116 protein-coding genes, 4 tRNA genes and 1 pseudogene (1 of these 121 only partly in view) are annotated in these 108,591 nt (G+C 65.9%); 78 read left to right on the top strand and 43 right to left on the bottom strand.

What is annotated here, in order from left to right; all coding sequences use genetic code 11:
- From U4Y91_RS29925 to U4Y91_RS29910, 4 genes are all read right to left on the bottom strand, one after another.
- Positions 1-973, bottom strand: partial view of a bifunctional (p)ppGpp synthetase/guanosine-3',5'-bis(diphosphate) 3'-pyrophosphohydrolase gene (locus U4Y91_RS29925; RefSeq protein ID WP_321808086.1) — the 5' end (the start) only. It extends 1,394 nt beyond the left edge of the window; only the first 973 of its 2,367 coding nucleotides appear in the window; the start codon lies at positions 971-973; the stop codon falls past the left edge of the window.
- 62 nt (positions 974-1,035) lie between these two features.
- Complete coding sequence (gene rpoZ, locus U4Y91_RS29920) at positions 1,036-1,239, bottom strand: DNA-directed RNA polymerase subunit omega (RefSeq protein ID WP_006756189.1); 204 nt, start codon at positions 1,237-1,239, stop codon at positions 1,036-1,038.
- 58 nt (positions 1,240-1,297) lie between these two features.
- The gene (gmk, locus tag U4Y91_RS29915; protein ID WP_321808085.1) at positions 1,298-1,981 is read right to left on the bottom strand and encodes a guanylate kinase; all 684 of its coding nucleotides are present in this window, start codon (positions 1,979-1,981) and stop codon (positions 1,298-1,300) included.
- A gap of 6 nt (positions 1,982-1,987) precedes the next feature.
- Complete coding sequence (locus U4Y91_RS29910; protein WP_321808084.1) at positions 1,988-2,911, bottom strand: YicC/YloC family endoribonuclease; 924 nt, start codon at positions 2,909-2,911, stop codon at positions 1,988-1,990.
- Positions 2,912-3,086: 175 nt separating this feature from the next.
- Between U4Y91_RS29910 and rph the strand changes: the two genes are divergently transcribed.
- From rph to U4Y91_RS29800, 22 genes are all read left to right on the top strand, one after another.
- Positions 3,087-3,827 carry a ribonuclease PH gene (gene rph, locus U4Y91_RS29905; protein ID WP_124487793.1) on the top strand — a complete coding sequence of 247 codons (741 nt, stop codon included), beginning with the start codon at positions 3,087-3,089 and terminating at the stop codon, positions 3,825-3,827.
- Positions 3,820-4,449, top strand: a complete 630-nt coding sequence (rdgB, locus tag U4Y91_RS29900; RefSeq protein ID WP_321808083.1) for an RdgB/HAM1 family non-canonical purine NTP pyrophosphatase — start codon at positions 3,820-3,822, stop codon at positions 4,447-4,449. Before rph ends, rdgB begins: the two co-directional genes overlap by 8 nt.
- Positions 4,450-4,483: 34 nt before the next feature.
- Entirely contained in the window at positions 4,484-5,698 is a 1,215-nt protein-coding gene (gene hemW / locus U4Y91_RS29895) for a radical SAM family heme chaperone HemW (RefSeq protein ID WP_321808082.1), read from the top strand.
- A 42-nt stretch (positions 5,699-5,740) separates the two neighbouring features.
- Positions 5,741-5,828 (top strand) — tRNA-Ser (locus U4Y91_RS29890).
- A 259-nt stretch (positions 5,829-6,087) separates the two neighbouring features.
- Positions 6,088-7,326: a tyrosine-type recombinase/integrase gene (locus U4Y91_RS29885; RefSeq protein WP_321808081.1), complete on the top strand. Its 1,239-nt coding sequence runs from the start codon at positions 6,088-6,090 to the stop codon at positions 7,324-7,326.
- A 91-nt stretch (positions 7,327-7,417) separates the two neighbouring features.
- Positions 7,418-8,053 (top strand): hypothetical protein, encoded by a 636-nt coding sequence (locus U4Y91_RS29880; protein ID WP_321808080.1) that lies wholly within the window; start codon positions 7,418-7,420, stop codon positions 8,051-8,053.
- Positions 8,054-8,167: 114 nt separating this feature from the next.
- Positions 8,168-8,386, top strand: coding sequence for a transcriptional regulator (locus U4Y91_RS29875; protein WP_321808079.1), 219 nt, complete (start codon positions 8,168-8,170; stop codon positions 8,384-8,386).
- Complete coding sequence (locus tag U4Y91_RS29870) at positions 8,383-8,706, top strand: transcriptional coactivator p15/PC4 family protein (protein WP_321808078.1); 324 nt, start codon at positions 8,383-8,385, stop codon at positions 8,704-8,706. The genes U4Y91_RS29875 and U4Y91_RS29870 overlap by 4 nt, the downstream gene beginning before the upstream one ends.
- Positions 8,707-8,856: 150 nt before the next feature.
- Complete coding sequence (locus U4Y91_RS29865; protein ID WP_321808077.1) at positions 8,857-9,129, top strand: XRE family transcriptional regulator; 273 nt, start codon at positions 8,857-8,859, stop codon at positions 9,127-9,129.
- Between the two features lie 165 nt (positions 9,130-9,294).
- A complete protein-coding gene (locus tag U4Y91_RS29860; protein ID WP_321808076.1) occupies positions 9,295-9,702 on the top strand; it encodes a hypothetical protein in 408 nt (135 codons plus the stop codon).
- Positions 9,699-11,909, top strand: coding sequence for an AAA family ATPase (locus U4Y91_RS29855; protein WP_321808075.1), 2,211 nt, complete (start codon positions 9,699-9,701; stop codon positions 11,907-11,909). The genes U4Y91_RS29860 and U4Y91_RS29855 overlap by 4 nt, the downstream gene beginning before the upstream one ends.
- A complete protein-coding gene (locus tag U4Y91_RS29850) occupies positions 11,906-12,187 on the top strand; it encodes a hypothetical protein (protein ID WP_321808074.1) in 282 nt (93 codons plus the stop codon). The genes U4Y91_RS29855 and U4Y91_RS29850 overlap by 4 nt, the downstream gene beginning before the upstream one ends.
- On the top strand, positions 12,184-12,672 hold the full coding sequence (locus tag U4Y91_RS29845) for a hypothetical protein (protein WP_321808073.1): 489 nt from the start codon (positions 12,184-12,186) through the stop codon (positions 12,670-12,672). The genes U4Y91_RS29850 and U4Y91_RS29845 overlap by 4 nt, the downstream gene beginning before the upstream one ends.
- Positions 12,669-13,259 (top strand): hypothetical protein, encoded by a 591-nt coding sequence (locus U4Y91_RS29840; protein ID WP_321808072.1) that lies wholly within the window; start codon positions 12,669-12,671, stop codon positions 13,257-13,259. The genes U4Y91_RS29845 and U4Y91_RS29840 overlap by 4 nt, the downstream gene beginning before the upstream one ends.
- Before the next feature lie 17 nt (positions 13,260-13,276).
- Positions 13,277-13,741: a hypothetical protein gene (locus U4Y91_RS29835; protein WP_321808071.1), complete on the top strand. Its 465-nt coding sequence runs from the start codon at positions 13,277-13,279 to the stop codon at positions 13,739-13,741.
- 140 nt (positions 13,742-13,881) lie between these two features.
- The gene (locus U4Y91_RS29830) at positions 13,882-14,115 is read left to right on the top strand and encodes a hypothetical protein (RefSeq protein WP_321808070.1); all 234 of its coding nucleotides are present in this window, start codon (positions 13,882-13,884) and stop codon (positions 14,113-14,115) included.
- The gene (locus tag U4Y91_RS29825; protein WP_321808069.1) at positions 14,112-14,306 is read left to right on the top strand and encodes a hypothetical protein; all 195 of its coding nucleotides are present in this window, start codon (positions 14,112-14,114) and stop codon (positions 14,304-14,306) included. Before U4Y91_RS29830 ends, U4Y91_RS29825 begins: the two co-directional genes overlap by 4 nt.
- A gap of 11 nt (positions 14,307-14,317) precedes the next feature.
- Complete coding sequence (locus tag U4Y91_RS29820; protein WP_321808068.1) at positions 14,318-14,977, top strand: hypothetical protein; 660 nt, start codon at positions 14,318-14,320, stop codon at positions 14,975-14,977.
- A gap of 316 nt (positions 14,978-15,293) precedes the next feature.
- Complete coding sequence (locus U4Y91_RS29815; RefSeq protein ID WP_321808067.1) at positions 15,294-15,860, top strand: tail assembly protein; 567 nt, start codon at positions 15,294-15,296, stop codon at positions 15,858-15,860.
- A gap of 288 nt (positions 15,861-16,148) precedes the next feature.
- Positions 16,149-16,637 (top strand): hypothetical protein, encoded by a 489-nt coding sequence (locus tag U4Y91_RS29810; RefSeq protein WP_321808066.1) that lies wholly within the window; start codon positions 16,149-16,151, stop codon positions 16,635-16,637.
- A gap of 9 nt (positions 16,638-16,646) precedes the next feature.
- Complete coding sequence (locus U4Y91_RS29805; RefSeq protein WP_321808065.1) at positions 16,647-16,829, top strand: hypothetical protein; 183 nt, start codon at positions 16,647-16,649, stop codon at positions 16,827-16,829.
- 51 nt (positions 16,830-16,880) lie between these two features.
- A tRNA-Met gene (locus tag U4Y91_RS29800) sits at positions 16,881-16,957 on the top strand.
- A gap of 251 nt (positions 16,958-17,208) precedes the next feature.
- Here the strand turns inward: U4Y91_RS29800 and U4Y91_RS29795 are convergent.
- Positions 17,209-18,105, bottom strand: coding sequence for a DUF5677 domain-containing protein (locus U4Y91_RS29795; RefSeq protein ID WP_321808064.1), 897 nt, complete (start codon positions 18,103-18,105; stop codon positions 17,209-17,211).
- A 64-nt stretch (positions 18,106-18,169) separates the two neighbouring features.
- A complete protein-coding gene (locus U4Y91_RS29790; RefSeq protein WP_321808063.1) occupies positions 18,170-18,658 on the bottom strand; it encodes a hypothetical protein in 489 nt (162 codons plus the stop codon).
- Positions 18,659-18,837: 179 nt separating this feature from the next.
- On the opposite strand from U4Y91_RS29790, the gene U4Y91_RS29785 reads away from it, so the two are divergent.
- On the top strand, positions 18,838-19,581 hold the full coding sequence (locus U4Y91_RS29785) for a hypothetical protein (RefSeq protein WP_321808062.1): 744 nt from the start codon (positions 18,838-18,840) through the stop codon (positions 19,579-19,581).
- 489 nt (positions 19,582-20,070) lie between these two features.
- On the opposite strand, the gene U4Y91_RS29780 is transcribed toward U4Y91_RS29785, so the two are convergent.
- From U4Y91_RS29780 to U4Y91_RS29770, 3 genes are read right to left on the bottom strand one after another with little or no spacing between them, the layout of a single operon-like run.
- Positions 20,071-20,445, bottom strand: a complete 375-nt coding sequence (locus tag U4Y91_RS29780) for a hypothetical protein (protein WP_321808061.1) — start codon at positions 20,443-20,445, stop codon at positions 20,071-20,073.
- Entirely contained in the window at positions 20,435-20,992 is a 558-nt protein-coding gene (locus U4Y91_RS29775; RefSeq protein ID WP_321808060.1) for a helix-turn-helix transcriptional regulator, read from the bottom strand. The genes U4Y91_RS29780 and U4Y91_RS29775 overlap by 11 nt, the downstream gene beginning before the upstream one ends.
- Positions 20,934-21,410 carry a hypothetical protein gene (locus tag U4Y91_RS29770; protein ID WP_321808059.1) on the bottom strand — a complete coding sequence of 159 codons (477 nt, stop codon included), beginning with the start codon at positions 21,408-21,410 and terminating at the stop codon, positions 20,934-20,936. The genes U4Y91_RS29775 and U4Y91_RS29770 overlap by 59 nt, the downstream gene beginning before the upstream one ends.
- A gap of 848 nt (positions 21,411-22,258) precedes the next feature.
- On the opposite strand from U4Y91_RS29770, the gene U4Y91_RS29765 reads away from it, so the two are divergent.
- The 5 genes from U4Y91_RS29765 to U4Y91_RS29745 all read left to right on the top strand — a co-directional run bounded on the left by U4Y91_RS29765 (position 22,259) and on the right by U4Y91_RS29745 (position 25,722).
- A complete protein-coding gene (locus U4Y91_RS29765; protein WP_321808058.1) occupies positions 22,259-22,660 on the top strand; it encodes a hypothetical protein in 402 nt (133 codons plus the stop codon).
- Positions 22,661-22,821: 161 nt separating this feature from the next.
- Complete coding sequence (locus tag U4Y91_RS29760; protein ID WP_321808057.1) at positions 22,822-23,115, top strand: hypothetical protein; 294 nt, start codon at positions 22,822-22,824, stop codon at positions 23,113-23,115.
- A 233-nt stretch (positions 23,116-23,348) separates the two neighbouring features.
- The gene (locus U4Y91_RS29755; RefSeq protein WP_321808056.1) at positions 23,349-23,840 is read left to right on the top strand and encodes an energy transducer TonB; all 492 of its coding nucleotides are present in this window, start codon (positions 23,349-23,351) and stop codon (positions 23,838-23,840) included.
- A gap of 287 nt (positions 23,841-24,127) precedes the next feature.
- Entirely contained in the window at positions 24,128-25,438 is a 1,311-nt protein-coding gene (locus U4Y91_RS29750; protein ID WP_321808055.1) for an MFS transporter, read from the top strand.
- 104 nt (positions 25,439-25,542) lie between these two features.
- Positions 25,543-25,722, top strand: coding sequence for a hypothetical protein (locus U4Y91_RS29745; RefSeq protein WP_321808054.1), 180 nt, complete (start codon positions 25,543-25,545; stop codon positions 25,720-25,722).
- A gap of 56 nt (positions 25,723-25,778) precedes the next feature.
- Here U4Y91_RS29745 and waaC (U4Y91_RS29740) read toward each other — a convergent pair whose 3' ends face one another.
- Entirely contained in the window at positions 25,779-26,777 is a 999-nt protein-coding gene (waaC, locus tag U4Y91_RS29740; RefSeq protein ID WP_321808053.1) for a lipopolysaccharide heptosyltransferase I, read from the bottom strand.
- A gap of 178 nt (positions 26,778-26,955) precedes the next feature.
- Between waaC (U4Y91_RS29740) and U4Y91_RS29735 the strand changes: the two genes are divergently transcribed.
- Positions 26,956-28,539, top strand: a complete 1,584-nt coding sequence (locus tag U4Y91_RS29735; protein ID WP_321808052.1) for a chloride channel protein — start codon at positions 26,956-26,958, stop codon at positions 28,537-28,539.
- 116 nt (positions 28,540-28,655) lie between these two features.
- On the opposite strand, the gene U4Y91_RS29730 is transcribed toward U4Y91_RS29735, so the two are convergent.
- The 5 genes from U4Y91_RS29730 to U4Y91_RS29710 form a co-directional block, all read right to left on the bottom strand.
- The gene (locus tag U4Y91_RS29730) at positions 28,656-29,057 is read right to left on the bottom strand and encodes a YXWGXW repeat-containing protein (protein ID WP_321808051.1); all 402 of its coding nucleotides are present in this window, start codon (positions 29,055-29,057) and stop codon (positions 28,656-28,658) included.
- Between the two features lie 157 nt (positions 29,058-29,214).
- The gene (gene minE, locus U4Y91_RS29725; protein ID WP_006486661.1) at positions 29,215-29,469 is read right to left on the bottom strand and encodes a cell division topological specificity factor MinE; all 255 of its coding nucleotides are present in this window, start codon (positions 29,467-29,469) and stop codon (positions 29,215-29,217) included.
- Between the two features lie 12 nt (positions 29,470-29,481).
- Entirely contained in the window at positions 29,482-30,297 is an 816-nt protein-coding gene (gene minD / locus U4Y91_RS29720; RefSeq protein ID WP_321808050.1) for a septum site-determining protein MinD, read from the bottom strand.
- Positions 30,298-30,356: 59 nt separating this feature from the next.
- Positions 30,357-31,118: a septum site-determining protein MinC gene (minC, locus tag U4Y91_RS29715; protein WP_321808049.1), complete on the bottom strand. Its 762-nt coding sequence runs from the start codon at positions 31,116-31,118 to the stop codon at positions 30,357-30,359.
- Between the two features lie 166 nt (positions 31,119-31,284).
- Entirely contained in the window at positions 31,285-31,938 is a 654-nt protein-coding gene (locus U4Y91_RS29710; RefSeq protein ID WP_321808048.1) for a GNAT family N-acetyltransferase, read from the bottom strand.
- Positions 31,939-32,479: 541 nt separating this feature from the next.
- On the opposite strand from U4Y91_RS29710, the gene U4Y91_RS29705 reads away from it, so the two are divergent.
- Positions 32,480-33,640 carry an alkane 1-monooxygenase gene (locus U4Y91_RS29705; protein WP_321808047.1) on the top strand — a complete coding sequence of 387 codons (1,161 nt, stop codon included), beginning with the start codon at positions 32,480-32,482 and terminating at the stop codon, positions 33,638-33,640.
- Positions 33,637-33,840 carry a hypothetical protein gene (locus U4Y91_RS29700; protein WP_321808046.1) on the top strand — a complete coding sequence of 68 codons (204 nt, stop codon included), beginning with the start codon at positions 33,637-33,639 and terminating at the stop codon, positions 33,838-33,840. Before U4Y91_RS29705 ends, U4Y91_RS29700 begins: the two co-directional genes overlap by 4 nt.
- On the opposite strand, the gene U4Y91_RS29695 is transcribed toward U4Y91_RS29700, so the two are convergent.
- The 3 genes from U4Y91_RS29695 to serS all read right to left on the bottom strand — a co-directional run bounded on the left by U4Y91_RS29695 (position 33,818) and on the right by serS (position 37,167).
- Positions 33,818-35,353 (bottom strand): methyl-accepting chemotaxis protein, encoded by a 1,536-nt coding sequence (locus U4Y91_RS29695; RefSeq protein WP_321808045.1) that lies wholly within the window; start codon positions 35,351-35,353, stop codon positions 33,818-33,820. The two genes, U4Y91_RS29700 and U4Y91_RS29695, sit on opposite strands and share 23 nt — an antisense overlap.
- Before the next feature lie 291 nt (positions 35,354-35,644).
- Positions 35,645-35,735, bottom strand: a tRNA-Ser gene (locus tag U4Y91_RS29690).
- A 130-nt stretch (positions 35,736-35,865) separates the two neighbouring features.
- On the bottom strand, positions 35,866-37,167 hold the full coding sequence (gene serS, locus U4Y91_RS29685) for a serine--tRNA ligase (RefSeq protein ID WP_321808044.1): 1,302 nt from the start codon (positions 37,165-37,167) through the stop codon (positions 35,866-35,868).
- A 251-nt stretch (positions 37,168-37,418) separates the two neighbouring features.
- Here serS and U4Y91_RS29680 point away from each other — a divergent pair, with 251 nt between their 5' ends.
- Complete coding sequence (locus tag U4Y91_RS29680; RefSeq protein ID WP_124521649.1) at positions 37,419-37,685, top strand: DUF2164 domain-containing protein; 267 nt, start codon at positions 37,419-37,421, stop codon at positions 37,683-37,685.
- Between the two features lie 42 nt (positions 37,686-37,727).
- Here U4Y91_RS29680 and U4Y91_RS29675 read toward each other — a convergent pair whose 3' ends face one another.
- From U4Y91_RS29675 to U4Y91_RS29665, 3 genes are all read right to left on the bottom strand, one after another.
- Positions 37,728-39,038, bottom strand: coding sequence for a replication-associated recombination protein A (locus U4Y91_RS29675; protein WP_044849211.1), 1,311 nt, complete (start codon positions 39,036-39,038; stop codon positions 37,728-37,730).
- A gap of 213 nt (positions 39,039-39,251) precedes the next feature.
- Positions 39,252-39,941, bottom strand: a complete 690-nt coding sequence (gene lolA / locus U4Y91_RS29670; RefSeq protein WP_321808043.1) for an outer membrane lipoprotein chaperone LolA — start codon at positions 39,939-39,941, stop codon at positions 39,252-39,254.
- A 46-nt stretch (positions 39,942-39,987) separates the two neighbouring features.
- Positions 39,988-42,297, bottom strand: a complete 2,310-nt coding sequence (locus tag U4Y91_RS29665) for a DNA translocase FtsK (protein WP_321808042.1) — start codon at positions 42,295-42,297, stop codon at positions 39,988-39,990.
- A gap of 408 nt (positions 42,298-42,705) precedes the next feature.
- Between U4Y91_RS29665 and trxB the strand changes: the two genes are divergently transcribed.
- From trxB to U4Y91_RS29650, 3 genes are all read left to right on the top strand, one after another.
- On the top strand, positions 42,706-43,668 hold the full coding sequence (trxB, locus tag U4Y91_RS29660) for a thioredoxin-disulfide reductase (protein ID WP_321808041.1): 963 nt from the start codon (positions 42,706-42,708) through the stop codon (positions 43,666-43,668).
- 135 nt (positions 43,669-43,803) lie between these two features.
- The gene (locus U4Y91_RS29655; RefSeq protein WP_321808040.1) at positions 43,804-44,583 is read left to right on the top strand and encodes a Smr/MutS family protein; all 780 of its coding nucleotides are present in this window, start codon (positions 43,804-43,806) and stop codon (positions 44,581-44,583) included.
- Positions 44,570-45,193 carry a trimeric intracellular cation channel family protein gene (locus tag U4Y91_RS29650; protein WP_124496824.1) on the top strand — a complete coding sequence of 208 codons (624 nt, stop codon included), beginning with the start codon at positions 44,570-44,572 and terminating at the stop codon, positions 45,191-45,193. Before U4Y91_RS29655 ends, U4Y91_RS29650 begins: the two co-directional genes overlap by 14 nt.
- Positions 45,194-45,287: 94 nt before the next feature.
- On the opposite strand, the gene U4Y91_RS29645 is transcribed toward U4Y91_RS29650, so the two are convergent.
- The 4 genes from U4Y91_RS29645 to U4Y91_RS29630 all read right to left on the bottom strand — a co-directional run bounded on the left by U4Y91_RS29645 (position 45,288) and on the right by U4Y91_RS29630 (position 49,688).
- Positions 45,288-46,406 (bottom strand): sn-glycerol-3-phosphate ABC transporter ATP-binding protein UgpC, encoded by a 1,119-nt coding sequence (locus U4Y91_RS29645; RefSeq protein ID WP_321808039.1) that lies wholly within the window; start codon positions 46,404-46,406, stop codon positions 45,288-45,290.
- 110 nt (positions 46,407-46,516) lie between these two features.
- A complete protein-coding gene (locus U4Y91_RS29640) occupies positions 46,517-47,374 on the bottom strand; it encodes a carbohydrate ABC transporter permease (RefSeq protein WP_044846210.1) in 858 nt (285 codons plus the stop codon).
- Positions 47,364-48,302: a sugar ABC transporter permease gene (locus U4Y91_RS29635; RefSeq protein ID WP_321808038.1), complete on the bottom strand. Its 939-nt coding sequence runs from the start codon at positions 48,300-48,302 to the stop codon at positions 47,364-47,366. Before U4Y91_RS29635 ends, U4Y91_RS29640 begins: the two co-directional genes overlap by 11 nt.
- Positions 48,303-48,440: 138 nt before the next feature.
- The gene (locus U4Y91_RS29630) at positions 48,441-49,688 is read right to left on the bottom strand and encodes an ABC transporter substrate-binding protein (RefSeq protein WP_124521642.1); all 1,248 of its coding nucleotides are present in this window, start codon (positions 49,686-49,688) and stop codon (positions 48,441-48,443) included.
- Between the two features lie 429 nt (positions 49,689-50,117).
- Between U4Y91_RS29630 and zwf the strand changes: the two genes are divergently transcribed.
- The 6 genes from zwf to U4Y91_RS29600 all read left to right on the top strand — a co-directional run bounded on the left by zwf (position 50,118) and on the right by U4Y91_RS29600 (position 56,152).
- Positions 50,118-51,587 (top strand): glucose-6-phosphate dehydrogenase, encoded by a 1,470-nt coding sequence (gene zwf, locus U4Y91_RS29625; protein ID WP_321808037.1) that lies wholly within the window; start codon positions 50,118-50,120, stop codon positions 51,585-51,587.
- 86 nt (positions 51,588-51,673) lie between these two features.
- On the top strand, positions 51,674-52,354 hold the full coding sequence (gene pgl / locus U4Y91_RS29620) for a 6-phosphogluconolactonase (RefSeq protein ID WP_321808036.1): 681 nt from the start codon (positions 51,674-51,676) through the stop codon (positions 52,352-52,354).
- Positions 52,332-54,260 carry a bifunctional transcriptional regulator/glucokinase gene (locus tag U4Y91_RS29615; protein ID WP_321808035.1) on the top strand — a complete coding sequence of 643 codons (1,929 nt, stop codon included), beginning with the start codon at positions 52,332-52,334 and terminating at the stop codon, positions 54,258-54,260. The genes pgl and U4Y91_RS29615 overlap by 23 nt, the downstream gene beginning before the upstream one ends.
- 569 nt (positions 54,261-54,829) lie before the next feature.
- Positions 54,830-55,261 (top strand): STM2901 family protein, encoded by a 432-nt coding sequence (locus U4Y91_RS29610; protein WP_044846216.1) that lies wholly within the window; start codon positions 54,830-54,832, stop codon positions 55,259-55,261.
- The gene (locus U4Y91_RS29605; RefSeq protein ID WP_321808034.1) at positions 55,261-55,617 is read left to right on the top strand and encodes a DUF1493 family protein; all 357 of its coding nucleotides are present in this window, start codon (positions 55,261-55,263) and stop codon (positions 55,615-55,617) included. The genes U4Y91_RS29610 and U4Y91_RS29605 overlap by 1 nt, the downstream gene beginning before the upstream one ends.
- Positions 55,618-55,690: 73 nt before the next feature.
- Positions 55,691-56,152, top strand: a complete 462-nt coding sequence (locus U4Y91_RS29600) for a type VI secretion system amidase immunity protein Tai4 (protein ID WP_321808033.1) — start codon at positions 55,691-55,693, stop codon at positions 56,150-56,152.
- Positions 56,153-56,329: 177 nt separating this feature from the next.
- On the opposite strand, the gene U4Y91_RS29595 is transcribed toward U4Y91_RS29600, so the two are convergent.
- A complete protein-coding gene (locus tag U4Y91_RS29595; protein WP_321808032.1) occupies positions 56,330-57,538 on the bottom strand; it encodes a Bcr/CflA family multidrug efflux MFS transporter in 1,209 nt (402 codons plus the stop codon).
- A 244-nt stretch (positions 57,539-57,782) separates the two neighbouring features.
- On the opposite strand from U4Y91_RS29595, the gene U4Y91_RS29590 reads away from it, so the two are divergent.
- The 9 genes from U4Y91_RS29590 (at position 57,783) to U4Y91_RS29550 (ending at position 65,771) form a co-directional block, all read left to right on the top strand.
- A complete protein-coding gene (locus U4Y91_RS29590; protein ID WP_321808031.1) occupies positions 57,783-58,235 on the top strand; it encodes a hypothetical protein in 453 nt (150 codons plus the stop codon).
- Between the two features lie 174 nt (positions 58,236-58,409).
- The gene (hemL, locus tag U4Y91_RS29585) at positions 58,410-59,693 is read left to right on the top strand and encodes a glutamate-1-semialdehyde 2,1-aminomutase (RefSeq protein WP_059680798.1); all 1,284 of its coding nucleotides are present in this window, start codon (positions 58,410-58,412) and stop codon (positions 59,691-59,693) included.
- Positions 59,694-59,708: 15 nt separating this feature from the next.
- Entirely contained in the window at positions 59,709-60,830 is a 1,122-nt protein-coding gene (ribD, locus tag U4Y91_RS29580; protein WP_321808030.1) for a bifunctional diaminohydroxyphosphoribosylaminopyrimidine deaminase/5-amino-6-(5-phosphoribosylamino)uracil reductase RibD, read from the top strand.
- A 14-nt stretch (positions 60,831-60,844) separates the two neighbouring features.
- On the top strand, positions 60,845-61,474 hold the full coding sequence (locus U4Y91_RS29575; protein ID WP_321808029.1) for a riboflavin synthase: 630 nt from the start codon (positions 60,845-60,847) through the stop codon (positions 61,472-61,474).
- A gap of 184 nt (positions 61,475-61,658) precedes the next feature.
- Positions 61,659-62,177: a DUF1993 family protein gene (locus tag U4Y91_RS29570; RefSeq protein ID WP_257768119.1), complete on the top strand. Its 519-nt coding sequence runs from the start codon at positions 61,659-61,661 to the stop codon at positions 62,175-62,177.
- A 187-nt stretch (positions 62,178-62,364) separates the two neighbouring features.
- A complete protein-coding gene (gene ribBA, locus U4Y91_RS29565; protein WP_321808028.1) occupies positions 62,365-63,507 on the top strand; it encodes a bifunctional 3,4-dihydroxy-2-butanone-4-phosphate synthase/GTP cyclohydrolase II in 1,143 nt (380 codons plus the stop codon).
- 53 nt (positions 63,508-63,560) lie between these two features.
- Positions 63,561-64,076 (top strand): 6,7-dimethyl-8-ribityllumazine synthase, encoded by a 516-nt coding sequence (gene ribH, locus U4Y91_RS29560; protein WP_040143614.1) that lies wholly within the window; start codon positions 63,561-63,563, stop codon positions 64,074-64,076.
- Positions 64,073-64,510 carry a transcription antitermination factor NusB gene (nusB, locus tag U4Y91_RS29555; protein ID WP_044846225.1) on the top strand — a complete coding sequence of 146 codons (438 nt, stop codon included), beginning with the start codon at positions 64,073-64,075 and terminating at the stop codon, positions 64,508-64,510. The genes ribH and nusB overlap by 4 nt, the downstream gene beginning before the upstream one ends.
- Before the next feature lie 64 nt (positions 64,511-64,574).
- Positions 64,575-65,771, top strand: coding sequence for a pyridoxal phosphate-dependent aminotransferase (locus U4Y91_RS29550; RefSeq protein ID WP_124487764.1), 1,197 nt, complete (start codon positions 64,575-64,577; stop codon positions 65,769-65,771).
- Between the two features lie 119 nt (positions 65,772-65,890).
- Here the strand turns inward: U4Y91_RS29550 and U4Y91_RS29545 are convergent, their stop codons facing one another.
- Positions 65,891-67,018, bottom strand: a complete 1,128-nt coding sequence (locus U4Y91_RS29545) for a lytic transglycosylase domain-containing protein (protein ID WP_321808027.1) — start codon at positions 67,016-67,018, stop codon at positions 65,891-65,893.
- A gap of 596 nt (positions 67,019-67,614) precedes the next feature.
- Here U4Y91_RS29545 and U4Y91_RS29540 point away from each other — a divergent pair.
- Positions 67,615-69,171 (top strand): UbiD family decarboxylase, encoded by a 1,557-nt coding sequence (locus tag U4Y91_RS29540; RefSeq protein WP_124487762.1) that lies wholly within the window; start codon positions 67,615-67,617, stop codon positions 69,169-69,171.
- A 34-nt stretch (positions 69,172-69,205) separates the two neighbouring features.
- On the top strand, positions 69,206-69,880 hold the full coding sequence (locus U4Y91_RS29535) for a LysE family translocator (protein ID WP_124892500.1): 675 nt from the start codon (positions 69,206-69,208) through the stop codon (positions 69,878-69,880).
- Between the two features lie 100 nt (positions 69,881-69,980).
- On the opposite strand, the gene U4Y91_RS29530 is transcribed toward U4Y91_RS29535, so the two are convergent.
- Positions 69,981-70,271 carry a hypothetical protein gene (locus U4Y91_RS29530; RefSeq protein WP_257768128.1) on the bottom strand — a complete coding sequence of 97 codons (291 nt, stop codon included), beginning with the start codon at positions 70,269-70,271 and terminating at the stop codon, positions 69,981-69,983.
- A gap of 517 nt (positions 70,272-70,788) precedes the next feature.
- On the opposite strand from U4Y91_RS29530, the gene U4Y91_RS29525 reads away from it, so the two are divergent.
- On the top strand, positions 70,789-71,718 hold the full coding sequence (locus U4Y91_RS29525) for a Rossmann-like and DUF2520 domain-containing protein (protein WP_321808026.1): 930 nt from the start codon (positions 70,789-70,791) through the stop codon (positions 71,716-71,718).
- 76 nt (positions 71,719-71,794) lie between these two features.
- The gene (locus tag U4Y91_RS29520; protein WP_321808025.1) at positions 71,795-72,358 is read left to right on the top strand and encodes a YggT family protein; all 564 of its coding nucleotides are present in this window, start codon (positions 71,795-71,797) and stop codon (positions 72,356-72,358) included.
- Positions 72,359-72,372: 14 nt separating this feature from the next.
- Here the strand turns inward: U4Y91_RS29520 and U4Y91_RS29515 are convergent, their stop codons facing one another.
- Both U4Y91_RS29515 and crcB read right to left on the bottom strand, forming a co-directional pair.
- On the bottom strand, positions 72,373-72,723 hold the full coding sequence (locus U4Y91_RS29515) for a DUF190 domain-containing protein (RefSeq protein ID WP_044846233.1): 351 nt from the start codon (positions 72,721-72,723) through the stop codon (positions 72,373-72,375).
- Between the two features lie 24 nt (positions 72,724-72,747).
- Positions 72,748-73,134: a fluoride efflux transporter CrcB gene (gene crcB, locus U4Y91_RS29510; RefSeq protein WP_321808024.1), complete on the bottom strand. Its 387-nt coding sequence runs from the start codon at positions 73,132-73,134 to the stop codon at positions 72,748-72,750.
- Positions 73,135-73,542: 408 nt separating this feature from the next.
- Here crcB and U4Y91_RS29505 point away from each other — a divergent pair, with 408 nt between their 5' ends.
- Positions 73,543-74,754 (top strand): S53 family peptidase, encoded by a 1,212-nt coding sequence (locus tag U4Y91_RS29505; protein ID WP_321808023.1) that lies wholly within the window; start codon positions 73,543-73,545, stop codon positions 74,752-74,754.
- Between the two features lie 33 nt (positions 74,755-74,787).
- On the opposite strand, the gene U4Y91_RS29500 is transcribed toward U4Y91_RS29505, so the two are convergent.
- Together U4Y91_RS29500 and U4Y91_RS29495 are read right to left on the bottom strand one after the other, a co-directional pair.
- Positions 74,788-75,672 (bottom strand): SIR2 family NAD-dependent protein deacylase, encoded by an 885-nt coding sequence (locus U4Y91_RS29500; RefSeq protein WP_321808022.1) that lies wholly within the window; start codon positions 75,670-75,672, stop codon positions 74,788-74,790.
- A 79-nt stretch (positions 75,673-75,751) separates the two neighbouring features.
- Complete coding sequence (locus tag U4Y91_RS29495; protein ID WP_321808021.1) at positions 75,752-76,357, bottom strand: NUDIX domain-containing protein; 606 nt, start codon at positions 76,355-76,357, stop codon at positions 75,752-75,754.
- 81 nt (positions 76,358-76,438) lie between these two features.
- Between U4Y91_RS29495 and U4Y91_RS29490 the strand changes: the two genes are divergently transcribed.
- The 3 genes from U4Y91_RS29490 to U4Y91_RS29480 all read left to right on the top strand — a co-directional run bounded on the left by U4Y91_RS29490 (position 76,439) and on the right by U4Y91_RS29480 (position 78,468).
- The gene (locus U4Y91_RS29490; RefSeq protein ID WP_257768139.1) at positions 76,439-77,194 is read left to right on the top strand and encodes a DeoR/GlpR family DNA-binding transcription regulator; all 756 of its coding nucleotides are present in this window, start codon (positions 76,439-76,441) and stop codon (positions 77,192-77,194) included.
- Between the two features lie 129 nt (positions 77,195-77,323).
- Positions 77,324-77,935 carry a chromate transporter gene (locus U4Y91_RS29485; RefSeq protein WP_321808020.1) on the top strand — a complete coding sequence of 204 codons (612 nt, stop codon included), beginning with the start codon at positions 77,324-77,326 and terminating at the stop codon, positions 77,933-77,935.
- Positions 77,932-78,468, top strand: coding sequence for a chromate transporter (locus U4Y91_RS29480; protein WP_321808019.1), 537 nt, complete (start codon positions 77,932-77,934; stop codon positions 78,466-78,468). Before U4Y91_RS29485 ends, U4Y91_RS29480 begins: the two co-directional genes overlap by 4 nt.
- An 83-nt stretch (positions 78,469-78,551) precedes the next feature.
- Here U4Y91_RS29480 and U4Y91_RS29475 read toward each other — a convergent pair whose 3' ends face one another.
- Entirely contained in the window at positions 78,552-79,712 is a 1,161-nt protein-coding gene (locus U4Y91_RS29475; protein WP_321808018.1) for an enolase C-terminal domain-like protein, read from the bottom strand.
- A 386-nt stretch (positions 79,713-80,098) separates the two neighbouring features.
- On the bottom strand, positions 80,099-80,443 hold the full coding sequence (locus U4Y91_RS29470) for a cupin domain-containing protein (RefSeq protein ID WP_027783759.1): 345 nt from the start codon (positions 80,441-80,443) through the stop codon (positions 80,099-80,101).
- A gap of 722 nt (positions 80,444-81,165) precedes the next feature.
- Here U4Y91_RS29470 and U4Y91_RS29465 point away from each other — a divergent pair.
- Positions 81,166-81,678 carry a HEPN domain-containing protein gene (locus U4Y91_RS29465; protein ID WP_321808017.1) on the top strand — a complete coding sequence of 171 codons (513 nt, stop codon included), beginning with the start codon at positions 81,166-81,168 and terminating at the stop codon, positions 81,676-81,678.
- A gap of 8 nt (positions 81,679-81,686) precedes the next feature.
- Positions 81,687-83,348: an ATP-binding protein gene (locus U4Y91_RS29460; RefSeq protein WP_321808016.1), complete on the top strand. Its 1,662-nt coding sequence runs from the start codon at positions 81,687-81,689 to the stop codon at positions 83,346-83,348.
- 246 nt (positions 83,349-83,594) lie between these two features.
- On the opposite strand, the gene U4Y91_RS29455 is transcribed toward U4Y91_RS29460, so the two are convergent.
- Positions 83,595-84,134: a hypothetical protein gene (locus U4Y91_RS29455; protein WP_321808015.1), complete on the bottom strand. Its 540-nt coding sequence runs from the start codon at positions 84,132-84,134 to the stop codon at positions 83,595-83,597.
- A gap of 384 nt (positions 84,135-84,518) precedes the next feature.
- Complete coding sequence (locus U4Y91_RS29450) at positions 84,519-86,570, bottom strand: ATP-binding protein (protein WP_321808014.1); 2,052 nt, start codon at positions 86,568-86,570, stop codon at positions 84,519-84,521.
- A gap of 198 nt (positions 86,571-86,768) precedes the next feature.
- Between U4Y91_RS29450 and U4Y91_RS29445 the strand changes: the two genes are divergently transcribed.
- Positions 86,769-86,843: transfer RNA gene (locus U4Y91_RS29445), tRNA-Gly, on the top strand.
- Between the two features lie 142 nt (positions 86,844-86,985).
- On the top strand, positions 86,986-87,753 hold the full coding sequence (gene trmB, locus U4Y91_RS29440) for a tRNA (guanosine(46)-N7)-methyltransferase TrmB (RefSeq protein WP_059605632.1): 768 nt from the start codon (positions 86,986-86,988) through the stop codon (positions 87,751-87,753).
- A 118-nt stretch (positions 87,754-87,871) separates the two neighbouring features.
- On the opposite strand, the gene U4Y91_RS29435 is transcribed toward trmB, so the two are convergent.
- The 3 genes from U4Y91_RS29435 to U4Y91_RS29425 form a co-directional block, all read right to left on the bottom strand.
- A complete protein-coding gene (locus tag U4Y91_RS29435; protein WP_321808013.1) occupies positions 87,872-88,702 on the bottom strand; it encodes an undecaprenyl-diphosphate phosphatase in 831 nt (276 codons plus the stop codon).
- Between the two features lie 78 nt (positions 88,703-88,780).
- Entirely contained in the window at positions 88,781-89,362 is a 582-nt protein-coding gene (locus tag U4Y91_RS29430) for a DUF1439 domain-containing protein (RefSeq protein WP_044846254.1), read from the bottom strand.
- 156 nt (positions 89,363-89,518) lie between these two features.
- Entirely contained in the window at positions 89,519-89,830 is a 312-nt protein-coding gene (locus tag U4Y91_RS29425; RefSeq protein WP_044846310.1) for a YkgJ family cysteine cluster protein, read from the bottom strand.
- 170 nt (positions 89,831-90,000) lie between these two features.
- Between U4Y91_RS29425 and hemN the strand changes: the two genes are divergently transcribed.
- The 16 genes from hemN to ureG all read left to right on the top strand — a co-directional run bounded on the left by hemN (position 90,001) and on the right by ureG (position 104,810).
- Positions 90,001-91,392, top strand: coding sequence for an oxygen-independent coproporphyrinogen III oxidase (gene hemN, locus U4Y91_RS29420; protein ID WP_321808012.1), 1,392 nt, complete (start codon positions 90,001-90,003; stop codon positions 91,390-91,392).
- A gap of 72 nt (positions 91,393-91,464) precedes the next feature.
- Positions 91,465-91,722 (top strand): hypothetical protein, encoded by a 258-nt coding sequence (locus U4Y91_RS29415; protein ID WP_044846256.1) that lies wholly within the window; start codon positions 91,465-91,467, stop codon positions 91,720-91,722.
- Positions 91,723-91,826: 104 nt separating this feature from the next.
- The gene (locus U4Y91_RS29410) at positions 91,827-92,483 is read left to right on the top strand and encodes a protein-L-isoaspartate O-methyltransferase family protein (protein WP_124487749.1); all 657 of its coding nucleotides are present in this window, start codon (positions 91,827-91,829) and stop codon (positions 92,481-92,483) included.
- Positions 92,484-92,494: 11 nt separating this feature from the next.
- A complete protein-coding gene (locus U4Y91_RS29405) occupies positions 92,495-92,818 on the top strand; it encodes a rhodanese-like domain-containing protein (protein ID WP_006758748.1) in 324 nt (107 codons plus the stop codon).
- Positions 92,819-93,368: 550 nt separating this feature from the next.
- Entirely contained in the window at positions 93,369-94,676 is a 1,308-nt protein-coding gene (gene urtA / locus U4Y91_RS29400; protein ID WP_257768163.1) for an urea ABC transporter substrate-binding protein, read from the top strand.
- A gap of 145 nt (positions 94,677-94,821) precedes the next feature.
- Positions 94,822-96,441, top strand: a complete 1,620-nt coding sequence (gene urtB, locus U4Y91_RS29395; protein WP_321808011.1) for an urea ABC transporter permease subunit UrtB — start codon at positions 94,822-94,824, stop codon at positions 96,439-96,441.
- 1 nt (position 96,442) lies between these two features.
- A complete protein-coding gene (gene urtC / locus U4Y91_RS29390; RefSeq protein ID WP_321808010.1) occupies positions 96,443-97,630 on the top strand; it encodes an urea ABC transporter permease subunit UrtC in 1,188 nt (395 codons plus the stop codon).
- On the top strand, positions 97,627-98,484 hold the full coding sequence (urtD, locus tag U4Y91_RS29385) for an urea ABC transporter ATP-binding protein UrtD (RefSeq protein ID WP_124521602.1): 858 nt from the start codon (positions 97,627-97,629) through the stop codon (positions 98,482-98,484). The genes urtC and urtD overlap by 4 nt, the downstream gene beginning before the upstream one ends.
- Before the next feature lie 4 nt (positions 98,485-98,488).
- Positions 98,489-99,181, top strand: coding sequence for an urea ABC transporter ATP-binding subunit UrtE (urtE, locus tag U4Y91_RS29380; protein ID WP_321808009.1), 693 nt, complete (start codon positions 98,489-98,491; stop codon positions 99,179-99,181).
- Between the two features lie 173 nt (positions 99,182-99,354).
- Positions 99,355-100,230 carry an urease accessory protein UreD gene (locus U4Y91_RS29375; RefSeq protein WP_321808008.1) on the top strand — a complete coding sequence of 292 codons (876 nt, stop codon included), beginning with the start codon at positions 99,355-99,357 and terminating at the stop codon, positions 100,228-100,230.
- 236 nt (positions 100,231-100,466) lie between these two features.
- Positions 100,467-100,769 (top strand): urease subunit gamma, encoded by a 303-nt coding sequence (gene ureA / locus U4Y91_RS29370; RefSeq protein WP_006406310.1) that lies wholly within the window; start codon positions 100,467-100,469, stop codon positions 100,767-100,769.
- 14 nt (positions 100,770-100,783) lie between these two features.
- Positions 100,784-101,089 carry an urease subunit beta gene (locus U4Y91_RS29365; protein WP_321808007.1) on the top strand — a complete coding sequence of 102 codons (306 nt, stop codon included), beginning with the start codon at positions 100,784-100,786 and terminating at the stop codon, positions 101,087-101,089.
- A 28-nt stretch (positions 101,090-101,117) separates the two neighbouring features.
- The gene (gene ureC / locus U4Y91_RS29360; protein ID WP_044846265.1) at positions 101,118-102,824 is read left to right on the top strand and encodes an urease subunit alpha; all 1,707 of its coding nucleotides are present in this window, start codon (positions 101,118-101,120) and stop codon (positions 102,822-102,824) included.
- An 18-nt stretch (positions 102,825-102,842) separates the two neighbouring features.
- Positions 102,843-103,481, top strand: coding sequence for an urease accessory protein UreE (gene ureE / locus U4Y91_RS29355; protein ID WP_321808006.1), 639 nt, complete (start codon positions 102,843-102,845; stop codon positions 103,479-103,481).
- The gene (locus U4Y91_RS29350; protein ID WP_321808005.1) at positions 103,468-104,148 is read left to right on the top strand and encodes an urease accessory protein UreF; all 681 of its coding nucleotides are present in this window, start codon (positions 103,468-103,470) and stop codon (positions 104,146-104,148) included. Before ureE ends, U4Y91_RS29350 begins: the two co-directional genes overlap by 14 nt.
- Before the next feature lie 14 nt (positions 104,149-104,162).
- Positions 104,163-104,810 (top strand): urease accessory protein UreG, encoded by a 648-nt coding sequence (ureG, locus tag U4Y91_RS29345; protein ID WP_321808004.1) that lies wholly within the window; start codon positions 104,163-104,165, stop codon positions 104,808-104,810.
- Between the two features lie 60 nt (positions 104,811-104,870).
- Here the strand turns inward: ureG and waaA are convergent, their stop codons facing one another.
- The 4 genes and pseudogenes from waaA to U4Y91_RS29325 all read right to left on the bottom strand — a co-directional run.
- Positions 104,871-106,238 carry a lipid IV(A) 3-deoxy-D-manno-octulosonic acid transferase gene (gene waaA / locus U4Y91_RS29340; protein ID WP_321808003.1) on the bottom strand — a complete coding sequence of 456 codons (1,368 nt, stop codon included), beginning with the start codon at positions 106,236-106,238 and terminating at the stop codon, positions 104,871-104,873.
- A gap of 37 nt (positions 106,239-106,275) precedes the next feature.
- Positions 106,276-107,160: a Kdo hydroxylase family protein gene (locus U4Y91_RS29335; protein ID WP_321808002.1), complete on the bottom strand. Its 885-nt coding sequence runs from the start codon at positions 107,158-107,160 to the stop codon at positions 106,276-106,278.
- 52 nt (positions 107,161-107,212) lie between these two features.
- A complete protein-coding gene (waaC, locus tag U4Y91_RS29330; RefSeq protein ID WP_415750512.1) occupies positions 107,213-108,208 on the bottom strand; it encodes a lipopolysaccharide heptosyltransferase I in 996 nt (331 codons plus the stop codon).
- Between the two features lie 177 nt (positions 108,209-108,385).
- Positions 108,386-108,591, bottom strand: a pseudogene (locus U4Y91_RS29325) (phosphomannomutase/phosphoglucomutase); the annotation flags it as partial.

Raw genomic sequence — 108,591 nt, 5'->3', positions numbered from 1 at the left:
AGCAGTCGAGCGGGCTCTCGACGACGACACGAAAGCCGTACACGTCGAGCACCTGCGAGAACGACAGCTGCTTGTCGCGCATCTTGCGATAGATGCTGTAGATCGTCTTTTCGCGGCCGGTGATCTCGGCGTCGAGCTTCGCGTCGCCCATCGCGCGCTGAGCGGCCTCGAGAATCTTGCTGATCACTTCGCGGCGATTGCCGCGCGCGGCCTTCACGGCCTTCTCGAGCGTCGCGTAGCGATGCGGGTTGAAGTTCGCGAAGCTCATGTCCTGCAGCTCGCGATACGTGTTGTTCAACCCGAGGCGGTGCGCGATCGGCGCATAGATGTCGAGCGTCTCGCGGGCGACGCGGCGGCGCTTTTCCATCGGCACCGCGCCGAGCGTGCGCATGTTGTGCAGACGGTCGGCGAGCTTGACGAGGATGACGCGCACGTCGCGCGCCATCGCGAGCAGCATCTTGCGGAAGTTTTCCGCCTGCGCTTCCTCGCGGCTGCGGAACTCCATCTTGTCGAGCTTCGACAGGCCGTCGACCAGCTCCGCGACCTTCGGGCCGAACCGCTCGGCCAGCTCGCTCTTGGTCACGCCCTGGTCTTCCATCACGTCGTGCAGCAGCGCCGCCATCACGGCTTGCGCGTCGAGCTTCCAGCCGGCGCAGATTTCCGCGACGGCGACGGGATGGGTGATGTAGGGTTCGCCGCTCTGGCGATATTGACCGAGGTGGGCTTCGTCGCTGAAGTGGAACGCCGCCTTGACCTCTTTGATTTCTTCCGGAGGGAGATACTCGGCAAGCACGCCCGTCAGTTTCGCGATCGAAACGACGCCGTGCTTGCGCGGCTGCTCCGGCGTGGCGGTCGGCCCGAACAGGTGCCGAAAGGACTGTTCGAGGACCGCGTCGATGTACTGGCGCGCAGGCGACTGGGCCGTGGCTTCGGTGGTCGAATCCGCGGAGGCGGACGATGGGGTGGTGCTCATATTCGCCTCCAGGTCGAGTCGTTGCGCGCGTGGACTACATGGCTGGAACGGGCCGGAGCGCGTTAAACCGGCACCTTCTTCAGCATCTCGACGCCGACATGGCCCGAGGCGATCTCGCGCAGCGCGACGACGGTCGGCTTGTCGCGGCTCTCGATCTTCGGCGTATGGCCTTGCGCGAGCTGCCGCGCGCGGTAGGTGGCGGCGAGCGCCAGTTCGAAGCGGTTGGGGATTTGCTTCAGGCAGTCTTCGACGGTAATGCGAGCCATGTTGGAAATTCCTTCTGAATATAGTCGTTATTCTACCTTATGTCCCTCTACCCTCGCGTCATTCCGCGTGGGGCAGATGGATGCCGAGCTCGATGAACAGCTCCGCGTGTCGCGCGTACTGCGAAGCAAAGCGCAGGCGCGTGGCCGCGACGATGCATTCGAGTTCGGCGAGCGCACGATCGAAATTCTCGTTGATCACGACGTATTCCGCTTCGGATGCGTGCGCCATCTCGCTGCCGGCGGCGAGCAGGCGCCGCGTGATCACGTTCGGCTCGTCCTGCCCGCGCTTCTTCAGACGTTCCTCGAGCGCGTCGAGCGACGGCGGCAGAATGAAGATGCCGACCGCGTTGCGGAACTGCTTCTTCACCTGTTGCGCGCCCTGCCAGTCGATCTCGAGCAGCACGTCGTGGCCGTTCATCATCTGCTCTTCGATCCAGACGCGCGAGGTGCCGTAATAGTTGCCGTGCACTTCCGCGCTTTCGAGGAATTCGTGCGCGGCGTGGCGCACGCGGAAATCCTCGACGGTCGTGAAGTGATAGTGCTGGCCGTCCTGCTCGCCCGGGCGCGGCTTGCGCGTCGTGTACGAAATCGACAGGCAGATGTCGCTGTCCTTCGACAGCAGCGCGTTCACGAGCGTCGACTTGCCGGCACCCGACGGCGCGATGACCATGAACAGGTTGCCGGGATAGACGCCGCCGTGCAGCGCATGCGACGCGTGGCCGTCGCGGTGGGAATCGGTCATGTTGCTTTACTCCAGGTTTTGCACTTGCTCACGCATCTGCTCGATCAACAGCTTGAGCGCCATCGATGAGTCGGCCAGTTCCTTCGCCGCCGCCTTCGAGCCGAGCGTGTTTGCTTCGCGATTCAGTTCCTGCATCATGAAGTCGAGACGCTTGCCGACGCGGCCACCCTTCTCGATCACGTGACGCGTTTCGTTCAGGTGCGCGGTGAGTCGCGACAGCTCTTCCGCGATGTCGATCCGGATGCCGTACATCGTCACTTCCTGACGAATGCGTTCCGCGGCTTCCTCGCGCGTGACGATCGGCGCGCTGCCTTCAGGCGCCGCGATGCCGAGCGCTTCCTGCAGCCGCTCGACGATCTTCTGCTGATGCTTCGCGATCAGCTCCGGCACGAGCGGCGTGATGCGCGCGACGATCGCTTCCATTTCGGTGACGTTCGACAGCAGCATCGTCGCCAGTTGCGCGCCTTCGCGCGAACGCACGACGACGAGCTCGCCGATCGCTTCCTTGCCGCACGCGAGCACCGCGTCGCGGATCGCTTCCGCCGACACGCCGCTCTCGGCGAGCACGCCCGGCCAGCGCAGGATCTCGCCCGCGCGCAGGCGGCCGACGCCCGGGAACGAATCGAGCACCGAGCGCTCGAGTTCGGCAAGCTGGCCGAGCGCCGACTGGTTCAGCGCACCCGCGCCGATGCTCTGCTCGCCGCGCTGCAGGTTGATGCGCACGTCGACCTTGCCGCGCGACAGCTTGTTCATCAGCATTTCGCGCAGCGCGGGTTCGCACGCGCGCACGTCGTCCGGCATGCGGAAATTCAGGTCGAGAAAGCGCGAATTCACGGTGCGCAGTTCGACCGACACGCTGGTGCCGCCGTTGCCGGTGGCCGTCACGAGTTCGCGCGTCGCGCTCGCATAGCCCGTCATGCTGTAGATCATGGTTCGTCTCGCCGTCTGGGTGCCCTTCACGGGCGGGAATATGTCGAGGCGCCCGGCGCATTGCAAGGCGCGGGGCGGGAAGCGCGCATTATCCCATTTTTGCGTCCCACCCCGCCGGGCACGCCTGCCGTTCGGCGCTAAAATCGGGGTTTCCTCTTCCCTCCACGATTCCCCCATGACGTCTTCCCTGTCCCGCCCGAGCGGCCGCCGCGCCGACGAACTGCGCAAGGTCGCCCTCACGCGCCACTACACGAAACACGCCGAAGGCTCGGTACTCGTCGAATTCGGCGATACCAAGGTGATCTGCACCGCGAGCGTCGCCGAACGCGTGCCCGAATTCCTGCGCGATCGCGGCCAGGGCTGGCTGACGGCCGAATACGGGATGCTGCCGCGCGCGACGCACACGCGCAGCGACCGTGAAGCGGCGCGCGGCAAGCAGACGGGCCGCACGCAGGAAATTCAGCGCCTGATCGGCCGCGCGCTGCGCGCGGTGTTCGATCTGGAGGCGCTCGGCCCGCGCACGATCCACATCGACTGCGACGTGATCCAGGCCGACGGCGGCACGCGCACCGCGAGCATCACCGGCGCCTTCGTCGCCGCGCACGACGCCGTGTCGAAGCTGATCGCGGCGGGCAAGCTCGCGCGCTCGCCGATCACCGACCACGTCGCCGCGATCTCGGTCGGCGTGTACGAAGGCGCGCCCGTGCTCGATCTCGACTACGCCGAAGATTCGCAGTGCGATACCGACATGAACGTCGTGATGACGGGCGCCGGCGGCTTCGTCGAAGTCCAGGGCACCGCCGAAGGCGTGCCGTTCTCGCGCGCCGAGATGAACGCGCTGCTCGACCTCGCGCAAAACGGGATCGGCCAGCTCGTGCAGTTGCAGAAGGACGTGCTGGGCGCCGGCCATGTCTGATGATCGCACCCTCGCGCCGCTGTCGCGCATCGTGCTCGCGTCGAACAACGCCGGCAAGCTGCGCGAATTCACCGCGCTGTTCTCGACGGTCGGCATCGAGATCGTGCCGCAGGGCGACCTGGCCGTGCCCGAGGCGGAAGAACCGTTCGGCACGTTCATCGAGAATGCGCTGACGAAAGCGCGGCACGCGTCGCGGCTCACCGGCCTGCCGGCGATCGCCGACGATTCGGGGCTGTGCGTGCGCGCGCTGCGCGGCGCACCGGGCGTCTATTCGGCGCGCTACGCGCAGCGCGCGGGCGGCGCCAAGGGCGACGCGGCCAACAATGCGTACCTCGTCGAGCAGCTGCGCGGCGTCGCAGACCGACGCGCATACTATTGCTGCGTGCTCGCGCTGGTGCGCCACGCGGACGATCCCGAACCGCTGTTCGCCGAAGGTCGCTGGGTGGGCGAGATCGTCGACACGCCGCGCGGCGAGCACGGATTCGGCTACGACCCGTATTTCCACCTGCCGTCGCTCGGCGCGACGGCGGCCGAACTCGAGCCGGCCGTGAAGAACACGCACAGCCATCGCGCGCTCGCGCTGAAGGCACTGCTCGCGCGGCTCGCGGAGGAATCGGCATGATCGTCTTCGTCACGCATTCGCAACCGGAGGCCGCATGAGCCAGGCGGCGGAAACCGGCGCGCGCGTCGTCGCGACCTTCACGTCGCCCGGGCAGGTACGGCTCACGTCGCTGCCGCCGCTCGCGCTGTACGTGCATTTTCCGTGGTGCGTGCGCAAGTGCCCGTACTGCGATTTCAACTCGCACGAGTGGAAAGGCGAGCGGTTTCCGGAAACCGAGTACCTCGATGCGCTGCGCGCCGATCTCGAACAGGCGCTGCCGCTCGTCTGGGGCCGGCAGGTGCATACGGTGTTCATCGGCGGCGGCACGCCGAGCCTGCTGTCCGCGGCCGGCCTCGACCGGCTGCTGTCCGACGTGCGCGCGCTGCTGCCGCTCGATGCCGACGCCGAGATCACGCTCGAGGCGAACCCGGGCACGTTCGAGGCCGCGAAGTTCGCGCAATTCCGCGCGAGCGGCGTGAACCGCCTGTCGGTCGGCATCCAGAGCTTCAACGAAGGCCATCTGAAGGCGCTCGGCCGTATTCACGACACCGCGCAGGCGCGCGCGGCCGTCGAGATCGCCGCGAAGACGTTCGACAACTTCAACCTCGACCTGATGTTCGCGCTGCCGAACCAGACGCTCGACGAATGCCGGGCCGACATCGAGACCGCGCTGTCGTACGCGCCGCCGCATCTGTCGCTGTATCACCTGACGCTCGAGCCAAACACGCTGTTCGCGAAGTTTCCACCCGCGGTACCCGACGACGACGCGTCTGCCGACATGCAGGAATGGATCCACGCGCGCACGGCCGAGGCCGGCTACGACCGCTACGAAGTGTCCGCGTATGCGAAGCCGAATCATCAGTGCAAGCACAACCTGAACTACTGGCGCTTCGGCGACTATCTCGGGATCGGCGCGGGCGCGCACACGAAGCTGTCGTTCCCGAACCGGATCCTGCGACAGGCACGCTACAAGCATCCGGCCACCTTCATCGAACAGGCGATGGCCGGCACGCCGGTGCAGGAAGAGCGTGAAGTCGGTGCGCGCGACCTGCCGTTCGAGTTCATGCTGAACACGCTGCGGCTCGTCGAGGGCTTTCCCGTGCACAGCTTCGTCGAACGCACGGGCTTGCCGATCGGCACGATCGAGCCGGCACTGAAGGAAGCGGAACGGCGCGGGCTGATCACGCGCGATTTCGCGCAGATCGCGCCGACGCCGCTCGGCCAACGCTTCCTCAACGACTTGCAGGAATTGTTCCTGCGTGACGATTGAGGCGGAACGAGGCGGCATTTCGGTTACAATGCCGCCTCGTGTGGAAGCGTGGCCGAGCGGTTTAAGGCACCGGTCTTGAAAACCGGCGACGGGAAACTGTCCGTGAGTTCGAATCTCACCGCTTCCGCCAGATCATCATTCCCCATTTATCCGGATCAGTCGGATTCAATCGGCGAAACGCCCGCCGGACAAGCCTCTCAGAGATTTATTACAGAAACATTCCCTCTGAATCGGTTGCCTCCAATCTGAATAAGTCGTAGAGTTTTTGGTGGGTCGGTTGGCGGGTTGCACGTGCGCAAGCATGACGTCATGCCACTTCCGGAAAACTCTCCGCCGAACTCTCCAAAGCCCCGCCTGGCGGGCCTCTCTGCGAACAGTTCGATTTGGTCATGCCCAAGACGGCAAAAGAGCTCGGCGCGCTGGCCGTATCTCGACTCTCCACTCCTGGCACGCACGCCGTAGGCCATGTTGCTGGACTCGCGCTGCAGATCACGCCGACTGGATCTCGCTCGTGGATCCTGCGCGTAATGGTTGGCGGCCGGCGGCGCGAGATCGGCCTTGGCGCTTACCAGTCCGTATCGCTCAAAGAAGCGCACGAGAAGGCTCAGGAGACACGCGACGCGATCGCGCTTGGCGTCGACCCTGTATTGGCTCGCAAAGAGGCGGCAAGCCGTCTCCGTGCCAGCCAGGCGTTCGAAGTCACGTTCGAAGAGGCTGCGAAGCGGTTCATCAAAGCCAAGGCCCCGGAATGGAAGAACACCAAGCACGGCGACCAGTGGCGCAACACGCTCGCTGAATACGCCTATCCCAAGATCGGCGCGCTGATGGTGCGGCACGTAGCACGTGCACACATCATGGAAGTCCTCGAGCCCATCTGGACGACGAAGACAGAAACGGCGTCGCGGCTCCGCGGCCGGCTCGAAGCCATCCTTGATTGGGCCAAGGTGAAAGGCTTCCGCGATGACGGAACCAACCCCGCCATGTGGCGCGGCAACCTCGACAAGCTGCTACCTGCACCGAAGCGGACCAAGCGCGTGCGGAATCACCCCGCCCTGCCGATCGAGCAAATGGGCGCCTTCATGCAGGCGTTGCGCGCGACCGAGGGCGTCAGTGCGCGATGCCTGGAGTTCGCGATCCTGACCGCGGCACGATCGGGCGAGGCCCGTGGCGCCACATGGGGCGAGGTCGATCTGAAGCGCGGCATATGGTCTGTCCCGCCGGAGCGCATGAAGGCGAAGAAGGAGCACCGCGTGCCCCTCTCGCCGGCGGCCATTGAGCTCCTGAAGGCGATCGAGCGCGACGAGGATAAAGACCTGGTATTCCCGAGCCCGCGCTCCGGCGGCGTCCTGAGCGACATGTCGCTGCTCGAGCTGATGCGTCGACAACACCTCGAGGCGACGCCGCACGGCTTCCGCTCGACGTTTCGTGACTGGGCCGGCGAGTACACCAACTATCCGCGCGAGCTGGCCGAAGTCGCCCTCGCCCACATCAAGGCAGATGCAACGGAGGCCGCCTACTGGCGGGGCGACGTGCTAGAGAAGCGCCGCCGGATGATGGCAGATTGGGCGGAGTTCATTTCGAAGCCGCACGACGGCGGCGACGTGATACCGATCAACAAGACGGCGTGAAGGTTTGCCGCGCCTAGCTCGACGGGGCGAAAACCGGGTGCCCTACCCGGCCGGCGCGGCTCCAAACTAGGGCTTTGCTACTGGGCAAGCAATGGATGCACAGAGAGATGTACTGTCGTCATGGGCATCGGGAACGATGTTGGACGCATATAACCACTATATCGAAATTGCAGGCGACATCTCGAAAGACGAGTTCGCGCGACAGTTCATCACACCAACCCGAGACACGGGGATGCCTCGTGCCGAAGACATTTATTTTGAATGGGAACGCGAAGTAAAGTGCGGCGACGGAATTTCGGGGATCGCAGCTCAGGTGATCCTTGTGCGAATGACTTGCGCTTTCGCAGCGGAGTCTGTTTCTGCGCGTCTAACGGGTGACCGCGATAAGGCGTGGGATTGCATCGTGCAAGCGCAGCATTGGGTTGGCCGGCTATCCGGTATGCGGAATGACGCTTGTACAAGCCCACTCACCTCGCTTGCGCGCAAAGGGGGCTTTGCTCGTCACGCAAACGACCCCAAGCAAACAGAGAAGGCATTCGTTCGCCAGTGCTGGACAGATTGGCAAATGCGGTCGGATTCGTATTCGTCAAAGGCGGCATTTGCGCGCGACATGCTCACGAAGTGCGAGCATTTGACCAGCACCAAAGTAATCGAGGACTGGTGCCGGGAATGGGACGAGGAAAAGCGTCACCCTGCCAGCACACTGAGCAGCGAGCAAGAAGGCTGAGCAGTTAGCTTGCAGCAAGCGCAGTCTGCCAGTACGAGTGGCGACAGTCGCTGTTTTCGGCAATAGATTTCGTATCGACCCGCCCAATCCCGGGCGTTTCCGAGAGTCGGTACGATGAAGAAAGCAGACAGCCAAGCCCTCCAAAATTTCGACAGCCTCCCGAACGCTGCCGGAGTCAGTGACACCGTTGTGGCCGCCCTGTGCGGCTGCAACGTTTCCACCGTCTGGGACCGCGCAAAGAGCGGCGCCCTTCCCAAGCCCATCAAGATCGGCGGCTCGACCCGCTGGAACGTCGGCGCGCTTCGCGCGGTTCTCACGGGAGCGCACGCATGACGTTTCCGACGACCCAAAATGAAAAGGGCCGCGACTCCGGCAAGAGCGCGACCCAGACGACCCGACAAAATGATACCTCGTCCGTCGACCACTCGACATGCTTTCTCGACACGCGCCGGTCTGACTCCGAGCGTCTGAGGATCACGGTCAGCGAGTACCGCGGCCGCACACTCGTCGACCTGCGCGTCTGGTTCGTTACGGACGGCGGCGAATGGAAGCCCGGCCGCGCTGGTGTGTCGCTGCGCCCCGACCAGGTCGGCGAGGTCATGCAAGCGCTCCGACTGGCCGCTCAGGCTGCTGATCCGAAGGGGGTGAACTGATGCGCTTGCATTACTCTTCGGAATTGACAAACATACCCAAAGGGGCTACCTTCACGATCATGGGTCTCGCACTCCGCGCGACCCGAATCTCCGAAAGGACGCCGATCATGAAGACATTTCTTCGTGCGCCTGCGCGCGCACTCAAACCCGATGACCAACTACACACCGCCGTCTGCGGACGACCTGAAGCGGCTGAAAGATCAGCTCGGGATGAGCAGCACCGAAATGGCCGAATTGTTCGGAGTGTCGTCTGGCGCCCAGTGGCGCAAATACATGGCGGCGGACTCTGCGAATCGCCGCGACATGGGCATGCACATGCTGTTCTTCGCAACGGCGCGGCTGGAACTCGACCCTGCGACGCTGGAGCGTGTGCTGGATCGCATGCGATCGGCCGGCGCGACAATCGAGCTGGACAAGCCGTAATCCAGGCGGGTCGCACGCACGCCCAATTCCCGCAAACCCTCACCTCCATCGTTCGCGACGCGCTGCGCACTGCAGCGCTCGCCCCCACCTACCAAGACGCTCTCGACATCACCGGCGACGCCCTCCGCCGCCTGGCCGACCTCGCTCGCACGGAGGGGCATAGCCATGTCTAATCTCCCGTTCCGCACGGATGCCGCAGGTCTCCTGAATTTCCTTTGGGACCAGTTCGATACGAAAAACGCGACGAATGAGGAACTCGAGCGCCTGGCGTGCGCGTCGGAAGACGCGGCCGAGGCGGCTGAGGCCCTTAGCCAAAATGTGGCCGGCATCGGCTGCCTGATCAACGAGGATCGGTGCGGAAATGAGGTGCCATCCGGCGCACTTCAAGACGACCACCAAACTAGCCTCCTCTTCGTCATCGCCAACCAGATCGAACTGATCGGGAAGATGGCCAAGATCGGTTCGGATGCGGAACACGCACTGCGCAAGCGGATGGCCGCCCAACTTGAAAAGAGTGCGTCTCGGTGTATGCGCAGCGCTGAGCACTCCTCACCAGCTATGGAGGGTGCATGAGCGTATATGCGGAAGAGGAACGCATCCGCGCGGCACTGAGCCATGTTCCGGCCGACGACCGCGACACGTGGGTTCAAATGGGAATGGCCGTCAAGGCGGAGCTTGGAGATGGCGGCTTCGATCTATGGGATGACTGGTCTCGCGCTGCCAAGAGCTACAGCGAGAGCGATGCGCGGTCGGTCTGGCGCTCGTTCAAGGCCGGCGGCATCACGATCGCCACTCTGTACAAGAAGGCAATCGAGCATGGGTACGTAGAGAGCGAACCGCTCAAGCAGATCGATCCTGCCGAGCGCGAGCGGCGTCGTGCCGCGCGCGAGCAGGAAGCCAAAGAGGCGACCGAACGTCACGAGCGCACGCAGTCTGAAGCCGCCTGCAAGGCCCGCGAGCTTTGGGAGAAGGCCGGCACCGTCCACGCCGACCATGCTTATCTGCGCGCGAAGCGGATCAAGCCATACGGCGCCAAGCAACTGCGCGAGCAGCTCGTCGTCAAGATTCAGGACGTCGACGGCGTGCATCATTCGGCGCAGTACATCCAGCCGGGTGGCAACAAGTCGTTCCAGACGGGCGGCCGGATCAGCGGGTGCTTCGTCGGGGTAAGTGCCGGCCCCAAGCCCGGTAACGGTACGCCGCTGCTTGTGTGCGAGGGATTCGCGACCGCCTGCTCGCTGCACGAAGCGACTGGCCACCCGGTGGCCGCGGCGATGAACGCTGGAAACCTCGTGAGCGTGGCGAAGGCATGGCGGACCAAGTATCCCCGCCTGCGCATCGTGATCTGTGCCGACGACGATACAGCGACGGCTGGTAATCCGGGCATGACGAAGGCCACGGAGGCCGCGCGCGTGGTCGACGCCCTGCTCGCCGTGCCAGACTTCGGCGCTGATCGTCCGGACAAGGCCAGCGACTTCAACGACCTGCACGCCCTCGACGGCCTGGAAGCCGTGCGAGCTTGTGTGGAAGCGGCGACGGCGCCGGGTGGCGTCGCCAAGGTCACTCAGAGCGCGCGACCGACCGTCCTACTCACACGCGCATCGGACATCGTTCAGGAGGCCATCCGATGGCTGTGGCCGGACTGGCTTCCCGAAGGAAAGCTGACTCTGCTTGCTGGTTCGCCTGGTACCGGAAAAACGACCCTCGCTATCGCGTTGGCGGCAACGGTCTCGCGTGGCGGCAAGTGGCCGGACGGCACCACCTGTAACCGCACGGGCAATGTGTTGATCTGGTCCGGCGAAGACAACCCGGCCGATACCATCGCGCCTCGCCTGACCGCCGCGGGCGCGGACCTGGATCGGATCCATATTGTCTCGGGCAGCACCGGCGCAAACGGCGAGATCCAACCTTTCGACCCGTCCAACGATATTCCGCTGCTTGCGGAGCGTCTCTCAGAAATGGGTGGCGCGGCGATGCTCATCGTCGATCCAATCGTATCGGCGGTATCCGGCGATGCTCACCGGGTCAATGACGTGCGCCGCAACCTGCAAGCGTTGGTCGACATGGCGGCGAGCCATCGGTGCGCGGTGCTCGGCATCAGCCACTTTGCTAAGGGCACCAAGGGCAGCTCGCCGGCCGAGCGTGTCATCGGCTCCCAAGCGTTTGTTGCGCTCGCCCGCATGGTGCTCGTAGCCGGCAAGGATGAGGCTGCGGAGCGCCGAATTCTGGCCCGCGCAAAGTCCAACATTGCGCCGGACGACGGCGGTGTGAGCTACACGCTTGAGCTTGCCGATGCCAACGGTATTCAGGCCAGCCGCGTTGTCTGGGGCGACATGATCGACGGCAACGCTCGCGAGATTCTCGGCGACGTGGAGCAGCAGGATGAAGAAAGGGGGCCGCGCGATGAGGCGCGTGATTTCCTTGCCAGCATTCTTGCGGACGGACCGATCAACGCCAAAGACCTGTGGCGCGACGCTGACGGAGCCGGGTTCAGTCGGGCAACCATCTTTCGGGCAGCTTCCGATCTGAAGGTCGAGAAGCGGAAGCTCGGCATGAAGGAGGGATGGGAATGGGCGCTGCCGAAGAATTCAGGCGACGAAGAATTCACGAAGAATTCCACTCTCTATACCGTGAATTCTTCGGGGGGTCGTGAATTCTTCCGTAACCACGCGGGTTTGCGGTCCGTCCCTTTTCCAGCTTCCGCCGAAGAATTCACGGCAGAGGGAGTGAAGCCTTCGGGGAATCCGCCAGACTCTGATGGCCGCGAGGAGGCCCTATGACGGACGACCGGATATTCGATCTCGCTTACTCGTTCGCCGCTGCGTTTGAGTGCGATGAGGCCCACCGGCGGATTGTCGACGGCGCAGTTGGAGAGGCGCTCGGGCAGATGTTCGAGCCCGGGAAGCTATCGGACACCGCGGCGCTCGCTGACTCCATGCGATGGCACGAACGCAACATCTGGAAGATGAGCAGCCACGAAAAGAATGTATATCGAACGGCTTTCTTCGGCGCTCTAGCCATCTGCCGAGCCGCAGATCCTGAAAAGGAGTCGCGATGAACATCCAGTCTCTTATTTGCGATGCCGAGGCGGCAGGCGTGCGCGTCTATCTGCGTGACGGCACGGTCAAGCTGCGCGGCTCAGACGAAGCCATGGACGCAATCCGCGCGAAGCTCGCCCCGCACAAGGCGGAAATCCTCGCCTACCTGCAAACCGCGAATCGGCCGAGCGAGCAGCTGCCGGACGATTGCGTGGGCGCCTTGCAGTCGGGAGATGGTGGCATGTATCTACCGTGGGGGCCGTACATCGATCCGCACCAGCTCTCGGCAATGCAGCGCGAGCTGTTCGAAGTCGTCGACGCGCTGGCGAAGCTGGAGCACTGGCCCGATGACGACTACGACCTCGTGATCGGTGCGATCGAGCGCCAGCCGATCAGCACGCTCCGGCCCGATCTCGCCTACTTCCGGGAGCGGCTCCACGTGGCGCGCACCGAGGAGCAGGCACGGCAGGCAGCAAGCCGGCGGGCATGGAGGTTCGACCGATGAGCGAGACCAAGAAGCTGGCATACCTCTACATTGCCAAGGTGCGCCGGTCGCTTCGGCGCGCCGCGGCGGCGCGCGACGCCCTCCTCGACGAGCGCCGGCTGGTCGAGCGGCGCATGCGACTCCTGATCCATCGCGGCAACCCGTTCGACCGCGCGCGAATCAGCAGCCTGAGGGTCACCGCGACAGCGCTTGAGGCAGCCGCCGAGCACCATGAGGAGACGATGCGCCGGTTCGGCGGCCTGCTGTTGCGCGCTGCGCACCTGATCGACGCAGCGCTCGATCTCGCCGAGCGCTGCGATGCCCTGAACGTCAATGTCGCCGATCGCGCCGGCCTCGACGAGTCGCACGGGTTCACGCGCCTGGTCTTCGTGGACGGCTTGGAGGACTCTGCCGAGCACCGAGACAAGGAATGGAAAAGCGGAACGTTCTTCGATGCGCTGCACGCGGCATATTGCGAATGGCTCGACACACCTGACGGCGAGCGGGCGATGAGCGGCGCGTTCGGCCCCGGCGGCGTGCTCGACGGCTTCCTGATCCCAGACGGTGTTTCGACGAGCACCCGACCGGGCCCACGGCTGCTGCATTGACGGATGGGGGCCATGCCATGAGCAACCTATTCGCCAGTGCAATGGAGCTGACCTCGATCATGCAACGCCTCGAGTTCGGATGCGGCGACACGGCGGCCGAGCTGCGCGAGCGGCTATCGGCCCAGGAGCGCGCTATCGCGGATCTCGGCAAGTACGGCGCCGGCATCCAGTTGAGCGAGTACCGAACGGCGCGCGACCTGGTCGTCTCCGTCACGGCACAGATGATGAACGCCGACCGCCTAGAGCGGATCGTGCTGCGCCTCGAGTGCGATTACGTGAAACTGAAGGCGCGCGCGGATCGGTCCCGGTCGAATGTTCGATTCGAGCCATTCTGGGAGGCGTTCGATTCAATCGTGCGGCGACACCTCTGCAGCGACCTCGATGATGCGTACGCTCGAGCAGCTGCGCGGGTTCCTCTCCCCCACCCTAAGCCGAGCGTCGCGGAAAAGCGCTATCGCAAGCTGACCAACGGCGGCTTTTAGTCGTTCCGTACCAAGGGGGTATCCAAGGCGACAGTCCTACGATGGGGCTGTCGCCTTTTTCATTCAGGGAGACCCGATGCATGTGCATTGATCCCTGTCCATCACCAACCCGGCAGACACAACCAACGAAGGAGCCTCAATTGAGTACGGACGAAAAGCGGCAGGCAGTGAGCGACAAGCTGGACGGGATCAAGCTGGCCATCAAGGGAATCTTTGCCGCCCACGACGCGGAGAGGGCAATGAATGTCGCCCACATCATCAAGGCACATCTCGATGACATCGACTCGCTGATGGAGGGGATCAAAGCCGACACGAGGGACATGGTCGTGCCGGACGCAGCCCAGACCCAACAGACCGACGTGGGGGCGCAATGAAAAACGACACCTCGAAGGGTTTCCCCATTGGGCGGCCGATGGGTATTCCGAACCGCCTGCTCGAGCAGATGGGCCGAACGTCACCGGCGGCGAAAGCCGTGCGCTCCCTGATGACCGGCGGCGCGAGTCTCGACGCGAAGCGCCGCATCGTTCGCCAGATGCAGATCGACAACCTGAACACCAAGAAGTGAGGCCAAGGCCAATGAAGAACGCTACCGAAAATCTCGACTACCCACGCCTGGACAGCCTGCCGGAATACCGTACTGAGATCGACAAGCTGGCGCGCTTCCATGCTGAACTCCGCAAATGCGAAGCCCGCAATATCGAATTGCATGCAGCGTGGGCGGCCGATCAGGAAAGCAAGTCGCAGCAGACCGATGCCGAGCGTATTGCGGTTGCGGAGCGCCTGCTGGAAGGTAAGCCGGTGCTGGACCTTGTCGACCAGATCAAACAGAACGCGGCGCTTTCGGACAGCCTGAGGCGCGCCATCGCCTCGCAGGATCTTGTAGTGCGCGATCTGAAGCGCGCGCTGTCACGCAAAGCAGCCGAACGATTCGATGCCGAGCACAAGCAACGCGTCAAACGCGTAATCAACGCCCTGCTCGAACTGCATGCAGCGAACGAGGCTGAGGAAAGCCTTCGCGGTTCGATCGAACAACTCGGGTACGACGCGAGACTCCCCTGCATGGGTTTCGTGTTGCCGGACCTTATCGAGATCAATCCGCACGACCCCAATGGCGGGTTCACGCCGGCGTGGTACCGGGATGCAGCCGAATACGCGATGACGAACGACGAGCGCGAAGCCAGCGTTGAGCGGGAGACGACCGCAGCGCGTCGACGCAAGCTGGCCTCACTGGTCTGATTTTCGTGGTTCCGTTCAGCCAGCATCGATGAGCGCCGGGCGCCTGCTCTCGGGCCGCTAGTCGTAAGGGGGGGGTGAAAAACTTCATCCCACATCGCGGGACACCGGGCGATCCCCTCAGCAACCATAAACGTGGACAAAAAAAGGTAAAAACGTGGCAGCAGGAAGATTGGGAATCCAGGCGCACCCTCGTCCACGATCGACGCGCTGGCTGCGGGCATGGTCGACGGTGTGGCGACATACCGTGACGTCGTGACGCGGTTGATACGCGAGGCATAAACGACTCGAAGGCATTCAACCATCAAGGAGATTCGATATGACAGAAAAGCTGAGAACGATTCGTCTCTACGGGATCTTGGGAAGCAGATTTGGCCGCGTGCACCGCTTGGCCGTCAATTCGACGGCGGAGGCCGTGCGCGCGCTCTCCGTCGTCGCACCGGGTTTCGAGAAATTCATGATGAACGCGAAGGACAACGGGCTGACCTTCGCGGTGTTCAACGGCAAAAAGAACCTGACCGAGGATGAGTTGCGGCACCCGGTTGGTGATGAAGACATTCGAATCGCACCGGTCATCACTGGCGCGAAGTCCGGCGGACTATTTCAGACGATTCTAGGGGTGACGTTGATGGTGGTCGGCCTTACGTTCGGCATCCAACCCCTGACAACCATCGGCGCATCGATGGCACTCGGCGGCATCATGCAGATGCTCAGTCCGCAGACGCATGGGCTCGCGAGCACGGCAGGCAACAACGGCACGTCGTACTACTTCAACGGGCCGGTGAACAGTTCCGCTCAGGGCGAGCCGGTGCCACTGGTTTACGGTCAGATGCTCGTCGGCTCGAAGGTGGTCAGCAGCGGCATCTACGCCGAGGACCAGCAATAGCCGAGCTATGCGAGCGGGCCGCGGCGCGCTGCTGCCCGCCCTGCCTGCCGCCCCGATAAAACACGCTTTGAGCCGATGATTGGCCCGATGGCCGGAGGCGTAGACGACCGCGCAGCAGCGGCACGGCGGCGGCCTCTCGCAAGCGCTGGCCGCATCGTTGCAACCGCGACACCCCAGGGGGGGCGTGGAAAAGGCTACGGGTGGTCGACCTTAGACACCACGCGCCCTCCCACGCAGGGAAAAAATCACCCTTTAAACGCCTCTCGGTAATCAAACGGAGGAAATCAAATGACCACCAAACCCAATGGGCGCGGGGGTTCGCGGCCAGGAGCCGGTCGCAAGCCCAAGGCCGCGAGTGAGGAAATCAAACCCGCAAAGAATCAAACGACGACGAGTCGTCGCGGCGGCGCTCGGTCCGGCGCCGGCCGGAAACCGAAGGCTGAAACGCCTGCGGAGGCGGTGGCTCCTCGCCGTGCTGCGAAGAAGGAGGCGCTTGAGCCGCAGGCGCACGGTGGCGCGCTCAAACGCACGAAGGCGGTCCCCGTTCCGCTGGGAGATCGTGACATGCTGACGCTGCTGCAGGACATCGCGCTCGGCCGCATCGAGGCTACGGCGGTCCAGGTGCGCGCGGCTTCTGCAGCACTACCCTTCCTCTACGCAAAGAAAGGCGAAGGCGGCAAGAAGGGCGAGCAGGCCGACCGGGCGAAGAAGGCGGCGAGCAAGTTCGCATCGATGGCACCGCCTCCTCGCCTCGTCGTCAACAACCGCAACCAGTAGGAGATCAACGTGACCGACAAGCAAACAGCCGCGTGGAATGGTATTCCGCATACCGATGATGCGAAGGAGTTTCTGGAGGCGGTGATGGGTCATCCTGGCATTGCCATGGAGCATCGCGTCGAGGCCGCGAAGACACTCATGCCGTACCACCACCCTCGCCTGGCCGAATACGATGAAGAGGATGACGAGTAACGATCGCTGACGCGCTTTGACGTAGCACCGTATTGCGATTACACTCCGCGCCGCGGGGTGGAGCAGTCTGGCAGCTCGTCGGGCTCATAACCCGAAGGTCATAGGTTCAAATCCTATCCCCGCAACCAACATTGAAGCCCGCTCTGCGAAAGCAAGCGGGCTTATTCTTTTGCGCGCGGCAACGGCCCACTTCGGCGAAGCACGGATGAGAACTCGTCTTCGGCACAGCTTGCTCGTTACCTCACAATGTTGAACACGGAAAAGCGACAACCACGCAGCTCTCGAGTCTGCGATAACTGAGATCGTCGAGAAACTGACGGCCTACACAGGTCCCGGCATAGAACACAAATCTGCGCGTTCAGTTAGCGGCTCATCGGTGCTATTTTGACTCGACCATGTCGGTGTCACCTGCCGCGACTTCCAGATAGATCTTGTCCAGTTCATCCTCGATCGAATCGAAAAGCTGTTCCATTGGAACCGCATCCTCTCGGCACTCGATCGCAAACCGAACAAAGCCTTTCATCGCGCCAAGAACCAGAATTGGCACTAGCATGTACTGATTCACGTGCGTTGCACAATTGTGTCCTCGCGGTCGCAACCCGCCTTCGTCCGAGTCCTCAAGATAGTGCATAAGCAGACTTGGCCACGTTCCATGAATATGGTGGGAGCCTAGCCGCTGTCCGACAACATAGAGAAGACGGTCCTCGCCAATGCTCTCAAGCATTGCCGCCAGGCTGGGCAATCGCTTCGCTCTCGCAATATCTGTTTCAGATAGCCCTGCACGCGACGTGTGACGCGCAATCGAATCAAGCATGCGCTTCTCTATCGCCATCGTCGCCCCGCGCTTCGCGATTGCTTCGTGGATCCAACTTTTTAGTTCCATTTCCGTTTGCAAGCCGTCTGCGAGATAGCGGAAAAATCGCTCTCCGGCCCCTTCGTCTTGGCAAAGCCAGATGACCTTGATCGCTGACTCAAATATGCATCGATCGACGATGGCAGTAGTCTCTCCAAACAGCCCCTCATGAGATAGCGCAACGTTTGATAGCATCAGCCTGGCGCACCGATTCAGGAGTCCCGTTACCGTCGCGAAATGGATTGGCGCGATTTGCCGGATGACTGGCGAGTCTGCCTGAATATGTGCAACGAACGCACAAGCAGATCCCACGAATTTGTACCATTCAAAGAGGATTGGACAAAAATCGCCCGACAACCGGCAGGCCTCCAGTTCTTCGACTGAAAATTGCGGAGCATCTGGAAATAGGACGGGCTGGTTCATTTTTGCATTGACCTGGGTTTGAATTCACGCTTAGCGACGCGCTTTATTCGGCTCGTGATCACTGTCACTTCACGAGGCTAAAGCCAATGGCGAGCGTGCTAAGAACCGCGAGGATGGCGGCTCCCCATCCGCATATCTGGCCGGCGAGACCGAAGCGGCGTCCTGCCGTGAGCCGATCGAAGACGTTATCCATTGGCCTCGATAAATCCTGAGTCGCCACGATTCGCTCTTTAATCTCAATGGTCATCTTGTCGAAACGCACAGATACCAAGTACATGTTGAGAATTGCCAAGGCTACGCCAAAACCGTATCCGAGCAGCGTCGCCCGGCCGAGCCATCCAGGCTGAGGCGGCTTACTTCCAGCGAGTAGCGTTGCCACCCCTGCGAAGCCGGCGGCATTCAACACGACGAGGTGTTTGACGGTCTCAAGGTCCCACGTCGCGGATCGATCCGCCAATCGCTCCCACCACTCTTCAAGTGAACGCCTCAAGATTTGGCGGCTGGCCAATTCTTCCGTCACTGCTATTGCATCATTCGGATTTTGTGTGGTCATGCTTTTCTACCGATTGAATATGAGATCGCGCCGCGCGCTCGACTGAAACGCAATGATCGCATTTTCTTACGCCTACGCGCGTGCGCGCGCGAGACGGCTCAGTCCTTCTCACGACCGTAAAACAATCCTGATAAGCTCGTGATCGCAGCTAGCCGCCTACTCCATTCTCGAGGCCCCGGATGACAGATCGTGACGGGGCGTCGTTCTTTCATCGGTTGATCACGCCGATGATCCGGCGCCTGAGGTACCTTGCCGAGCTCACCAGCCGTGAGCAGTCAGTCGATGACCTGAAAAACGAAGCGTGGATCCTGGCAGAGGAGATCAAGGCCGAGCGCGGCCGCTATATCGAGCCGGAAGACGAGGAACTGCAGGAAACCATCGTGGCGCGGCTGCTCAAGCGATTCGGCAAGTTCGTGAACCGACAATTTCGACATTCCGTCCGAATTGATCAGGAAGAACGAAACGCCGACGGCGAGTTCATGACGAACTCGGTGTTCGCTCGTCTCTCCGGCCCAGCCCAACATGAACCTGAGGTGGCCGCCCAGCGGGCTGAAGAGGCCACAGAGGCGCGCGCGGCGATCGCTGCGCGGTTCTCAGAGGCCGTCGCCTACTTCCATATGTTCGATCACTTCGATGGCAGCAGCGAGGCGCTGGCCGGTTATCTGGCGATCGCAGAGGGACTACTGCGGCGTCGCGTCAGGAGCGCCGAGCGTACAGCCCATGAGCAGCCGTCGATTTTCGATGGGATCGACAGCATTCCACAAGACTTCATGGGGAGGCCTGACGCTTTACGCTACAAGCCTTGCACCAATAACTTCCGGCACGTCTGCGGAAGAGCGCATCATGCGCAGCTCCACCTGTTTCTGAAGCACGGGAAGATATTCGGACCGGTGCGCGGTCGCGTGCGGTCGGCGGTGATGTAGGGAGCGATTCTATATGCGACAACGCGCGCGAAGACGTCGCACCAAGTTATCGAACTTGCTCGTATCACTCATCCTGGAGAGTCCCCTGAATCGTCGAGGGATGCCTCGAGACGTGCCATTTCGATAGCATCTTGGCGCCCATCTAGCCATCTCGCATAGGTCGTCAGGAATGTGTCGACGCTACGCCCGAGCTGTCGAGCACAAAACGCCGGCGCCATCCCCGCCATCAACATCGCTGTCGCGTACTCGCCCGGACGAGGAGTGCAAATTCGATGCGTATGACCTGCGCTGTTGTAGGATACTTACAACAGCAGCTCAAAGTCGATCGCGTCATTCAGGTAGATCGGGATGCGGCCCATGCTCTTTTCCTCCCACTTGCGGTCCTTTGTCTGTCGCCAGAGCTGGTCTCAGCGATTTTGGGTGAAGCTAATCGCACAGCGGTGAGTTGTTGTCCCACGCGATCTTTTATTCACTCTTGCATTCGCTTCGTCACACCTTCTCTTTGTGCTCCAGCTCGACCGCCTTTGTCATCGCTCCCAAGCGATTGATATTCGCTGCGATCTGCGCGAGATATGCTGCGGAGGCCGTAGTCGTGGTTGTGACGACTTCCTCGGTGGTGTTGGCAGCGATATTCCCAATGAACTCCATGAGCGCGGCAGTGGGGATCACGAGCGACAAGCGCGCGATTCGGCTTTCCGGGGTATCGCCATTTGCCGGGACCTGGACAGCATGGAACAGAAGGCGAGATACCGGCATTCCGACCTGAATCTCGGAGACCCCGTCAACGAACACTTCTGGAAATTGATCGGGGACGAGACATGTAAAACCGCCGTTCTCGCCGATTAGTTTGATCTCACGAGGCATGAGTGAACTCCAGGGAGGTCAGTTTCTGAATGGTGATCGTGCTAGAGCTGGTGCTAAACGTTAGCGCCTTTGACCGTGAATTTCTGCCTACTTCGGCTGCATTTCCGCCAAAGCGTATCGTGGAGGGCGCGTTTGCAGTCGGAACATTGAAGCCATGGCGAATGAGCACGAATTCTGGTGCGTTTTCGATCGCGCCAGCCTCATCCTCATGCTCGAACGATTCGACATGCATGCTTTCCGGGGATAGATCCCTGGTGTCGACCAGGAACCGCGAGTACGGCACCATCCTTGCAGTGAACGCAACATCAAAAAATGCCGCGATCTTTGCAAGCGTCGCGAGAGTCATGCGACCGTAGGACGGATCCTCCAAGCGCGCGACTGCCGACTGACCTCCGAGCTGCAGACGCTCAGCCATTTGACGCTGCGTCAGCCCTCTAGAGAGTCGCATCTCTTTGATCTGGAATGCCAATCCCTGCTCAACCAGCGACTTAACGTAGGCGTCGCGGTATGTTTTGCGGCGGAGCTTCGCCAGCTTGCTCGCTTTCATCCTTCTCGTCCTCATCCCAGTGATGCGTGGTTGCCTGCCCATCGAGGATGGATTTGCGCCGCTTGTCACAAGTATCTATCGCTTCTTTTGGGGCGAACTTGTGACCTTTCTCTATCGCCCAAAGCAGTAGCGCAAAACGGCCATCGTCCGGCCCAAAAAAACCAAGTGGTCGCTGCTGGACATTGTCCGCTTTGAACCGGAACTCAAAAAATTCCCTGAATCCGCCTTTCCACTCTGGATCCAATTTGGCTGCGTCAGGTCGAGTCCATCGCTCCCTCGGACGGCCCTCGAGCAGTTCCCAATGCGCATCAAAGGCGGCCTGCACCGCGTCCGATGCGCGCTCGTAATGTGCTCGCACATCGCGCCTCCCAGTGGCGCTCAAATGGTCACGAAGCCAAAATTTTTTGTCGGCGGCCATAGTATCACTTTTTTGTGATTTTGATCGAAGGGTGGGAAACCACTAGGTTCGCGAATGAAGGGCGCAATGGTCGGGGCCATAAGGGCATGCCTCCGAGGACACCTCATCGCCTCCAGCGACCTCATTTCGATAACGCCCGGGTTCATTGGCTCTGACCACGAGGCGAGCCTCCAAATTCTGAGTCTTGAGGTCACCGTGACCTGCCGTGATCTGGGATGGCGTTCGGCATAGAATTGGGCGGCCCGAAATGCGATGGCCAGATCCCTGCCTGTCAATTTGGATCCGCTCATTCTCTCCCCAATTTTTCGCTTGGATCAACGCGTCACGAGCGGCGCTGGCAATGCCCCACAAGGCGTCCGATTTTGTCTCCACGGACGAGCATCATGACTGGAAAGGATACCGATGTGGTGTCGAATGGCGTGCCAGCCCAAGAAGTTGGCGCCTCGTCGATCTATGCGGAGTTGCGGGACGGCGTCTCGATGACATGCGTTGTGAACGCAACTGCGGCCGACCGCCGCGGCCTCCTGCGGAGCCATTCCATCATCGAGCACGGGAAGATACGGGCCGCTTGATCGCTTGGCCGCCCTCGAGACCAACCTATATGCATGTGATGGTGGGTTGTTTGGTGGGTTAACCGGAATACCATACGACAAACCCTTACAAAATAAGGTTGGTTAGCGGACACCGCTTCCGCCAGGAAGTTCGCCCAACCCCGTCCATTCATCGAATGACGGGGTTTTTGTTTGTCCACGGCGCGGCGCGCACGCTGCCCGCCCCGCGTGCCGACGCATCTCGCCCGATGCCGTTACAATCCGGCGCTCCGATTCGCGAAACGGGAAATCCACGTCATGAAGCCCTTCATCGCCTCGTCGCTCGTCGCCCTGCTGGCCACCATCGGCACGCACGCAGCGGCCGCCGATTCCGCCTCCGGCACCGACGCGCAAACGCCGTCGTGCGCGATCGCGTACGTGAAGGGCGTCGGCGGCTCGCCGCGCGGCCTGCGCGAATACCTCGCGAGCCCGACGCCGTACAACTACCTGAAGGAAAACGAGCTCCAGTGCAAGGTGTCGGATGACGGGCGCGCGTCGAACTGCACCGGCGTGACCTACATCCGCAACGAGCAGGTCAGCGTGTACGACGATTCCGACCCGGCCACACTGACGGTCGTCGCGCCGGTGGAACTCGAGCACGGCCAGAAGTATCCCGTGATCCTCGTGGTGCAGCGCAAGGACGCGCGCTGCACGCGGTAACACGCACCGCCTGCGGCACGCTCGACGTTGCCGCGGGCGACGCGCGCAGCCCTCACGGGCCGGGCCGCCATCGCCTAGAATTCGATCAGCACGGCGACACGACCGCCGCCGCGATTCGATGCCGCCCGCACCATCCGTGCATGCGGCACACGGAGACCGCCATGACCGAACTGTCGACAGCGACGGATCACGTCGATTACGAAGGCTTCGAGATCCATGTGGTGCCGGGCCTCGTCCCCGGCAGCGATGCGCGCTACACCTACACCGGCTATGTCTGCCATCCGGGCGTGAACCCCGCGCTGCCGGATCATGCCGTGCCGTTCCATGCGGACGGCGAAGAAAGCTTCGCGAGCGTCGAAGAAGCGGTGCATGAAGCCGTGCACATCGGCAAGACCATCATCGACGGCACGCATCCGGACCTGTCCGTTCTATCGCTCGTGACACACGGCTACTGAGCCGGTCGAGCACGCCGCTGCCGTTGCTTCCCGCACGCGCCGCGCGTGCGCAATCGTCGTGCCCGCATGGTCACGTGTCATGTCACATCACCTCGCGATACGGGCCGGCGGCCCCGCCGATCGCCATCATCCGCGAATCGGCACATCGCGCTTCGCGTGCTATGCGTTTCTCCCGATAACGCGCCGCGCCCAGGCGCCTATCATTTTTTTATAGTCACCCTCCGGCACTCCCCATGCCCTCTCTCCCCTGCCCGGGCGTCGACCGGCTGCGCGTTGCCGCGCTGGTCGCCGCCGTCATGCTTGCCGCCTGCACGATCACGCCGCCGCCGTCGCTGCGCTCGGTCCTGACGATTCCGTCGGTCATCCGCAGCGCGAATCGCGACCAGTACCGCGTGGAAGTCGCGCAGTGCGTCGCCGAGCACAATCCGTCCGCCGTGTCGCACGGGATGCCGCAGGCGATGCTGCGCTCGCTCGTCGTCGTCGCGTTCACCGTCGATCGCAGCGGCCACCTCGTCAACGCATCCGTCTATCGCAGCAACGGCGACAGCGAAGCGGAAGCGCTCGCGCTCGCGTCGCTGCGCCGCTCGGCGCCGCTGCCGCCACCGCCGTCGAAACTGCTGGACGGCAATGGCCGGGTCGAGATGATGGAAGGCTGGCTGTTCAACGACGACGGCCACTTCCAGTTGCAAAGCACCGCATCCACGCAGTCGCAATCGATCGACTGAGCCCGCGCCCGCCCGCGATTGCCGCTATGTCGCGGCGCTGGCTATAATTTTCCGCAATCGCGCGGCCACCCTCCCGCGCGCGTTCGCGCGCCGCACCCGGCATGCGAGCCGACCACGCCGGCACCGGGCGGCGGCGACCTATCCGTCTCCATCGTCGACCGGCGGGTGACGTCCGCGCCACGCCGCGCGTCCACGCCGCCGCCTCATCCGCTCGGCCGCTCCCGGCAGGCGTCCGCCTGCCCGAGCGCTCACCCAGCCGACCGCCCAACGACAAAACGGAGACATCCATGTCCGCATCTCCCCCGGCCGTTGCACACGCAACCGGTTCGGCCGGCGCCGTCAGCCACCGGCGCATCGTGTTCGCGAGCTTCATCGGCACCGCGATCGAGTTCTACGACTTCTACGTGTACGCGACCGCCGCGGCACTCGTCATCGGCCCCGTCTTCTTTCCGCACGGCTCCGCGACCGCACAGGCGCTGTCCGCATTCGTCACGTTCGGCATCGCGTTCATCGCGCGGCCGATCGGCTCGTTCCTGTTCGGTCACTTCGGCGACCGCATCGGCCGCAAATCGACGCTCGTCGCGTCGCTGCTCGTGATGGGTGTGTCCACCACCGCGATCGGCTTCGTGCCCGGCTACGACACGATCGGTGCGCTCGCACCGGTGCTGCTGTGCGTGCTGCGCTTCGGCCAGGGGATCGGCCTCGGCGGCGAATGGGGCGGTGCGGCGCTGCTCGCGACCGAGCACGCGCCGCAAGGCAAGCGCGGCTGGTTCGGGATGTTCCCGCAACTGGGCCCGTCAGTGGGCTTCCTGATGTCGAACGGGTTGTTCTTCGCGCTCGCGCTGTCGCTGTCCGACGAACAATTCCGCAGCTGGGGCTGGCGCATCCCGTTCCTCGTCAGCGCGGTGCTCGTCGCGCTCGGCCTGTACGTGCGGCTGAAGATCACCGAGACGCCGGCGTTCCAGGCCGCACTCGACCGCAACGAGCGCGTGCGCGTGCCGGTCGCGACGCTCGTCTCGCAACACTGGCAGCCGACGCTGCTCGGCGCGCTCGCGATGGTGGTCTGCTACACGCTGTTCTATATCTCGACGGTGTTCTCGCTGTCGTACGGCGTGTCGACGCTGCATATTCCACGCCAGAGCTTCCTCGGCCTGCTGTGCTTCGCGGTCGTGTTCATGGGGCTCGCGACGCCGCTGTCGGCGTGGGCCTCGGACCGCTTCGGCCGCAGGCCGGTGCTGGTCGTCGGCGCGATCGCCGCGCTGTTGTCCGGCTTCGCGATGGCGCCGCTGCTCGGCAGCGGCTCGATGCCGCTCGTCGCGCTGTTCCTGACCATCGAGCTGTTCCTGATGGGCGTGACGTTCGCGCCGATGGGCGCGCTGCTGCCCGAATTGTTCCCGACCAACGTCCGCTATACGGGCGCGGGCGTCGCATACAACCTCGGCGGAATCCTCGGCGCGTCGATCGCGCCGTACATCGCGCAGCTGCTCGCCGCGCGCGGCGGCCTGTCGTGGGTCGGCGGCTACGTGTCGGTCGCGGCGGCAATCAGCCTGATCGGCGTGCTGATGATGCGCGAAACCCGCGACGCATCGCTCGTCTGAGCCCTCGGGGCGCCCCGGGTCGTGCGGCGGGGGGTGCCGCCTATACTCGATCCGGGGGCGCCGTCACGCCCCCCCCGGATCCCTCCGCTGAAGGAGCCGCCGCCATGAACATCCACCTCGGCAACGCCGACCTCGTCCTGATCCTGGCGCTCGCGCTGGGTGGCGCCCTGCTGCTCGCGGCGCGCTTCCGGCCGAAAACCTGGCGCGGCCTCCTGTTCGAGGCGCTTCTCGCCAACCTGGCCGCCGTCGCCGCGGTGATGACGGTCGAAGCGCTGCTCGCCTGAACGCGCGGCCCGCTTCCCCCGGACCGGTTCATGCCAATAGCGGGCTTGCGCTGGCCCTAGGCCGTCAGCCGATCACGCAGCGCGCCATAGGCCGGCCCGACCGTATCGATCGCATCGAGTGCCTGCGCAACCGACGGCGGCGCACCCGGTTCGCCGATCGACAGCGCGTTCGGCGCGCCGCCGATGCCGCAATGGTGGCGCGACGTCGCGACGAAAATCATCACGGTCGGCCGCTGCAGTGCGTGCGCCATATGCACGAACCCGGTATCGACTCCCACCACGAGCGCAGCCCGGCCGATGGCCGCACCCAGTTCGCGCACCGACATCGCCGGCAGCACGATCGCGCCCGGCGCACGCGCGGCAATGTCCTGCGCATCGTCGTGTTCGGCTGCCGATCCCCACGGCACCAGCACGCGCACGCCGCGCGCCATCATCTGCGTAGCCAGCGCGGCCCAGTGGTCGGCCGGCCATTGCTTGTCCGGATTGGACGTCGCGTGAAACAGCAGCATGAACGGCGCGCCGTCGGTCACGGCGGGCGGCAGGTTCGCATCCTGCGGCGGGACGATCCCGTAAGCGGCGATGCCTTCGGGGACATAGCCCAGCGCCTCGCCGGCGCTCACGCGCATCCCGTGCCACGCGTCGCAGTCCGGCCGCGGGCCGAAGCGATGCGAGTAGGCGAAGCGGGCACCCGCCTCGCCGAGATCCTGCGTCTGATAGCCGACGCGGCGCGCGGCACGCGCGAGCGCCGAGATGATCGCGCTCTTGTAGACGCCGTGCAGGTCGATGACCGCATCGTAGCGGTGCGCGCGCAGCGCGCCGATCGACGCGGAGATCGCCTTCAGGTCGCCGCCGTTCCGGAGCTTCTTGAACCGCCGCAACGGCGCGCAGAGCACGTTGCTCACACCCGGATGCCAGCGCACGACCTCGGCGCACGATTCGTCGACGGCCCAATCGACCGTTACGCCCGGAAAGGCACGGTGGAGGTCCGCGACGACAGGCAGCGTCTGGACGACGTCGCCGAGCGACGTCACTTTCACGATGAGGATGCGTTTCACTTTTCTTATGAATGGGGAGGGGCCGGCCATTTGGTGATGCTAACGACGGTTGCCGCGTGGATACATTACGCCGACATTACATTTGCAACAAAATGCGACGCTTTTGTGAGGATTTGTCGGGCCCCGGCTGCATCAGGTTCTTTTTATAATGCGTGCTTTGCCCTCCCGGCTTCCGCCGATGCAACGCCCCGCCCTTCCTGCCCTGCTTTCCGGGTTGTTTCCCGCCCTCACCCGCCGCTCGCTGCGGATCTGGCGCCAGTACGGCGTGTTCTGGCTCGGCGCGATCGCCGTGGGCCTCGCGGCCGTGCTGTACGCGCGGCTGATCGACTGGGGCTACGACACGTTCCGCACGATGCGCGACCACGCCGCGTGGCTGCCGCTGCTGCTGACGCCGTCGATCGCCGCCGCGTCGGCATGGCTCACGCGCCGCTTCTTCCGCGGCGCCGAGGGCAGCGGGATCCCCCAGGTCATTGCAACGCTGCATGCGAGCCCGAGCGCATTCGGCGCGCGGCTGCTGACCCTGCGCATCCTGTTCGGCAAAGTCCTGATCTCGTTCATGGGCATTCTCGGCGGCTTCACGATCGGACGCGAAGGCCCGACCGTGCAGGTCGGCGCGGCGCTGATGTTCAACCTGCGGCGCTTCTACCCGCGCTCGAACGCGCAGATCGAACGGCAGCTCGTGCTCGCCGGCGCGGCGGCCGGCCTGTCGGCCGCGTTCAATACGCCGCTCGCCGGGATCGTGTTCGCGATCGAGGAACTGACCCGCAGCTTCTCCGCCCGCGCAAGCGGCGTGCTGATCACCGCGATCATCCTCGCCGGTGTCGTCGCGTTGGGCCTGAACGGCAACTACACGTACTTCGGCACGATCGACGCCGGCCAGCATTTCCCGAAGATGCTTGCGGTCGCCGTGCTCGTTACCGCGCTCGTGACCGGCGTCGCCGGCGGCCTCTTCAGCTGGCTGCTGCTCAATACCGGGCGCTGGCTGCCCGCGCGCCTGCTCGGCCTGTATCGCGAGCGCCCGATCGCATTCGCGGCGCTGTGCGGCTTCGTGATCGCCGTCGTCGGCCTCGTGTCGGGCGGGACGACGTTCGGCAGCGGCTATGCCGAGGCGCGCGGCCTGCTCGACGGCCATGAACGGCTGTCAGTGCTCTATCCGTTCCTGAAGATGGTGTCGATGGTCGCGTCGTACCTGCCGGGCATTCCTGGTGGGATCTTCGCGCCGTCGCTGTCGATCGGCGCCGGGTTCGGCAACCTGCTGCACATCGTGTTCGGCGACATGAGCCTGCCGATGCTGATCGCGCTCGCGATGGTCGGCTACCTCGCGGCGGTCACGCAGTCGCCGATCACGTCGTTCGTCATCGTGATGGAGATGATCAACGGTCACGCGCTCGTGATTTCGCTGATGGCAACCGCGCTGGTCTCGAGCCGGATGGCGCGCTTCTTCGCGCCGCCGCTCTACGAAACACTCGCGCAGCGCTATCTCGCGCCGCCCGCGGCCGCCGCTGAACCCGCCGCGGCACCGGCGGCTACGGCCGGCGTCGTCGAGCCGCAGGATGCGGCCGCCGCGCCCGCCGATCCGCTCGACACGCTGCGCGAACGGGACGGTGGCGAGCCGGAGGCCCCGGCGGCCGGCAACGCCGCCACGCACACGCCCGCGACGTCGCACGACGACGGACCGTCCGCTTCCGGCACGACCGTATCCGGCGCGACTGCTTCCGGCGCGAGCGGCCCGGCGCAGACGGGCCCGCGTGCCCCTCAGTAGATCACCACCGGCGCGGGCCGATAGTAGACGGGCCGCGCCGGCACGACGATACAGCCGGCGAGCGTGATCGCGACGAGCGCAATGGCAAGGGCGGTTCGTTTCATCGCGCGCCTCCGTCAGGCCCAATGGCCGCGCGTCCAGAACCAGTTCGGGCCGCGCTGATCCCAGTGGCCCGGCACCCAGTGCATGCCGATACGCTCGGTTTCCCAGCGGCCGCCGATCCAGACGTAGCGGCCATGATCCCAGCGCCAGTGACCGCGCTCCCACACATAGCCGACGCGTGCGTCGGGCGCGACCTCGTAGCGCACCGGCGGCGGCGCGTTCGGCGCGACGACGACGATTTCCTCGGCGGGCGCGGCCACCGGTTCGGCGACGACCATCCGGCCCGACTGCACCATCACCGGCGTACCGACGAGGATTTCATCCGCGCGTGCGGCGAGCGGCGCGGCGACGGCTGACAGGCCCGCGGCGAACAGCGCGAGCGAAACGATACGACGTTGAACGGTAGAGACAGCCATCACAACCTCCTGATTGACAAATGACGCGAGCGTATTCGTTCAATGCGGGAGGTCGGCCAACGGCCGACAGACGCCGTGTTACGGCGCGCCCGAAAGTGCAACAGGGCGTAAGACGCGCACGGCGGCAGGCGCCGCCGTGCGGAGGGAAAGGCAGCGGTCAGGCTTGCGGGATCTCGATCTTCACTTCGAGGACTTCGAGATCGTCCTGGCGCTCGAGGCTCACGCGGATATCATCGTTCGAAATATGGACGTACTTCGAGATGACCGCGACCAGCTCCTTCTGCAGCGCCGGCAGGTAATCGGCCGGCGGCCGGCCGCCGACCCGCTCGTGCGCGATGATGAGCTGCAGGCGCTCCTTCGCGACCGATGCGGACTTCTTCTTCTCGCCGAGGAGAAACGAAAGGATGGACATGGGCGGCCTCCGTTACTTGCTGCCGAAGAGGCGCTGCAGCAGGCCCGGCTTCTGATAATCGGTGAAGCGCAGCGGCTTGTCCTCGCCGAGGAAGCGAGCGACGACGTCCTTGTACGCTTCCGCAACGTCGGTGCCGTCGATGTGCACGGCCGGCAGGCCCTGGTTCGAGGCGTGCAGCACGGCTTCCGATTCCGGCACCACGCCGATCAGCTTGATGCGCAGGATCTCGCTGATGTCCTCGAGCGACAGCATTTCGCCTTCGCTCACGCGCTTCGGGCTGTAGCGCGTGATCAGCAGGTGTTCCTTGATCGGATCCTTGCCTTCGGCCGCGCGCTTCGTCTTCGACGACAGGATGCCGAGGATGCGGTCCGAGTCGCGCACCGACGACACTTCCGGGTTCGTGACGATCAGCGCTTCGTCCGCGAAGTACATCGCGTGCAGCGCGCCCGCCTCGATACCGGCCGGCGAGTCGCAGACGATGTAGTCGAAGTCCATCGCGACCAGGTCGTTCAGCACCTTCTCGACGCCGTCACGCGTGAGCGCATCCTTGTCGCGCGTCTGCGATGCCGGCAGGATGAACAGGTTCTCGCACTTCTTGTCCTTGATCAGCGCCTGGTTCAGGTTCGCTTCGCCCTGGATCACGTTGACGAGGTCATACACCACGCGACGCTCGCAGCCCATGATGAGATCGAGGTTGCGCAGGCCGACGTCGAAGTCGATCACGGCCGTCTTGTGGCCGCGCAGCGCGAGGCCGGACGCGAAGCTCGCGCTGGTCGTCGTCTTGCCCACGCCGCCCTTGCCCGAAGTCACCACGATGATTTTTGCCATTTACCCAATACCCTGTGTTCGTCAATGAGAGCCGATCGACCCGGAGCGTGCCGCGTGAATCACGTCAGGCGCAGCGGTTCGATCATCAGTTTTTCCTCTTCGAGCCGGATCTGCACCGATTTGCCCAGTATGTCGGCGGGCAACGGGTTCTCGGTCGTTCGATAGATACCCGCGATCGAAATCAGTTCCGGCTCCAGACACGTGCAGAAAATGCGCGCGTCGTGATTGCCGTGCACGCCCGCGAGTGCGCGGCCGCGCAACGGCGCGTAGATGTGGATGTTGCCTTCCGCGATGATCTCGGCGCCATGACTGACCGGCGCCAGCACCACGAGGTCTCCTTTCGCGTAAATCTGCTGCCCCGAACGCAACGGCCGGTCGATCACCAGCGTCTGGCCGCCCGCCTGAACCGGCGTCGGTGCAGGCTCCGGCGCCGGTTCGGCTGCGGCAGCAGCAGCCACGGCCGGCGCTGCCTCCGCTTCCTCGGCCGGCTTCGCGGCCGACACGCGGCGATCGCGCGCCTCGAGCAACGGCAGGCCGGCTTCCCCCGCCCAGCCCTGCGTGGCCAACGCGACGACGCCCACCGGGCGCATCCGCACGTCGTTCAGCATCTGGCGGATGTCGGCGAGCGCGACGCGTTCGCCGTCCGCGAGGCGGCGGACGTCGATCGCGACGACATCATCGGCGAAAAACTCGGGAGTCGCTTCGAAGCGCTTGACCAGTTCGGTACGCAACGCATCGAGATCGGTCGTCTTCACGGTGAACAGCAACGTATCGACCGATCCGCTGCGCAGCTCGAAGAATGGCGATTTTTTAAGCGACATGGACACTCTGCAAAAAATTTTTGCGTATTTTACAGGCGTCCACGCGTGCAGCCATTATTTTTGGGGAGCCGGGGGGCGACGGTCGCGGCGAGCGCGCAACCGGCAGGCGGGCAGTCGGGCGGGCGGCCGGGCCTTCATCACGCCGTACGGCCCGCGCATTCATGCGTCAGGGTGTGTTGAAGTGCGACACGAACAACGACTTCATTGCGCCGGGCATCCGCGCGATCGGCGCATGCTCGCCCGTGTTGCCGAAACCCGCGCGTTCGTAGAAACGGATCGCGTTGCGGTTCGCATCGGCGATCCATGCGTAGACGTCCCGCGCCCCGCGTTCGGCCAGCCACGCGGTAGCCGTTTCGAGCAACAGCACGCCGCCGCGCAGGTGGCGGACCGCGTGCGCGACCCACAGCTCGCTGACGAACGCGCGCCGCTCGGGCGTATTGTCGAAATACGCGCCGATCATGCCGGCCGGATGGCCTTCGGTGTACAGCAGGAAAGTCGTCGACTCGTCGGACGCGGCACGCAGCGCGGCGATGGCCGCCGCCGCGCCGGAATCGACGTTCAGCAATTCGGCCTCCGGCGCTTCGCCGGGCGCGTAGGGCTCACGCAGCGATGCGGCGCGGAGTTCGCGATACACGCCGCCCTGATCGGCAGCGATACGACGAACGGTCAAGGTCGAACTCATGCAGGCACAGCCCCCTTCGGACAGCAAGTTACTAGCTTCAACCGAAAGCGGGGCATGAGTCAAATCGTAATTTTCAAATGCCAGCGCGGATCGAAAGGCAGCACGCGTCGCGCACGCGCGGGTGTGCGGGTGCAGCATCGACGCGTCGACGGGCCGCGACGTATGGCAGTCCGAACGGCGAAGTCGGACGCGTCGCCCCGCTCGCCTTGTCATGCATGGCATTCATGCGGTCAAGGTCCGACGTTACCCCGCGGCGGCCGTAATGATCCGTAATATATGTATCTCAAAAAGCCGCGCCGCCACGCGATGTCGCGTCGCACTTATTGCATTGCAACATTCGTTGCGGACCGCACCGCCGGATACTCGCGCGCGTGGCCTCACGTATTCATCCGACGAGAATACCGGCCGCATGAGCGGACCGGGCCCGTTCCGGCCTGTTTCAATCACCCCGGCGCAGGCCCCTCCCGGCCCGCGTCCTGCTCGGCCCGCCGTTTGGAGTTGCCCGCCTAGCGGCGGGGTTTGGAAAGCGCGCACGACGGTCGTATAACTGGCACAACCGGACCACCGATCCGGAGCCGCGCGCCGTGCCGCGGACCCACGACGATTCGAACGACGACAAGCGCGTCACTCGGCCGCCGCACCCGCACAGCAGGAGCCGGCCCCGAAAAGGAGGGAGACAATGGCGATGACCGACGCATCGGCCTCGGGCTGGTCGGATGGCAAACGTTATCTGTGGCTGCTCGGCGCGGTGACGATCACGCTGCCGATCCTCTCGGCCCAGCTCGCGCTGTCGACGGGCCTCCACGTGTTCTGGTGGTTCGGCCCGCTGTTCGCGTTCGGCGTGATCCCGGTCCTGGACACCCTGATCGGCGACGATCGCGACAATCCGCCCGATGCCGTCGTCGCGCAGCTCGAGCGCGAGCGCTACTACCGTTGCATCGTCTATCTCGCGACGCTGGTCGAATACATCGCGTTCTTCATGTGCGTGCGGATCGTCGGCACGCATGCGCTCGCGTGGTACGACTACGTCGGCTTCGCACTGTCGCTCGGCGCCGCGACGGGCATCTCGATCAACACCGCGCACGAACTCGGGCACAAGACCAGCCGCTTCGAGCGCTGGCTCGCGAAAGTCACGCTCGCGCCGGTGGCGTACGGGCACTTCTTCGTCGAGCACAACCGCGGCCATCACGTGCGCGTCGCGACGGCCGAGGATCCGGCGAGCGCGCGCTACGGCGAATCGTTCTGGGCCTTCCTGCCGCGCACGGTGACGGGCAGCATCCGCTCGGCGTGGCGGCTCGAGAAGGCACGCCTCGAGCGGCTCGGGCACTCGCCGTGGACCTGGCGCAACGAGGTGCTGCACGCGTGGGCGATGACCGTCGTCGTGTGGGCCATCGCGATCGCGATGGCCGGCAAGATCGTGATCCCGTTCCTCGTGATCCAGGCCGTGTACGGCGCGTCGCTGCTCGAAGTCGTCAACTACGTCGAGCACTACGGGCTCGGCCGCCGCAAGCTGCCGAGCGGCCGCTACGAGCGCTGCACGCCGCAGCATTCGTGGAACAGCAATCACGTCGTCACCAACCTGTTCCTGTACCAGTTGCAGCGGCACGCCGACCATCACGCGAACCCGACGCGCTCGTACCAGGCGCTGCGACACTTCGACGACTCGCCGCAATTGCCGGCCGGCTACGCGACGATGATCCTGTTCGCCTATGTGCCGCCGCTCTGGTATCGCGTGATGAATCCGCGTGTCGTCGCGCACTATGGCGGCAACATGGCGCAATCGAACATCAAGCCATCGATCCGCGCTCGCGTGCTCGCGCAGTATTCGGCCGCGGCGTGACGCAGGACGGCGCGGTCGCGGTCGCGGTTGCGGTTGCGGTTGCGGTTGCGGTTGCGGTTGCGGTTGCGGTTGCGGTCGCGGTCGCGGTCGCGGTCGCGGTCGCGGTCGCGGTCGCGGTCGCGGTCGCGGTCGCGGTCGCGGTCGCGGTCGCGGTCGCGGTCGCGGTCGGCAATATCGTCACGCGGCCTGCGGCAGCTTGAACACGGCGACCGCGTGCCGCAGCGCGCTCGCCTGCTCGGCCAGCGCCTGCGTCGCCGCCGACGCCTGTTCGACCAGCGCCGCATTGCGCTGCGTCGCTTCATCCATCTGCGTGACCGCGACGTTCACCTGCTGGATGCCGCCGCTTTGCTCCTGTGAAGCGGACGAGATCTCGCCGACGATCGACGTGACCCGCTGCACCGCGCCGACGATCTCGTGGATCGATTCGCCCGCGCGTGCGATCAGCACAGCGCCCTCGTCGACCCGCCGCGTCGATTGCTCGATCAGCGCCTTGATCTCCTTCGCGGCGGCCGCGCTGCGCTGCGCGAGCGTGCGCACCTCCGACGCGACGACCGCGAAGCCGCGCCCCTGCTCGCCCGCGCGCGCCGCCTCGACGGCCGCGTTCAGCGCGAGGATGTTGGTCTGGAATGCGATGCCGTCGATGACCGCGATGATCTCGCCGACCTTCGCCGCGCTGGCGGCAATCCCGCTCATCGTGCCGACCGCATCCGTCATCACGCCGCCGCCCGCGGACGCGATGTCCGATGCGTCGCGTGCGAGCTGCGCCGCGTGCAGCGCGTGCTCGGCCGACTGGCGCACGATGCCCGTCAGTTCGGTCATGCTGGCCGCGGTTTCCTCGAGCGACGCAGCCTGCTCCTCGGTGCGCGACGACAGGTCGTGATTGCCCGCCGCGATCTGCGCGCTCGCGGTCGCGACGGCTTCGGCATGCGTACGCACCTCGAGCACGACACCCGACAGGCTCGCCTGCATCGTCTGCAATGCGCGCAGCAGATCGGCGATCTCGTCGCGGCCGGCCGCATCGACGTCGCGCGTCAGGTCGCCGCCGGCCACCGCCTGTGCACAGGCCACGGCGCGATCGAGCGGCCGCAGGATCGCGCGGCTGAACAGGAATGCACCGATCATCGCGATGCCGAGCACGATCAGCATCAGCACGACGCTCGCCGCGGTCGCGTGACGCGCATCGCGGCTCGCTTGCGCCGACACGGCAGCACTCTCGTCGGCGATCGCCTTCGCCGCGCGCTCGAGCAGCGCGGCGGGCGCCCGGTCGACGCCCGCCACGGCCGCGTCCCCGGCCGTCGGCTCGAAGTCCGCGGCCTTGAACGCGTCGAACCCGCGCCGGTAGCCGTCGCCCATCGCCGCATGCGCGCGCATGAACTGCTCGACGAGCGTCCGGCTCTCGCCGGGCGGCAGCTCGCCGACGAGCTGCGCGGCGAGCGTGTCTACCGTGCGCTCGCGCGTCTGGAATGCCTGCCAGTACTTGTCGAGCTTGTCGGGCTGCTTGCCGCGCAGCAGCGTGTCCTTCCATTCCTGCACCTGCAGCTTGAACTGCACGAGCGTGGCCGATACGAGCCGCTCGTCGGCAACGTGCGTCTGCACGTCGTTCGCGAACGTGTCGATCGAGCGATTGAGAATACGGATGCCGTACAGCGCGCCGCAGAACATCAGCAGCAGCGCAACGGCGAATGCGAGGGGAATCTTGTAGCTCAGCTTCATGGGACCTTGGATCGTCGGAAAACGGCGAGCGCGCAAAAAGCGCGAGCCGCCGACCGCTGTTAACGGCGCGCGAGGTCAAGGCTGAAGCGGGCAAGCGGCGACGGGAACCGTGCCGGTCGAGCACGAAGCCGGTGGCGATCCGGCGGCGGCGGGAACCGAGGCTGCAACGCCCAAGCGAGTGCCAGCCAATCGGTACGCGCGCGCGTACCGCACATCGCATCCACGCTTGCGTGCCGTGGCGACACAAACGAAAAACCCCGTGATCCTTCCGGATCACGGGGCTTCGCATTTTGGCGGAGAGGGTGGGATTCGAACCCACGGTACGGGGAAACCGTACGCCTGATTTCGAGTCAGGTACATTCGACCACTCTGCCACCTCTCCTTCCTTGCTGCTTCATTTCCCGGTTGGTCGTGTCCGGGAAAGAAAAGATTATAGAACGATCTCTTCGAATCTCACAAGCCCTTTTTGCAAATTTTTTGCGGGGCCGTTAGAAACCGATCGCTCGACAATCTCACGACGCCCGTGTCGGCGCGTCGATCCGCTCCATGCCGCCCATGTACGGACGCAGCGCCTCGGGCACCGTGACCGAACCGTCGGCATTCTGATAGTTCTCCAGCACCGCGACGAGCGTGCGGCCGACCGCGAGACCGGAGCCGTTCAGCGTATGCACGAGTTCCGGCTTGCCCTGCGCGTTGCGGAAACGCGCCTGCATCCGGCGCGCCTGGAACGCCTCGGTGTTCGAGCAGCTCGAGATCTCGCGATAGGTGTTCTGCGCGGGCAGCCACACTTCGAGGTCGAACGTCTTCGCGGCCGAGAAGCCCATGTCGCCCGTGCACAGCGTGATCACGCGGTACGGCAGGCCGAGCTTCTGCAGGATCGCCTCCGCGTGGCCGACCATCTCGTCGAGTGCCGCATACGACGCGTCCGGCGCGACGACCTGCACCATCTCGACCTTGTCGAACTGGTGCTGGCGGATCATCCCGCGCGTGTCGCGGCCATACGAACCGGCTTCGGAGCGGAAGCACGGCGAATGCGCGGTCAGCTTGATCGGCAGCGCGGAGCCTTCGACGATCGACTCGCGCACGGTGTTCGTCAGCGAAATCTCGGACGTGGAGATCAGGTACTGCGTGATCGTGTTTTCGGCGCCGCCCTTCTCGACGCGGAACATGTCGTCCGCGAACTTCGGCAGCTGGCCCGTGCCGTACAGGATCTCGGGATTCACGATGTACGGCGTGTACGTCTCGCTGTAGCCGTGCTGCAGCGTGTGCGTGTCGATCATGAACTGCGCGAGCGCGCGGTGCAGGCGTGCGATCGAGCCGCGCAGCATCGTGAAGCGTGCGCCGGCGAGCTTCGCGCCGGTTTCGAAATCGAGGCCGAGCGGCGTGCCGACGTCGACGTGATCCTTCACCTCGAAGTCGAACTGGCGCGGCGTGCCCCAGCGGCGCACTTCGACGTTGTCGGCCTCGTCCTGGCCGACCGGCACGCTTTCGTGCGCGATGTTCGGCATGCCCAGCATCAGGTCGGACAGGCGCGTCTGGATCTCGCCGAGCTTGGCCTCCGACGCCTTCATTTCGTCGCCGATCCCGCCGACTTCGGCCATGACGGCCGACGTGTCCTCGCCCTTCCCCTTCATCGCGCCGATCTGCTTCGACAGGCTGTTGCGGCGCGCCTGAAGCTCTTCGGTACGGGTCTGGATCGCACGGCGTTCCGCTTCGAGGGCGGAGAACGCGGCGACGTCGAGGGTGTAGCCGCGATCGGCGAGGCGCTTCGCGACGCCGTCGAGGTCTTTGCGCAGCAACTGGATGTCGAGCATGGGAGGACTTGGAAAATCGTTGTGTAAGACGGGAATTCTAACGCACCGCGGGGCCGTCACGGCACCGGCCGGATGGACAGTGCCGCAAACGCGCGACGGGCATGGCAGTATCGCGTTGCCGGCCTGCGCGCCGGCAGCCGGCCAAGCGCGTTGCGCGACGCCGCGGCGCAGCGCGCGACAGCCGCCCCGGCCGGGCGCAACGCGGCGGGCAACACGCCCGTCTTCGCATCACCATCACCCGAGGGAACCCGATGGCCATCGAACTGGACAAGGATGTCCGCGACCGCGCGATCGCGTCGCTGCAACGCTATTTCACAGAAAACATGGACGAGCCGATCGGCAACATCCAGGCCGGTGCGCTGCTGCACTTCTTCGTCGAGGAAATCGCGCCGGCGATCTACAACCTCGCGATCGCCGATGCGCAGGCGCGCCTGCACGCACGGGTCGCCGAGCTCGACATCGACTGCCACGAGGAGCCGTTCGAGTACTGGAAGAAGCAGCCGGGCCGCCGGCGCTGACACACGCGATGCAACGCCGGCCGTCGGGCCGCGCGCGGCCGGTCAGTCCTTCTTGCCGGCCTCGCGGTCGAGTTCGCGCAGCCACGCGAGCTTGTCGGCGATCTTCGATTCGAGCCCGCGCGGCACCGGCTTGTACCAGCGCGGCTCGCGCATCCCTTCCGGCAGATACGATTCGCCGGCCGCGTACGCGTTCGGCTCGTCGTGTGCGTAGCGATACGCGTGGCCGTAGCCGAGTTCCTTCATCAGCTTGGTCGGCGCATTGCGCAGATGCACGGGCACCTCGCGCGACTTGTCCTGCTTCACGAACGCCATCGCCTGGTTGAACGCGTTGTAGCCCGCATTGCTCTTCGCCGCGCACGCGAGATAGATCACCGCCTGCCCGAGCGCAAGCTCGCCTTCGGGCGAGCCGAGCCGCTCGTAGGTCTCGGCCGCGTCGTTCGCCACCTGCAGCGCGCGCGGATCGGCGAGGCCGATGTCTTCCCACGCCATCCGCACGATGCGCCGCGCGAGATATTTCGGATCCGCGCCGCCGTCGATCATCCGGCAGAACCAGTACAGCGCGCCGTCCGGGCTCGACCCGCGCACCGACTTGTGCAGCGCCGAGATCTGGTCGTAGAAGTTGTCGCCGCCCTTGTCGAAGCGCCGTGCGTTCAGCGTCATCGCGCTGCTGACAAACTCGGCATCGATGGTCGTGACCTTGGCGGACGCTGCGGCCGTCTGCGCCTGCTCGAGCAGGTTCAGGAAGCGCCGCGCGTCGCCGTCTGCATAACCGATGAGCGTATCGATCGCCTTGTCGTCGAACGCGAGCCCGTCGAGCGCGATTTCCTGCGCGCGCTTGAGCAGCTGACGCATCTCGTCGTCGTTCAGCGACTGCAGCACGTACACCTGCGCCCGCGACAGCAGCGCCGAGTTGACTTCGAAGCTCGGGTTCTCGGTCGTCGCGCCGATGAAGGTCACGAGCCCCGACTCGACGAACGGCAGCAGCGCATCCTGCTGCCCCTTGTTGAAGCGGTGGATTTCGTCGACGAACAGGATCGTGTGGCGGCCGGTGCGATTCAGCGTGTCCTTCGCCTGCTCCATCGACTCGCGGATGTCCTTCACGCCGCCGAGCACCGCGGACAGCGCGATGAATTCGCAGTCGAATGCGAGCGCGGTGAGGCGCGCGAGCGTCGTCTTGCCGACGCCGGGCGGCCCCCACAGGATCATCGAATGCGGCTTGCCGGATTCGAACGCGAGCCGCAGCGGCTTGCCTTCGCCCAGCAGATGCGTCTGGCCGATCACCTCGGCGAGCGTCTTCGGCCGCAGCGCCTCGGCGAGCGGCCGGCGCGGCTCGACTTGAAACAGGTCGGACATGAACCCTCGCTCCAGATCAAACGATGGCGGCCGAACGGGCCGCCGGACCCGACATTATGACAGCCGCGCGACTGCACCGCCGCGCCCGGTGCCTGCGCCCGGTGCCTGCGCCCGGTGTCTGCGCCTGGTGCCCGCGCCCGGTGCCCGCGCCCCGAAACAACACGGGCCTGCCGTCGCCGGCAGGCCCTTGTCGGGAAAACGGCGTGGTACCGGTCAGCCGTTGATCACGTCCGCGCCCTTCGGCACGACGAACTTGAACGTATCGCTCTTCAGCGGCGGGTTCGTCTGGATGTTCGTGAAAGTGAGCAGCGTGACGTTGCCGAACACGTCGTGCAATTCCATCGCGGCGAGCGTGCCGTTGCGGAAGCCGATGCCGATCCGCTGGAATTGCGTGTCCTGCGCCTTCGGCAGCATCTCGAGCCACTCGATGCCGCCCTTCTCGCCGGCATCGCGCAGCGTGTAGTTCTTGTCGAGATCGTTGCTGCCGAACAGGATCGCGGCCGGGCTCGCGCCCAGCGCGCCGTTCAGCTTGCGTTCGGTGACCTGGTTCAGGTCGCGGTCGAACACGTAGAGCTTGTCGCCATCGGCCTGCAGCACCTGCTGGTACGGCTTCTGGTACGTCCAGATGAACTTGCCCGGACGCGAGAACACGAACGTGCCGCTCGAATTGTCGTTCGGCTTCGGCGCGGCCTGCACGGCGCTCGCGCCCTTGGCCGGCGCCTTGACGATCTGCTGCGTGAAATCGCCTTTCGCCGAGCGCACCTGCGACACGAAGGCCTTCAGCTGCTCGGTGCCGCCCGCGAACGCGTGCGTCGCCGCGAGCATCAGCGATGCGCCGGCGAACGCCGCGCCGAGCCAGCGCCGCGTCGAACGAAGGGAAGGGACGAACGAAAGTTGCTGCATGATGCGGTTTTCTCCCTGGGTGGCCGGCGCTGCGGGCGCCGCGGACTCATTCCGCGTCGCGCGCCGGCACAAGAATTTCGCGGTTGCCGCTCGACGACATCGCCGACACGAGCCCCGACTGTTCCATCTGTTCGAGCAGCCGCGCCGCGCGGTTGTAGCCGATCCGCAGATGGCGCTGCACGAGCGAGATCGACGCGCGGCGGTTCTTGATGACGATCTCGACCGCCTGGTCGTACAGCGGATCAGACTCGCCGCCGCCTTCACCAGTTCCGGCGCCGGCCGAGCCCTCGTCGCCGTCGGCCGTGCCGCCTTCGAGCAGCCCTTCGACATAGTTCGGCTCGCCCTGCTCCTTGAGCTTCTCGACGACGCGATGCACTTCGTCGTCGGCGACGAATGCGCCGTGCACGCGCACCGGCAGCCCGGTGCCGGGCGCCAGGTACAGCATGTCGCCCATCCCGAGCAGCGACTCGGCGCCCATCTGGTCGAGAATCGTGCGCGAGTCGATCTTCGACGACACCTGGAACGCGATCCGCGTCGGCACGTTCGCCTTGATCAGGCCGGTAATCACGTCGACGGACGGACGCTGCGTCGCGAGGATCAGGTGGATGCCGGCCGCGCGCGCCTTCTGCGCGATCCGCGCGATCAGCTCCTCGACCTTCTTGCCGACGACCATCATCAGGTCGGCCAGCTCGTCGATCACGACGACGATGTTCGGCAGGCGGCCGAGCGGTTCAGGATCGTCCGGCGTCAGGCTGAACGGGTTCGGAATCTTTTCCTCGCGCTTCGCCGCGTCGTCGATCTTGTTGTTGTAGCCCGCGAGGTTGCGCACGCCGAGCTTGCTCATCAGCTTGTAGCGGCGCTCCATCTCCGCGACCGTCCAGTTCAGCGCATGGCCGGCCTGGCGCATGTCGGTGACGACCGGGCACAGCAGGTGCGGAATGCTTTCGTAGACGCTCATTTCGAGCATCTTCGGATCGATCAGGATCAGGCGCACCTGTTCGGCGGTGGCCTTGTACAGCAGCGACAGGATCATCGCGTTGATCCCGACCGACTTGCCCGAGCCGGTCGTGCCGGCGACCAGCAGATGCGGCATCTTCGCGAGGTCCGCGCATACCGGCTTGCCGCCGATGTCCTTGCCGAGGCTCAGCGTCAGCGCCGACGACGCGGCCGCATAGACTTCCGAGCCGATGATCTCGGACAGGTGGACCGTCTGGCGGCGCTGGTTCGGCAACTCGAGCGCCATGTAGTTCTTGCCGGGGATCGTCTCGACCACGCGGATCGACACGAGCGAAAGCGAACGCGCGAGATCCTTCGCGAGGTTGACGATCTGGCTGCCCTTCACGCCGGTGGCCGGCTCGATCTCGTAGCGCGTGACGACCGGGCCCGGATACGCGGCGACGACGCTCGCCTCGACGCCGAAGTCCTTCAGCTTCTTCTCGATCAGGCGCGACGTGAATTCGAGCGTATCGGCGGAAATCGCTTCCTGCGTCTTCGGCGCGGGATCGAGCAGCGACACCGGCGGCAGCGTCGAATCGCCCGGCAGGTCGGTGAAGAGCGGCACCTGGCGCTCGCGCTCGACGCGCTCGGACTTCGCCGGCGTGACGACCGGCGGCACGATCGTCACGGGTTCGTGATCCTCGATGCGCACGCGCTCCTCTTCGACCTTGCCTTCGCGGCGCACGGCCGCGGCCTCGCCGAGCTTGCGGTCGCGCTCGGCCTCGCGGCGCAGCTTCGCGACGTTGACGGCGGACAGGATCGCGCCGCCGACGCGCTCGGAGACGGACAGCCACGAGAAGCGGAAATACAGCGACAGGCCGATCGCGAGCAGGATCAGCAGCAGCAGCGTGCCGCCGGTGAAGCCGAACGCGTGCGACATCGCGCCCGCCACGGCCTCGCCGATCACGCCGCCCGGTGCGCGCGGCAGCTGCACCTTCAGCGACCACATGCGCAGCGCCTCGATGCCGTCGCACGCGAGCACGACGAGCACGAACGCCAGGATCTCGGTGAGCCAGCCGATCGGCCGCTCGGGTTCGTCGGCGACCGCCTCGTGACGCGTGATGCGCCGGTAGTTGACCGCGATGCGCCGCCCGAGCGGCACGATCAGCCAGTAGGCCGACAGGCCGAACAGCAGCAGGATGATGTCGGCCGTCCACGCGCCGACGCGGCCGGCCCAGTTCGAGATGTGGTCCACCTGCGCGGCGTGCGTCCAGCTCGGATCGCGCCGGCTGTAGCTCAACAGGGCCATCACCAGAAAAGCGCAGAGCGCGACCTGGAGAATCCAGCGGATCTCCGTGAGGAGCTTCGACATCCGGTGCGGCAACGCCTGTGCCTGGGCGGAATAAGGAGCTTTTGCCATGAATCCGTATAAAGAGGACGGGCCGCGCGCCCGCCTGTCGTTCGATCGCGCTTATTGTAAACGCTGCACCGGGGCGCCAAGTGTAAATGACGGTTACATAAGAGGGTCGGGGCGGCCGAAGCCGATACCCGCACACGCGATCCGGCCGCCGGTCGGCCCGTGACGCCCGGCTGCGGCAATGCGCCGCCACGGGCCGCAGCCGCCGCACCCGCCCGCCCAACCCGCCCCGCCGATGCGGGCGATCCGCCGAGGAACGCTATCGCCACGATTGAAACTCTCGTTCGGCAGCGCAGCAACGGGGCCTTTATAATGCGCGTCTGATACCCATCTACGACGGCATCCCGGTCAACCCAGACCGTCCGGCGAGCCTTACCCCGCCCGCCGCGGCCGCCCTTTACGGATTCGCACATGTCCACGCCCAAACACGCCAAAGTCCTGATTCTCGGTTCCGGCCCCGCCGGCTACACGGCTGCCGTCTACGCGGCTCGCGCCAACCTGTCCCCGGTGCTGGTCACCGGCATCGCGCAGGGCGGCCAGCTGATGACCACGACCGACGTCGAAAACTGGCCGGCGGACGCGAAGGGTGTGCAAGGCCCGGAACTGATGGCGCGCTTCCTCGAGCACGCCGAGCGTTTCAACACCGAAATCGTCTTCGACCACATCCACACCGCGAAACTGCACGAAAAGCCGATCCGGCTGATCGGCGATTCGGGTGAATACACGTGCGACTCGCTGATCATCGCGACCGGCGCGTCCGCGCAGTATCTCGGCCTGCCGTCCGAAGAATTGTTCATGGGCAAGGGCGTGTCGGCCTGCGCGACCTGCGACGGCTTCTTCTATCGCAACCAGGAAGTCGCGGTGATCGGCGGCGGCAACACGGCGGTCGAGGAAGCGCTCTACCTGACGGGCATCGCGAAGAAGGTCACGGTGATCCACCGCCGCGACAAGTTCCGCGCCGAGCCGATCCTGATCGACCGCCTGCTGGAGAAGGAAAAGGAAGGCGTCGTCGACATCAAGTGGGATCACGTGCTCGACGAAGTGACGGGCGAGGATTCGGGCGTCACGGGCCTGCGCATCAAGAACGTGAAGACCGGCGAGAAGCAGGACCTCACCGTGCAGGGCGTGTTCGTCGCGATCGGCCACAAGCCGAATACCGACCTGTTCCAGGGCCAGCTCGAGATGAAGGACGGCTACATCCTGACGAAGAGCGGCCTGCACGGCAACGCGACGTCGACCAGCGTGCCGGGCGTGTTCGCCGCCGGCGACGTGCAGGACAACGTGTACCGCCAGGCGATCACGAGCGCCGGCACGGGCTGCATGGCCGCGCTCGACGCGCAGCGCTACCTCGAAAGCCTGCACGACAAGAAGTAAGCGCAAGCCTTCGCGCGCCGGGCGCTACAATGGCGTCCGCTGCCGCGAAGCGGGCTTGACCGGAAAGCCGCTGCCGTCGCGCAGCGGCTTTTTTTGTGCCCGCGCGCCCGAACGCGCCTGCCCGGTTACCGAATCATGGCGAAGAACCAGCCCCATCCGAGCGATCCCGCAAAGCGGAAGATCGCCGCCCGTCCCGCGAACCCCGCGCCGGCCGCCCCGCCGCCCGCGCCCGATCCGGCCGCATTGCGCGGCCAGGGCCTCGCGGGCCTCGGCGCGTTGCGCAAGTCGCTGCAAGGCGAAGCCGATCGCCGCGACCGCGAGCGCGTCGAAACCGCGAAGGCCGAACGCAAGGCGGAAGCCGACGCGAACCTGTTCCGCAACGAAATCGGCGCGATCCAGCCGCTGAACGCGCCGCCGCGCGCGAAATCCGGCCGCACGCCGCCCGACCCGGTGCCGAAGCAGACGCAGCGCGACGAGGAAGCCGTGCTGAATGCGACGCTGTCCGACGAATTCGATCCCGAGACGCTGCTCGACAGCGACGACTCGCTGTACTACCACCGCCCCGGCATCAGCCGCGACATCGTGCGCAAGCTGAGGAGCGGCGCATGGATCGTACAGGCGCAGATCGACCTGCACGGGATGCGGCGCGACGAGGCGCGCGATGCGCTCGCCGAATTCATCCGTGAAGCCGGCAAGAAGGGGCTGCGCTGCCTGCGCGTGATCCACGGCAAGGGGCTCGGCTCGATCGGCAAGGAACCCGTGCTGAAAGGCAAGGTGCGCGCGTGGCTCGTGCAGAAGGAAGAAGTGATCGCGTTCTGCGAGGCGCGCAGCCACGACGGCGGCGCGGGCGCGGTGCTCGTGCTGCTGCAGCCGCTCGCGGCGCCCGCCGATCGGGGGCCGCGTGCCGCATCCTAGGCTGACGCTCGCGATCGCGATACTGGAGGCGATCGCGACGCTGGCGTTCGCGATCTCGGGCTTCATCGAGGCGCGCAAGAACCGTCTCGACTCGGTCGGCACGTTCGTCGTCGCGCTCGCCACCGCGTTCGGCGGCGGCACGCTGCGCGACATCCTGCTCGAACGCCGGCCGTTCTACTGGGTCGTGCACGACGACTACGTGATCGCGATCTTCGTGCTCGCGCTGTTCGCGCCGTTCGTGTTGCGGATGCTGTCGCGGCTGTCGGCCGAGCGGCTGCTGCTGGTGGCCGACGCAATCGGGCTCGGCATCTTCAGCATCTCGGGCACCGCGATCGCGCTCGATGCCGAGATGCCGCGCTTCATCGCGGTGATGATGGGCGTGATCACGGGCGTGGTCGGCGGGATCATCCGCGACGTGCTGTGCAACGACATCCCGCTGATCCTGCGTGATTCGCGGCCGTACGCGACCTGCGCGTTCGTCGGCTGCTGGTTCTACCTGCTGCTCGCGTGGCTGCAGTTCGACTCGGTGTACAGCGTGCTGCTCGCGACCGGCTTCATCCTCGTCGCGCGGCTCGCGACCTTCAAGTTCGACGTGCGGTTGCCGCACTGACGCCGCCGTGCCGCGCATCGCACGCGCGGCGCGTCAGAACGAAACGGGGCCGTTCAAGACGGCCCCTTCTCTTTCATTCAGCGCACACGGCGCCTCACGCGATCCGCTCTTCCGACGCCGGATCGAACAGCACCGCCTTCGACACGTCGAACAGCAGCGACTGCGTCTGCCCCGGCTGCGGGTTCGCGGCCGGATGCACGCGGCTCACGATCCGCTTGCCGTTGACCTGCGCGAACACGTGCGTGTCCGGCCCGGTCGGCTCGGTCACGTCGACGCGCACGTCGATCGGTTGCAGCTTCGACGCCTCGCCGTGGTGCGCATTGCGCGCGTCGGTGATGCGCTCCGGACGCAGGCCGAGGATCACCTCGCGGCCCACGTGGCCGTTCATCCGCTTCGCGTCGAACGGCAGGCTCAGCGCGCTGCGCGCGAGGCCCGTGTCGATCTCAAGCGCGATCCCGCTGCCCTGCTCGACCAGGCGGCCGTTGATGAAGTTCATCGGCGGCGCGCCGATGAAGCCCGCGACGAACAGGTTCGACGGCGAATCGTAGATCTCCTGCGGCGCGCCGAACTGCTGGACCACGCCGTCCTTCATCACCGCGATCCGGTCGCCGAGCGTCATCGCCTCGATCTGGTCGTGCGTCACGTAGACGATCGTCGTGCCGAGGCGCTGGTGCAGCAGCTTGATTTCCGCGCGCATCTCGATGCGCAGCTTCGCGTCGAGGTTCGACAGCGGCTCGTCGAACAGGAACAGCGACGGATCGCGCGCCAGTGCGCGGCCCATCGCGACGCGCTGGCGCTGGCCGCCCGACAGCTGGCCCGGCTTGCGGTCGAGCAGATGCTGGATCTGCAGCATCGCCGACACGCGCTCGACGATCTGCTGCTGCTCGCTCTTCGGCACCTTGCGGATGTTCAGGCCGAACGAGATGTTCTCGCGCACCGTCATCGACGGGTACAGCGCGTACGACTGGAACACCATCGCGATGTCGCGATCCTTCGGCGACAGGTCGTTGACGACCTTGCCGTCGATGCAGATCTCGCCGCTCGTCACGGTCTCGAGACCGGCGATCATGTTGAGCAGCGTCGACTTCCCGCAGCCCGAGCCGCCGACCAGGATCAGGAACTGTCCGTCCTCGATCTCGATGTCGACACCCTTCAGGACCGGCACCCCGTTCGGGTAGGTCTTGTACACGTCACGGATGGAAAGGCTTGCCATGCTGTGAATCCTCTGTCTCGTCTCGCGCGGCGCTACGGCGCCGCGTCGGGTTCGTTTCGATGCGCCGCGCGTCGTGCGCGGCCGGTTCGTCGTATCGGATGAAGCCGCGCTTACCCCTTCACCGCGCCCGCCGTCAGCCCGCGCACGAAGTAGCGGCCGGCGACCACGTAGACGAGCAGCGTCGGCAGCGCGGCGATGATCGCGCCGGCCATGTCGACGTTGTATTCCTTCACGCCCGTCGACGTGTTGACGAGGTTGTTCAGCGCAACCGTGATCGGCATCGAGTCGACGCCGGAGAACACGATCCCGAACAGGAAGTCGTTCCAGATCTGCGTGAATTGCCAGATCAGGCACACCATGAAGATCGGCAGCGACACCGGCAGCAGGATCTTCGTGAAGATCGTGAAGAAACCCGCGCCGTCGATGCGTGCGGCCTTCACGAGCTCGGCCGGCACGCTCACGTAGAAGTTGCGGAAGAACATCGTCGTGAACGCGATGCCGTACACGACGTGCACGAACACCAGGCCCGGAATCGTGTTGGCGAGGCCGAGCATCCCCTGCAGGCGCGCCATCGGCAGCAGGATCACCTGGAACGGGATGAAGCAGCCGACCAGCATCATCGTGAACAGCGCATCCGCGCCGCGAAAGCGCCAGTGCGTGAGCACGTAGCCGTTGAACGCGCCGATCAGCGACGAGATCAGCACGGCCGGAATCACCATCTGCAGCGAGTTCAGGAAGAACGGCTTCATGCCGTCGCAGCGCACGCCGGTACACGCGCCGCTCCACGCCTTCACCCACGGATCGAAGGTCCAGTGCGTCGGCGGCGTCAACAGGTTGCCGGTACGCAGCTGGTCGAGGTCCTTGAAGGAGGTCGACAGCATCACGTAGATCGGGAACAGGAAATACAGCGCGAACAGGATCAGCGCCGCATAGATCACTGCCCGGCTGATCGTCACTTTAGGCTGCATTGCGGGTGCTCCTCGATTCCATATACATCAGCGGCACCAGCACCGCGACGACGGTCGCGAGCATCATCACCGACGACGCCGCGCCGAGCCCGAGCTGGCCGCGGTTGAACGAAAACGTGTACATGAACATGGCCGGCAGCGACGACGACGTGCCGGGGCCGCCCGCCGTCAGCGCGACGACCAGGTCGAAGGTCTTGATCGTGATGTGGCAGAGGATCAGCAGCACGGAGAAGAACACCGGGCGCATGCTCGGGATCACGATCTTGCGGTAGATGGTCGGCAGCGTCGCGCCGTCGACCTGCGCGGCCTTGAAGATCTCCGCGTCGACACCGCGCAGCCCGGCGAGGAACAGCGCCATCACGAAGCCGGTCGACTGCCACACGGCGGCGATCACGATACAGAAGATCGCCTTGTCCGGATCGTCGAGCCAGCCGAACGAGAAGCTCGTCCAGCCCCAGTCGTGCATCACCTTCTCCAGGCCGAGGCCCGGGTTCAGGATCCACTGCCATGCCGTGCCCGTGACGATGAACGACAGCGCCATCGGATACAGGAAGATCGCGCGCAGCGCGCCTTCGTTGCGGATCCGCTGGTCGAGCAGGATCGCGAGGAACAGCCCGAGCGCGACGCAGATCGCGATGAACGGAATCCCGAACCAGCCGAGGTTCGCGGCGGAGGTCCACCACACGTCGTTCTGGAACAGGTCCGTGTAACGGCCGAAGCCGTCGAATTCGTAGTTCGGCAACAGCCGCGAATTGGTCAGCGACAGATAGCCGGTAATCAGGATGAAGCCGTAGATGAACACCACGGCGATCGCGAGGCTCGGCGCGAGCACGAGCTTCGGAATCCAGCGATCGGCGAAGGCCGACATCGGCGACGTGCGCCGTGCGGCGGGAGCGCCGGATCCGTTTCCGCTAAGAGGGGCAGCCACTTGATTCGACTCCTGGAACGAGGGTGACGCAGGCCGGGCCGGCGCCGGGTACGGCACGGGCCCGCGGGCGAGCCCGTTTGCTGCACATGCAAGAACGCCCGGCCGATCCTGCGTTTCCAGCCGGGCGCCTGTCGCGCTTTACTTCACCTTCGCGGCCTTCGCGAGCGCGGCGACCGCGCTCTTCGAATCCTGCTGCGAGTTCATGAACTTCGTCACGACGTCGGTGATCGCGCCGGCCGTTGCATCGCCCTGCGCCATCCCGTGCGCGAGCGACGGCACGAAGCCGCCCGACTTGATCGCGGTCTGCTCGTCGGCATACGACTTCTTCGCGCAGTCGTCGAACTTGTCCATCTTCACGCCGAGGCGCACCGGCACCGAGCCCTTCAGCAGGCTGAACTGCTCCTGGAAGTCCGGCGTCATGATCGTCTTCGCGAGCGCGACCTGGCCCGGCGTCGCATCCTTCTGCCCCTTCTGCTGGAAGAACACGAACGAGTCGACGTTGAACGTGTACGAGTTCGCGGTGCCCGGCACCGCCGCGCAGATGTAGTCCTTGCCCGCCTTCTTGCCGGCGTTCTCGAACTCGCCCTTCGCCCAGTCGCCCATGAACTGCATGCCGGCCTTGCCGTTGATCACCATCGCGGTCGCGAGGTTCCAGTCGCGGCCGTTGCGGCCCGTGTCGAAGTAGCCCTGGATCTTGCGGACCGTGTCGAACACCGACAGCATCTGCGGCGACGTCAGCGTGGCCTGGTCGAGATCGACCAGCGCCTTCTTGTAGAACGCCGGACCCTGCGACAGCACGACGTCTTCCCACAGCGTCAGGTCCTGCCACGGCTGGCCGCCCATCGCGACCGGCTGGATGCCTGCAGCCTTCAGCTTGTCGGCCACCGCGAAGAATTCGGGCCAGGTGGTCGGCACCTTCGCGCCGACCTTGTCGAGCGCGGCCTTGTTGATATAGAGCCAGTTCACGCGGTGCACCGAGAACGGTGCGGCGACGGTGTGGCCCTTGTACTTGATGATCTTGTCGATTTCCGGCGGCAGGTTCTGCTTCCAGTCGCCTGCGGCGGAATCGATGTTGACGAGCACGCCCTGGTCGGCCCAGTCCTGGATCAGCGGGCCCTTGATCTGCGCGGCCGACGGAGCGTCGCCGCTGATCACCTTGGTCTTCAGCGCGGTCATCGCCGCGGCGCCGGCGCCGCCCGCGACCGCGAAGTCCTTCCACACGTAGCCCTGCTTCTGCACGTCGTCCTTCAGCACGCCGACGGCCTTCGACTCGCCGCCCGAGGTCCACCAGTGCAGCACGGTTACGTTCTCGGCCGCCTGCGCCGCCACGGCGCCAGCCATCAGACCCGCGGCGCAGAGCGCGCCCATGATCGAGCGAACTTTCATTACTTATCTCCTCCAGACTGAATCAACTCGTGAGGTTCCCTGACGGGGAACCGGCTTCTTGATAAACGACGGGGAAATCGAGCCGCGGGACGCATGCAGCGTACGGGGCCGATGACCGGCCGGGCTCTTACAGAAAGCGTGAATCGAGATTCAACGGCGTGTCTCCTCTTTGTGTTTCTGGCCCGCCGCGATGCCGCGGCGCGAGCCCGGGGCGACGGCGCGCGGACGATGCGCACCGTCAATGTCCGATAACATTCGGCACAAGGCGTTCCCGAAGGCGAAGCTCGCGCAGTTCATCGACCGCACTTCTTTTTTTCTTCACCCAGGTGCTACCCCTTGCGGCGGATTGTAGTTAAACTACAATTCAGTGTCAAAAATATTTTTATCGCACTACGGATCGCTTCCCAGCCCCCCAACCGGCGGAGACACATGCATACCGATTCCAGCTTTACTTTCGTACTTTTCGGCGGCACCGGCGACCTGTCGATGCGCAAGATCCTGCCCGCGCTGTTCGAAGCGCACCGCGGCAACATGCTTGCGGAAAGCGGCCGGATCGTTGCCGTCGCGCGGCACGAATCGGATCGGGCCGGCTATCTCGAGTGGGTCGACACGCACGTGAAGCCGCATGCGGCGAAGGCGGCCGGCAAGGCATTCGACGAAAGCGTGTGGAAATCCTTCCTCGAGCGCATCGAATACGTGAAGCTCGACCTCGGCCGCGCGGAGGATTACGTCGTGCTACGCGACGCGGTTGCGCAGCTGGCCGGCATCCGCGTGTTCTATCTCGCCACAGGGCCGTCGCTGTTCGTGCCGATCTGCAAGGCGCTCGCGTCGGTCGGCCTGAACGAAGGCGCGCGCATCGTGCTGGAGAAGCCGCTCGGCTACGACCTGAAATCGTCGAACGCGATCAACGACGCGGTCGGCGAGATCTTCGCGGAAGACCAGATCTACCGGATCGACCACTACCTCGGCAAGGAGCCGGTACAGAACCTGCTCGCGCTGCGCTTCGGCAACGCGCTGTTCGAGCCGCTGTGGCGCCGTGAATGGGTCGAGAGCATCCAGATCACGATCGCCGAGGAGCTCGGCGTCGAGGCGCGCGGCGATTTCTACGACAATACGGGCGCACTGCGCGACATGGTGCAGAACCACCTGCTGCAGCTGCTGTCGATCGTCGCGATGGAGCCGCCGCACTCGATGGATTCCGACGCGGTGCGCGACGAGAAGCTGCGCGTGCTGCGTGCGCTGAAGCCCATCGATCCGCGCGACATCGGCAAGGTCGCGGTGCGCGGCCAGTATCATGCGGGCGTGATCAAGGGCGCGCAGGTGCCGGCCTATGCCACCGAGCCCGGCGTGAAACCCGACAGCCCGACCGAAACCTTCGTCGCGCTGAAGGTCGAGATCGAGAACTGGCGCTGGGCCGGCGTGCCGTTCTTCCTGCGCACCGGCAAGCGTCTTGCCGATCGCGTCGCGGAGATCGTCGTGAACTTCCGGCCGGTGCCGCACTCGGCGCTGGGCCCGACCGCGCTGCGCCCCGGTTCGAACCGCCTCGTGATCCGGCTGCAGCCGAACGAGACGATTCGCCTGTACTGCCTCGCGAAGCAGCCCGGCGAAGGGATGAACCTCGCGAGCGTGCACCTCGACCTCGCGTTCGACCAGTTCTTCAAGGAAGGGCAGATGGAGGCGTACCAGCGCCTGCTGCTCGACGTGATCAACGGCCGCCTCGCCCTCTTCGTGCGTCGCGACGAGCAGGAAGCCGCGTGGCGCTGGGTCGAGCCGATCCTGAACGAATGGGCACGCTCGCTGAAGCCGCCGAAGCCGTACGCGGCGGGCACGTGGGGGCCGGCCGCGGCGAGCGCGATGCTCGCGCAGCACGGCACCTGCTGGCTCGAAGAAGAAAACTGATGCAAACCGTTGCCGTGCGCGCCAGCGCGCGGCAACGTGCCCCACGATTCGCACGAATTGAACAGACAAAGCAGTCCGGAGGAGATGTGATCGAGATCCACGCTTTCGACACCCAGGAAGCGCAAAGCGAAGCGCTCGCGCGCGCCGTCGGCGATGCGCTGCGCGCCGCGCTCGCCGGCCCCGCGCGCCCGACGCTCGCGGTGTCCGGCGGCACGAGCCCGCGCCCGTTCCTGCACACGCTGTCGCACGAACCGCTCGACTGGGCCGGCGTCGACGTCACGCTGGTCGACGACCGCTGGGTGCCGGAGAACGATGCGGCCAGCAACGCGCACCTCGTGCGCGACACGCTGCTGCAGCACGCGGCGGCCCCTGCCCGCTTCCTGCCGCTCATCGACACGCGCGCATCGCTCGATGCGCACGTCGCCGCGCTCAACGCCAACGCCGACTACCGCGTGCCGACCGTCGCCGTGCTCGGCATGGGCGAGGACGGCCATACGGCGTCGATCTTCGCGGACGCGCCCGAATGGGACCACGCGATCACGACGCCCGAGCGCTTCGTCGCCGTGCATCCCGGCGCCGCGCCGCATGCACGCGTGAGCTTTTCGCTCGATGCGCTGAAGCGCGTCGAGCGGCTCTTCCTGTTGATCGCGGGCAGCCGCAAGCGCGACGTGCTCGACGCCGCGGCCGCGACGCTGCAGAAGAACGCGATTTCCCAACTGGCCAACGACAAGGGGACCCAGCTCGATGTCTACTGGTGCGCAAAGTAAGACTGTCGTCGCGGGCCAGCATGCCGACGGCCCGCGCCTGCTCGCGGACGTCGGCGGCACCAACGCGCGTTTCGCGCTGGAAACCGGCCCCGGCGAGATCACGCAGATCCGCGTCTATCCCGGCGCCGACTACCCGACGCTCACCGACGCGATCCGCAAGTATCTGAAGGACGTGAAGATCAGCCGTGTGAACCACGCGGCGATCGCGATCGCGAACCCGGTCGACGGCGACCAGGTCACGATGACCAATCACGACTGGAGCTTCTCGATCGAGGCGACGCGTCGCGCGCTCGGCTTCGACACGCTGCTCGTCGTCAACGACTTCACCGCGCTCGCGATGGCGCTGCCGGGCCTGACCGATGCGCAGCGTGTGCAGATCGGCGGCGGCGCGCGCCGCCAGAACAGCGTGATCGGGCTGCTCGGGCCCGGCACCGGGCTCGGCGTGTCCGGCCTGATTCCGGCGGACGACCGCTGGATCGCGCTCGGCAGCGAAGGCGGTCACGCGTCGTTCGCGCCGCAGGACGAGCGCGAGGATCTCGTGCTGCAGTACGCGCGCAAGAAGTTTCCGCACGTGTCGTTCGAGCGCGTGTGCGCCGGCCCCGGCATCGAGATCATCTATCGTGCGCTCGCCGCGCGCGACAAGAAGCGCGTCGCCGCGACCGTCGACACGGTCGAGATCGTCGAACGCGCGCATGCGGGCGACGCGCTCGCGCTCGAGACGGTCGATTGCTTCTGCGGGATCCTCGGCGCGTTCGCGGGCAGCGTCGCGCTGACGCTCGGCGCGCTCGGCGGCGTGTACATCGGCGGCGGCGTCGCGCTGAAGCTCGGCGAACTGTTCACGCGCTCGTCGTTCCGCGCACGCTTCGAGGCGAAGGGCCGCTTCACGCAGTATCTCCAGAACATCCCGACCTACCTGATCACCGCCGAATACCCGGCGTTCCTCGGGGTATCGGCGATCCTCGCAGAGCAGCTGTCGAACCGTTCGGGCGGCGCGTCGTCGGCCGTGTTCGAGCGGATCCGCCAGATGCGCGACGCGCTGACGCCGGCCGAGCGCCGCGTCGCCGATCTCGCGCTGAACCATCCGCGCTCGATCATCAACGACCCGATCGTCGACATCGCGCGCAAGGCAGACGTGAGCCAGCCGACGGTGATCCGCTTCTGCCGCTCGCTCGGCTGCCAGGGGCTGTCGGACTTCAAGCTGAAGCTCGCGACCGGCCTCACCGGCACGATTCCGATGAGCCACAGCCAGGTCCATCTCGGCGACACGGCCACCGACTTCGGCGCGAAGGTGCTCGACAACACGGTGTCCGCGATCCTGCAGCTGCGCGAACACCTGAACTTCGAGCACGTCGAGAACGCGATCGAGATCCTGAACGGCGCGCGCCGCATCGAGTTCTACGGGCTCGGCAACTCGAACATCGTCGCGCAGGACGCGCACTACAAGTTCTTCCGCTTCGGAATCCCGACGATTGCGTACGGCGACCTGTACATGCAGGCCGCATCGGCCGCACTGCTCGGCAAGGGCGACGTGATCGTCGCGGTGTCGAAGTCGGGGCGCGCGCCGGAGCTGCTGCGCGTGCTCGAGGTTGCGATGCAGGCCGGCGCGAAGGTGATCGCGATCACGTCGAGCAACACGCCGCTCGCGAAGCGGGCGACCGTCGCGCTCGAGACCGATCACATCGAGATGCGCGAATCGCAGCTGTCGATGATCTCGCGGATCCTGCATCTGCTGATGATCGACATCCTCGCGGTCGGCGTCGCGATCCGTCGCGCGTCGACCAACGGCGAGCTGCCGGAGGCCGTCGCGCAGGCGCGCGCACGGGCGAGCGACGACGAAACGGCCGACGTGCTCGACTGGCTGAGCCACGGCGCGTCGCCGGCGGCGAAGGACGTCGCGCGGGATTGACGCTTCGGCGAAACGCCGTCGCTACACGACACCCCGAATGCTGGATTGAAGCCCGGCGTTCGGGGTGTTTCACATGTGCGGCACCGCCCCGCACCACAGCGGCCCGGCAGGCATCGACGATGCCGTCTGCCGAGGGCTGCGCGTGACGTCATACGTTCGTACACGCCCCCATTTTCGAACAAGTCCAATTGTCAGCAGTTGCCCAGGCTCGGTAACTTCCTTCACTCCGCGTGATGCCGCCATCCCGGTTCGACGCGAGAAATGACGCGTTTCTCGCAGAACCCCGATTGGCATCGACAGCACCACGTTCATCCAGTTTGCGGAGAGGGATATGCCTAGACCACGCTTTTCAGCCGCATGGGCAGCAGCAATGCGCATTTACGCGCCGATAAATTCCACGGAGAAAGTTGCGCGAACGATTGGGGGCAACGTGGCCACCAATATCCAGCGATCGGGCAAAGCAGAAGTGATCAAATCCCCGCCTTCGCTGGGAGGCCCGGGACGATAGGCAGGGGATCGTTCTCTTCGAGGTTTCAGCCTCGTCGATAGCCTGAGAGAGGAATACTATAATGAACAATACCTATGCCTTTGGTACACATCGAGATCTCACGCCGATGGAGCTGTTTTTCCTTGTCTTTATCGATGAGACATGCAAGGAGCTTGGTGTTGACGATGTAGCAGCAGTGGTTGCCATTGTGGCCGGTCAAAATTGGATGCCAACACGAGCAAAGCCCTTTGGTACCACGCCGGGTACTTCTGTTGCGTCGATATTGAGTCGCAAGTATCTGGACTACGATTTGAAGAAGAAGATCCTCCCAACGCTGACCAACGCCAGCGTTAAGCGCTTGAGGTTCATTCTGGTAAGAAACATTGGGGTTTTCGTTGGGCGCGCGGTTCCTGTCGTTGGCTGGGTCATTGCTGCCAACGATGTCACGATGATCAGCATTCGTTCCGTGTCGCGCTATAACGCGCTTGTTAAGCCTGAGGACAAGGTGTTCTGATGAGCCAATTTACATGGAACGAGTTTGAGGATTTTGTGAGAAGGGAGACCGGCGTTAGTCCCCAAAAAATTCTCACAAAAGGTCATGCCGTCGAGAGTGATTTGGATATCACTGGCGACGATGCGATCGAGTTTATGGAGAGCTTCTTCGATAAGTTTCCGGTGCAAGTTGGAGATTTTGAGTTCAATCGCTACTTCTCAGGAGAGGGCTTTAGCTTGATTGAAGTGGCGCGGATGGCTTTCTCCAGAAAACACCGAGAAAAATATGACAAAGTGCCACTGACTCTAGGCATGCTCTATCAGGCTATTTTGGATGGAGAGTGGAACAATCAGCGCTTGGAAAGTCTGCCGCGCTGATTGTACCTCGCCAAATAGACCGGTTTATTTTTTAGGCGATGTGTTGGATCTGTGCACACCTCTGGAGTCTGCCATGAGACAAAATCCGCTGCTCCGGCGTGTGATATTTTCGGCACTGACGTTGGCGGCACAATCGGGCCATGCGACAGATACAACATCGTCGCCACAAGCCGGCGCCCGAACCTACGCGCAGAATTACAAGGACATGGTGCTCGCCGAGTGCGTCGCGACCGCTTATCGGAATGAACCGTCCGCTGCCATGGATGCGGGAAGCAGCGCGAGTGCGCTGATGGACTGGACGTACTTCGATCTGGAACGGAACCCCGACGCGGGCAAATCGCTGGTCAATCGTTTTCTTGGCCGCGATTATCACAATCCGATCGTCGAATCCGAAATCAAAGGCGTCAGGTTCGATTTTTTGAAATGCCTGGATCTGTACCACAGCAAGGAACTCGACGCTCAGGTCAAACGGTTTGTCATCAACCCGAAGCGCAGCTATCGACTCGATAATCGCTCGTCAGACCGCTCCAGGTGAGGCGGACATGTGGAAGCGAATGCATGGCCCCCATTGCCGACACACGCCCCCGCCCGACACCGCGAAACTGCTGTTCGATGCGTCCGAACATATTCGCGAGGCGACGAGCAGCAAATAGCCGCTCCGCTGCATTCGCGCGCCCGTGACCTTCCTCGTCCGCGAATCCTGCCGCACCGCTCAAGCCCCCGCTTTCACCGGCCGGCCATGCCAGCGCAGCACGAGGTAACGCCCGACGAAACACAGCACGCCGCAGACGCCGATCGTCACACCCATCGCAAACGGCGTGCCGTCCGCCAGTGCGCCGATCGCGACGCTCGCGAGCGCGCCGAGCGCGAGCTGCATTGCGCCGAACACGGCCGCCGACGCGCCCGCGTTGTGCGGATAGCGGTGCATGAGATCGGTCGTGCAGTTCGCGGACAGGATCCCGACCACGCCGACGACGAAGAACAGGCACACGACGATCGACCACAACCCGCCCCACCCGGTCAGCGCGACCAGCGCGACCGCGAGCGACGCGACGCAGCTCACGAGCGACGCGGTCGCGATGAGGCGCAGCGAGCCGACGCGGCCGACGAGCCGCGTGTTCGCGAAGTTGCCGATCATGATCCCGACGACGTTCAGGCCGAACAGCAGCCCGTAATGCTGCGGCGACACGTGGAAATACTCGATGTACACGAACGGCGTCGCGGTGATGTACGAGAACATCGACGCGAACGCCATCCCGCCGCACAGCATGTGCCCCCACGCGACCGGATCGGACAGGATGCGCCCGTACGACGCGAGCACGGCCGTGCTCTTGCGCCGCTCCTTCGGCCAGGTTTCGGGCACGCGCAGGTACGCGGTCGTCGCGCATATCGCGCCGAACACGGCCAGCACGACGAATACGCCACGCCAGCCGGAGAAACGCAGGATCTGGCCGCCGATCAGCGGCGCGAGCAGCGGCCCGATCGCGGTGACAATCGCGACCATCGACAGCACCTTCGCCGCGTCGGTCGGCTCGTGCGCGTCGCGTGCGATCGCACGGGCAAGCACCGACGCGGCGCCCGCGCCGAGCGCCTGCAGGAAGCGCACGAGAATCAGCATGTCGATCGAGCCCGACACGAAGCAGCCGACGCTCGCGAGCGTGAACAGCGCGATGCCGCCGAGCAGCACGGGCCGGCGGCCCCACGTGTCGGACAGCGGACCGTACAGCAGCATGCCGATCGAGAAGCCGACCATGAAGCTCGTCAGCGTACGCTGCGCGGCGCCGGGGCTCACCGAGAAGCCGTCGGCGATCGACGGCAGGCTCGGCAGGTACATGTCGGTGGCGATCGGCCCGCAGGCCGCGAGCGCGCCGAGCAACAGGATCAGCCGGGCATCGGGCCGGCGCCGGACGACGTGGGACATGGGTATTCGCAATGGAGGCCCGCGCGCATCGGGGCACGCGTGGCGGTGAAGAGGGAAGCCGCGCCGCGGACGGCGCCCAGGCCCATGATTGTACGCGCAACTTTTTCGCGCGCCGCCGGCCGGGTGCCGCGCACGACCGGAAAGCGCCCGCGCGGCCGGCGTCACGCATGATCGCGAGCGGATTCGATTAAGCTTGCGGCTCGCTGCCGCCCTTGTCCGATCCATTCGACGCACGACCGACCCGATGACCGCCTTCCTGCTGATCTGGAGCCCCAAGAAATGGCCGTGGCCCGAGCTGCCCGACGTCGCCGCGCGCGTGAAGGCCGGCGAGGCCGTGCACGACGTGTGGGGCTGCGGCTTCGCACGCGGCATCCTGCCGGGCGACCGCGTGTTCCTGCACCGCGTCGCGCAGGCGCCGAAGGGCGTGTTCGGCTCGGGCTACGTGACGCGCGCGCCCTACGAGGTGCCCGACCCGGCGACGAAGCGCGGCTACCGGCTGTGCATCGATTTCGTCTACGACTGGCTGGTCGACGCCCACCAGGACGTCGTGATCCCGCGCGACGCGCTGCGCGCGCATCCGTACTCGGTGCAGACCTGGGACGCGCAGTCTTCCGGCACGTCGATCAAGCCGATGGTCGAAGGCCCGCTCGAGAAGCGCTGGGCCGAGCTGACCGGCAAGCGCCAGTCGCCACGATAAACGGGCCGGATCGGCCGTGCGCCGTTCGCGCCGGCCAATCCCCCACGCGCGGAAAGGCCGCAGACCCGGCCGCGGGCCCGCCAGGCGCGTCTCCGGTACAATCAGACGATCGTTCCGCTCAGGCGCCGCGGCCCGTGCACCGGCCCCCGCGCCCTTCTCTCGCAGGTTTCGCACATGTCCAACAATCAGATCCTCTTCGAACGCGCCCAGAAGACCATCCCGGGCGGCGTCAACTCGCCGGTGCGCGCCTTCCGTTCGGTCGGCGGCACGCCGCGCTTCGTGTCGCGCGCGCAAGGCCCGTACTTCTGGGATGCCGACGGCAAGCAGTACATCGACTACATCGGCTCGTGGGGCCCGATGATCGTCGGCCACGTCCATCCGGAAGTGCTGTCGGCCGTGCAGAACGTGCTCGCCGACGGCTTCTCGTTCGGCGCGCCGACCGAAGCGGAAATCGAGATCGCCGAGGAAATCTGCAAGCTCGTGCCGTCGATCGAGCAGGTGCGGATGGTGTCGAGCGGCACCGAGGCCACGATGAGCGCGCTGCGTCTCGCGCGCGGCTTCACGGGCCGCAGCCGCATCGTCAAGTTCGAGGGCTGCTACCACGGCCACGCGGACAGCCTGCTGGTCAAGGCCGGCTCGGGCCTGCTGACGTTCGGCAACCCGACGTCGGCCGGCGTGCCCGCCGACATCGCGAAGCACACGACCGTCCTCGAATACAACAACGTCGCCGCGCTCGAAGAAGCGTTCGGCGCGTTCGGCGACGAGATCGCCGCGGTGATCGTCGAGCCCGTCGCGGGCAACATGAACCTCGTGCGCGGCACGCCCGAATTCCTGAACGCGCTGCGCGCGCTGTGCACGAAGCACGGCGCCGTGCTGATCTTCGACGAGGTGATGTGCGGGTTCCGCGTCGCGCTCGGCGGCGCGCAGGCGTACTACGGGATCGCGGCCGACCTCACCTGCCTCGGCAAGGTGATCGGCGGCGGGATGCCGGCTGCCGCGTTCGGCGGCCGCCGCGACATCATGGCCCACCTGGCGCCGCTCGGCGGCGTGTACCAGGCCGGCACGCTGTCGGGCAACCCGATCGCGGTCGCCGCGGGCCTGAAGACGCTGCAGCTGATCCAGGCGCCCGGTTTCTACGACGCGCTCACCGCGCAGACGAAGCGCCTCGCCGACGGCCTCGCGGCCGAAGCGCGCGCGGCCGGCGTGCCGTTCGCGGCCGACTCGATCGGCGCGATGTTCGGCCTGTACTTCGCCGAGCGCGTGCCGACCAGCTTCGCGGAAGTCACGAAGAGCGACACCGAGCGCTTCAACCGCTTCTTCCACCTGATGCTCGACGAAGGCGTGTACTTCGCGCCGTCCGCGTACGAGGCCGGCTTCGTGTCGAGCACGCACGACGACGCGGTGATCGACGCGACGCTCGCGGCCGCACGCCGCGCATTCGCGGCGCTGGCCGCCTGACCCGGGTCCGCACGCATGTTCTCGGATACCGATTTCGCCCACATGCAGCGCGCGCTGACGCTCGCGGCGCGCGGCATGTATACGACCGCGCCGAATCCGCGCGTCGGCTGCGTGATCGTCAAGGACGGTGACGTGATCGGCGAAGGCTTCACGCAGCCTGCCGGCCAGGACCACGCGGAAGTGCAGGCGCTGAAGGACGCGCGCGCGCGCGGCCACGACGTCGCCGGCGCCACCGTGTACGTGACGCTCGAGCCGTGCAGCCACTTCGGCCGCACGCCGCCGTGTGCGAACGCGCTGATCGACGCGCGCGTCGCGAAGGTCGTCGCGGCGATGGAAGACCCGAATCCGCAGGTGTCCGGGCGCGGCCTCGGGATGCTGCGCGACGCGGGCATCGACGTGCGCTGCGGGCTGCTCGCGCATGAAGCGGGCGAACTGAACATCGGCTTCGTGTCGCGGATGACGCGCGGCCGCCCGTGGGTGCGGATGAAGACGGCCGCGTCGCTCGATGCACGCACCGCGCTGCCGTCCGGCGAAAGCCAGTGGATCACCGGCGAGGCCGCGCGCCTCGACGGCCACGCATGGCGCGCGCGCGCGTGCGCGATCCTCACCGGGATCGGCACCGTGCGCGAGGACAACCCGCTCTTGACCGTGCGCGGCATCGACACGCCGCGCCAGCCGCAGCGCGTGCTGGTCGACAGCCGCCTCGACCTGCCGCTCGATGCGCGCCTGCTCGAGGGCGCGCCGCTGCTGATCTTCTGCGGCCGGCTCGATGCCGCCGGCGAAGTGCGCGCGAACGTGCTGAAGTCGCGCGGCGCGGAAATCGTGTCGCTCGCGAATGCGCACGGCAAGGTCGACCTGCCCGCGATGCTGGCGGCGCTCGGCGCGCGCGGCGTCAACGAGCTGCACGTCGAGGCCGGCCACAAGCTGAACGGCTCGCTGCTGCGCGAGCAGTGCGTCGACGAGCTGCTGGTCTATCTCGCGCCGAGCCTGCTCGGCAGCGACGCGGCCGGCATGTTCGACCTCGCCGCGCCCGCGAGCCTGGACGCCCGCACGCGGCTCGCGTTCCACAGCGTCGAGCGGATCGGCGACGATCTGCGGATCCTGGCGCGTGTCGCGCCGCCCCCTGCCACGCATTGAACGGAGCCGTCACGATGTTTACCGGAATTGTCGCGGCCGTCGGCCGCATCGAATCGATCAATCCGCTCGGCGCGTCGCCCGACGCGGGCGTGCGGCTGACCGTACAGGCCGGCGGGCTCGACCTCGCCGATGTCGCGCTCGGCGACAGCATCGCGATCCAGGGCGCGTGCATGACGGTGATCGCAAAGACCGGCACCGGATTCGACGTCGACGTGTCGCGCGAAAGCCTGAACCGCACGGTCGGCCTCGCGCAACCCGGCGAAGTGAACCTCGAGAAGGCGCTGCGCGCGCACGACCGCCTCGGCGGGCACATCGTGTCGGGCCACGTCGACGGCCTCGGCACCGTGACGCGCTTCGCGCCGGTCGGCGAATCGCACGAGCTGCGGATCGTCGCGCCGCGCGAGCTCGGCCGCTATCTTGCGTACAAGGGCTCGATCACGGTCAACGGCGTGAGCCTGACCGTCAACACGGTCGACGATCGCGCCGACGGCTGCGAATTCTCGATCAACCTGATCCCGCATACGGTCGAGGTCACGACGCTGCGTCACGTGAAGGCCGGCGACAAGGTCAATCTCGAAATCGACATGATCGCGCGGTATGTCGAGCGGATGATGTCGGCATCGCAGGGCGTGCATCAGGACTGATTGCGGCGGTTCCGCCCTCTGGGCAGGGATTGGCGGCTGGCGGCTCGGCGCGGCACCTGGCCTGACGGCCAACGACGCGCACACGCCAGCCCGTCGCGCTAAGATGCAACGGCAGCGTTTTCGGCGCCGCGACGCACGGTGCGCCGCGTACCGGCTGCCCCCTTTTCCTCCAGGAGTCGTCCCCATGTCCATCTCGATGTACCAGGCTTCGCTGCCCGTCCTGATCCGCGGCCTGACCAACCTGCAGCACATCCTCGGCAAGGCGCAGGCGCACGCGGCCGAGAAGCAGATCGACCCGTCGGTGTTCATCGGCGCACGCCTCTATCCGGACATGCTGCCGCTCGTCCGCCAGGTGTACATCGCGACCGACACGGCCAAGGGTTGCGCCGCGCGGCTCGCCGGCGTCGACATCCCGAGCTACCCCGACGTCGAGCAGACGTTCGACGAACTGCATGCGCGCATCCAGAAGACGATCGACTATCTGAAAGGCTTCGACGCCGCGCAGATCGACGGCAGCGAAGAACGCCAGGTCGTGCTCAAGATGCGCGTCGGTCCGATCGAGTTCACCGGGCAGTCGTACCTGCTGAACTTCGTGCTGCCCAACTTCTTCTTCCACGTGACGACGGCGTACGACATCCTGCGTCACAGCGGCGTCGAACTCGGCAAGCTCGACTACCTCGGCGGCCGCAACGACCACGCGTGACGCACGGCCGGGCCCCGGCCAGCCTGCGGCTGCCTGACATCGGGCGGGCCGCGGCGGCCCGGGCAGGCCCGCCTCGCAGGCCGGTCGCACCGCGTTTCGGCGGGCTCGCCGGCCGCGCGCAGCCGGTGCCAGCCGAAACGCGGTCCGGCTGGCGTAAAATACGCACTTTCCTCTTTCTCGCCCCCTTATGACGCTCGCCTCCACGCTCGACATCATCGCGGAGTTGAAAGCCGGCCGGATGGTGATCCTGGTCGACGAAGAAGACCGCGAAAACGAAGGCGACCTCGTGATCGCCGCCGAATTCGTCACGCCGGAAGCGATCAACTTCATGGCCAAGTACGGCCGCGGCCTGATTTGTCTGACGTTGACGCAGGAACGCTGCAAGCAGCTGCACCTGCCGCTGATGACCTACCGCAACGGCACCCAGTACGGCACCGCGTTCACGGTCAGCATCGAAGCGGCCGAAGGTGTGACGACCGGCATCTCGGCCGCCGACCGCGCGCACACGATCGCCACGGCGGTCGCGCACGACGTCCGTCCCGAGCACATCGTGCAGCCGGGCCACGTGTTCCCGATCATGGCGCAGCCGGGCGGCGTGCTGGTGCGCGCCGGCCACACCGAGGCCGGCTGCGACTTCACCGCGCTCGCCGGGCTCACGCCGGCCGCGGTGATCTGCGAGGTCATCAAGGACGACGGCACGATGGCGCGCCTGCCCGACCTGCTCGAGTTCGCGAAGGAACACGGCCTGAAGATCGGCACGATCGCCGACCTGATCCAGTACCGCAGCCGCACCGAATCGATCATCGAGCGGATCGCCGAGCGCACGATGCAGACCGCGCACGGCACGTTCCGCGCGGTGCTGTACCGCGACCAGCCGAGCGGCTCGCCGCACATCGCGCTGGTGCGCGGCACGCCGTCGCCCGACGTCGATACGCCCGTGCGCGTGCACGAGCCGCTGTCGGTCCTCGACCTGCTCGAGACGGGCGTCTCGACGCACTCGTGGACGCTCGACGCGGCGATGCGCGACATCGCGCAACGCGACCTCGGCGTGATCGTGCTGCTCAACTGCGGCGACACGAAGGAACATCTGATCGACGTCTTCAAGGCGTTCGACGAGGAAGAAAAGGCCGCTGCGCTGAAGCGCCGGCCGGTCGATTTCAAGACGTTCGGCATCGGCGCGCAGATCCTGCGCGATGTCGGCGTCGCCAAGATGCAGGTGCTGTCGAATCCGCGCAAGCTGGGCAGCATGTCCGGCTACGGCCTCGAAGTCACGGGCTTCATTCCGATGCCCGGCGGCGAAGCCAAGTCCTGCCCGGCGTCCCACGCGTAACCCGCCACGACGCTTTCGCCCTATAACCGTTCATCCACACCACGGACCAGATCATGGAAATCGGACAATACCAACCGAATCTCGAAGGCGACGGCCTGCGTATCGGCATCGTGCAATCCCGCTTCAACGAACCCGTCTGCAACGGCCTCGCCGATGCGTGCGTCGAAGAACTCGAGCGCCTCGGCGTCTCCGGTGAAGACGTGCTGCTCGTGTCGGTGCCCGGCGCGCTGGAAATCCCGCTCGCGCTGCAGAAGCTCGCGGAAAGCGGCCAGTTCGACGCACTGATCGCGCTCGGCGCGGTGATCCGCGGCGAGACGTACCATTTCGAACTCGTGTCGAACGAAAGCGGCGCGGGCATCACCCGCATCGGCCTCGACTTCAACCTGCCGATCGCGAACGCGGTCCTGACGACCGAAAACGACGAGCAGGCCGTCGCGCGCATGACCGAAAAGGGTCGTGACGCCGCACGCGTCGCGGTCGAGATGGCCAACCTGACGATGGCGCTCGACCAGCTCGGCGACGACGAGGACGAAGAAGAAGACGAAGACGACGAAGAGGAGCGCGCATGAAGAAGAGCGCCCGCCGACAATCGCGCGAGCTGGCGACGCAGGGCCTGTATCAGTGGCTGCTGTCGAACGCGGCCCCCGGCGAGATCGACGCGCAACTGCGCGGCGCGCTCGGTTACGACAAGGCCGACAAGGAGCTGCTCGACGCGATCCTGCACGGCGTGATTCGCGAGCATGCGACGCTCGTCGAAGCCCTCACGCCGTCGCTGGACCGTCCGGTCGACCAGCTGTCGCCGGTCGAACGCGCCGTGCTGCTGATCGCGACGTTCGAGCTCACGCATCATGTCGAAACGCCGTACCGCGTGATCATCAACGAAGCGGTCGAACTCGCGAAGACGTTCGGCGGCTCCGATGGCTACAAGTACGTCAACGGCGTGCTCGACAAGCTCGCCGCGAAGCTGCGCCCCGCTGAAACGCAGGCGCGCCGCAACGGCTGATTCCGCAAGTAGACGGGCGCGCGAGCGCCCGTTTTTCGTTCTCCCTCCCCGCCCCGCCCGACCGATGAATACCACCGCCGATTCGCTCGTCACGCTCGCCGCACGCGTCGACGCGATCCAGCCCTTCTACGTGATGGAACTGATGAAGGAGGCACAGCGGCTCGAGTCCTCCGGGCGCGATGTTATCCACATGGGCATCGGCGAGCCGGACTTCACCGCACCGGAGCCCGTCGTCGAGGCGGCGGCGGCTGCGTTGCGCCGCGGCGTCACGCAGTACACGAGCGCGCTCGGCATCGCGCCGCTGCGCGAAGCGATCGCCGCGCACTACGCGCGCGCCTACGGCCTCACGATCAGCCCCGAGCGGATCGTCGTGACGGCCGGCGCGTCGGCCGCGCTGCTGCTCGCGTGCCTCGCGCTCGTCGGCCGCGACGACGAGGTGCTGATGCCCGACCCGTCGTATCCGTGCAACCGGCACTTCGTCGCGGCGGCCGAAGGCCGCCCGGTGCTCGTGCCGAGCGGCCCGGAAGCGCGCTTCCAGCTCACCGCGGACGACGTCCGCACGCGCTGGGGCAGCCGCACGCGCGGCGTGCTGCTCGCGTCGCCGTCGAACCCGACCGGCACGTCGCTCGAGCCGGACGAACTGAAGCGGATCGTCGAAGCCGTGCGCGCCCGCGGCGGCTTCACGATCGTCGACGAGATCTACCAGGGGCTCAGCTATGACGCGGCGCCCGTGTCGGCGCTGTCGTACGGCGACGATGTCGTCACCGTCAACAGCTTCTCGAAGTACTTCAGCATGACCGGCTGGCGGCTCGGCTGGCTGGTCGTACCGCCCGCGCTCGTGAGCACGTTCGAAAAGCTGTCGCAGAACCTGTTCATCTGCCCGTCCACGCTCGCGCAGCACGCGGCGCTCGCGTGCTTCGAACCGGCGGCGCTCGACATCTACGAGGCGCGCCGCCTCGAATTCAAGCGTCGCCGCGACTTCATCGCGCCGGCGCTCGAACGGCTCGGCTTCACGGTGCCCGTGATGCCGGACGGCGCGTTCTACGTGTATGCGCACTGCGGCGGCGTCGCCCATCCGGCGGCCGGCGACAGCGCGGCACTCACGCAGGCGATGCTGCACGACGCGGGCGTCGTGCTGGTGCCGGGCATGGATTTCGGTGTGCATGCGCCGCGCGACTATATCCGGCTGTCCTATGCGACCGCCTATTCGCGCCTCGAAGAGGCCGTCGAGCGGCTCGCGACGCTGTTCGGCCAGCACTGACGTCCGAGCGGCCCTCCCGGCCGACGTGCCGGGCGCTACCGTCCGCGCCAAAACGAAAAGGCACCCGAACGGGTGCCTTTTCGCTTGGGTCCTGCCGGAACCGCGGGGCGTTACGTGACTTACGCGCCGAGTTCCGAATGATCGCCGTGCGCCTGCTTCGCGGTGTCGACGCTTGCGTCGTCCTGCTGCGGCGCGCCCTTCGGCGCCGCGGCGGCCTTCGCGGCGATCGGCTGCGCGGCGTCGAGCGTCGCGTGCACGCGCTTCGTGCTGCCTGCCGCTGCGGTCGCGGCCGCGGTGACGATCGGCTTCGACGGCTGGGGCGGCGCCTGCGGCGCATTGAGCGGCACGCTGCGGCCGTGCGCGACGTCGCGCAGGCGGCCGCGCTCGGCCATGACCTTCGAGCCGTACACGGTGTCGTCCGGGTTGGTCGAGCCGTTGTACAGACGCAGGCCGTTCGCAAGCGAGCCGCCGCGGGCGATGCAGTCCTTCAGCACGAGCGCGCCGACCTGCAGGTTCGCGAGCGGCTGCAGCGCGGTGTCGGTACCGCCGAAATATTCGAACTTGTCGGAATGGACCTTCGACATGACCTGCATCAGGCCTTGCGCGCCGACGCCACTTTCCGCGTACGGGTTGAAGCCCGATTCGATCGCCATCACGGACAGCAGCAGCAGCGGATCGAGGCCGACGTCGTGGCCGGTCTGGAACGCGGCCTTGACGAGCTGGCCGAGCGGCTCCTGGGCGACCCGGTAACGGCGCGACAGGTAGGTGGCGACGAGCGCCTGCTGGCGGTTCGACGCGAGCGCGCGGTCGTCGCGCGCATCGGCCGGGACCCGCTGGGACGGGATCAGTTTCGCGAGCGCGACAGGCGACGGGCCGTTGCGGGCCGGATCGGACGCATCGCTCTGCGCGGCGGTATCCGGTGCCACATCGAGACCGACGGCGAGCGCATCCGTTTCGGGGGCGTCTTCCTGCTGCGGCTGCGCGCCGGCGGGCGCGAAGTTCGGCAGCGGATGGCCGGTCAGCAGACGGGCCGGACCGGCCTGCACGGCCGCGGATACGACCGGCATCAGCTTCGCGGCGAGGTTCCCGCGCACGGTCGGCAGCAGCCACAGGGCCAGTGCGATCGCGACGGCGAAACAGCCGACAACGCTGAATAAATGGTGACTGACACGCGTCCCGCGACGCAGCATATTGCGCACGATCTGTGCATGCTGCTCACTGGGACGCCACGATAACCAAGCGTTCATTCAGATCATCTCCCATGAACATGACTCGTGCGGCTCGCTCGGCTCGATGGCGAGACAGAAAACGCGCCGCGGAATCACGACGCCGCACGCCTTGGTCGGACGTGCGGGCATCGGGGAAACGGTATAAGTACCGTTCGAGGCCACGGTATAAGACGGCCGGCACCTTCGCACACTGGGCGAGGCGGGCATACGCGGTGGCACCCACGCAAAAAACCAGCGTCTGGTGGCGCTGGCTGGGACTACGACAAAGGCCGTCGAATACGCCGTGCAGGTTTCGGCGGACGGTGACGCGCTGCGTCAAAGATCGGTGATTGGCGGCTCGAAGCCTTTTACCCTGCAGCCAATGTGAGCGGATTCTAGCAGGGTTTTATAGATCGTCAACACTATAAAACCTTCAAATTATAACAAAAAGTAATTTTGAACCGCCCTTCAGATCGCGAGCCCCCTGCCGTAGGGGCTCTGCGCGCGGTCCACTTTTTTCTCCGCCCGGGCGTGCGCGCGGCGGCCCGGGTAAAATCGGCGGTCGATTCGGGGCCGCAGCCGGCCGCTGCGCCCACCCATCGCTGCCCGCCTTGCGGGCGGCCCGGACCTTCTTCATGAAATACAAAGACTTACGCGATTTCATCCAGCGCCTCGAGGCGCTCGGCGAACTGCGGCGCGTCACGCAACCCGTGTCGCCCGTGCTCGAAATGACCGAGCTGTGCGACCGCGTGCTGCGCGCCGGCGGCCCGGCGCTGCTGTTCGCCGCGCCACCCGGCAATGCGTTCCCGGTGCTCGGCAACCTGTTCGGCACGCCGCGCCGCGTCGCGCTCGGGATGGGCGTCGATGCGGGCGACGACGCCGCGCTCGGCTCGCTGCGCGACCTCGGGCGGCTGCTGTCCGCGCTGAAGGAGCCCGATCCGCCGAAGAGCCTGAAGGACGCCGGCAAGCTGCTGTCGCTCGCGAAGGCCGTATGGGACATGGCGCCGAAATCGGTGTCGTCGCCGCCGTGCCAGGAGATCGTCTGGGAAGGTGCCGACGTCGACCTGCACAAGCTGCCGATCCAGACCTGCTGGCCCGGCGACGCGGGACCGCTCGTCACGTGGGGCCTCACGGTCACGCGCGGGCCGAACAAGCCGCGCCAGAACCTCGGCATCTACCGCCAGCAGCTGATCGGCCGCAACAAGCTGATCATGCGCTGGCTCGCGCATCGCGGCGGTGCGCTCGACTTCCGCGAATTCGCGCTGAAGAACCCCGGCAAGCCGTATCCGGTCGCGGTCGTGCTCGGCGCGGATCCGGCCACGACGCTCGGCGCGGTGACGCCGGTGCCCGATTCGCTGTCCGAGTATCAGTTCGCCGGCCTGCTGCGCGGCAGCCGCACCGAGCTCGCGAAGTGCCTGACGCCCGGCGTCGACACGCTGCAGGTGCCCGCCCGCGCGGAGATCGTGCTCGAAGGTTTCATTTATCCGCAGGAAGGCGCGCCCGCCCCTGCCCCGGCCGGCGCACCGCCGCGGCCGGCCGGCAACGCGTCGGCCGCGTACGAGCACGCGCTCGAAGGCCCGTACGGCGACCACACCGGCTACTACAACGAGCAGGAGTGGTTCCCGGTGTTCACCGTCGAGCGCATCACGATGCGCCGCGACGCGATCTATCACTCGACCTATACGGGCAAGCCGCCCGACGAGCCGGCCGTGCTCGGCGTCGCGCTCAACGAGGTGTTCGTGCCGCTGCTGCAGAAGCAGTTCACCGAGATCACCGACTTCTACCTGCCGCCGGAAGGCTGCAGCTACCGGATGGCGATCGTCCAGATGAAGAAGAGCTACGCCGGCCATGCGAAGCGCGTGATGTTCGGCGTGTGGAGCTTCCTGCGGCAGTTCATGTATACGAAGTTCATCGTGGTCGTCGACGAGGACGTGAACATCCGCGACTGGAACGAGGTGATCTGGGCAATCACGACGCGCGTCGACCCCGTGCGCGACACCGTGATGGTCGACAGCACGCCGATCGACTATCTCGATTTCGCGTCGCCCGTCGCGGGCCTCGGCTCGAAGATGGGGCTCGACGCGACCAACAAGTGGCCCGGCGAGACGAACCGCGAATGGGGCCGCCCGATCGAGATGGACGCCGCCGTGAAGGCGCGCGTCGACCGCCTCTGGCAGGAGATCGGACTGTAAGTCCGCGCGTTGAACGCACCCGACAAGAACGACGATGAGCTTTCCCCCCGCCTCGATGCTGTCCGACGGATTCTTCCTGTCGCTGTCGCTGTGTCTCGACATCGGCCTCGTCAACGTCGCGATGCTGTCGCTGACGCTGTCGCACGGCTTCCGGCCCGGCTTCTGGCTCGGCGTCGGCTCGTGCGTCGGCGACCTCGTCTACGCGGCGCTCGCGCTCGCCGGCATGGCCGTGCTGCTGCAGTTCGAGGCCGTGCGCTGGATCGTCTGGATCGGCGGCGGTGCGGTGCTGCTGTTCCTCACGTGGAAGATGGCGCGCGAAGCGCTCGCGCCGGCCGGCGGCACCGACGACGGCGATGCGGACGACACGCCGCAGCCGCGTGCCAGTGCGCGGCGCAGCTTCATGCGCGGGATGCTGCTCGCGATGTCGTCGCCGAGCGCAATCCTGTGGTTCGCGGCGGTCGGCGGCGCGCTGATCGCGAAAGCCGGCGCGACCACGCCGGCCACGGCGTCGGTGTTCCTGTCCGGCTTCTTCCTCGGCGGCCTCGCGTGGACGCTCTTCATGTGCACGCTCGCGAGCCAGGGCCGCAAGCGCGCGGGCGCGGGGCTGATGCGCGCGTGCCATGTGGCGTCGGCGCTGCTGTTCGCGTATTTCTCGTACAGCGTGATCGTCGGCGGCTATCGCGACCTGATTGCGCACGCCGTGTCGTAACCGGCGCGCACCGGATCGCGCGCCCAATGAAAAACGGCGCAACGCCCCGCGAGGGACGTTGCGCCGTTTTGCCGCGCGCGGTCAGGCCGCGCGGGACACGTCAACGACGCCAGCCGTGATGGCCCCAGCCGCCGTAACCGTGACGCCAGTACGGACGGCCGTAGTAGCCGCCGACGACCACGGGGGGCGGTGCATAGTAGGCCGGCGCCGGCGCGTAATACACGGGCGGGGGCGGCGGTGCGTAGTACACGGGCGGCGGCGCTGCATACACGGGATACGCAGGTGCGATCGGAACCCCGATGCCGACCCCGATCGACACGTGGGCCTGCGCGGCGCTCGCGGCACCCAGGCCCAGCGCGGCGGCGGCGATGAACGGAATGAGCTTTTTCACTTCGATTCTCCTGCTGGAGCGGTAATTTGTGCGCCCCTGTCGGCAACGGCGGGCATGCACGTCGCATGGAAGCAATGTAGCGAAAACCTGCCGCGCGCGTATCGCGCATTTGTTGCAAATTGCAATTCCACCCGGCTGCAGCCACCGTGCGGCGTGGCTTGGCGGATCCTCGACATCGCTTGCCGGTCGCGTGATTCCGTCCGACCAGTGAAATCGCGACACATTGTCCGGTCAGTCTTACCGGATCCGGTAAGCACGGCAGGCACGCTTCCGTAATGAACGATTACAAATTTGAGACAAGACGCCGACAATTCAACAGGGATGCGGCCCCCGCGTGATTCGGGGCCGAATCAGGCGATCGTCACCGGGCGGCGAAAAAGGCCGCGCGAATTTACCGGTATCCCGTCCGTGTCGAACGCCACTGTCCAGGTCGTCCTCGCCCGGCGCCGCCCTTGCGCGGCCGCCCCGTCATTCCTGCGATACTGGCGGCTGCTCCGTTTTCGCTTCGTCATCCGCCATGTCCCTTCCCGACACTCCCCGCCTCGGCTTCATCGGCGCCGGCCGCCTGGCGCGCTGCCTCGCGCTGCGTTTCGCGGCGGCCGGCTTTCCGGTCGTTGCGATCGCGAGCCGCACGGCGGAATCGGCCACGGCACTCGCCGCGCGCATCGACGGCTGCCGCGCGGTCGACACGCCGCAGCAGGTCGTCGGCGCCGCCGACCTGATCTTCCTGACAGTGCCCGACGACCATCTCGCGTCGACCGCCGCGGCGCTGCGGTTCGACGCGGCGCGCGCGGCGGGCCAGGCGCTCGTCCACTGCAGCGGCGCGTCGGCGGTCGAACTGCTCGATCCGGCCAAGCGGCAAGGCGCGGCCACGGGCGGCTTCCATCCGCTCTACCTGTTCGGCGGCACCGACGCCGATCTCGCCCGCATCGACGGCTGCTCGGTCACGCTCGAAGCCGACGGCGCGCTGCACGCGACGCTGCTGCGGCTTGCTGCCGCACTCGGCTGCCATCCGCTGTCGATTCCGGCCGGCGGCCGGATGCTCTATCACGCAGCTGCACATTACGCGGCGAGCTTCGCGCTGTGCGGCCTGTCGGAAGCGGTCGAGCTGTGGCGCGGCCTCGGCTTCGACGAGGAAGCGGCGCTGCGCGCGCTGCTGCCGATGCTTGCCGGCACGATCGAGACCGCGCGCGACAAGGGCCTCGCGAACGCACTCGCGGGCCCGGTATCGCGCGGCGACACCGGCATCGTCGAGCGGCAGCTCGCGCTGCTCGAGGCGCGCGGCGGCGATCACGCGACGCTGTACGCGCTGATGACCCGCCGCGCGGTCGCGCTCGCGGCGAAGCGCGCCGCGCCGCCGGCCGCGCTGCCGGCGCTCGCGCAGGCCGTCGAAACGTCGCTCGCGCGCACGGCCGGGCACCCCTCCCCGTCGCGGGACGAGGCGTGATAAGGTGTCGGCCGATGCGCCGCCATCCGGCGTTAGCGGCCGCACGCTACTCGACTGTATAAAAAGGATGCCAACGATGTTCGGCGAGATCGCCCGTTTTCTGCTCAATACCGTCTTCACGCTGTTCGGCGCCGCGCTGATCCTGCGCGTCTGGATGCAGGCCGTCCGCGTGCCGCCGTACAACCCCGTCACGCAGGCCGTGCTGCATGCGACCAACTGGCTCGTGCTGCCGCTGCGCCGCGTGATCGCGGGCGTGCGCGGCATCGACTGGGCAAGCGTCGTCGCAGCGCTGCTCACCGCGCTCGTCTATGTGGTGCTGATGGTCGTGATGGCCGGCTTCGACCCGGCCTCGGTGATCGCGACGCTCGTCGTGGTCGCGCTGCTCACCGTCGTGAAGTGGGCGCTCAATCTCGTGATCTGGATGACGATCCTGATGGCGCTGCTGTCGTGGCTCAATCCGCGCTCGCCGGCGATGCCGATCCTCTACCAGCTCACCGCGCCGTTCCTGAACCCGCTGCGCCGCGTGATCCCGAACCTCGGCGGCATCGACCTGTCGCCGATCCTGCTGTTCGTGATCGTGCAGGTGCTGCTGATGATCGTCACGCGCGCCGCCGTGTCGCTGACGATCTTCGGCATCTGATCCGGCGTGTTGCGCTACGCTGCCGGCCCCTGCGCCGGCGGCGCCTCGAGCGTATCGATCACGCCGAAATTCGCCGGAATCATCGCGTAGCACACGCGCACTTTCTCGCGCGACACGCGCTCGAGCAGCCGCTGCGCCTCGTCCTCGGTGACGATGAACTCGACCTCGACCGCGAGCGAACCCTGCAGTTCGAAAAAGCGGTCCTCGTGCAGCACCCGATGCCGGCCGAAGCCGGCCATCGCGCGAAACGCCGAACCGCCCGCGACCCCCATCCGGTTTCCCTCCTCCAGCAACCACTCCCACAGCGGCTTCCAGTGCAGCCGGTGCTGCTCGTGCACGTAGAAGCGCAAGAAGACCCTGTCCATCGCGTCCTCCCGGTGCCGGCGCGCTCAGGCCGCCGCGAACCACGCGCGCGCGGTCCACATGCCGAGCGCCGTCAGCGTGAACGATCCAGTCAAGTGTAGGGCAGCCACCGCGAACGCCCATCCGAATTCGCCCTGCACCGCGTGCGTCATCACTTCGACCGAATAGGTCGAGAACGTCGTGAGGCCGCCGAGGAAGCCGGTGATCACGAACAGCCGCCACTCCGGCGGCAGCCCGACACGGGTGGTAAAAACGACGGCGGCAACGCCGATCACGTAGCCGCCGATCAGGTTCGCGGCGAGCGTGCCGAGCGGCACGGCGGGAAAGTACGCGTTGAGCGCAAGGCTCAGGAACCAGCGCAGCAATGCGCCGAGCCCGGCGCCGACGAAGATCGCGACGATCGAATAGAACAAGGGAGCTCCTCGCTGACGAGCCCGCATCGCGGATGCGGCCTACGCCGAACTGTATGCGCAATCGCGCCGCGACGGCAATGCCGGAGGACCGGCGGGCGGGGCCCGGATCGCGTCGCACCGGCATCACGCATTTCGTTATTCCGGCACCCGCGCCGCAATCGATGTTTTCCAATCGATTACGCCGGACATTACAAATCAAAAGCGGCGGCGATTATTTATCAGATTTTTAATACCGGAGATCAGCTTTATCCGACGGCATGCCAGCGCTTGAAAGCCGTATTCCATTGGCATTTCACGTATTTACCCTCATCAGATATTCCCGTATTCGTTCGATATCCCATGCAATTTACCCAGCCGATTTCGTAGAATTGTTTTGCCCCCTACTCCATCGACATGGAGACTCGAAGAATGAACAATATCCGCCTGTCTTCCATGTTGATACCGGCGCTGTGCGCGTCGCTGCTCGCGTCGAGCGTCGCGCTCGCCGGGGACAACGGGCCGCCGTCCTACGTCGAGGGCGCCCGTGCACCCAAGGGATTCGCCCGTCCGCCGTTCCATACGAAACCGCGCGCAAGCACGGCCACGGTGGCCGGCCTCACGCCGGCGCTCACCCGGCACGCGTACGGATTCGACACGATCGCCAACCAGGGCGACGGGATGGTCGTTGCGATCGTCGACGCGTACGACGACCCGAGGATCGAGTCCGATCTCGGCGTGTTCAGCAACGCGTTCTCGTTGCCGGCCTGCACCACGGCGAACGGCTGCTTCACCAAGGTATATGCACGCGGCGCGCGGCCCAGGGCCGATTCGGGCTGGGCGCTCGAGATATCGCTCGACGTCGAATGGGTGCATGCGATCGCGCCGAAGGCGAAGATCGTGCTCGTCGAGGCCGCGTCGGCCAGCTTCAACGACCTGATGGCCGCGGTCGACGTCGCGGTCAAGCGCGGCGCGTCGGTCGTGTCGATGAGCTTCGGCGGCAACGAGTTCAACAGCGAAACCGGCTTCGACAGCCACTTCAACGTATCGGGCGTCACGTTCGTCGCGTCGTCCGGCGACAGCGGCACCGGCACCGAGTACCCGGCGGCGTCGCCGTACGTGGTGGCGGTGGGCGGCACGACGTTGTCCACCGACGCGTCCGGCGCCTACGTCGGCGAGGCCGCGTGGAGCGGCAGCGGCGGCGGCGTGAGTTCCCTCGAGGGCGAACCGGCCGGCCAGACCGCATGGCCGGTGCCGGTCGCCGGCAAGCGCGGCGTGCCCGACGTCAGCTACGACGCGAACCCGTCCAGCGGTTTCGCGGTGTACGACTCGGTCACCTACCAGGGGCAGGCGGGCTGGTTCCAGGTCGGCGGCACCAGCGCGGGTGCGCCGCAATGGTCGGCACTCGTCGCGATCGCGAATTCGCTGCGCGCGGCGGCCGGCAAAAGCCGGTTGAGCGGTACCTATAACACGCTCTATACGGTCGGGAAAAACGCCTACGGCAGCGACTATCACGACGTCACGACGGGGTCCAACGGCAGCTGCGGCAGCATCTGCAACGCCGCGGGCGGCTACGACTACGTGACCGGCCTCGGTTCGCCGCAAGCCGCGGCACTCGTGCAGGCGCTCGTCGGTCAGCCGTAACGGGCGAACGCCGGCCGTGCCGGGGCGCGGCGTTCAATCACCGTGCCGTGCGCGGTCGAGCGCGACGAGCGTCGCGAGCGCGCCGCCCTTCAGCCCGATCACGTCCGCGCGGCGCGCATGGGCTTCGCGGGCGTTGATGCGGATCACGTCGGCGCCGAGCCGTTCGCTCAGCAGCCGCACGGTCGGAATCGCGGTGCCCGCGCCGATCTCGACGACGCTCACCCGTCCTGCCTGCGCGATCCAGTCGTGCAGCGCCCGCTCCTGCGCGTCGTAGCGTTCACCGAGCCAGCCGCGGTCGCCGAACATCAGGATGTTCGGCCGCGCGAGGCCGCCGCACCGCGGGCAGCGCGGCAACTCGCCGACCAGCCGGCACGCGGCCGCATCGACGTCGGGCGTGAACGGCGCGGCGTCCCACGTGTCGTCCGAGCAGGGTCGCAGGCACTGCATCGAATGAATCGAACCGTGAATCTCGACGACACGCGCCGGATCGAAGCCGGCCTTCTGGAACTGGCCGTCGACATTGCTCGTCAGCACGAAGCCGCCGTTCGGCATCGCGTCCATCCAGCGCCGCAGGATCGCGAAGCCCGCGTGCGGCACCGTGCGACGGTAGAGTTCGAGACGGTGCCCGTAGAAGCCCCACGCAAGCTGCGGATGCGCGCGGAACGCCTGCGGCGACGCGATCTCGTGGAATTCGAAACGCTCGTGGCGCAGCGCCGGATACGCGCGCCAGAAGCCGTCCGTGCCGCGGAAATCGGGCAGCCCCGAATCGACGCCGATGCCGGCGCCGGCCGTCACGAGCAGCGCATCGGCCCGCGCGAGCGCCTCGACGGCGGACGCGACCAGATGTGCCGGCAGTGGCGCGGCAGCGGCGTTGGAATCGGCGGAACCGATGGAGTCGGGCGAATCGGAAATCGGCATGATGGCGCAGCGGGAGCGTCGAACGGTGTACGAATGGCGTCGCGCGATCATACGCCCGTTCGAGTGCCGCGCCGCGGCCTCATCCCGTCGTTGCGCGCCCGCCCGCTGGTTCACGCAGCGCGACGTACTGCAGCAGCATGATCGTCTTCGCGTCGACGATCTCGCCGCGCTCGACGGCATCCAGCGCCGCGTGCAGCGGCATCTCGACGACCTCGAGATCCTCGCCCTCCTCCGCGATCCCGCCGCCATCGCCCGTGCGCAGCGACGCATCGTATTCGCCGACGAAGAAATGCAGCTTCTCCGTCACCGAGCCCGGGCTCATGAACGCCTCGAACACCTTGCGCACGCCGCGCACGCGATAGCCGGTTTCCTCTTCGGCCTCGGCACGGATGCGTGCGTCGGGCGTCGCGTCGTCGAGCAGGCCGGCGGCGGCTTCGAGCAGCATCCCGTCGTGTCCGTTGACGAACGCCGGCATCCGGAACTGGCGCGTGAGCAGCACGTCGCCCGTCGCCGCGTTGCGCAGCAGGATGGTCGCGCCGTTGCCGCGATCGTAGGTTTCGCGGCTCATGCGCTGCCACGTGCCGTCGCGGCGCAGGAAATCGAACGTGACCTTCTTCAGCACATACCAGTCATCGGACAGCACCGTCGTATCGACGATGCGGACGCGGTCCCGCGTTGCAGCCATGGCGGCCTCCCATTCGACAAGTGACGGCGCTCATGGTAACGTGCATATTCGTGCACTTTCAAGAAATTTCGTGCAATCACGATGCTGACGACCCAACGCAAGAAAGCGATCCTCGACGCGCTCGCCCGCGACGGCCAGGTGCTGGCTGTCGAACTGAGCGCGCAATTCGGCGTGTCCGAGGACACGATCCGCCGCGACCTGCGCGAGCTGGCGGCCGAAGGCCTGCTGCAACGCGTGCACGGCGGCGCGCTGCCGGCGTCGCCGGCCGTCGCGCCGTTCGCGCAGCGCGAGACGCTCGACACGGCGGAAAAGCGGCGTATCGCACGCCGGGCCGCGCAGATGATCGCGCCCGGACAGGTCGTGATCGTCGACGGCGGCACGACCTCGGCCTTGCTCGTCAGCCAGTTGCCGCCCGACCTGCGCGCGACGATCGTCACGCACAGCCCGAGCGTCGCCGTCGCGCTGGCCGCGCATCCGTCGATCGACGTGATCCTGATCGGCGGACGGTTGTACAAGCATTCGATCGTCGCGGTGGGCGCCGCGGCGATGGAAGGCATCGCGCGCATTCACGCCGACCTGTATTTCATGGGCGTCACGGGCGTTCATCCGGTCGCGGGGCTCAGCACCGGCGACTTCGAGGAAGCGGCGATCAAGCGCGCGCTGGCCGCGCGAGCCGGCGAGACGATCGTGCTGGCGTCGCAATCCAAGCTGCGTGCGGCGTCGCAGTTCGTGATCGGCGAGCTCGCGCTCGCGCAGGCCATCGTGGTCGAACGGGAAACCGATGCGGCGCTGACCGAGCCGATCGAGGCCGCGGGCGTGACGGTCGTGCGGGCCTAGCCGCGCGCCGGTTTCGGCGGGCGCGCCGACGTCGTTGCGCAAGCATCCGCGCCGGCCCGATGTCAGCGTGCTGACAGGCACCGCTTGCTACCATGGGCGACTGCCCACCCGCCGCGCCTGGTCCGTCCGATGTCTTCGCCCGCCAACCCGATCGCACCCGCGCCGCCCGACGGCGTTGCCCCGCCCCCCGGCGTCCTCGCCCTGTTCATCGCGTTCGCGCAAATCGGCCTCACCAGCTTCGGCGGCGGGCTGAGCGGGCGCATGATGCGCGACTTCGTTCACGAGCGGCGCTGGCTCGACGAAGAGGCGTTCCTCAACGGCCTCGCGCTGTCGCAGGCGCTGCCGGGCGTCAACGTGAAGAACCTCGCGATCTGGATCGGCTACCGGCTGGCCGGATGGCGCGGCGCGGTGGCCGGCTTCACCGGCATCATCGCGCCGCCGGCCGTGCTGATCGTGCTGTTCGGCGTCGCGTTCTCGACGCTCACGCGCTTTCCGCTCACGCATGTCGCACTCGCGGGCGCGGCCGCCGCGGCAATCGGGCTGTCGATCTCGATGGCGATCACCGCGGTGCGCCGGCTGCCGCGCCGCGCGCTGCCGTTCGCGGTGACAACGCTCACGTTCGTGTCGGTGGCGGTGCTGCACTGGCCGCTCGTCTGGACCGTGCTGATCGGCGGCACGCTGAGCGTCGCGCTCGAATACCGCCGTGCGGGCGCCACCGCGGCCGGGAGCGCCGAACGATGACGCCCCCGTCACGCTACGCCGCCCTGTTCGGCGTATTCGCGCCGCTGTCGATCGCGACGATCGGCGGCGGACAGGCGATCATCGCCGACATCCAGCGGCAGGTCGTCGACGTGCATCACTGGATGACGGCCACGCAGTTCGTGAACGACTTCGCGATCGCGCGGATGGCACCCGGCCCCGGCTCGCTGCTCGCGACGCTGATCGGCTGGCAGGTGGCGGGCTTCTGGGGCGCGGTGATCGCGACGCTCGCGCTGTTCGGGCCGACCGCGTTCCTGATCTACGGCGTCGCGCATCTGTGGCGGCGGCACCAGGGCGCACGCTGGCAGATCGCACTCGAAGCCGGCCTGCGCCCGGTCGCGGCCGGCATGATCCTCGCGTCGGTCTGGGTGCTGCTGCGCGCGCTCGACGGCGGCTGGGCCGCGCGGGCGATCGCGGTCGGGTCGACCGTGTGCGTGATGGGCACGCGCATTCATGCGCTGCTGCTGATCGTCGTCGGCGCGTTGCTGCTGGTCGGCGTGCACGCGATCGGCTGACGGCGGCATCGGCGCCAAGCCGGTCCGTCAGCGCATGCACGGCCCGCTTCGCGATCGACGCGCGCTGACACCGGCGGCGCCGATCAGCGGCCCGCGACCGAGCGAAACGCGCGACAGGCATCGGCATGCAGCTCGAAACCGATGCCCGGCGCCTGCGGCACGGGCGTGTAGCCGGCGTCGACCGTTGCGCCGTCCGCCAGGCCGCTGAACGGATGGAACGCGAACGGGCTGACTTCCGCGCCGCCAAGCCCGAGCGCCGACACGACGTGCAGCGAGAACAGATGACCGCCATGCGGCCAGAACGCATCGCGCCGCCAGCCATTCGACACGAAATGGTCGACGATCTGCAGGTAGCCCGGCAGGCCATAGCAATGCACCGGATCGAACACGAGGACGTCGCGGTCCGGGCGCAGGCCGCCGTAGCGCTCGAGCAGCTTCGCTTCCGCGAGCGAGAACAACGCCTCGCCGGCCGCGACCGGCGGCGTGTATTGCGCAGTCAGGTCCGCATGAAGCGGCAGGTCGAGCGGGTCGCACAGATCCTCGAACCACCAGAGTTCGAACGGCGCCAGCCGCGCGGCGGCGGCGGGGCCGCTCGTCGCGTCGTACGCGTTCATCGCGTCGACCGCGAGATGCGAGCTGTCGGCAAGGCAGGCCGCGGCGGCTTCGATGCGGCGTATGTCCTGGTCGATATCCGGGCCGCCGAGCTTGATCTTCGCGTGCGTGTAGCCGAGATCGGCGATGCGGCGCATCTCGTCCGACAGGTGCGCGAGATCGTCGTGCGGATAACGGTAGCCGCCGCCCGCGTAGACGCGCACGCGGGGCGCCGCGTGGCGCGCGAGCCGGTCGGCGACGAAGCGATGGAGCGGCAGGCCCGCGATCTTCGCGGCGGCATCCCAGATCGCCATGTCGAGCACGCCGACCGCGACGCAGCGTTCGCCGTGCCCGCCGGGCTTCTCGCCCGCCATCATCGCGCGCCATGCGCGAAACGGATCGAGATTCGTGCCGGCGTCGTCGGCGATGGCGTGCGCGGCGGCCAGCAGACGCGGCGCGAACCGTTCGCGAATCAGCCCGCCCTGCGCATGGCGGCCGACCGACGCGTAGCCGTAGCCCGTGACCGGCCGGCCATCGCGCACGACATCGGTGACGATCGCGACGACGCTCGTCGTCAGGCCGCCCGATGGAATCGCCGGATCGGCATAGCGGGAAACCGGGATCGCCTGCTCGCGGATGTCGGTGATGCGCATGGTCAGGGTTCCGGGAAAACGTTCGGCGTTCGCGGGCCATGCGCGCGCGGCAGCCGGCGTGACGGGCGGATCGCTGCATCATAGGCGCTTGCGCGATGCCCTGCAGGCTCGCGACCGTCGCGATGCCGTGAAGTCATACGACTCGATCGACAGCGTCCGAATCGTGCCGTATCGCATCGGTGCGCGCACGCGTGCTCCGTAGTGCCGGGCGTGCGACCACGCTCGGCGAGCTGTTTCCGAACCGGAACGCGTTTTATTTTATTGGGCCGGGGGTTCGCTGCTGGCGATCCCCGGCTGAATCCGCTGTTCGTCGGTATCGGCTGAAGGTGCGGCTCAACGCGTCGGTGCGACCGGCGCGTTGGCGCAGCCCGAGCCGATCCCCGCGCTCACGCGAAGACGAAGTACTTGCGCACCGTCTCCACCACTTCCCACGTTCCTTTCATGCCGGGTTCGATCACGAACACGTCGCCGGCCTTCAGGTGCACAGGCTCCTCGCCTTCCGGCGTGATGATGCAGTAGCCGTCGAGGAAGTGGCAGTACTCCCATTTCTCGTAGTTCACCTCGAACTTGCCCGGCGTGCAGATCCAGGTGCCCATGATCTTGCTGCCGTCCTTGGAGACGTAGGCGTTGAGGTTCACGGTGTGCGGATCGCCGCCGATACGCTTCCACTTGGTCGCGTCGAGGACCGGGGTCGGGCAGGTTTTGCGCAGAACGGTGATGAAATCGGACATGTCAGCTCCAGACTAACGATCGGGTAAGAGGTCTGTCACGTTAGTTCGAAACCTGCACCGCAGCTTGTATGCGTCCGACACCGACTCGTCCATTTTCGACACGGGCCCGCATGCGGGCGCGCCGCCAGCGCATTTTCCGGACGGCCTTGCGTTGACGGACCGCTGCAGACCGATCCTCGACGCTCATTACCGGCGATCGATCGCACCGCCACCGGGCCATGCCGGTTTCAAGGCCGGCGGCCAAAACGCCTCAAAACGCCTCGCCTGCAACATCCGCGCCAAACCCTGTAGAATTGCACGTTCTGCGGGCGTCGTATAATGGCCATTACCTCAGCTTCCCGAGCCCCAACGCGTTAATCAAAACCACTATCCACGCGCGTTCTCACGTCACGTTTTCTCCCGTCTCCACGAAGAACCACCGTTCATGCGGGGCTCACAGCGATGCCAGTTTTCGCCCCAGCGCCGCTCGACGAAAGCTGCTGACATAGGGCGTATTTACGGCCCTGCGGTCCGCCGCCAACATCTCACGCGACGCCTTGCTTCGTCCCGATAACGCGGTCTAGCGAATCCGCTGGGCGCAAGATAGTCGACCGGTCTCCGACGCGACGATCGACCCTCCACTAGCACGCGCGCCTCGCGCCGGGCAAGGTATACTGCCGTGCATAAGCGGGGAGCCGCGTTCGAGGCATGCCAACTTCTGAAATAACAATCACCGATAGACCATGCGCAAGGCCAGTCCGGATGACCTGCTGTTTGTGTCCAAGTCCCCCAAAGAGCGACTTGACTACTTGGCTGCCGGCGCGAGTATTGTTGCTCGCACCGGATACGACATGCGAGGCCTTCGCGTTAAGGCATCACTAGACCGACTCAGTCTAGCAAGTTCATTTCTTAAAGATGCCAAGACTCTGTATGCGGCTAACGCCAGTTTAAAGAGAACTGTCGTCAGCAGAGCCTACTACGCCATGTATCATGCGCTCCGGGCTGCTACTTTCTTGTCACACGGTGGCGATGACCACGAACAACACACCGTTTTGCCATCGAAGTTGCCGACAGATTTTCCCAATCACTCGACGTGGCAGAACATACTAAAGAATGCCCGACTTGAGCGGAATCGTGCCGACTATGATCCGTACCCAAAAAGAGATGATCAATTCGACGACGTCGCTCGAAATTTAATTGCTGATGCCGCCAAACTGATCACGCTGACGCGCACATACATACGCTCCAAGTCGTAAGGATATCCATGGCAACTGAAAATACAGTACGACAACTAGTTGAACGGGAATTTTCATCCGCTGGTTTGGCACCATCCGCTATCCACGTTCGTAGTTTTCCCGGGGAAACGATTGTTATTGTCGAGGTGGAATCCGAGTATGACCGAGCTATTGGTCTAGCCCAAAAGCTAGATAGCATCATAGAAAACGGTTTCGTTACGATCCGCAAAGTGGCATCTTCGTCGGTGCAAAAGAAGATGACTGGAGGTTCCGTCAAGAACGTCCATGACGCACGAGTTAATGATCTACTGGAGTTGTTGAGCGCCCGCTCCCGCACGTCAGAAACGCAGCCGAGCCTCCGATTTATTAAGGACGTCGATGAACGCTTGAATCTTGCACTCTCATCGCGACACCAACTTATCTTTGGCAGACGAGGCGTGGGAAAAACCTCCCTTTTACTGGAGGCTAAAAGACTGCTTGAAAAAAATGGAGCACTCGCCCTATGGGTCAACATGCATCCATTCAGAAGCTTGGATGCCGGCAAAGCTTTCCTAACAGTTGTTTCGCGCCTGTGCGATCTCGCAATTGGCGCGTACCAAGCCGGTACAAGTACGGCAGCGAGTATTCAGCTTATTACAGCTGTACGCGCAAAAATTGAGGAGCGGTTGTACTCAAAAGATTTGAGCATCGATGAAGCGTCAGGCCTCGTCCCGCTGATTCAGCAGGCAATCTCCCGCTTCAGTATAGAAGCGAATCTCCAGACATATATTTTTCTGGATGATATCCACTATCTGTCCGTGCCTCAGGTTCCGTTGTTATTGGATCTTCTTCACGGTATCACGCGAGATAATCCCGTCTGGCTAAAAGTCGCTGGTATTCAGCACCAAACTCGTTGGTTCATACCAAACCCTCCAACGGGCTTACAAACTGGACACGATGCAACCATCATTAATCTAGACGTGACGCTAGAGCATCCAGAGCGAGCCAGCAAGTTCCTTCTTGATGTGCTACGAGGTTATGTTGAGGAATGCGGTGCGCTGCCCCTCAGCCATATTTTGAGTTCATCCGCGCTTGAGCGCTTAGTGCTTGCCTCAGGCGGGGTGCCGCGAGACTTCCTGACATTGTGCGCGGCGTCTATTCAGACTGCTCGACAACGAACCAATGCATCTGCAGTGGGCGTTCAGGACGTAAATAATGCCGCCGGCATCGCTGGGCAAACCAAATCGCAGGAACTTGAAGATGATGCGGCTGCGGTTGAAGGGCGATCTGCCGTTCTCATTGATGCACTTAACAAGATACGAACTTTCCTGCTCACAGAAAAACAGATCACGTTTTTCCGCGTGGATTTTCGTGACAAGGAAACGCACGGCGCTGAATATCGCGTTCTACAAGCGCTCGCGGATCTTCGGATGTTACATCTGATCAATGCAAGTCTATCTGACCCGAATCAGGCAGGGCAGCGTTCAGAGGTCTATTTGCTAGACTTAAGTCAATACTCAGGATCCCGACTGAAGCAGAGATTGCGCGTGTTAGATTTTGAACATGGTCACATGGTGCTTAAAAAGACTCGAAGTACGGAACCGCCCAAGCTCGGAAATACAGTTCTACGTTTGGTTGCACTATTACGGCAGGGTCCGATGTTTCCGCTAGAAACGATTGGTGGGCTAGAGGTAGCTAATACAGATATTTGACCCATCACCCTGCAACCGGCGCTTCTGCGGCTCCTTGCCAATAGTTGGGACCCGTTCGGGATCAGGGGGCGTGCCCCCTGAGCATCTTTGGGCGTCAGCTAACGCAACGGTCGAGTCCGCATTCGAGGGAAGCAAGCAATACGTTCTGACCGAACTTGGCAAACAGTTTGTGCACCGCTCAATGAACGAGGTTGTTCAACGCGTGTCAGACGACTAAGCTGTCGCCGCTGACGACGTGAAGAGTCTTTATCTTGGTCGTCGGGACATCAGTGCAGCGTCCAAGTCTCTCGCGAGATTGTCTGCATGGACTCCGAGGATGGCCCATAGCGCCATGCAGCGCAATCGTATGGCAACAGCGGTGGTTTCCTCGGTCTCACCTGTATGCCTATACGTAATGTCGCGTCCCTTGAATAGATGAGCGGCCGCCAGTTCGGTATCTTCGAAGAACTTAGTCAGAAGCTTATCGAGGCGCACGGGCTGGTCTCGGTGTCCGAGAGCATTACGAAGGGAGTTCAAGGATGTAATGCCCTTCCAAAAATTGGCATCGGCAGCGGTGCCCACAATTGCATGCGCAAGCTTTGCCGCAGTACCGAAACTGAAGATGTCGTTCTCGGCAGTAGGCCTAACGTAGTTCGCGACACCCGCAGAGATGATATCGTGCAGCCGTTCTTCGACCATCATGTGCCCGCGAAGAACCGCCATTAAAAGATCAGCCCTACGGTCGAAAGCTAAATGGAATTGTTCAAGCTTTGCGTCTATGTCGGCTGCGAAGAGATCTCTTGACATGTTGCCTCTCAAGGTTGTCGGACTGCCCGGTCGGATGGAGCTGCAGTACCGTCTTCGTCATCGTGCCTGCCGGCCCCGGGTCGTATCGACGCACCGATAAGGTTCGGGTGAAGCCGGGACAGCATGAGTATCCGGAGAGTTTCTCGGATGATGGTATTTCGACTGCTGCACTGATGGCGCTCCCCACCTATCAGTAGCCGAATGCAACTGCGTCCGAGATCGCTGCTCGCTATCGCAACCACAATCAGATCGCGAATTTTGAAATTGACACGCAACGGATAATCGTTAGAGGTTTAATACCGCCCCACCTAACGATCACCCCAATACCTCCGAAACAAAACAACGACGTGGCTCAATAGAACTCGGCCACTTGCTTGCTCCGCTCTAGCTCGACCTACGTTGATCACGCGGTTTCGACTGGGAATTTCCCTGCGCGCTGCGCCCTCGATCTGCACCGGCAGCCCGCTGTTGCTTGATTGCGAAATCCAAATTCTTTTGGACGATGTCTCGGAGATTCATATCCTCCGTTGTTAACGCCTGCTCGAGGTCTCGCCGTGCAGAGGCCAAGAAACGCCTACAGTCATCCCACGCCCGTCGCCTTGCTTGCGCTGACAACTGCCGACTGTTGCGGGCTGTTTGCGCACACTGCTTCGCCATCCCGATATATGCGTTACCACGCACTTGGAGTAGTGACGGATTGGTGCTCCACTCCGGGTGATCGCGAAATTGCTTATTCAAAAACTCCACCGCAGCATGATCTCCGCCCGAGCGACTCAATCCCTGAGCGAGCTTTCGTACTTCTCGCTCCTCCACATAGCCTTGAGAGGCAGCCAAGTACAACTTTCGGGCTTCTTCACGGTCATTTTGTGTCGGTTGCTCACGCAAGGTTAGCGCATCCGCGAGCCGTGTAAGCACGAAAGGAGGTAGCCCGGCCAAGTGAATTCGTTGATGATTTATGTAATCACGGACCAATGACACATCCGCAAGCGCCATCGATACATCTGCCAAGAGCCCTACCACTCGATGATTCAGCGGATCACGTTGCAGCAGTGTATCGACACGATCTTTCGCGTTATAAAACTCTCCAAGCGAAATTGCTTCCTCGATAGCACTGTACTCACGTGCGAGCGCATGACGAGGGTGAGCGGGTAACAGGCAAGCAACGGTTGCCTCTGTAACGTCAAAGCTGGGGGCAGGACAACCCTCTTCTCGCATAGACCGAATGATCGTAGGTATCCCCTGCCCTTCGGCTTGAGCCAACTGTAAACGGTTCAGAAACCATGCTAGGCTTTGATTTCTCCATTTAGAAGTCGCCTTACCTTCGCGGAAGGCGTCCACTCGAACACCCGTTGGCAGAGAACCAGGAGAGGTAATTTCAATCCGATCCGAGAAGACCGTAGTTCGAGTCGGCTCCGGCCGTTCGTAGTCTCTATGCGCGAGCGCATTCACCATGGCTTCTGTGAGCGCTTGGCGTGGATATTTCAACGCATTAGGACTCTGAGCATTTGTCTTATCAAAAGCGACATGACTCTGAATTCCAAGCAGGTCGATCGATCGTCTTGCTTGCTCGATGAGGGACCCAGCTAGTTCATGCCTCTCAGCGTGAGGTTCAGATCTGTCAACTCCCGGGTAAATGGAGAGCAAAGCATAAGCACCGGGCACGTGTAACTGGAGCTGTCGCGCAAATAGCAGCACCGCAAAATTTCGAGGCCTCAATTGCCCTGTCAGAGCGTCTCGTCCGCACAGCGGTGGCACAAATGGGCTCAACGACTGCGTGTCCGACAAATACTCATCAATCCCTCGATTGGGATCGAAGACGTTCATTCGCTGCAAGGCGTCCCGGAATGCAACCAAATCAAGATCGTTCGTAGTCGCGGTAGGGCATATCCGTCTATCCCACGGCTCGACATCGCCCTTACGAACCAACAACTCTCGGAGAATTCCATCACGAGCTTCTCGAGTCTCTCGACTCAATCGTACATAGTGCTTCCCACTATCATCGCCACGGCGAAATGTGTGGGCATGGGATGTCGCCGCAACAACGAAGACCAAAATACGCTTGTCAGGCGTAGGCCCATCCAGCTCACGCACGAGCGGAGCGATTCCCGGAAAAACCCTATCGCGACATGCAGTCAGCACCCGCCCCTCAATCTCGCGCAAACGCGAAGCCGTCAATCCGACAAGATTGACCGCAGGGAATCCATGCTCGTCCTTCTTTTCCGCAGCGCCACAGACGACATATCCACCCCCTAGATTTGACCAGTCGTTTGCAAAGGCCGAGATAGTGGCAACGACGTCGTCTATGTCAGCTACGTTCTCCTTCCATTCAACTTGCTCGCTCTCGCGCAGCAGCAAAGAATTCAAATCAACGCTAAAGCCTGCCCCCGTCGCGCTCATCCGGTCCCATCCCTTTTCTATTAGAAGTTCGTCAACCATCTTCAGATCCGACATAGCCGCACAGAATGGAACGAACCCTTAAGCGAGGTCAAGTGGGACGTGGACGCAGTGGCATCCGAAAAAACGCACCTTCAGCGATGCCACGGCCCAGCTACGCGGCCATGCCAGTTTCGATGCCACCGCGCAAAACCGCCCGCTTGCCATCCCCACCCAAACCCCTGTAGAATTACGCGTTCTGCGGGCGTCGTATAATGGCCATTACCTCAGCTTCCCAAGCTGATGACGTGGGTTCGATTCCCATCGCCCGCTCCACCTTCGGCTGCTCGGCAGCCTGCGCAAGAGCCGCCTCGTCGAAGGCGGCTTTTTTGTACCATCTGCCTGTCCATCCGGCAGCACCGCTGCGCGTAGCGGGCGTAACGGGCCCGCGCCCGAACCAAGCCTTTCTCTGTCACCGATGATGCACGACGATCCGAACGAAGCCGGCCTGCCGCCGGACGACGCCGCCCTTCCCGACGAAGCCGCCGACGGCGCCGACGAAGTCAATCCGCTGCACCGACGCCGCATCCGCAGCTTCGTGACGCGCGCCGGCCGCGTGTCGACCGGCCAGCGCCGCGCGCTCGACGATCTGGGCCCGCGCTTCGTCGTGCCGTACGCCGCTGAAATCCCCGACTGGGACGCAGTGTTCGGCCGCCGCGCGCCGCGCATCCTGGAAATCGGCTTCGGGATGGGCGCGTCGACCGCGGAAATCGCCGCGCATCGCCCGGGCGACGACTTCCTCGGCGTCGAGGTGCACGAGCCGGGCGTCGGCGCGCTGCTGAAGCTGATCGGCGAGCAGGACCTGCCGAACATCCGCATCATCCAGCACGACGCGGTCGAAGTGCTCGAGCACATGCTCGCGCCGGAAAGCCTCGACGGCGTGCACATCTTCTTCCCGGATCCGTGGCACAAGGCGCGTCACCACAAGCGCCGGCTGATCCAGCCGCCGCTCGTCGCGCACCTCGCATCGCGCCTGAAACCGGGTGCGTACCTGCATTGCGCGACCGACTGGCAGAACTACGCGGAACAGATGCTCGAAGTGCTGGGCGCCGAACCGACGCTCGAAAACACGGCCGCCGACTACGCGCCGCGCCCCGACTACCGCCCCGTCACGAAGTTCGAACGACGCGGGCTGCGGCTCGGCCACGGCGTGTGGGACCTGGTGTTCCGCAAGCGCGCCGGCTGACCACGACACGCAGCGGCACGACGCACGCTGCGCGCCGCGCAATGACAAACGGCCCGACCGGCATCTGCTGCCGATCGGGCCGTTTGTCATTGGAAGCGCCCTCGCCCCCGCACCGGCATCACGCCCAGTTCAGCCACCCGCTGTAGCCCACCAGCAGCACGAACAGGCCGAACGCGATCCGGTACCACGCGAACACGGTGAAGTCGTGCGTCGCGACGAAGCGCAGCAGCCAGCGCACGCACACGAACGCGCTGACGAACGCGGCAAGCAGCCCGAGCGCGAACAGGCCGAGCGAGTCGACCGTGAATGCCTGCCAGTCCTTGACGGTTTCATAGAGCGTCGCGCCGAAGATGATCGGAATCGCGAGGAAGAACGAGAATTCGGTCGCGACGCGCCGGTCGAGGCCGAACAGCATCCCGCCGATGATCGTCGAGCCGGAGCGCGACATGCCCGGCACCAGCGCGAAGCATTGCGCGAGGCCGACCTTCAGCGCATCGAGCGGCGTGAGCGCATCGACCGACTGCACGCGCGGCGGCTCGCTGCGTTCGCGCTGCCGCGCCTCGGCCCACAGGATGATCGCGCCGCCGACGACGAGCGCGAATGCGACCGGCACCGGCGAGAACAGCACGGCCTTGATCTTCTTCTCGAACAGCAGGCCGAGCGCGATCGCGGGAATGGTCGCGATCACGACGTTCAGCGTGAAGCGCTGCGCGTCGGGCCGGCTCGGCAGCCCGGACACGATGGACACGATCCGCTGCCGGTATTCCCAGCAGACCGCGAGAATCGCGCCGAACTGGATCACGACGTCGAAGGTCTTCGCGTGCGCATCGTTGAAATTCAGGAAGCTGCCCGCGACGATCAGGTGGCCGGTGCTCGACACCGGGAGGAATTCCGTCAGCCCCTCGACGACGCCGAGGATCAATGCCTTGCAGATCAGGATCCAGTCCATCCGTGGCCCAACTCCGAAGTAGTCGAAAGAAAGGGCCGCGTCACCGCCGCGGCCCGCCCGGCCGCGCGCGGTGCGCCGTCACTTTTCGACGATCGCCACGCGTATGCCGTTTGTAAGAATCGTAATTGTACCGGGTTCGTAGTTCACGCCGGCAAATTGCAGTTGCTCGGGCTTGAACGTATAGATCGGATAGTTGGTCAGCACCTGCGTCGCGAGCAGGCCGGCGGCCGCGCCGACCTGTTGCGCGTACATCTGCGCGTTGCCGTCGAGCACGAGGCTGTCGACGGCCGGCGCCTTCAGCACGACCGAGCGGCTCGGTGCGTCGTAGGCCAGCTGGCCCGACACGGTGAACTTGCCGCTCACCGGTTCGCTCAGGAACGGACTCGCGAAATGCGCATCGAGCTGCACCGCGACGCGGTTCTGGTCGGGCAGCAGGTTGACGGCCGGATTCGCCAGCGACACGTCGACGACCTGCGCGACCGTCTTCTGGTACGGAAACTTGCGCGCGACGGCTTTCTGCACGTCGCCGCGCGAGAACGTGTAGTGATCGGGAATGAACGGAAACGTCGACGCACAGGCGGCGAGCGATACCGACACGCCGATGGCGCCGGCGCAAGCGGCGAGGAAGCGGCGCCGGCCTGGCGTGCAAGATGCGGTCATGCTGGACAATCTCCTGTATCGGGCGAAGCGGCAGTCTGGCTATCGGCTCCGCCCCATGTGGCGCTGGGGACCGAAGTTAGTGCTTCGACGCGCGTCGCCGGTTCCATGCGCGCGCCCGCAAACGACAGCGCGGGCAGCGCGTCAGCGGGCAGCGCGTCAGCGGGCCGCGCCGGGCGACGGCTGCGTCGCGATCTCGAGGCGCGTCAGCCACGCGAGCGCGTCGTCGCGCGACGCACCGCACATCTCGGCGGACGGCTGCAGCCCGGAACAGCACGCGGGCCGCTCGGGCCGGCCGAAGATCCGGCAGCGCAGGTCGTCGCCGAGCTGCACGCAGCGCACGCCGGCCGGCTTGCCGTCGGGCATCCCCGGAATCGGCGAGGAAATCGACGGCGCGATGCAGCATGCGCCGCACCCCTCGCGGCACGCATGCGGCGGCGGGACCTCGGCGGGCGCCGGACGGACAGGCATTTCGACGGACACTCGGCTCTCTCACGAACAACAAAAAACGGTGCGGCAACCGGACGCAGCGTGCGGCAGCCCACCGCGCATTGTGCCACCGCCGGCTGCGACGTTATTACACAATGCAGCCGAAACGCGCGTTCATATACTCCAAAGCATCCAAAAAGCGCGAGACCATCATGAGTTCCGGTTCTGCCGACACACTGTTCCGTCCCGATTTGCTCGCGAAGTACGGCGCGAACGGGCCGCGCTATACGTCCTACCCCACCGCGCTGCAGTTCCGCGACGAATTCGACCCGGCCGACTACGTGCGCGCCGCGGGAGATCCCGGCGCGTCGGCGAGCGACCTGTCGCTGTACTTTCACATCCCGTTCTGCAACACGGCCTGCTTCTATTGCGGCTGCAACAAGATCGCGACCAACAACCGCCGCCGCGCGCGCCCGTATCTCGAGCAACTGAAGCGCGAACTGGCGCTGCAGGCCGCGCTGTTCGATCCCGCGCGCCCGGTCACGCAGCTTCACTGGGGCGGCGGCACGCCGACCTTCCTGTCCGACGACGAAACGGCCGAGCTGATGGCGGCCACCCGCGAACATTTCGCGCTCGCGCCGGACGCCGACGCCGAGTTCTCGATCGAGATCGACCCGCGCACGGTCACGCCCGCGACGCTCGTCCACCTGCGCAACATCGGCTTCAACCGGCTGAGCCTCGGCGTGCAGGATTTCGATCCGGTCGTGCAGCAGGCGATCAACCGGGTCCAGCCGCTCGCGATGACGGCCGACCTGCTGTCGGCCGCGCGCACGACGGGCTTCCAATCGGTCAGCGTCGACCTGATCTACGGGCTGCCGCACCAGACGGTCGCCGTGTTCGCGCGCACGCTCGAGACGATCATCGAGCTCGCGCCGGACCGCCTGTCGGTATTCGGCTACGCGCACATGCCGCACCTGTTCAAGATGCAGCGGCAGATCGACGACGCGACGCTGCCGCCGCCCGCAACGCGCATCGCACTGCTCGGCCTCGCGATCGACATGCTGACGCAGGCCGGTTACGTGTACATCGGGATGGACCACTTCGCGCGGCCTTCCGACGAACTCGTGCGCGCGCAACGCAACGGCACGCTGCAACGCAATTTCCAGGGCTACAGCACGCGCGCGGATACCGACCTGGTCGGCTTCGGCGTGTCGTCGATCGGCAAGGTCGGCGACGTCTACGCACAGAACGCGAAGGACCTGCCGGCCTATGGCGCCGCGCTCGACGCGGGCCGGCTGCCGATCGCGCGCGGCGTGCGGCTCACGCCGGACGACCGGCTGCGCCGCGACGTGATCACGCAGCTGATGTGCAACCTCGAACTGCCGTTCTCGCATATCGAGGCGGCGCACGGGATCCGCTTCGCCGATCACTTCGCGCGCGAGCTCGACGCGCTGCGCGGGTTCGAGCAGGACGGCCTGCTGACCGTCGCCGGCGACCGCCTGACGATCCATCCGGCCGGCCGGATGGTCGTACGCAACATCGCGATGGCGTTCGACGCGTACCTCGGCCAGACGCCGCGGCAACGCTACTCGCGCACCGTCTGACGGCGCACGGCCGCATGCGGGCGGCCGGTTTGATAAAGTAAGGGGCTCCACGCCCCTGCAAGAACCCGCACGATGCGCACCACCAAAGCAACCCACGCGGTCGAACGCCTGAAGACCCGTTCCGGCAACCCGCAGTTCGCCGCCGTCGCGATGGCGGGCGGCCTGTTCTACCTGGTCGACCGCTCCGGCGGCACCGCCGAGAAACGCAGCGAGCCGCTGCCGCTCGACGAATTCGTCAGGTTCGTCGACGAATTCGGCCCCAAAAAGCCGCGCAAGGCGAGCAAGCTCGACCTCGCGTTCGAGGCGCAGATCAAGAAGAGCAAGGCGTAAAGGTCTGTTGCAGGCCGTCTGAAGGCTTCGCAGCCGCCCCGTTTGGTACAATCACGAAGTTTCTCTATCCCCGCTGATGGCCGACCTGGCTGCGTGACCACACCATGAATATCGAAAACGCGCGTTTCAACATGATCGAACAACAGATCCGGCCGTGGGACGTGCTGGATCTGGACGTCCTGGGCCTGCTGTCGATCGTCAAGCGTGAACACTACGTGTCGCCCGAACACCGCGATCTCGCGTTCGCCGACCTCGAGCTGCCGCTGCCCGGCGGCCGCAGCAAGATGCTGTTCCCGCGCGTCGAAGCGCGCGTGCTGCAGGAACTGGCGGTCAAGAAGCACGAGAACGTGCTCGTGATCGGCGCGGGTTCGGGCTACCTGGCCGCGCTGTTCGCGCATCGCGCGCAGCACGTGACGGCCGTCGAGATCGATCCGGCCATCGCGAAGTTCGCGGCAGACAACCTGCGCAACGACGGCGTGACGAACGCGGAAGTCGCGCTCGGCGACGGCTCGCTCGGCTGGCCCGACAAGGCGCCGTACGACGTGATCTGCGTCGCGGGCGGCCTGCCGGTCGTGCCGCAGCAGATGCTCGAACAGCTGAAGATCGGCGGCCGACTGTCGGCGTTCGTCGGCGGCCGTCCGGTGATGAAGGCGCAGGTCATCACGCGCATCGACGAGAAGCAGTACCGCGTCGCCGACGTATTCGAAACCTACGTCGACCACCTCGTCAACGCGATCGAACCGTCGCGTTTCAAGTTCTGAGCGGCGGCCCCATGCAGATCCTGACGCCCGCGATGCTCGCGGAATGGCTTCGCGATCCGGCGCGCCCCGCGCCGGTCGTGCTCGACGTGCGCGAGCCGTGGGAAATCTCGACCGCGCAGATCGCCGGCAGCGTGTCGATCCCGATGCAGCAGATCCCCGCGCGCAGCGAGGAGCTCGACGACGAAGCGGAAATCGTCTGCGTGTGCCATCACGGGATGCGCAGCGCGCAGGTCGCGATGTTCCTCGAATCGCGCGGCTTCACGAAGCTGTACAACCTGCAGGGCGGCATCGACGCGTGGTCGCGTGACGTCGATCCGTCCGTACCGCGTTACTGACCTTCCCGGCGGCGCATCGCGCGCCGCCGCGGCGACCGGCGAGTAATAGCCGATCGCTCCAGTCCCGCCGAACGGGCGCGCATCGCGCGCCCGTTTGCGTTTCTGCTGCACCGTTCCATCCTCTTTCGTTTGTTTCCGCACGCCGGCCATCCGCGTCCGCTCGATGACGCGAGGCGGCGAGAACCCGGGCAACGCACCCGTCGAGCGGAGCGCCTCGCCCTTCCCCTGGCACTTCATGACCAAGCCGTGTGCACGCGACGCCGACACGACACGGCCGGATGCGTGCGCATCGATCACGCGCCGCACCCCCTTCGAAGTGTGACGCACGCGCTCGAACACGGGCCCCCGCCGTGCACCATTTGCGCCCGCGCGAGCGCACCGCAACGGATCGCGCATGCTGCACGACGCGTCATGCGCACCGCGCCGGCGCCCCGCGCCGCCCCTCGCAGGCACGCCTGGCGTGCATCGGCGCGACTGGCACATGCCTTGCGTTACTCCGATGCCGGCGCCGCCACGGCGCACGCACATCCAACATGACAAGGGGATCCCGATGAAACGTCGCAGTCTGTTGAAGTTCGGTTCGATGGCCGGTGCACTCGCGCTGGCAGGCAAGAGTCCGTTCGCTCACGCGGCCGATGCGGGCACGGGCCCGATCAAGGTCGGCATCCTGCATTCGCTGTCGGGCACGATGGCGATCTCGGAAACGTCGCTGAAGGACACGGCGCTGATGACGATCGCCGAGATCAACAAGAACGGCGGCGTGATGGGCCGCAAGCTCGAGCCGGTGGTCGTCGATCCCGCATCGAACTGGCCGCTGTTCGCGGAGAAGGCGCGCCAGCTGCTCACGCAGGACAAGGTCGCGTGCGTGTTCGGCTGCTGGACGTCGGTGTCGCGCAAATCGGTGCTGCCGGTGTTCGAGGAGCTGAACGGCCTGCTCTACTACCCGGTGCAATACGAAGGCGAGGAAATGTCGCGCAACGTGTTCTACACGGGCGCCGCGCCGAACCAGCAGGCGATCCCCGCCGTCGAGTACCTGATGAGCGCGGAAGGTGGCGGCGCGAAGCGCTTCTTCCTGCTCGGCACCGACTACGTGTATCCGCGCACGACCAACAAGATCCTGCGCGCGTTCCTGAAATCGAAGGGCGTGAAGGACGCCGACATTCAGGAGGTCTACACGCCGTTCGGCCACAGCGATTACCAGACGATCGTCGCGAACATCAAGAACTTCGCCCAGGGCGGCAAGACGACCGTGGTCTCGACGATCAACGGCGATTCGAACGTGCCGTTCTACAAGGAGCTCGGCAACCAGGGAATCAAGGCGACCGACGTTCCGGTGGTCGCGTTCTCGGTCGGCGAGGAAGAGCTGCGCGGGATCGACACGAAGCCGCTCGTCGGCCATCTCGCCGCGTGGAACTACTTCATGTCGGTGAAGAACCCGACCAACACGAAGTTCAAGGACCAGTTCGCCGCGTGGGTGAAGGCGAACAACCTGCCGGGCGGTGCGAAGCGCGTGACGAACGATCCGATGGAGGCAACCTACGTGGGCATCCACATGTGGAAGCAGGCCGTCGAAAAGGCGAAGAGCACCGACGTCGACAAGGTGCGCGTCGCGATGATCGGCCAGACCGTTGCCGGCCCCTCGGGCTTCACGCTCTCGATGGACGGCAACCATCACCTGCACAAGCCGGTGATGATCGGCGAGATCCGCGGCGACGGGCAGTTCAACGTCGTGTGGAAGACGAAGACCGCGGTGCGCGCGCAGCCGTGGAGCCCGTTCATCGCGGGCAACCAGGGCAAGCCGGACATCGTCAGCTCGATCCCGGCGTTCCTGCGCCGGCAGCGCGCGGCGCTGGTCTGATGCGATGCGGGGCGCTGCGCACCGGCGTGGCGCTCCGCTTGCAGGTCGGTGCGCGAATGCCGGTACTCACCGTCACGAATCGCACGCGCCCGTGCACGCGCACCGCCGCATGAACCCGCTTTCCCACGCCCGACAGGATCTCCCGATGCCTACACGCTTTCGCCGCGCCGCCGTCGCGATCGTCGCCTGTGCCGCACTGGCGGGCGCGCTGCCGCGCGCCGCGTTCGCCCTGACGGCCGCCGATACCGCCGCGCTCGCCGGCGACGACTTCGACGCGAAGACGACCGCGGTCGACCATCTTGCCGCCGATGCCGACCCGCGCGCCGTCGCGTTGCTCAATGCGCTGTCGAGCGGCGACGCGCTCGCGACCGGCGACGGCCGCCTGCTGATCCAGACCGGCGACACCGCGCACGACGCGCTCACGCAAGCCGCGACGCCGGCCGGCGACGCGCAGCCCGTGATGCTGAACAACCTGCTGCGCACGAAGATCGCCGGCGCGCTGTCGGGCCTCGCGCTCGCCTCGACCGACGTCGCCGCGCGCCGCGACGCGATCGATGCGCTGCTGAAGTCACCCGACCCGGCGCTCAAGCCGATGATCGATCGCGCGCGCGCGAAGGAAACCGATCCCGCGCTGAAGCGCCGCCTCGACGCACTGTGGGCCATCGCCGCGCTGCACGACGCCGATCCGGCGAAGCGTCTCGAAGCCGTGCAGGTGGTGGCCGCGCGCCGCGACCTCGACATGATCGAGCAGTTGCGCCCGCTCGTCGCGAAGAATGCCGACGGCAGCTACACGGAACCCGACGCGCGCGTGCGCGACGCCGCGCAGCAAGGCCTCGACGCATTGCACGCACTGCAGCGCCGCGGCGAAATCGTCGGCACCGTGTTCGCGGGCCTGTCGCTCGGCAGCGTGCTGCTGCTCGCGGCGCTCGGCCTCGCGATCACGTACGGGCTGATCGGCGTGATCAACATGGCGCACGGTGAATTCCTGATGATCGGTGCGTACGCAACCTATGTCGTGCAGACGCTGATCCAGCGCTACGCGCCGGCCGCGTTCGACTGGTATCCGCTCCTCGCGGTGCCCGTCTCGTTCGCGGCGGCCGCGCTGGTCGGCGTCGTGCTGGAGCGGCTCGTGCTGCGGCACCTGTACGGCCGCCCGCTCGAGACGCTGCTCGCGACCTTCGGCGTGAGCCTGATCCTGATCCAGGCGACGCGCATGCTGTTCGGCGCGCAGAACGTGCAGGTCGTGAACCCGTCGTGGATGAGCGGCGGCGTCACCGTGATGCAGAACCTGATCCTGCCGTACAACCGGCTCGCGATCCTCGCGTTCGCGCTCGCGGTCGTGTGCGTCGCGTGGGGCGTGCTGACGAAGACGCGGCTCGGCCTGTTCGTGCGCGCGGTCACGCAGAACCGGCGGATGGCCGCGTGCGTCGGCGTGAAGACCGCGCGCGTCGATGCGTATGCGTTCGCGTTCGGCGCGGGCATCGCGGGCCTCGGCGGCTGTGCGCTGTCGCAGATCGGCAACGTGGGCCCCGACCTCGGGCAGAACTACATCATCGATTCGTTCATGGCGGTCGTGCTCGGCGGCGTCGGCCAGATCGCCGGCACCGTGCTCGGCGGTTTCGGGCTCGGCCTCGTCAGCAAGGCGATCGAGCCGTTCTGGGGCGCCGTGCTCGCGAAGATCGCGGTGCTCGTGATGATCGTGCTGTTCATCCAGAAACGTCCGCAGGGCATGTTCGCCCCGAAGGGACGCAGCGCGGAGGCCTGACATGACTTCAATCATCGATTCGTTGTCGAAGCCGATCGCCGACGCGCCGAAGCCCGCTGCCGCCGCGCGCGCGGAGGAAAAATTCGCGCTCGGCCTGCCGCCCCGCCCCGCGCTGCTGTCGCGCCGCGCATGGCTCGCGCTCGTCGCGCTGTGCCTCGCGATCGGCATCGGCGTGCCGCTCGCCGCGCTGGTCGCGCCCGAGTCGAGCGCGTTCCATCTGTCCGCGTATGCGATGACGCTCGCCGGCAAGCTGATGTGCTACGCGATCGCCGCGCTCGCGCTCGATCTCGTGTGGGGCTACTGCGGCATTCTCAGCCTCGGCCACGGGCTGTTCTTCGCGCTCGGCGGTTATGCGATCGGCATGTACCTGATGCGCGAGATCGGCCGCGACGGCAAGTACGGCAGCGACCTGCCCGACTTCATGGTGTTTCTCGACTGGCATCAGCTGCCGTGGTACTGGAGCGGCACGCAGCATCTCGCGTGGGCGCTCGCGCTGGTCGTGCTCGTGCCGGCCGTGCTCGCGTGGGTGTTCGGCTTCTTCACGTTCCGCTCGCGCGTGAAGGGCGTGTACCTGTCGATCATCACGCAGGCGCTGACGTTCGCCGCGATGCTGCTGTTCTTTCGCAACGAGACGGGCTTCGGCGGCAACAACGGCTTCACCGACTTCAAGCGCATCGCCGGGTTTCCGATCACGTCGCCCGGCACGCGCACGGTGCTGCTGCTGCTGACCTTCGCGACGCTCGTGCTCGCGTTCATCGTCGCGCGCGCAATTGTCACCAGCAAGCTCGGGCGGGTGGTCACCGCGGTGCGCGACGGCGAGACGCGGCTGATGTTCCTCGGCTACAGCCCGCTCGCGTACAAGCTGTTCGTGTGGACGCTGTCGGCCGTGCTGTGCGGGATCGCGGGCGCGTTGTACGTGCCGCAGGTCGGCATCATCAACCCCGGCGAGATGTCGCCCGGCAACTCGATCGAAATGGCGATCTGGGTCGCGGTGGGCGGGCGCGGCACGCTGATCGGGCCGATCGTCGGCGCGTTCGCGGTGAACGGCGCGAAGAGCCTCTTTACCGCGTACTTCGCCGAATACTGGCTGTTCTTTCTCGGCCTGATCTTCGTGATGGTGCCGCTCCTGCTGCCGCGCGGCATCATGGGCCTCGTCGACACGCTGCTCGCAAAGGGGAAACGCGGATGAACGGCACCGCCCTCTACCAGTTCACGCCACCGCCCGAGGACGAGCTGCTGGCCGTCAGCGGCAGCGCATCGATGGGCCGCGTGGCGCCGCCCGGCATCGACACGTCGCACGGCACGATCCTCTACCTCGAGGACATCGAGGTGAGCTTCGACGGCTTTCGCGCGCTGAACAAGCTGTCGCTCGCGATCGACGCGGGCGAGCTGCGCTGCGTGATCGGCCCGAACGGCGCGGGCAAGACGACGATGATGGACGTGATCACCGGCAAGACGCGGCCCGATGCGGGCAAGGTGTTTCTCGGCCAGACCATCGACCTCGCGCGGATGAACGAACCCGGGATCGCGCGCGCGGGGATCGGCCGCAAGTTCCAGAAGCCGACCGTGTTCGAACAGCATCCGGTGTGGGAAAACCTCGAGCTTGCGATGCAGACCGACAAGGGCTGGCTCGCGTCGCTGCGCGCGCGGCTCGACCGCGCGGCGCAGGCGAAGATCGAGGAGACGCTCGCGCTGATCGGCCTCGAAAGCGACGCGTATCGCGCGGCCGGCGAGTTGTCGCACGGGCAGAAGCAGCGGCTCGAGATCGGCATGCTGCTGATGCAGCGCCCCGCCCTCTTGCTGCTCGACGAGCCGGCGGCCGGGATGACCGACCACGAGACGATGGAACTCGCGAAGCTGCTGAATACGCTGCGCGGCACCTGCTCGATGATGGTCGTCGAGCACGACATGGAGTTCGTCGCGGCGCTCGCGGGCGACACGGGCCGCGTGACGGTGATGGCCGAAGGCGCGGTGCTCGCGCAAGGCACGCTCGACCAGGTCAAGCGCGACGACGCGGTGATCGAGTCTTATCTCGGACGGTAACGCAATGCTGAAGATCGATGCACTGAACCAGTACTACGGCGGCAGCCACATCCTGCGCAACGTGACGCTGGCCGCCGACGACGGCAAGCTCACCGTGCTGCTCGGCCGCAACGGCGTCGGCAAGAGCACGCTGCTGCGCTGCCTGATGGGCGTCGTCGCCGCGAAGAGCGGCAGCGTGTCGTGGCGCGGCACGGCGCTCGGCGCGCTGCCGCCGTATGCGCGCGTCGCGGCCGGGCTCGCGTACGTGCCGCAGGGCCGCGACATCTTTCCGCGACTCACCGTCGAGGAGAACCTGCTCGTCGGCGCGGCAAGCCGCAAGGCGCCATCGAAAGTGCCCGACCGCATCTACGACCTGTTCCCGGTGCTGAAAGACATGCGCGCGCGGCGCGGCGGCGACCTGTCGGGCGGCCAGCAGCAGCAGCTCGCGATCGGCCGCGCGCTGATGAGCGAGCCACAGTTGCTGATCCTCGACGAGCCGACCGAGGGCATCCAGCCGTCGATCATCCAGGACATCGGCCGCACGCTGCGCCAGCTCGTCGACGAAGCGAAGATGACCGTGCTGCTCGTCGAACAGTATTACGACTTCGCGCGCTCGATCGCGGACCATTACTGGGTGATGAGCCGCGGCGAGGTCATAGCCGGCGGCGATGCGCGGGACATGGAAACGAACGGCGTGCGCGAGCTGATCGCGGTGTAGCGCGGCACGCAGCGCGTGATTGCGCCGACGCGTCGCACCGGCAGTCGACGCATGTCACGCGATCGCCGGCACCGTCGCCGCGCCTCCTCGCCACGTTCGGCACCCCGAACACCCAAGCGTATAGTGTTGCGGTAGCATCCTCGATCACCGCGTCCGTTCCCTGCTTCCCGCCGATGTCCGCCCTCGATTCCCACGCCCCGCTGTCCCGCCCCGCCGTCGCCAAGTCGTGGCGCGGCCGACTCGAACTCGGCTTCGAACGGCACGGCGCGCGCACGACGCTCGTCCATCGGCTGCACGACGGCCCGCTGCGCGTACAGCGGCCGCTGTATCCGGAAGGCGATGCGATCTGCCACGCGGTCATCGTCCACCCGCCGGGCGGCGTCGCGGGCGGCGACCGGCTCGACATCGACATCGCGCTCGGCGACGGCACGCATGCGGTGCTGACGACGCCCGGTGCGACCAAGTGGTACAAGTCGAACGGCCTCGACGCGACGCAACGCATCGGCATCACGGTCGGCGCGCACGCGAAGCTCGACTGGCTGCCGCAGAACAACCTGTTCTTCGACGCGGCCCACGCCGCGCTGGACTTCACGGTGACGCTCGGCGCGGGCGCGAGCGCGATCGGCTGGGACGCGACGCAGCTCGGCCGGCAGGCGGCCGGCGAAACGTGGTCGGCGGGCCGCATCGTGTCGGGTTCGGCACTCGTCGATGCCGGCGGCCGGCCGCTGTGGACCGAGCGCGCTCTGCTCGACGCGCACGATCCGCTGCGCGGCGCGCTGCAGGGCCTCGCCGGCTTTCCCGTGTACGGCACGCTGTGGGCGGCCGGCGCCGCGTGCGACGCCGCGCTCGCCGAAACGCTTGCCGCGCGGATGCCGTTCGACGACACGCTGCGCGCGGGCGCGACCTGCGTGACACCGGGCGTCGTGCTGGTGCGCGCGGTGTCGACGTCGATGGAAGCGCTGCAGCGTCACTTCACCGACTGCTGGCTCGACCTGCGCCCGCTCGTGCACGGCGTCGACGCGCGACCGCTGCGCCTCTGGCAGACCTGAGCGCGCGGCCCGGCACGCACCGTTTCGGCGCAGCAGCGCCGCCCGCACTGCCCACGATCCATGCATCGCGCACCACGATCGCGCATCGCCGCGTGCTGCACCGGCATGGCACGCACCTTGCTGCTTACCTATCGGATACACGACGCAGAAAGAACGGCGCGGTGCTACGATGAACCGCGCCCCTGCCGGCATCCCGCGCACCGATAAAAATTACGTTTTCCTGAACGACTGCCTTCATGAAACTGACTCCCCGAGAAAAGGACAAGCTGCTGATCTTCACGGCGGCGCTGCTGGCCGAGCGCCGCCGCGCGCGCGGGCTGAAGCTCAACTATCCGGAAGCGGTCGCGTTCATCACCGCCGCGCTGATGGAAGCCGCGCGCGACGGCAAGACCGTCGCCGAGGTGATGCACTACGGCACGACGCTGCTCACGCGCGACGATGTGATGGACGGCGTGCCGGAGATGATCCCCGACATCCAGGTCGAGGCGACCTTCCCGGACGGTACCAAGCTCGTGACCGTCCACCACCCGATTCCGTGACCGAGGTAGCACGCATGATCCCCGGCGAAATCCTCACCGACGACGGCGAGCACGAACTGAACGCAGGCCGCCCGACCCGCTCGCTCGTCGTCGCGAACACCGGCGACCGCCCGGTGCAGGTCGGCTCGCACTACCACTTCTTCGAAGTCAACGACGCGCTGTCGTTCGATCGCGCGGCCGCGCGCGGCTTCCGGCTCAACATCGCGGCCGGCACGGCCGTGCGCTTCGAGCCGGGCCAGACGCGCACCGTCGAGCTCGTCGAGCTGGCCGGCGAACGCGCCGTCTATGGTTTTCAGGGCAAGGTGATGGGGCCGCTGTAAGCCGCGCCCCGCTCTTCAGGAACAGCACATGACACTACGCTTGAGCCGCCGCGCGTACGCGGAAATGTTCGGGCCGACGACGGGCGACCGCGTGCGGCTCGCCGATACCGAACTGCTGATCGAGATCGAACGCGACTTCACGACCTACGGCGAGGAGGTGAAATTCGGCGGCGGGAAGGTGATCCGCGACGGGATGGGCCAGTCGCAGCGCGTGGCCGCCGATGTGCCCGACACGATCATCACGAACGCGGTGATCCTCGATCACTGGGGCATCGTGAAGGCCGACATCGCGATCAAGCACGGCCGCATCGCCGCGATCGGCAAGGCCGGCAATCCCGACATCCAGCCCGGCGTGACGATCGCGATCGGCGCGGCGACCGAAGTGATCGCCGGCGAAGGGCTGATCGTGACGGCCGGCGGCATCGACACGCACATCCACTTCATCAGCCCGCAGCAGATCGACGAAGCGCTCGCATCGGGCGTCACGACGATGCTCGGCGGCGGCACTGGGCCGGCCACCGGCACCAACGCGACGACCTGCACGCCTGGCCCGTGGCACATGGAGCGCATGCTGCAGGCGGCCGACGGCTGGCCGATCAACCTCGGCTTCCTCGGCAAGGGCAACGCGAGCCTGCCGCAGCCGCTCGTCGAGCAGATCGCGGCCGGCGCGATCGGCCTGAAGCTGCATGAAGACTGGGGCACGACGCCCGCCGCGATCGACAACTGCCTGTCGGTCGCCGACGATACCGACACGCAGGTCGCGATCCACACCGACACGCTGAACGAAGGCGGCTTCGTCGAATCGACCGTCGCCGCGTTCAAGGGCCGCACGATCCACACGTACCACACCGAAGGCGCGGGCGGCGGCCATGCGCCCGACATCCTGAAGGTGTGCGGCGAGGCGAACGTGCTGCCGTCGTCGACCAACCCGACGCGCCCGTACACGATCAACACGCTCGACGAGCATCTCGACATGCTGATGGTGTGCCACCACCTCGATCCGTCGATCGCCGAGGATCTCGCGTTCGCCGAATCGCGGATCCGCCGCGAGACGATCGCGGCCGAAGATATCCTTCACGATCTCGGCGCGCTGTCGATGCTGTCGTCCGACTCGCAGGCGATGGGCCGCGTCGGCGAAGTGATCATCCGCACCTGGCAGACCGCGCACAAGATGAAGGTGCAGCGCGGCGCGCTGCCCGAGGACGGCGCGCGCAACGACAACTTCCGCGCGAAACGCTACGTCGCGAAGTACACGATCAACCCGGCGATCACGCACGGCATCGCGCACGAAGTCGGTTCGATCGAACCCGGCAAGTGGGCCGACCTCGTGCTGTGGGAGCCCGCGTTCTTCGGGATCAAGCCGTCGATGATCCTGAAGGGCGGGATGATCGCGATGGCGCAGATGGGCGACCCGAACGCGTCGATCCCGACGCCGCAGCCGGTCCACTACCGCGAGATGTTCGCCACGCGCGGCGGCGCGCTCGCGCGCACGTCGCTGACCTTCGTGTCGCAGATGGCCGCCGATGCGGGCATCGCCGAACGCTACGGGCTCGCGAAGCGCGTCGTGCCCGTGCGCAACTGCCGCAACGTGACGAAGGCCGACATGATCCACAACGCGTGGCGCCCGTCGATCAGCGTCGATCCCGAAACCTACGACGTGATCGCCGACGGCCAGTTGCTCACCTGCGAGCCGGCGACGGTGCTGCCGATGGCGCAGCGCTATTTCCTGTTCTGATTTCCGGTTTTCCGTTCCATGCGCACCCTCGACAAACGCATTGCCCCGAACGTGAAGCTCGCCGCGTCGCTCGTCGCGCGCGCGCCGACGCTCACGCTCGCCTATGACGCCCGCTGCAAGAGCCGCCTCGCGGCCACGCTCGACACCGGCGAGGACGTCGCGGTCCTGCTGCCGCGCGGCACCGTGCTGCGCGACGGCGACGTGCTCGTCGCCGACGACGGCGCGCTCGTGCGCGTCGCCGCTGCCTCCGAGACCGTGCTGCTGGTGCGCGCGGCCGACCCGCTCACGCTGACGCGCGCCGCGTATCACCTCGGCAACCGTCACACGCCGGTCGAGATCGGCGACGGTTACCTGAAGCTCGAGGCCGATCCGGTGCTCGCTGACATGCTGCGCCGGCTCGGCACGCAGGTCGAAGCAACGAGCGCACCGTTCCAGCCGGAAGCCGGCGCGTACGGCGGCGGCCACAAGCACGGGCACGATGCGACGTTCGCCGAGGACTACGCGCTCGCGCAGCAGGTCTTCGGCGAACACCACGGCCACTCGCACTCGCACGATCACGATCACGATCACGATCACGATCACGATCACGATCACGATCACGATCATCAGCATGGTCCCGGCTGCTCGCACGGCCACCACGGTCATGACCACCACTGAGCTCGTCGCGCTGCTGCATCTCGCGTCGCCCGCATTGCCGATCGGCGCGTTCAGCTATTCGCAGGGACTCGAAGCCGCGCTCGACGCGAACCTGATCCGCGACGCCGACACCGCGCGCGACTGGATCGCGAGCGGGCTGACCGACGTGCTCGCGCACGGCGAGCTGCCGTTCCTCGCGCACCAGCTCGCGCGTTGGCACGCGCACGACGCCGACGCGCTGGCGCGCGAGAACGCATGGTTCGTCGCGAGCCGCGAATCGGCCGAACTGCGCCGCGAGACCGAACAGATGGGCTGGTCGCTCGCGCAACTGTGCGCGTCGCTCGAATGGGGCAATGCCGCACGCCGCGCGACGCTCGCATCGCTCACGCCGATCGCGCTACCGACCGCATTCGCATACGCGGCCGCCGCGCACGACGCCGCGCCCGACGCCACGCTCGCCGCGTACGCATTCGGCTGGGTCGAGAACCAGACGTCGGCCGCGCTGAAAGCGGTGCCGCTCGGCCAGCTCGCCGGCCAGCGCATCATCGTCGCGCTGCGCGGCGCGATCGACGCGGCCGTGCGCCGCGCGCTCGCGACGCCGCCCGATGCCATCAACACGTTCGCGCCGCAGCTCGGCATCCTGTCCGCGCGGCACGAAACCCAGTATTCGCGGTTGTTCCGCTCCTGAACCCGATCCACGCCATGAACGCACCCGCACCCTCCTCCGCCCGCCGCACCAAGAAACTGCCGCCGCTGCGCGTCGGCATCGGCGGCCCGGTCGGCTCCGGCAAGACCACGCTGCTCGAAATGCTGTGCAAGGCGATGCGCGAGCGCTACGACCTCGTCGCGATCACGAACGACATCTATACGAAGGAAGACCAGCGCCTGCTGACGGTCGCGGGCGCGCTGCCCGAGGAACGCATCATGGGCGTCGAGACGGGCGGCTGCCCGCACACGGCGATCCGCGAGGATGCGTCGATCAACCTCGAGGCCGTCGACCGCATGCTGTCGCGCTTCCCCGACGCCGACATCGTGTTCATCGAATCGGGCGGCGACAATCTCGCGGCGACCTTCAGCCCCGAACTGTCGGACCTGACGATCTACGTGATCGACGTGGCCGGCGGCGAGAAGATTCCGCGCAAGGGCGGGCCCGGCATCACGAAGTCCGACCTGCTCGTGATCAACAAGACGGATCTCGCGCCGCTCGTCGGCGCGAACCTCGACGTGATGGCGTCCGACACGAAGAAGATGCGCGGCGAGCGGCCTTACGTGATGACGAACCTGAAGGCGCTCGAGGGCGTCGCCGAGGTCGTCGCGTTCATCGAAAGGAAGGGATTGCTGACGGTGTGAGCGACGCGGCGGCGACATGCCGCCGCCACGTCGGCCCGGGGACGGCCTTGCGCCGCCCGCTCAGTCGTCCGATGCGTCGGATGCGTCGGCTGCGCCGTGCATCGCACGCCCGCCGCGCTCGACGGGCGGCAGCAGCGCCGCGAGCACGTCGACCGAGCGCGCAGTCGCGCCGCGATGGCGCGACGCGAACGCAGCGCCGGCCGCGCCCATCGCGACGCGCCGCGCGTTGTCGGCGAACAGCGCATCGAGCACGTGCGCGAGATCGAGCGGATCCGCGACCTGCATCGCCGCGCCGGCCGCGACCGCATCGGCGGTTGCCTGCGTGAAGTTGAACACGTGCGGGCCGATCAGCACCGGCACGCCGACCGCACACGCCTCGATCAGGTTCTGCCCGCCGAGCGGCAGCAGGCTGCCGCCGATGAACGCGACGTCGGCGGCCGCGTAGTACGCGCCGAGTTCCCCCATCGAATCGCCGAGCAGCACCGTTACGTCGCGCGGCAACGGTTCGGCCACCGCGGGTCGGCCGGCCGCGAGCGCCGCGGCGTTTGCGCCCCACACCGAACGCCGCACGCACTTGAACCCATTGCGCGCGACCAACGCTTCGACTTCGGCGAAGCGCTGCGGATGACGCGGCACGAGAATCAGCAGCGCACCGGCCGTCTTCATCGCGGCGAACGCCTGCAGCACCAGCGCCTCCTCGTTCTCGCGCGTGCTGGCCGCGACCCACACCGGCCGCGTGCCGATCGCGTCGCGCCATGCGTGGCCGCGCGCCGCCAGCTCCGGCGGCGTCGTCATGTCGAACTTCAGGTTGCCGAGCACCGCCACGTTGCGTGCACCGAGCGACGTCAGCCGCTCCGCGTCGGCCGGGCTCTGCGCGAGCACGCGCGAGAATCCGCCGAACACGTCGCGCGTCGCCGCGCCGAACTTCGCCGCGCGCCGATGCGAGCGCGCGGACATCCGCGCATTGGTCAGCACGAGCGGCACGTCCGCGCGGCGGCACTCGTCGATCAGCGTCGGCCACACCTCGGTTTCCATTACGAGGCCGAGCGTCGGCCGCCATGCGCGCAGGAAGCGCCGCACCGCGCCCGGCATGTCGTACGGCAGGTAGCAGCGCAGCACGCGCTCGCCGAAGATCTGCTCGCCGGTCGCGCGGCCGCTCGGCGTCATGTGCGTGAGCAGGATGCGCGCGTCGGGCCGCGCGCGCATCAGCGCGTCGATCAGCGGCTGCGCGGCGCGCGTCTCGCCGACCGACACCGCATGCACCCAGATCAGCGGCGCGCGATCGTCCGGCGAACGGCCGGCGACGTGGCCGAAGCGCTCGCCGATGTGCTCGCGATAGCCGCGCTCCTTGCGCGAGCGCACGAGGAGCCGGATCACCGCGATCGGCGCGACGAGCCACCACAGCGCGCGATAAATCGCCCTCAGCATGCAGCCGCCCTCGTATTGCGTCGGTGAAAAGGCGCGCTCAAACCAGCGCCCTGCCCTGCAGGCGCTCGAGAATCCCGAGCGGCGCGCATTGGCGACGCACCATCGCGTCGACCGGCAGGAAGAAGGTCTGCTCGAGCATGAACTGACCGGACATCACAGCGTGCGAAGTCTGATCGGAGAAACATATCCACACGCTGCCCGGCGGAAACGGCATCGTCTGCTGTGGACAAGTCTTCTGGTAGTCGAGATCGGCCTTCATCCCGTCGTGCAGGTTCAGCATCAGGTGGTCGTACGCGCTGCGCGGCGACTTCGTCACGTGCAGCAGGTTCAACAGCCACGCCGAACCCGGCAACTGCGGCCGGATCTTCGGCAGGAAGCGCTTCGCGACGTCCTCGAACGGCTCGCCGACGCGCCACACGCGCGGCTGGCCGGCCGGATTCACGTTCGTAAACACGCGCAGGATCCGCTCGCCGTAGTTCGGCCGCGACGGGAACGCGTCGACGTGCAGCCGGCTGTCGTCCTTGCGCCACGACGTCTGGCGCGTCTCGACCTGCATCAGCCGCAGGCTCGTCGGCGCGACGCGCAGCTTGCCGCGGTATTCGGGAAACAGGCCGTCGACGAGCGTGCCGGCCTGCTGCTGGAAGCGCGCGACCAGCGCGCGCACGGCCGACTGCGTGACGCTGTCGCCGAGCACGCCGGCGAGCGCGCCGCCGTTCGGCGCGAGGCTGATGTTCTTGCGTTTCGGATCGGCGAGCGCCGGATCGAGCAACGCTTCCTCGCCGCCTTCGATCGCGAAGCGCAAGTGCGGGAAATACAGCACCTTGCCTTCCTCGACCGCCGCGAGCAGCTGCTCGCGCGGCGTCGACAGGTTGTGTCCGCTCCAGTCGGCGGACGGGACTTCGATGATCTGGGATTCGCTCATGATCGGTTCGCGTGCGTGACAGGCAAGGCAGGCTGGGCAGGCATGACGGGCATCACAGCAGGCCGAAGCCCGCGAGTGCCGCCTTCACCTGCGCGATCGACGGCGGCTGCCCCGCCGTGCCGAGATTGACGACGTTCGGCGACCAGTATCCGCCGGTGCGCCAGGCCGTCGCGAAATTGTACAGTTCGACCGTCGGACGCTTCAGCGCGGCCGCGATGTGAACCAGACCTGTATCAACCCCGACCGTCGCGGCCGCGCCGTCGATCAGGCCGACGACAGCCGGCAGCGACAGCTTCGGCGGCACGATCGCCGCCGCGCCGAACGACTGAGCGAGCCGCTCACTGGTCGCACGCTCCGCGTCGTTACCCCACGGCAGCACGAGCGACGCGCCGCGCCGCACGAGCGCCTGGCCGAGCTCGATCCAGGCGGCATCCGGCCACTGCTTGTCGGCGCGCGACGTCGCATGCACGAACACCACGTACGGCACCGGCAGGTTCAGGCCGAGCGTCGCGACCGCGCGCGCCGCCGCGCGCGTATCGAGGCCGAAGTCGACCGGATCGGCCGGCGTCGGCGCCGGGTCGCCCAGCGCGGCCGCGACCAGCTGGCGCGAACGCTCGACCACGTGCGTGCGCGGCGCGATCGGCACGCGCTGGCGATAGAAGAAGCGCACCGGCCATTCGTAGCCGGCGCCGTCGGTGCGATTGCCGAGGCCGGCGAGCGGGCCGCGCGCCCAGCTCGCGACCCAGGCCGTCTTGATGAGCCCCTGGCAGTCGATCACGAGGTCGTACTGCTCGGCCGCGAGGCGCTTGCGGAACGCGCGGATCTCGCGCCACGTCGCGCCCGAGAACGGCTTCTTGCGCCAGCGGCGCAACGAGAACGGCAGCACGTCGCGCACGCCGTCGACGAGCCGCACGAGGTCGACGAAGCTCTCCTCGACGAGCCAGTCGATCTGCGCGTCGGGATGGCGACGCCGGATATCGGCGATCACCGGCATGTTGTGCACGACGTCGCCCAGCGACGACACGCGCACGATCAGGATCTTTTGCACGCTGAAAAAACGCCGGCGGACAGCCGGCGACAGGCATAAAGACGCGATTTTATCGCGCCCGGGGAGGCACACAGGCAAAAAGCGGCCGCACGCCGTCAGCGTGCGCCGCTTTTCGGGAATGGCGCGACGATCTTTCGACCGTCGCTGCACCGGCGGCGGCCCGCAGGCCGCCGGGGTTCAGAACGGCAGCTCGACGTCCGGCTTCGCGGCCGTCAGCACGCGGCGGAAATCCGCCTGAATGCGTTCGAGCCCTTCCTTGGTCTCCGCTTCGAACCGCAGCACGACCACCGGCGTCGTGTTCGACGAACGCGCGAGGCCGAAGCCGTCCGGGTACTCGACGCGCAGCCCGTCGATCGTCACGACTTCGTCGGCGCCGTCGAACT

Source organism: Burkholderia sp. BCC1993 (assembly GCF_905339865.1).
GTDB lineage: Bacteria > Pseudomonadota > Gammaproteobacteria > Burkholderiales > Burkholderiaceae > Burkholderia.
The sequence above is the reverse complement of the archived record's forward strand: the minus strand, read 5'-3'. Positions and strand labels throughout refer to the sequence as shown.

What these genes read in the sequence shown, in the direction of transcription:
- U4Y91_RS29520 (WP_321808025.1), top strand. Translation starts at nt 71,795, where the DNA reads ATGTTCGGCGAGATCGCCCGTTTTCTGCTCAATACCGTCTTCACGCTG.
- U4Y91_RS29645 (WP_321808039.1), bottom strand. Translation starts at nt 46,406, where the DNA reads ATGGCAAGCCTTTCCATCCGTGACGTGTACAAGACCTACCCGAACGGG.
- urtD (WP_124521602.1), top strand. Translation starts at nt 97,627, where the DNA reads ATGAACGGCACCGCCCTCTACCAGTTCACGCCACCGCCCGAGGACGAG.
- trxB (WP_321808041.1), top strand. Translation starts at nt 42,706, where the DNA reads ATGTCCACGCCCAAACACGCCAAAGTCCTGATTCTCGGTTCCGGCCCC.
- nusB (WP_044846225.1), top strand. Translation starts at nt 64,073, where the DNA reads ATGAAGAAGAGCGCCCGCCGACAATCGCGCGAGCTGGCGACGCAGGGC.
- U4Y91_RS29785 (WP_321808062.1), top strand. Translation starts at nt 18,838, where the DNA reads ATGACAGATCGTGACGGGGCGTCGTTCTTTCATCGGTTGATCACGCCG.
- U4Y91_RS29655 (WP_321808040.1), top strand. Translation starts at nt 43,804, where the DNA reads ATGGCGAAGAACCAGCCCCATCCGAGCGATCCCGCAAAGCGGAAGATC.
- U4Y91_RS29435 (WP_321808013.1), bottom strand. Translation starts at nt 88,702, where the DNA reads ATGGACTGGATCCTGATCTGCAAGGCATTGATCCTCGGCGTCGTCGAG.
- U4Y91_RS29850 (WP_321808074.1), top strand. Translation starts at nt 11,906, where the DNA reads ATGACGGACGACCGGATATTCGATCTCGCTTACTCGTTCGCCGCTGCG.
- U4Y91_RS29750 (WP_321808055.1), top strand. Translation starts at nt 24,128, where the DNA reads ATGTCCGCATCTCCCCCGGCCGTTGCACACGCAACCGGTTCGGCCGGC.
- U4Y91_RS29780 (WP_321808061.1), bottom strand. Translation starts at nt 20,445, where the DNA reads ATGCCTCGTGAGATCAAACTAATCGGCGAGAACGGCGGTTTTACATGT.
- U4Y91_RS29485 (WP_321808020.1), top strand. Translation starts at nt 77,324, where the DNA reads ATGTCTTCGCCCGCCAACCCGATCGCACCCGCGCCGCCCGACGGCGTT.
- ribD (WP_321808030.1), top strand. Translation starts at nt 59,709, where the DNA reads ATGTTCTCGGATACCGATTTCGCCCACATGCAGCGCGCGCTGACGCTC.
- ribH (WP_040143614.1), top strand. Translation starts at nt 63,561, where the DNA reads ATGGAAATCGGACAATACCAACCGAATCTCGAAGGCGACGGCCTGCGT.
- gmk (WP_321808085.1), bottom strand. Translation starts at nt 1,981, where the DNA reads ATGACCGATTCCCACCGCGACGGCCACGCGTCGCATGCGCTGCACGGC.
- U4Y91_RS29760 (WP_321808057.1), top strand. Translation starts at nt 22,822, where the DNA reads ATGACCGAACTGTCGACAGCGACGGATCACGTCGATTACGAAGGCTTC.
- U4Y91_RS29840 (WP_321808072.1), top strand. Translation starts at nt 12,669, where the DNA reads ATGAGCGAGACCAAGAAGCTGGCATACCTCTACATTGCCAAGGTGCGC.
- U4Y91_RS29790 (WP_321808063.1), bottom strand. Translation starts at nt 18,658, where the DNA reads ATGACCACACAAAATCCGAATGATGCAATAGCAGTGACGGAAGAATTG.
- rdgB (WP_321808083.1), top strand. Translation starts at nt 3,820, where the DNA reads ATGTCTGATGATCGCACCCTCGCGCCGCTGTCGCGCATCGTGCTCGCG.
- U4Y91_RS29775 (WP_321808060.1), bottom strand. Translation starts at nt 20,992, where the DNA reads ATGAAAGCGAGCAAGCTGGCGAAGCTCCGCCGCAAAACATACCGCGAC.
- U4Y91_RS29590 (WP_321808031.1), top strand. Translation starts at nt 57,783, where the DNA reads ATGACCGCCTTCCTGCTGATCTGGAGCCCCAAGAAATGGCCGTGGCCC.
- U4Y91_RS29810 (WP_321808066.1), top strand. Translation starts at nt 16,149, where the DNA reads ATGACCACCAAACCCAATGGGCGCGGGGGTTCGCGGCCAGGAGCCGGT.
- U4Y91_RS29695 (WP_321808045.1), bottom strand. Translation starts at nt 35,353, where the DNA reads ATGAAGCTGAGCTACAAGATTCCCCTCGCATTCGCCGTTGCGCTGCTG.
- U4Y91_RS29570 (WP_257768119.1), top strand. Translation starts at nt 61,659, where the DNA reads ATGTCCATCTCGATGTACCAGGCTTCGCTGCCCGTCCTGATCCGCGGC.
- U4Y91_RS29710 (WP_321808048.1), bottom strand. Translation starts at nt 31,938, where the DNA reads ATGCTGCACCCGCACACCCGCGCGTGCGCGACGCGTGCTGCCTTTCGA.
- U4Y91_RS29745 (WP_321808054.1), top strand. Translation starts at nt 25,543, where the DNA reads ATGAACATCCACCTCGGCAACGCCGACCTCGTCCTGATCCTGGCGCTC.
- hemL (WP_059680798.1), top strand. Translation starts at nt 58,410, where the DNA reads ATGTCCAACAATCAGATCCTCTTCGAACGCGCCCAGAAGACCATCCCG.
- ribBA (WP_321808028.1), top strand. Translation starts at nt 62,365, where the DNA reads ATGACGCTCGCCTCCACGCTCGACATCATCGCGGAGTTGAAAGCCGGC.
- U4Y91_RS29410 (WP_124487749.1), top strand. Translation starts at nt 91,827, where the DNA reads ATGAATATCGAAAACGCGCGTTTCAACATGATCGAACAACAGATCCGG.
- ureA (WP_006406310.1), top strand. Translation starts at nt 100,467, where the DNA reads ATGAAACTGACTCCCCGAGAAAAGGACAAGCTGCTGATCTTCACGGCG.
- rph (WP_124487793.1), top strand. Translation starts at nt 3,087, where the DNA reads ATGACGTCTTCCCTGTCCCGCCCGAGCGGCCGCCGCGCCGACGAACTG.
- U4Y91_RS29550 (WP_124487764.1), top strand. Translation starts at nt 64,575, where the DNA reads ATGAATACCACCGCCGATTCGCTCGTCACGCTCGCCGCACGCGTCGAC.
- U4Y91_RS29535 (WP_124892500.1), top strand. Translation starts at nt 69,206, where the DNA reads ATGAGCTTTCCCCCCGCCTCGATGCTGTCCGACGGATTCTTCCTGTCG.
- U4Y91_RS29365 (WP_321808007.1), top strand. Translation starts at nt 100,784, where the DNA reads ATGATCCCCGGCGAAATCCTCACCGACGACGGCGAGCACGAACTGAAC.
- urtA (WP_257768163.1), top strand. Translation starts at nt 93,369, where the DNA reads ATGAAACGTCGCAGTCTGTTGAAGTTCGGTTCGATGGCCGGTGCACTC.
- U4Y91_RS29525 (WP_321808026.1), top strand. Translation starts at nt 70,789, where the DNA reads ATGTCCCTTCCCGACACTCCCCGCCTCGGCTTCATCGGCGCCGGCCGC.
- minD (WP_321808050.1), bottom strand. Translation starts at nt 30,297, where the DNA reads ATGGCAAAAATCATCGTGGTGACTTCGGGCAAGGGCGGCGTGGGCAAG.
- U4Y91_RS29825 (WP_321808069.1), top strand. Translation starts at nt 14,112, where the DNA reads ATGAAAAACGACACCTCGAAGGGTTTCCCCATTGGGCGGCCGATGGGT.
- U4Y91_RS29910 (WP_321808084.1), bottom strand. Translation starts at nt 2,911, where the DNA reads ATGATCTACAGCATGACGGGCTATGCGAGCGCGACGCGCGAACTCGTG.
- U4Y91_RS29465 (WP_321808017.1), top strand. Translation starts at nt 81,166, where the DNA reads ATGCGCAAGGCCAGTCCGGATGACCTGCTGTTTGTGTCCAAGTCCCCC.
- U4Y91_RS29460 (WP_321808016.1), top strand. Translation starts at nt 81,687, where the DNA reads ATGGCAACTGAAAATACAGTACGACAACTAGTTGAACGGGAATTTTCA.
- U4Y91_RS29425 (WP_044846310.1), bottom strand. Translation starts at nt 89,830, where the DNA reads ATGCCTGTCCGTCCGGCGCCCGCCGAGGTCCCGCCGCCGCATGCGTGC.
- U4Y91_RS29615 (WP_321808035.1), top strand. Translation starts at nt 52,332, where the DNA reads ATGTCTACTGGTGCGCAAAGTAAGACTGTCGTCGCGGGCCAGCATGCC.
- U4Y91_RS29885 (WP_321808081.1), top strand. Translation starts at nt 6,088, where the DNA reads ATGCCCAAGACGGCAAAAGAGCTCGGCGCGCTGGCCGTATCTCGACTC.
- U4Y91_RS29875 (WP_321808079.1), top strand. Translation starts at nt 8,168, where the DNA reads ATGAAGAAAGCAGACAGCCAAGCCCTCCAAAATTTCGACAGCCTCCCG.
- trmB (WP_059605632.1), top strand. Translation starts at nt 86,986, where the DNA reads ATGATGCACGACGATCCGAACGAAGCCGGCCTGCCGCCGGACGACGCC.
- urtC (WP_321808010.1), top strand. Translation starts at nt 96,443, where the DNA reads ATGACTTCAATCATCGATTCGTTGTCGAAGCCGATCGCCGACGCGCCG.
- U4Y91_RS29845 (WP_321808073.1), top strand. Translation starts at nt 12,184, where the DNA reads ATGAACATCCAGTCTCTTATTTGCGATGCCGAGGCGGCAGGCGTGCGC.
- U4Y91_RS29575 (WP_321808029.1), top strand. Translation starts at nt 60,845, where the DNA reads ATGTTTACCGGAATTGTCGCGGCCGTCGGCCGCATCGAATCGATCAAT.
- U4Y91_RS29450 (WP_321808014.1), bottom strand. Translation starts at nt 86,570, where the DNA reads ATGGTTGACGAACTTCTAATAGAAAAGGGATGGGACCGGATGAGCGCG.
- U4Y91_RS29820 (WP_321808068.1), top strand. Translation starts at nt 14,318, where the DNA reads ATGAAGAACGCTACCGAAAATCTCGACTACCCACGCCTGGACAGCCTG.
- U4Y91_RS29675 (WP_044849211.1), bottom strand. Translation starts at nt 39,038, where the DNA reads ATGTCCGACCTGTTTCAAGTCGAGCCGCGCCGGCCGCTCGCCGAGGCG.
- waaA (WP_321808003.1), bottom strand. Translation starts at nt 106,238, where the DNA reads ATGCTGAGGGCGATTTATCGCGCGCTGTGGTGGCTCGTCGCGCCGATC.
- U4Y91_RS29335 (WP_321808002.1), bottom strand. Translation starts at nt 107,160, where the DNA reads ATGAGCGAATCCCAGATCATCGAAGTCCCGTCCGCCGACTGGAGCGGA.
- U4Y91_RS29415 (WP_044846256.1), top strand. Translation starts at nt 91,465, where the DNA reads ATGCGCACCACCAAAGCAACCCACGCGGTCGAACGCCTGAAGACCCGT.
- ureC (WP_044846265.1), top strand. Translation starts at nt 101,118, where the DNA reads ATGACACTACGCTTGAGCCGCCGCGCGTACGCGGAAATGTTCGGGCCG.
- zwf (WP_321808037.1), top strand. Translation starts at nt 50,118, where the DNA reads ATGCATACCGATTCCAGCTTTACTTTCGTACTTTTCGGCGGCACCGGC.
- minE (WP_006486661.1), bottom strand. Translation starts at nt 29,469, where the DNA reads ATGTCCATCCTTTCGTTTCTCCTCGGCGAGAAGAAGAAGTCCGCATCG.
- U4Y91_RS29500 (WP_321808022.1), bottom strand. Translation starts at nt 75,672, where the DNA reads ATGCCGATTTCCGATTCGCCCGACTCCATCGGTTCCGCCGATTCCAAC.
- urtE (WP_321808009.1), top strand. Translation starts at nt 98,489, where the DNA reads ATGCTGAAGATCGATGCACTGAACCAGTACTACGGCGGCAGCCACATC.
- U4Y91_RS29640 (WP_044846210.1), bottom strand. Translation starts at nt 47,374, where the DNA reads ATGCAGCCTAAAGTGACGATCAGCCGGGCAGTGATCTATGCGGCGCTG.
- U4Y91_RS29610 (WP_044846216.1), top strand. Translation starts at nt 54,830, where the DNA reads ATGAACAATACCTATGCCTTTGGTACACATCGAGATCTCACGCCGATG.
- U4Y91_RS29495 (WP_321808021.1), bottom strand. Translation starts at nt 76,357, where the DNA reads ATGGCTGCAACGCGGGACCGCGTCCGCATCGTCGATACGACGGTGCTG.
- U4Y91_RS29430 (WP_044846254.1), bottom strand. Translation starts at nt 89,362, where the DNA reads ATGACCGCATCTTGCACGCCAGGCCGGCGCCGCTTCCTCGCCGCTTGC.
- U4Y91_RS29880 (WP_321808080.1), top strand. Translation starts at nt 7,418, where the DNA reads ATGGATGCACAGAGAGATGTACTGTCGTCATGGGCATCGGGAACGATG.
- U4Y91_RS29865 (WP_321808077.1), top strand. Translation starts at nt 8,857, where the DNA reads ATGACCAACTACACACCGCCGTCTGCGGACGACCTGAAGCGGCTGAAA.
- U4Y91_RS29705 (WP_321808047.1), top strand. Translation starts at nt 32,480, where the DNA reads ATGGCGATGACCGACGCATCGGCCTCGGGCTGGTCGGATGGCAAACGT.
- U4Y91_RS29540 (WP_124487762.1), top strand. Translation starts at nt 67,615, where the DNA reads ATGAAATACAAAGACTTACGCGATTTCATCCAGCGCCTCGAGGCGCTC.
- U4Y91_RS29735 (WP_321808052.1), top strand. Translation starts at nt 26,956, where the DNA reads ATGCAACGCCCCGCCCTTCCTGCCCTGCTTTCCGGGTTGTTTCCCGCC.
- ureG (WP_321808004.1), top strand. Translation starts at nt 104,163, where the DNA reads ATGAACGCACCCGCACCCTCCTCCGCCCGCCGCACCAAGAAACTGCCG.
- U4Y91_RS29795 (WP_321808064.1), bottom strand. Translation starts at nt 18,105, where the DNA reads ATGAACCAGCCCGTCCTATTTCCAGATGCTCCGCAATTTTCAGTCGAA.
- lolA (WP_321808043.1), bottom strand. Translation starts at nt 39,941, where the DNA reads ATGCAGCAACTTTCGTTCGTCCCTTCCCTTCGTTCGACGCGGCGCTGG.
- ureE (WP_321808006.1), top strand. Translation starts at nt 102,843, where the DNA reads ATGCGCACCCTCGACAAACGCATTGCCCCGAACGTGAAGCTCGCCGCG.
- hemW (WP_321808082.1), top strand. Translation starts at nt 4,484, where the DNA reads ATGAGCCAGGCGGCGGAAACCGGCGCGCGCGTCGTCGCGACCTTCACG.
- U4Y91_RS29630 (WP_124521642.1), bottom strand. Translation starts at nt 49,688, where the DNA reads ATGAAAGTTCGCTCGATCATGGGCGCGCTCTGCGCCGCGGGTCTGATG.
- U4Y91_RS29480 (WP_321808019.1), top strand. Translation starts at nt 77,932, where the DNA reads ATGACGCCCCCGTCACGCTACGCCGCCCTGTTCGGCGTATTCGCGCCG.
- U4Y91_RS29860 (WP_321808076.1), top strand. Translation starts at nt 9,295, where the DNA reads ATGTCTAATCTCCCGTTCCGCACGGATGCCGCAGGTCTCCTGAATTTC.
- U4Y91_RS29515 (WP_044846233.1), bottom strand. Translation starts at nt 72,723, where the DNA reads ATGGACAGGGTCTTCTTGCGCTTCTACGTGCACGAGCAGCACCGGCTG.
- urtB (WP_321808011.1), top strand. Translation starts at nt 94,822, where the DNA reads ATGCCTACACGCTTTCGCCGCGCCGCCGTCGCGATCGTCGCCTGTGCC.
- U4Y91_RS29665 (WP_321808042.1), bottom strand. Translation starts at nt 42,297, where the DNA reads ATGGCAAAAGCTCCTTATTCCGCCCAGGCACAGGCGTTGCCGCACCGG.
- U4Y91_RS29870 (WP_321808078.1), top strand. Translation starts at nt 8,383, where the DNA reads ATGACGTTTCCGACGACCCAAAATGAAAAGGGCCGCGACTCCGGCAAG.
- U4Y91_RS29505 (WP_321808023.1), top strand. Translation starts at nt 73,543, where the DNA reads ATGAACAATATCCGCCTGTCTTCCATGTTGATACCGGCGCTGTGCGCG.
- U4Y91_RS29595 (WP_321808032.1), bottom strand. Translation starts at nt 57,538, where the DNA reads ATGTCCCACGTCGTCCGGCGCCGGCCCGATGCCCGGCTGATCCTGTTG.
- U4Y91_RS29545 (WP_321808027.1), bottom strand. Translation starts at nt 67,018, where the DNA reads ATGAACGCTTGGTTATCGTGGCGTCCCAGTGAGCAGCATGCACAGATC.
- U4Y91_RS29730 (WP_321808051.1), bottom strand. Translation starts at nt 29,057, where the DNA reads ATGGCTGTCTCTACCGTTCAACGTCGTATCGTTTCGCTCGCGCTGTTC.
- U4Y91_RS29855 (WP_321808075.1), top strand. Translation starts at nt 9,699, where the DNA reads ATGAGCGTATATGCGGAAGAGGAACGCATCCGCGCGGCACTGAGCCAT.
- U4Y91_RS29475 (WP_321808018.1), bottom strand. Translation starts at nt 79,712, where the DNA reads ATGCGCATCACCGACATCCGCGAGCAGGCGATCCCGGTTTCCCGCTAT.
- U4Y91_RS29680 (WP_124521649.1), top strand. Translation starts at nt 37,419, where the DNA reads ATGGCCATCGAACTGGACAAGGATGTCCGCGACCGCGCGATCGCGTCG.
- U4Y91_RS29835 (WP_321808071.1), top strand. Translation starts at nt 13,277, where the DNA reads ATGAGCAACCTATTCGCCAGTGCAATGGAGCTGACCTCGATCATGCAA.
- minC (WP_321808049.1), bottom strand. Translation starts at nt 31,118, where the DNA reads ATGTCGCTTAAAAAATCGCCATTCTTCGAGCTGCGCAGCGGATCGGTC.
- U4Y91_RS29350 (WP_321808005.1), top strand. Translation starts at nt 103,468, where the DNA reads ATGACCACCACTGAGCTCGTCGCGCTGCTGCATCTCGCGTCGCCCGCA.
- U4Y91_RS29815 (WP_321808067.1), top strand. Translation starts at nt 15,294, where the DNA reads ATGACAGAAAAGCTGAGAACGATTCGTCTCTACGGGATCTTGGGAAGC.
- serS (WP_321808044.1), bottom strand. Translation starts at nt 37,167, where the DNA reads ATGCTCGACATCCAGTTGCTGCGCAAAGACCTCGACGGCGTCGCGAAG.
- U4Y91_RS29470 (WP_027783759.1), bottom strand. Translation starts at nt 80,443, where the DNA reads ATGTCCGATTTCATCACCGTTCTGCGCAAAACCTGCCCGACCCCGGTC.
- U4Y91_RS29770 (WP_321808059.1), bottom strand. Translation starts at nt 21,410, where the DNA reads ATGGCCGCCGACAAAAAATTTTGGCTTCGTGACCATTTGAGCGCCACT.
- hemN (WP_321808012.1), top strand. Translation starts at nt 90,001, where the DNA reads ATGAGTTCCGGTTCTGCCGACACACTGTTCCGTCCCGATTTGCTCGCG.
- U4Y91_RS29490 (WP_257768139.1), top strand. Translation starts at nt 76,439, where the DNA reads ATGCTGACGACCCAACGCAAGAAAGCGATCCTCGACGCGCTCGCCCGC.
- U4Y91_RS29765 (WP_321808058.1), top strand. Translation starts at nt 22,259, where the DNA reads ATGAAGCCCTTCATCGCCTCGTCGCTCGTCGCCCTGCTGGCCACCATC.
- U4Y91_RS29455 (WP_321808015.1), bottom strand. Translation starts at nt 84,134, where the DNA reads ATGTCAAGAGATCTCTTCGCAGCCGACATAGACGCAAAGCTTGAACAA.
- U4Y91_RS29605 (WP_321808034.1), top strand. Translation starts at nt 55,261, where the DNA reads ATGAGCCAATTTACATGGAACGAGTTTGAGGATTTTGTGAGAAGGGAG.
- U4Y91_RS29375 (WP_321808008.1), top strand. Translation starts at nt 99,355, where the DNA reads ATGTCCGCCCTCGATTCCCACGCCCCGCTGTCCCGCCCCGCCGTCGCC.
- U4Y91_RS29755 (WP_321808056.1), top strand. Translation starts at nt 23,349, where the DNA reads ATGCCCTCTCTCCCCTGCCCGGGCGTCGACCGGCTGCGCGTTGCCGCG.
- rpoZ (WP_006756189.1), bottom strand. Translation starts at nt 1,239, where the DNA reads ATGGCTCGCATTACCGTCGAAGACTGCCTGAAGCAAATCCCCAACCGC.
- U4Y91_RS29600 (WP_321808033.1), top strand. Translation starts at nt 55,691, where the DNA reads ATGAGACAAAATCCGCTGCTCCGGCGTGTGATATTTTCGGCACTGACG.
- U4Y91_RS29405 (WP_006758748.1), top strand. Translation starts at nt 92,495, where the DNA reads ATGCAGATCCTGACGCCCGCGATGCTCGCGGAATGGCTTCGCGATCCG.